Origin of the sequence: Mycobacterium celatum, assembly GCF_002101595.1 — a bacterium.
In the GTDB taxonomy this organism is placed as follows: domain Bacteria; phylum Actinomycetota; class Actinomycetes; order Mycobacteriales; family Mycobacteriaceae; genus Mycobacterium; species Mycobacterium celatum.
In genome coordinates, this window is sequence record NZ_LQOM01000014.1 from 1 (window position 1) to 114,023 (window position 114,023).

General features: G+C 67.4%; 110 protein-coding genes, 4 pseudogenes and 2 riboswitches (1 of these 116 running past the window's edge). Of the genes and pseudogenes, 61 read left to right on the forward strand and 53 right to left on the reverse strand.

Annotated features, from left to right (window positions below; genetic code table 11):
• From AWB95_RS02315 to AWB95_RS02350, 8 genes and pseudogenes are all read left to right on the forward strand, one after another.
• Positions 1–122 (forward strand): annotated as a pseudogene (locus tag AWB95_RS02315) (thioredoxin family protein); the annotation flags it as partial.
• Between the two features lie 345 nt (positions 123–467).
• Positions 468–1,196, forward strand: coding sequence for an MgtC/SapB family protein (locus AWB95_RS02320; protein WP_062538601.1), 729 nt, complete (start codon positions 468–470; stop codon positions 1,194–1,196).
• A gap of 76 nt (positions 1,197–1,272) precedes the next feature.
• Positions 1,273–2,121: a sterol desaturase family protein gene (locus AWB95_RS02325; protein WP_099539805.1), complete on the forward strand. Its 849-nt coding sequence runs from the start codon at positions 1,273–1,275 to the stop codon at positions 2,119–2,121.
• A 142-nt stretch (positions 2,122–2,263) separates the two neighbouring features.
• Positions 2,264–2,857 (forward strand): LysM peptidoglycan-binding domain-containing protein, encoded by a 594-nt coding sequence (locus tag AWB95_RS02330; RefSeq protein ID WP_139818447.1) that lies wholly within the window; start codon positions 2,264–2,266, stop codon positions 2,855–2,857.
• A 110-nt stretch (positions 2,858–2,967) separates the two neighbouring features.
• Positions 2,968–3,681, forward strand: a complete 714-nt coding sequence (locus tag AWB95_RS02335) for an Rv1815 family serine proteinase (RefSeq protein ID WP_062539203.1) — start codon at positions 2,968–2,970, stop codon at positions 3,679–3,681.
• Positions 3,682–3,745: 64 nt separating this feature from the next.
• Complete coding sequence (locus AWB95_RS02340; RefSeq protein WP_085167581.1) at positions 3,746–4,426, forward strand: TetR/AcrR family transcriptional regulator; 681 nt, start codon at positions 3,746–3,748, stop codon at positions 4,424–4,426.
• Positions 4,427–4,530: 104 nt separating this feature from the next.
• Positions 4,531–5,031: a VOC family protein gene (locus tag AWB95_RS02345; protein ID WP_062541625.1), complete on the forward strand. Its 501-nt coding sequence runs from the start codon at positions 4,531–4,533 to the stop codon at positions 5,029–5,031.
• Positions 5,028–6,494 carry an FAD-binding protein gene (locus AWB95_RS02350; protein WP_085167583.1) on the forward strand — a complete coding sequence of 489 codons (1,467 nt, stop codon included), beginning with the start codon at positions 5,028–5,030 and terminating at the stop codon, positions 6,492–6,494. Before AWB95_RS02345 ends, AWB95_RS02350 begins: the two co-directional genes overlap by 4 nt.
• 53 nt (positions 6,495–6,547) lie before the next feature.
• Here the strand turns inward: AWB95_RS02350 and AWB95_RS02355 are convergent, their stop codons facing one another.
• Entirely contained in the window at positions 6,548–8,461 is a 1,914-nt protein-coding gene (locus tag AWB95_RS02355) for an ABC transporter ATP-binding protein/permease (RefSeq protein ID WP_062540355.1), read from the reverse strand.
• 65 nt (positions 8,462–8,526) lie between these two features.
• Between AWB95_RS02355 and AWB95_RS02360 the strand changes: the two genes are divergently transcribed.
• The 13 genes from AWB95_RS02360 to AWB95_RS02420 all read left to right on the forward strand — a co-directional run bounded on the left by AWB95_RS02360 (position 8,527) and on the right by AWB95_RS02420 (position 22,239).
• Positions 8,527–10,167 carry an acetolactate synthase gene (locus AWB95_RS02360; protein ID WP_085167585.1) on the forward strand — a complete coding sequence of 547 codons (1,641 nt, stop codon included), beginning with the start codon at positions 8,527–8,529 and terminating at the stop codon, positions 10,165–10,167.
• Positions 10,168–10,270: 103 nt separating this feature from the next.
• Positions 10,271–12,595 carry an accessory Sec system translocase SecA2 gene (secA2, locus tag AWB95_RS02365; protein WP_062540580.1) on the forward strand — a complete coding sequence of 775 codons (2,325 nt, stop codon included), beginning with the start codon at positions 10,271–10,273 and terminating at the stop codon, positions 12,593–12,595.
• 118 nt (positions 12,596–12,713) lie between these two features.
• The gene (locus tag AWB95_RS02370; RefSeq protein WP_085167587.1) at positions 12,714–13,316 is read left to right on the forward strand and encodes a CDP-alcohol phosphatidyltransferase family protein; all 603 of its coding nucleotides are present in this window, start codon (positions 12,714–12,716) and stop codon (positions 13,314–13,316) included.
• A complete protein-coding gene (locus AWB95_RS02375; RefSeq protein WP_085167589.1) occupies positions 13,309–14,220 on the forward strand; it encodes a DUF881 domain-containing protein in 912 nt (303 codons plus the stop codon). The genes AWB95_RS02370 and AWB95_RS02375 overlap by 8 nt, the downstream gene beginning before the upstream one ends.
• Positions 14,221–14,251: 31 nt before the next feature.
• Positions 14,252–14,584 carry a small basic family protein gene (locus AWB95_RS02380; RefSeq protein WP_062541418.1) on the forward strand — a complete coding sequence of 111 codons (333 nt, stop codon included), beginning with the start codon at positions 14,252–14,254 and terminating at the stop codon, positions 14,582–14,584.
• Between the two features lie 12 nt (positions 14,585–14,596).
• Positions 14,597–15,430, forward strand: a complete 834-nt coding sequence (locus AWB95_RS02385) for a DUF881 domain-containing protein (RefSeq protein ID WP_062541417.1) — start codon at positions 14,597–14,599, stop codon at positions 15,428–15,430.
• Positions 15,431–15,466: 36 nt separating this feature from the next.
• Entirely contained in the window at positions 15,467–15,862 is a 396-nt protein-coding gene (gene gcvH / locus AWB95_RS02390) for a glycine cleavage system protein GcvH (protein WP_062541416.1), read from the forward strand.
• Positions 15,863–16,019: 157 nt separating this feature from the next.
• Complete coding sequence (gene garA / locus AWB95_RS02395) at positions 16,020–16,490, forward strand: glycogen accumulation regulator GarA (protein WP_045383152.1); 471 nt, start codon at positions 16,020–16,022, stop codon at positions 16,488–16,490.
• Positions 16,490–17,233 (forward strand): transcriptional regulator FtsR, encoded by a 744-nt coding sequence (gene ftsR, locus AWB95_RS02400; RefSeq protein WP_062541415.1) that lies wholly within the window; start codon positions 16,490–16,492, stop codon positions 17,231–17,233. The genes garA and ftsR overlap by 1 nt, the downstream gene beginning before the upstream one ends.
• A gap of 95 nt (positions 17,234–17,328) precedes the next feature.
• Complete coding sequence (locus tag AWB95_RS02405; protein ID WP_062541414.1) at positions 17,329–17,823, forward strand: bifunctional nuclease family protein; 495 nt, start codon at positions 17,329–17,331, stop codon at positions 17,821–17,823.
• A 216-nt stretch (positions 17,824–18,039) separates the two neighbouring features.
• Positions 18,040–18,657, forward strand: a complete 618-nt coding sequence (locus tag AWB95_RS02410; protein ID WP_062541413.1) for a MerR family transcriptional regulator — start codon at positions 18,040–18,042, stop codon at positions 18,655–18,657.
• Between the two features lie 111 nt (positions 18,658–18,768).
• A riboswitch (glycine riboswitch) is annotated at positions 18,769–18,867 on the forward strand.
• Between the two features lie 2 nt (positions 18,868–18,869).
• Positions 18,870–18,991: riboswitch (glycine riboswitch) on the forward strand.
• A 33-nt stretch (positions 18,992–19,024) separates the two neighbouring features.
• Entirely contained in the window at positions 19,025–21,850 is a 2,826-nt protein-coding gene (gcvP, locus tag AWB95_RS02415) for an aminomethyl-transferring glycine dehydrogenase (RefSeq protein WP_085167591.1), read from the forward strand.
• Between the two features lie 14 nt (positions 21,851–21,864).
• A complete protein-coding gene (locus AWB95_RS02420; protein WP_062540294.1) occupies positions 21,865–22,239 on the forward strand; it encodes a VOC family protein in 375 nt (124 codons plus the stop codon).
• Between the two features lie 3 nt (positions 22,240–22,242).
• Here AWB95_RS02420 and AWB95_RS02425 read toward each other — a convergent pair whose 3' ends face one another.
• The 9 genes from AWB95_RS02425 to AWB95_RS02465 all read right to left on the reverse strand — a co-directional run bounded on the left by AWB95_RS02425 (position 22,243) and on the right by AWB95_RS02465 (position 34,400).
• Positions 22,243–24,300 (reverse strand): substrate-binding domain-containing protein, encoded by a 2,058-nt coding sequence (locus AWB95_RS02425; RefSeq protein ID WP_085167593.1) that lies wholly within the window; start codon positions 24,298–24,300, stop codon positions 22,243–22,245.
• The gene (locus tag AWB95_RS02430; protein ID WP_062541741.1) at positions 24,300–26,489 is read right to left on the reverse strand and encodes a malate synthase G; all 2,190 of its coding nucleotides are present in this window, start codon (positions 26,487–26,489) and stop codon (positions 24,300–24,302) included. Before AWB95_RS02430 ends, AWB95_RS02425 begins: the two co-directional genes overlap by 1 nt.
• 62 nt (positions 26,490–26,551) lie before the next feature.
• A complete protein-coding gene (locus AWB95_RS02435; protein ID WP_420799392.1) occupies positions 26,552–27,415 on the reverse strand; it encodes a 3-methyladenine DNA glycosylase in 864 nt (287 codons plus the stop codon).
• Positions 27,408–28,472, reverse strand: coding sequence for a hemolysin family protein (locus tag AWB95_RS02440; RefSeq protein ID WP_085167595.1), 1,065 nt, complete (start codon positions 28,470–28,472; stop codon positions 27,408–27,410). Before AWB95_RS02440 ends, AWB95_RS02435 begins: the two co-directional genes overlap by 8 nt.
• Entirely contained in the window at positions 28,472–29,827 is a 1,356-nt protein-coding gene (locus AWB95_RS02445; protein ID WP_062539607.1) for a hemolysin family protein, read from the reverse strand. The genes AWB95_RS02440 and AWB95_RS02445 overlap by 1 nt, the downstream gene beginning before the upstream one ends.
• A gap of 173 nt (positions 29,828–30,000) precedes the next feature.
• A complete protein-coding gene (locus AWB95_RS02450; protein WP_062539606.1) occupies positions 30,001–31,437 on the reverse strand; it encodes a GuaB1 family IMP dehydrogenase-related protein in 1,437 nt (478 codons plus the stop codon).
• Between the two features lie 15 nt (positions 31,438–31,452).
• Positions 31,453–32,901, reverse strand: coding sequence for an NADP-dependent phosphogluconate dehydrogenase (gndA, locus tag AWB95_RS02455; RefSeq protein ID WP_062539605.1), 1,449 nt, complete (start codon positions 32,899–32,901; stop codon positions 31,453–31,455).
• A 117-nt stretch (positions 32,902–33,018) separates the two neighbouring features.
• Complete coding sequence (locus AWB95_RS02460; RefSeq protein ID WP_085167596.1) at positions 33,019–33,969, reverse strand: M56 family metallopeptidase; 951 nt, start codon at positions 33,967–33,969, stop codon at positions 33,019–33,021.
• A gap of 14 nt (positions 33,970–33,983) precedes the next feature.
• The gene (locus AWB95_RS02465) at positions 33,984–34,400 is read right to left on the reverse strand and encodes a BlaI/MecI/CopY family transcriptional regulator (protein ID WP_062540168.1); all 417 of its coding nucleotides are present in this window, start codon (positions 34,398–34,400) and stop codon (positions 33,984–33,986) included.
• A 238-nt stretch (positions 34,401–34,638) separates the two neighbouring features.
• On the opposite strand from AWB95_RS02465, the gene AWB95_RS23205 reads away from it, so the two are divergent.
• Positions 34,639–35,403 (forward strand): iron reductase, encoded by a 765-nt coding sequence (locus AWB95_RS23205; RefSeq protein ID WP_099539454.1) that lies wholly within the window; start codon positions 34,639–34,641, stop codon positions 35,401–35,403.
• Between the two features lie 83 nt (positions 35,404–35,486).
• Positions 35,487–35,948 carry a PaaI family thioesterase gene (locus AWB95_RS02475; RefSeq protein ID WP_062540167.1) on the forward strand — a complete coding sequence of 154 codons (462 nt, stop codon included), beginning with the start codon at positions 35,487–35,489 and terminating at the stop codon, positions 35,946–35,948.
• Here AWB95_RS02475 and AWB95_RS02480 read toward each other — a convergent pair.
• Positions 35,945–37,333, reverse strand: a complete 1,389-nt coding sequence (locus AWB95_RS02480; RefSeq protein WP_062540166.1) for an NAD(P)/FAD-dependent oxidoreductase — start codon at positions 37,331–37,333, stop codon at positions 35,945–35,947. The two genes, AWB95_RS02475 and AWB95_RS02480, sit on opposite strands and share 4 nt — an antisense overlap.
• Before the next feature lie 166 nt (positions 37,334–37,499).
• Here AWB95_RS02480 and AWB95_RS02485 point away from each other — a divergent pair, with 166 nt between their 5' ends.
• Complete coding sequence (locus AWB95_RS02485) at positions 37,500–37,733, forward strand: DUF7218 family protein (protein WP_084707132.1); 234 nt, start codon at positions 37,500–37,502, stop codon at positions 37,731–37,733.
• 44 nt (positions 37,734–37,777) lie between these two features.
• Here AWB95_RS02485 and AWB95_RS02490 read toward each other — a convergent pair whose 3' ends face one another.
• Entirely contained in the window at positions 37,778–38,455 is a 678-nt protein-coding gene (locus tag AWB95_RS02490; protein ID WP_062540165.1) for an SDR family oxidoreductase, read from the reverse strand.
• A 182-nt stretch (positions 38,456–38,637) separates the two neighbouring features.
• Here AWB95_RS02490 and modA point away from each other — a divergent pair, with 182 nt between their 5' ends.
• From modA to AWB95_RS02525, 7 genes are all read left to right on the forward strand, one after another.
• Positions 38,638–39,432, forward strand: coding sequence for a molybdate ABC transporter substrate-binding protein (gene modA / locus AWB95_RS02495; RefSeq protein WP_062540164.1), 795 nt, complete (start codon positions 38,638–38,640; stop codon positions 39,430–39,432).
• 63 nt (positions 39,433–39,495) lie between these two features.
• Entirely contained in the window at positions 39,496–40,236 is a 741-nt protein-coding gene (locus AWB95_RS02500) for an ABC transporter permease (RefSeq protein ID WP_373280777.1), read from the forward strand.
• Entirely contained in the window at positions 40,233–41,348 is a 1,116-nt protein-coding gene (locus tag AWB95_RS02505) for a sulfate/molybdate ABC transporter ATP-binding protein (RefSeq protein ID WP_062540162.1), read from the forward strand. Before AWB95_RS02500 ends, AWB95_RS02505 begins: the two co-directional genes overlap by 4 nt.
• Before the next feature lie 72 nt (positions 41,349–41,420).
• Positions 41,421–42,461: an alanine and proline-rich secreted protein Apa gene (locus AWB95_RS02510; protein ID WP_085167598.1), complete on the forward strand. Its 1,041-nt coding sequence runs from the start codon at positions 41,421–41,423 to the stop codon at positions 42,459–42,461.
• A 127-nt stretch (positions 42,462–42,588) separates the two neighbouring features.
• Positions 42,589–42,867 (forward strand): GlsB/YeaQ/YmgE family stress response membrane protein, encoded by a 279-nt coding sequence (locus AWB95_RS02515; RefSeq protein WP_062538848.1) that lies wholly within the window; start codon positions 42,589–42,591, stop codon positions 42,865–42,867.
• A gap of 147 nt (positions 42,868–43,014) precedes the next feature.
• Complete coding sequence (locus tag AWB95_RS02520) at positions 43,015–43,317, forward strand: GlsB/YeaQ/YmgE family stress response membrane protein (protein WP_062538849.1); 303 nt, start codon at positions 43,015–43,017, stop codon at positions 43,315–43,317.
• A gap of 65 nt (positions 43,318–43,382) precedes the next feature.
• Positions 43,383–44,411: a zinc-binding alcohol dehydrogenase family protein gene (locus tag AWB95_RS02525; protein WP_062538850.1), complete on the forward strand. Its 1,029-nt coding sequence runs from the start codon at positions 43,383–43,385 to the stop codon at positions 44,409–44,411.
• Positions 44,412–44,417: 6 nt separating this feature from the next.
• Here AWB95_RS02525 and AWB95_RS02530 read toward each other — a convergent pair whose 3' ends face one another.
• Both AWB95_RS02530 and AWB95_RS02535 read right to left on the reverse strand, forming a co-directional pair.
• Entirely contained in the window at positions 44,418–45,143 is a 726-nt protein-coding gene (locus tag AWB95_RS02530; RefSeq protein WP_062538857.1) for a CPBP family intramembrane glutamic endopeptidase, read from the reverse strand.
• A gap of 25 nt (positions 45,144–45,168) precedes the next feature.
• Entirely contained in the window at positions 45,169–47,514 is a 2,346-nt protein-coding gene (locus tag AWB95_RS02535; protein ID WP_062538851.1) for a phosphoketolase family protein, read from the reverse strand.
• A gap of 50 nt (positions 47,515–47,564) precedes the next feature.
• On the opposite strand from AWB95_RS02535, the pseudogene AWB95_RS02540 reads away from it, so the two are divergent.
• From AWB95_RS02540 to AWB95_RS02550, 3 genes and pseudogenes are all read left to right on the forward strand, one after another.
• A pseudogene (locus tag AWB95_RS02540) lies at positions 47,565–49,755 on the forward strand (CaiB/BaiF CoA-transferase family protein).
• An 87-nt stretch (positions 49,756–49,842) separates the two neighbouring features.
• Positions 49,843–51,318: an acetyl-CoA acetyltransferase gene (locus AWB95_RS02545; RefSeq protein WP_062538852.1), complete on the forward strand. Its 1,476-nt coding sequence runs from the start codon at positions 49,843–49,845 to the stop codon at positions 51,316–51,318.
• Positions 51,319–51,416: 98 nt separating this feature from the next.
• Positions 51,417–53,534 (forward strand): NAD-dependent epimerase/dehydratase family protein, encoded by a 2,118-nt coding sequence (locus AWB95_RS02550; RefSeq protein ID WP_062538853.1) that lies wholly within the window; start codon positions 51,417–51,419, stop codon positions 53,532–53,534.
• Here the strand turns inward: AWB95_RS02550 and AWB95_RS02555 are convergent.
• Genes AWB95_RS02555 through AWB95_RS02585 form a run of 7 tightly spaced genes read right to left on the reverse strand, consistent with a single transcriptional unit; the run spans position 53,527 to position 59,837 of the window.
• Positions 53,527–54,759 (reverse strand): NAD(P)/FAD-dependent oxidoreductase, encoded by a 1,233-nt coding sequence (locus AWB95_RS02555; protein ID WP_062538858.1) that lies wholly within the window; start codon positions 54,757–54,759, stop codon positions 53,527–53,529. The two genes, AWB95_RS02550 and AWB95_RS02555, sit on opposite strands and share 8 nt — an antisense overlap.
• Positions 54,760–54,783: 24 nt before the next feature.
• Positions 54,784–55,509, reverse strand: a complete 726-nt coding sequence (locus AWB95_RS02560; RefSeq protein ID WP_062538854.1) for a DUF72 domain-containing protein — start codon at positions 55,507–55,509, stop codon at positions 54,784–54,786.
• A 7-nt stretch (positions 55,510–55,516) separates the two neighbouring features.
• The gene (locus AWB95_RS02565; protein WP_062538855.1) at positions 55,517–56,152 is read right to left on the reverse strand and encodes a hypothetical protein; all 636 of its coding nucleotides are present in this window, start codon (positions 56,150–56,152) and stop codon (positions 55,517–55,519) included.
• Positions 56,153–56,193: 41 nt separating this feature from the next.
• A complete protein-coding gene (locus tag AWB95_RS02570) occupies positions 56,194–56,526 on the reverse strand; it encodes a TfoX/Sxy family protein (protein WP_062538856.1) in 333 nt (110 codons plus the stop codon).
• Between the two features lie 5 nt (positions 56,527–56,531).
• Positions 56,532–56,912, reverse strand: coding sequence for a nitroreductase/quinone reductase family protein (locus AWB95_RS02575; RefSeq protein WP_099539455.1), 381 nt, complete (start codon positions 56,910–56,912; stop codon positions 56,532–56,534).
• Positions 56,913–56,923: 11 nt separating this feature from the next.
• Positions 56,924–59,242: an endopeptidase La gene (gene lon, locus AWB95_RS02580; RefSeq protein ID WP_085167600.1), complete on the reverse strand. Its 2,319-nt coding sequence runs from the start codon at positions 59,240–59,242 to the stop codon at positions 56,924–56,926.
• 28 nt (positions 59,243–59,270) lie between these two features.
• Positions 59,271–59,837: a CGNR zinc finger domain-containing protein gene (locus tag AWB95_RS02585; protein ID WP_062540996.1), complete on the reverse strand. Its 567-nt coding sequence runs from the start codon at positions 59,835–59,837 to the stop codon at positions 59,271–59,273.
• Positions 59,838–59,996: 159 nt separating this feature from the next.
• Between AWB95_RS02585 and AWB95_RS23560 the strand changes: the two genes are divergently transcribed.
• Positions 59,997–60,755: a hypothetical protein gene (locus AWB95_RS23560; protein ID WP_232315725.1), complete on the forward strand. Its 759-nt coding sequence runs from the start codon at positions 59,997–59,999 to the stop codon at positions 60,753–60,755.
• 203 nt (positions 60,756–60,958) lie between these two features.
• Here AWB95_RS23560 and AWB95_RS02595 read toward each other — a convergent pair whose 3' ends face one another.
• A complete protein-coding gene (locus AWB95_RS02595) occupies positions 60,959–62,206 on the reverse strand; it encodes an alpha-hydroxy acid oxidase (protein WP_062540995.1) in 1,248 nt (415 codons plus the stop codon).
• Between AWB95_RS02595 and AWB95_RS02600 the strand changes: the two genes are divergently transcribed.
• Entirely contained in the window at positions 62,205–62,636 is a 432-nt protein-coding gene (locus AWB95_RS02600; protein WP_062540994.1) for a DUF1810 domain-containing protein, read from the forward strand. The two genes, AWB95_RS02595 and AWB95_RS02600, sit on opposite strands and share 2 nt — an antisense overlap.
• Here the strand turns inward: AWB95_RS02600 and AWB95_RS02605 are convergent.
• Genes AWB95_RS02605 through AWB95_RS02615 form a run of 3 tightly spaced genes read right to left on the reverse strand, consistent with a single transcriptional unit; the run spans position 62,629 to position 65,066 of the window.
• On the reverse strand, positions 62,629–63,882 hold the full coding sequence (locus AWB95_RS02605) for an alpha-amylase family protein (protein WP_062540993.1): 1,254 nt from the start codon (positions 63,880–63,882) through the stop codon (positions 62,629–62,631). The genes AWB95_RS02600 and AWB95_RS02605 overlap by 8 nt on opposite strands.
• A gap of 10 nt (positions 63,883–63,892) precedes the next feature.
• A complete protein-coding gene (locus AWB95_RS02610) occupies positions 63,893–64,429 on the reverse strand; it encodes an alkyl hydroperoxide reductase (protein ID WP_062540992.1) in 537 nt (178 codons plus the stop codon).
• Positions 64,430–64,478: 49 nt separating this feature from the next.
• Positions 64,479–65,066 (reverse strand): peroxiredoxin, encoded by a 588-nt coding sequence (locus tag AWB95_RS02615; protein ID WP_062540991.1) that lies wholly within the window; start codon positions 65,064–65,066, stop codon positions 64,479–64,481.
• Between the two features lie 108 nt (positions 65,067–65,174).
• Here AWB95_RS02615 and AWB95_RS02620 point away from each other — a divergent pair, with 108 nt between their 5' ends.
• The 4 genes from AWB95_RS02620 (at position 65,175) to AWB95_RS02635 (ending at position 68,355) form a co-directional block, all read left to right on the forward strand.
• Positions 65,175–66,110 (forward strand): hydrogen peroxide-inducible genes activator, encoded by a 936-nt coding sequence (locus AWB95_RS02620; protein WP_085167601.1) that lies wholly within the window; start codon positions 65,175–65,177, stop codon positions 66,108–66,110.
• A gap of 48 nt (positions 66,111–66,158) precedes the next feature.
• Positions 66,159–66,785, forward strand: coding sequence for a PaaI family thioesterase (locus AWB95_RS02625; RefSeq protein ID WP_062541330.1), 627 nt, complete (start codon positions 66,159–66,161; stop codon positions 66,783–66,785).
• Positions 66,785–67,480: an EthD domain-containing protein gene (locus tag AWB95_RS02630; RefSeq protein ID WP_062541329.1), complete on the forward strand. Its 696-nt coding sequence runs from the start codon at positions 66,785–66,787 to the stop codon at positions 67,478–67,480. Before AWB95_RS02625 ends, AWB95_RS02630 begins: the two co-directional genes overlap by 1 nt.
• Positions 67,481–67,599: 119 nt before the next feature.
• The gene (locus AWB95_RS02635) at positions 67,600–68,355 is read left to right on the forward strand and encodes an enoyl-CoA hydratase/isomerase family protein (RefSeq protein WP_062541328.1); all 756 of its coding nucleotides are present in this window, start codon (positions 67,600–67,602) and stop codon (positions 68,353–68,355) included.
• Here the strand turns inward: AWB95_RS02635 and AWB95_RS02640 are convergent.
• Positions 68,352–68,534, reverse strand: coding sequence for a (2Fe-2S)-binding protein (locus AWB95_RS02640; RefSeq protein ID WP_062541331.1), 183 nt, complete (start codon positions 68,532–68,534; stop codon positions 68,352–68,354). The two genes, AWB95_RS02635 and AWB95_RS02640, sit on opposite strands and share 4 nt — an antisense overlap.
• 336 nt (positions 68,535–68,870) lie before the next feature.
• Between AWB95_RS02640 and bfr the strand changes: the two genes are divergently transcribed.
• The 7 genes from bfr to AWB95_RS02675 are packed head-to-tail and all read left to right on the forward strand — an operon-like array spanning position 68,871 to position 75,709.
• On the forward strand, positions 68,871–69,353 hold the full coding sequence (gene bfr, locus AWB95_RS02645) for a bacterioferritin (RefSeq protein WP_062541327.1): 483 nt from the start codon (positions 68,871–68,873) through the stop codon (positions 69,351–69,353).
• 16 nt (positions 69,354–69,369) lie between these two features.
• Positions 69,370–71,457, forward strand: a complete 2,088-nt coding sequence (locus tag AWB95_RS02650) for an MDR family MFS transporter (RefSeq protein WP_062541326.1) — start codon at positions 69,370–69,372, stop codon at positions 71,455–71,457.
• On the forward strand, positions 71,432–71,926 hold the full coding sequence (locus tag AWB95_RS02655) for a carboxymuconolactone decarboxylase family protein (protein WP_062541325.1): 495 nt from the start codon (positions 71,432–71,434) through the stop codon (positions 71,924–71,926). The genes AWB95_RS02650 and AWB95_RS02655 overlap by 26 nt, the downstream gene beginning before the upstream one ends.
• 10 nt (positions 71,927–71,936) lie before the next feature.
• Entirely contained in the window at positions 71,937–73,289 is a 1,353-nt protein-coding gene (locus AWB95_RS02660; protein WP_085167603.1) for a type I glutamate--ammonia ligase, read from the forward strand.
• Positions 73,282–74,391 (forward strand): amidohydrolase family protein, encoded by a 1,110-nt coding sequence (locus AWB95_RS02665; RefSeq protein WP_238600858.1) that lies wholly within the window; start codon positions 73,282–73,284, stop codon positions 74,389–74,391. The genes AWB95_RS02660 and AWB95_RS02665 overlap by 8 nt, the downstream gene beginning before the upstream one ends.
• A gap of 29 nt (positions 74,392–74,420) precedes the next feature.
• Entirely contained in the window at positions 74,421–75,263 is an 843-nt protein-coding gene (locus tag AWB95_RS02670; RefSeq protein WP_062541001.1) for a lysophospholipid acyltransferase family protein, read from the forward strand.
• Complete coding sequence (locus tag AWB95_RS02675) at positions 75,263–75,709, forward strand: SRPBCC family protein (protein WP_062541002.1); 447 nt, start codon at positions 75,263–75,265, stop codon at positions 75,707–75,709. The genes AWB95_RS02670 and AWB95_RS02675 overlap by 1 nt, the downstream gene beginning before the upstream one ends.
• A 66-nt stretch (positions 75,710–75,775) precedes the next feature.
• Here AWB95_RS02675 and AWB95_RS02680 read toward each other — a convergent pair whose 3' ends face one another.
• The gene (locus AWB95_RS02680; RefSeq protein ID WP_062541003.1) at positions 75,776–76,219 is read right to left on the reverse strand and encodes a nuclear transport factor 2 family protein; all 444 of its coding nucleotides are present in this window, start codon (positions 76,217–76,219) and stop codon (positions 75,776–75,778) included.
• The gene (locus AWB95_RS02685; RefSeq protein ID WP_062541004.1) at positions 76,209–77,990 is read right to left on the reverse strand and encodes an N-acyl-D-amino-acid deacylase family protein; all 1,782 of its coding nucleotides are present in this window, start codon (positions 77,988–77,990) and stop codon (positions 76,209–76,211) included. Before AWB95_RS02685 ends, AWB95_RS02680 begins: the two co-directional genes overlap by 11 nt.
• A 275-nt stretch (positions 77,991–78,265) precedes the next feature.
• Between AWB95_RS02685 and AWB95_RS02690 the strand changes: the two genes are divergently transcribed.
• Positions 78,266–80,029, forward strand: coding sequence for a CocE/NonD family hydrolase (locus AWB95_RS02690; RefSeq protein WP_062541011.1), 1,764 nt, complete (start codon positions 78,266–78,268; stop codon positions 80,027–80,029).
• A gap of 3 nt (positions 80,030–80,032) precedes the next feature.
• On the opposite strand, the gene AWB95_RS02695 is transcribed toward AWB95_RS02690, so the two are convergent.
• From AWB95_RS02695 to AWB95_RS02705, 4 genes and pseudogenes are all read right to left on the reverse strand, one after another.
• A complete protein-coding gene (locus tag AWB95_RS02695; protein ID WP_062541005.1) occupies positions 80,033–81,349 on the reverse strand; it encodes a cytochrome P450 in 1,317 nt (438 codons plus the stop codon).
• Positions 81,350–81,369: 20 nt separating this feature from the next.
• Positions 81,370–81,489, reverse strand: a pseudogene (locus AWB95_RS22875) (SDR family NAD(P)-dependent oxidoreductase); the annotation flags it as partial.
• Between the two features lie 5 nt (positions 81,490–81,494).
• Positions 81,495–81,953 carry an SRPBCC family protein gene (locus AWB95_RS02700; RefSeq protein WP_062541006.1) on the reverse strand — a complete coding sequence of 153 codons (459 nt, stop codon included), beginning with the start codon at positions 81,951–81,953 and terminating at the stop codon, positions 81,495–81,497.
• Positions 81,954–82,101: 148 nt separating this feature from the next.
• Positions 82,102–82,530, reverse strand: a complete 429-nt coding sequence (locus tag AWB95_RS02705) for a DUF6188 family protein (RefSeq protein WP_062541007.1) — start codon at positions 82,528–82,530, stop codon at positions 82,102–82,104.
• A gap of 223 nt (positions 82,531–82,753) precedes the next feature.
• Here AWB95_RS02705 and AWB95_RS02710 point away from each other — a divergent pair, with 223 nt between their 5' ends.
• Together AWB95_RS02710 and AWB95_RS02715 are read left to right on the forward strand one after the other, a co-directional pair.
• Positions 82,754–83,224 carry a hypothetical protein gene (locus AWB95_RS02710; RefSeq protein ID WP_062541012.1) on the forward strand — a complete coding sequence of 157 codons (471 nt, stop codon included), beginning with the start codon at positions 82,754–82,756 and terminating at the stop codon, positions 83,222–83,224.
• Positions 83,225–83,254: 30 nt separating this feature from the next.
• A complete protein-coding gene (locus AWB95_RS02715; protein ID WP_180275946.1) occupies positions 83,255–83,824 on the forward strand; it encodes a hypothetical protein in 570 nt (189 codons plus the stop codon).
• Between the two features lie 14 nt (positions 83,825–83,838).
• Here AWB95_RS02715 and AWB95_RS02720 read toward each other — a convergent pair whose 3' ends face one another.
• Positions 83,839–84,069: a DUF1918 domain-containing protein gene (locus tag AWB95_RS02720; RefSeq protein WP_062541008.1), complete on the reverse strand. Its 231-nt coding sequence runs from the start codon at positions 84,067–84,069 to the stop codon at positions 83,839–83,841.
• Between the two features lie 146 nt (positions 84,070–84,215).
• Positions 84,216–85,202, reverse strand: coding sequence for an esterase family protein (locus AWB95_RS02725; RefSeq protein ID WP_062541009.1), 987 nt, complete (start codon positions 85,200–85,202; stop codon positions 84,216–84,218).
• 329 nt (positions 85,203–85,531) lie between these two features.
• Here AWB95_RS02725 and AWB95_RS02730 point away from each other — a divergent pair, with 329 nt between their 5' ends.
• Positions 85,532–86,746: a DUF7159 family protein gene (locus AWB95_RS02730; RefSeq protein ID WP_085167605.1), complete on the forward strand. Its 1,215-nt coding sequence runs from the start codon at positions 85,532–85,534 to the stop codon at positions 86,744–86,746.
• A gap of 7 nt (positions 86,747–86,753) precedes the next feature.
• Here the strand turns inward: AWB95_RS02730 and AWB95_RS02735 are convergent, their stop codons facing one another.
• The 6 genes from AWB95_RS02735 to AWB95_RS02760 form a co-directional block, all read right to left on the reverse strand.
• Positions 86,754–88,388, reverse strand: coding sequence for a fatty acyl-AMP ligase (locus AWB95_RS02735; RefSeq protein WP_062539387.1), 1,635 nt, complete (start codon positions 88,386–88,388; stop codon positions 86,754–86,756).
• Between the two features lie 302 nt (positions 88,389–88,690).
• Complete coding sequence (locus AWB95_RS02740) at positions 88,691–89,389, reverse strand: DUF4389 domain-containing protein (protein ID WP_062539388.1); 699 nt, start codon at positions 89,387–89,389, stop codon at positions 88,691–88,693.
• A 75-nt stretch (positions 89,390–89,464) separates the two neighbouring features.
• Positions 89,465–90,337: an LLM class F420-dependent oxidoreductase gene (locus AWB95_RS02745; RefSeq protein WP_062539389.1), complete on the reverse strand. Its 873-nt coding sequence runs from the start codon at positions 90,335–90,337 to the stop codon at positions 89,465–89,467.
• A 7-nt stretch (positions 90,338–90,344) separates the two neighbouring features.
• The gene (locus AWB95_RS02750) at positions 90,345–90,902 is read right to left on the reverse strand and encodes a YceI family protein (RefSeq protein ID WP_062539390.1); all 558 of its coding nucleotides are present in this window, start codon (positions 90,900–90,902) and stop codon (positions 90,345–90,347) included.
• On the reverse strand, positions 90,899–91,909 hold the full coding sequence (locus AWB95_RS02755; protein WP_085167607.1) for an alcohol dehydrogenase: 1,011 nt from the start codon (positions 91,907–91,909) through the stop codon (positions 90,899–90,901). Before AWB95_RS02755 ends, AWB95_RS02750 begins: the two co-directional genes overlap by 4 nt.
• A gap of 9 nt (positions 91,910–91,918) precedes the next feature.
• Complete coding sequence (locus AWB95_RS02760; RefSeq protein WP_062539410.1) at positions 91,919–93,178, reverse strand: cytochrome P450; 1,260 nt, start codon at positions 93,176–93,178, stop codon at positions 91,919–91,921.
• Positions 93,179–93,326: 148 nt separating this feature from the next.
• Between AWB95_RS02760 and AWB95_RS02765 the strand changes: the two genes are divergently transcribed.
• Together AWB95_RS02765 and AWB95_RS02770 are read left to right on the forward strand one after the other, a co-directional pair.
• A complete protein-coding gene (locus tag AWB95_RS02765) occupies positions 93,327–93,776 on the forward strand; it encodes a hypothetical protein (RefSeq protein ID WP_062539391.1) in 450 nt (149 codons plus the stop codon).
• 32 nt (positions 93,777–93,808) lie between these two features.
• Positions 93,809–94,030 (forward strand): Rv1893 family protein, encoded by a 222-nt coding sequence (locus tag AWB95_RS02770; RefSeq protein WP_062539392.1) that lies wholly within the window; start codon positions 93,809–93,811, stop codon positions 94,028–94,030.
• Positions 94,031–94,073: 43 nt separating this feature from the next.
• Here the strand turns inward: AWB95_RS02770 and AWB95_RS02775 are convergent, their stop codons facing one another.
• Positions 94,074–95,204: a nitronate monooxygenase gene (locus tag AWB95_RS02775; RefSeq protein ID WP_062539393.1), complete on the reverse strand. Its 1,131-nt coding sequence runs from the start codon at positions 95,202–95,204 to the stop codon at positions 94,074–94,076.
• Between the two features lie 122 nt (positions 95,205–95,326).
• On the opposite strand from AWB95_RS02775, the gene AWB95_RS02780 reads away from it, so the two are divergent.
• Positions 95,327–96,400: an NAD(P)H-dependent amine dehydrogenase family protein gene (locus tag AWB95_RS02780; protein WP_062539394.1), complete on the forward strand. Its 1,074-nt coding sequence runs from the start codon at positions 95,327–95,329 to the stop codon at positions 96,398–96,400.
• A gap of 11 nt (positions 96,401–96,411) precedes the next feature.
• Complete coding sequence (locus AWB95_RS02785; RefSeq protein WP_062539395.1) at positions 96,412–97,149, forward strand: glucose 1-dehydrogenase; 738 nt, start codon at positions 96,412–96,414, stop codon at positions 97,147–97,149.
• 71 nt (positions 97,150–97,220) lie between these two features.
• Here AWB95_RS02785 and AWB95_RS02790 read toward each other — a convergent pair whose 3' ends face one another.
• The 7 genes from AWB95_RS02790 to dtd form a co-directional block, all read right to left on the reverse strand.
• Positions 97,221–98,057, reverse strand: a complete 837-nt coding sequence (locus AWB95_RS02790) for a TIGR03619 family F420-dependent LLM class oxidoreductase (RefSeq protein ID WP_062539396.1) — start codon at positions 98,055–98,057, stop codon at positions 97,221–97,223.
• Between the two features lie 2 nt (positions 98,058–98,059).
• Positions 98,060–98,836, reverse strand: coding sequence for an HAD family hydrolase (locus tag AWB95_RS02795; RefSeq protein ID WP_232315608.1), 777 nt, complete (start codon positions 98,834–98,836; stop codon positions 98,060–98,062).
• Positions 98,833–99,726, reverse strand: coding sequence for a class I SAM-dependent methyltransferase (locus AWB95_RS02800; protein WP_062539398.1), 894 nt, complete (start codon positions 99,724–99,726; stop codon positions 98,833–98,835). The genes AWB95_RS02795 and AWB95_RS02800 overlap by 4 nt, the downstream gene beginning before the upstream one ends.
• On the reverse strand, positions 99,723–100,574 hold the full coding sequence (locus tag AWB95_RS02805) for a hypothetical protein (RefSeq protein WP_062539399.1): 852 nt from the start codon (positions 100,572–100,574) through the stop codon (positions 99,723–99,725). The genes AWB95_RS02800 and AWB95_RS02805 overlap by 4 nt, the downstream gene beginning before the upstream one ends.
• A 27-nt stretch (positions 100,575–100,601) precedes the next feature.
• Positions 100,602–101,459 (reverse strand): MEDS domain-containing protein, encoded by an 858-nt coding sequence (locus tag AWB95_RS02810; RefSeq protein WP_084707030.1) that lies wholly within the window; start codon positions 101,457–101,459, stop codon positions 100,602–100,604.
• Positions 101,456–102,403: a sensor histidine kinase gene (locus AWB95_RS02815; RefSeq protein ID WP_062539401.1), complete on the reverse strand. Its 948-nt coding sequence runs from the start codon at positions 102,401–102,403 to the stop codon at positions 101,456–101,458. The genes AWB95_RS02810 and AWB95_RS02815 overlap by 4 nt, the downstream gene beginning before the upstream one ends.
• 98 nt (positions 102,404–102,501) lie before the next feature.
• On the reverse strand, positions 102,502–102,933 hold the full coding sequence (gene dtd / locus AWB95_RS02820; RefSeq protein WP_062539402.1) for a D-aminoacyl-tRNA deacylase: 432 nt from the start codon (positions 102,931–102,933) through the stop codon (positions 102,502–102,504).
• 34 nt (positions 102,934–102,967) lie between these two features.
• On the opposite strand from dtd, the gene AWB95_RS02825 reads away from it, so the two are divergent.
• On the forward strand, positions 102,968–103,273 hold the full coding sequence (locus tag AWB95_RS02825; RefSeq protein WP_062539403.1) for an MTH1187 family thiamine-binding protein: 306 nt from the start codon (positions 102,968–102,970) through the stop codon (positions 103,271–103,273).
• Here AWB95_RS02825 and AWB95_RS02830 read toward each other — a convergent pair.
• A complete protein-coding gene (locus AWB95_RS02830) occupies positions 103,270–103,764 on the reverse strand; it encodes a macro domain-containing protein (protein ID WP_062539404.1) in 495 nt (164 codons plus the stop codon). The genes AWB95_RS02825 and AWB95_RS02830 overlap by 4 nt on opposite strands.
• Positions 103,765–103,782: 18 nt before the next feature.
• Between AWB95_RS02830 and AWB95_RS02835 the strand changes: the two genes are divergently transcribed.
• Positions 103,783–105,063: a competence/damage-inducible protein A gene (locus AWB95_RS02835; protein WP_062539405.1), complete on the forward strand. Its 1,281-nt coding sequence runs from the start codon at positions 103,783–103,785 to the stop codon at positions 105,061–105,063.
• Positions 105,064–105,137: 74 nt separating this feature from the next.
• On the opposite strand, the gene AWB95_RS02840 is transcribed toward AWB95_RS02835, so the two are convergent.
• The 3 genes from AWB95_RS02840 to AWB95_RS02850 are packed head-to-tail and all read right to left on the reverse strand — an operon-like array spanning position 105,138 to position 108,694.
• Complete coding sequence (locus AWB95_RS02840; RefSeq protein ID WP_062539406.1) at positions 105,138–106,523, reverse strand: adenylate/guanylate cyclase domain-containing protein; 1,386 nt, start codon at positions 106,521–106,523, stop codon at positions 105,138–105,140.
• 9 nt (positions 106,524–106,532) lie between these two features.
• On the reverse strand, positions 106,533–107,783 hold the full coding sequence (locus AWB95_RS02845) for a sialate:H+ symport family MFS transporter (protein ID WP_099539457.1): 1,251 nt from the start codon (positions 107,781–107,783) through the stop codon (positions 106,533–106,535).
• Positions 107,780–108,694 (reverse strand): alpha/beta fold hydrolase, encoded by a 915-nt coding sequence (locus tag AWB95_RS02850; RefSeq protein ID WP_062539408.1) that lies wholly within the window; start codon positions 108,692–108,694, stop codon positions 107,780–107,782. Before AWB95_RS02850 ends, AWB95_RS02845 begins: the two co-directional genes overlap by 4 nt.
• A gap of 62 nt (positions 108,695–108,756) precedes the next feature.
• On the opposite strand from AWB95_RS02850, the gene AWB95_RS02855 reads away from it, so the two are divergent.
• The 4 genes and pseudogenes from AWB95_RS02855 (at position 108,757) to AWB95_RS02870 (ending at position 113,321) form a co-directional block, all read left to right on the forward strand.
• Positions 108,757–109,821 (forward strand): amidohydrolase family protein, encoded by a 1,065-nt coding sequence (locus AWB95_RS02855; RefSeq protein WP_062539409.1) that lies wholly within the window; start codon positions 108,757–108,759, stop codon positions 109,819–109,821.
• A 111-nt stretch (positions 109,822–109,932) separates the two neighbouring features.
• Positions 109,933–111,417 carry a glycoside hydrolase family 183 protein gene (locus AWB95_RS02860; RefSeq protein ID WP_085167609.1) on the forward strand — a complete coding sequence of 495 codons (1,485 nt, stop codon included), beginning with the start codon at positions 109,933–109,935 and terminating at the stop codon, positions 111,415–111,417.
• 516 nt (positions 111,418–111,933) lie between these two features.
• On the forward strand, positions 111,934–112,503 hold the full coding sequence (locus tag AWB95_RS02865) for a hypothetical protein (RefSeq protein WP_062540276.1): 570 nt from the start codon (positions 111,934–111,936) through the stop codon (positions 112,501–112,503).
• A 62-nt stretch (positions 112,504–112,565) separates the two neighbouring features.
• A pseudogene (locus AWB95_RS02870) lies at positions 112,566–113,321 on the forward strand (hypothetical protein).
• A gap of 6 nt (positions 113,322–113,327) precedes the next feature.
• On the opposite strand, the gene AWB95_RS02875 reads toward AWB95_RS02870, so the two are convergent.
• Positions 113,328–114,023: the 3' portion of an acyl-CoA dehydrogenase family protein gene (locus tag AWB95_RS02875; RefSeq protein WP_062540275.1), read on the reverse strand. The gene runs 522 nt beyond the window's last position; the window shows 696 of its 1,218 coding nt (coding positions 523–1,218); its start codon lies off the right edge, out of view; its stop codon occupies positions 113,328–113,330.

Consider the following 114,023-nt stretch of genomic DNA (forward strand, 5'->3'; position numbering starts at 1 on the left):
CGACTTTCGCAACCGACGTGTTGAAAAGTAATACGCCTGTGCTGGTTGATTTTTGGGCCACCTGGTGCGGCCCGTGCAAGATGGTGGCGCCCGTGCTCGCCGAAATCGCCGCCGAAAAAGCCGGGCATCACGGGCACACGACCCGGCGATCAATCCAACCACGACGACCCATATAACCCGAGCGACGGTGCGGGACGTCACCCTCGGTTACCGCTACGAACGGGTCAAGCGTGCACCGTGGTGGTTAATCCGCCGTTAACCCAGGCATGATGCTTGCTGCAGGCTTAACCCATTGAATGCTGAAAGTGCCTCGAATCAGCGACAATTCGTTCAGCCGCCACTCCCAGAGGAACAGAGGGGCAGGCATTACCCGTGGCTGGGAAGCTCCGATACGGAGCCACGCTGTTCGGTCGTCATCGAAGTCGTCCACACTAGAGCAGGACGGTCGACACGACGGGAGTCATGCAATGCAGACGCTGAGCATCGCCGATTTCGCGCTGCGGCTGGCCGTGGGCGTGGGCTGCGGCGCGCTGATCGGGCTCGAACGCCAGTGGCGGGCGCGGATGGCGGGCTTGCGGACCAATGCACTGGTGGCCACCGGATCAACCTTGTTCGTGCTCTACGCCGTCGCCACCAACGACACCAGCCCCACCCGGGTCGCGTCCTACGTGGTGTCGGGTGTCGGCTTCCTCGGCGGCGGCGTCATCCTGCGTCACGGATTCAACGTGCAGGGCCTCAATACCGCTGCGACGCTGTGGTGTTCGGCGGCGGTGGGTGTGCTTGCCGCTGCCGGGCACTTGTTGTTCGCCCTGATCGCCACCGGAACCATCGTCGGCATCCATCTGCTGGGGCGCCCGCTCGGACACCTGATCGACCGCGACAACGTCGTCGAACAAGACGAAGACCAGCAGCCGTATCAGCTTCAGCTGGTCTGTCGCCGCAAGTCGGAGAAGTATGCGCGCGCCCAGATCGTGCAGCGAACCAGCAGCAATGATCTCACCCTGCGCGGAATTCACACCGGGCGTGCCGCCGACGACAACATCACGCTGACCGCTTACCTGTTGGCCGACGGACACGCGCCGGCCCGGCTTGAGCAGCTTGTCGCCGAGCTGTCGCTGCAGCCGGGCGTCTACGCGGTGCACTGGTATGCCGGCGACCAGAGTGAGCCCATGCCGCCTGCGGCGCAATCGAATTAGGGGCCGACCCACTCCGAGGCATACAGTGTGGACTGTGACTGCGATCGCGGATTTCCTGTCCGTGCTGCCGGAGCAGATGCGCGACCCGGTGTTGTTCGCAATTCCGTTTTTCCTGTTCCTGCTGATTCTCGAGTGGACCGCGGCGCGCAAACTCGAGCAAATCGAGCGGGCGGACAGACCCGCGTCGGGCGCCTACCTCACCCGCGATTCGTGGGCGAGCATCTCGATGGGGCTGGTGTCGGTGGCCACCACCGCCGGATGGAAGTTTGTGGCCCTGCTCGGCTATGCCGCCATCTACGCGTATGTTGCGCCCTGGCACTTGTCGGCAACCCGCTGGTATACCTGGGCGATCGCGATCCTCGGGGTCGACCTGCTGTATTACTGCTATCACCGAATCGCCCACCGGGTCCGGCTGATCTGGGCCACGCACCAGGCGCACCACTCCAGCCAGTACTTCAACTTCGCCACCGCGCTTCGCCAGAAGTGGAACAACAGCGGTGAGATCCTGATGTGGATTCCCTTGCCGCTCTTGGGAATTCCGCCTTGGATGGTGTTCGCCAGCTTTTCGGTCAACCTGATCTACCAGTTCTGGGTGCACACCGAGCGAATCGACCGGATGTGGCGGCCCTTCGAATTCGTGTTCAACACTCCGTCGCACCATCGGGTGCATCACGGAATGGACCCGGAATACCTGGACAGGAACTACGGCGGGATCCTGATCATCTGGGACCGGCTCTTCGGCAGCTTCCAGGCGGAGACGTTCCGCCCGCACTACGGACTGACCAAGCAAGTCGACACGTTCAACATCTGGAAGCTGCAGACCCACGAATATTTCGCGATCGCCCGCGATTTCCGGTCAGCGACCAGGTTGCGCGATCGACTGGGTTATGTCGTCGGGCCACCGGGCTGGGAGCCGGCGCGTTAACCGCGCGTTAGGCCAATGGTTCCGATTGCGGCGAGCCGAAACCGCCCGTTGCAAAAGCAAGATCAGTAAGCTCTGGCACGTCGTGCACGCGACGAGGCCCGGCCGAACCTCGGCCGGACCGCGACGACGAGAAGGGAATGCTGTGGGAGATACGCTCACCGAAGGACAAAAGCTCGTTAAGGGAGAATCGCTCACTTCGAACAACGGTGCCTACACGCTGACCTTGCAAGACGACGGCAACCTGGTGCTGGCGTCGCGCGGCAAGGCGATCTGGTCAACGGGTACCAACGGCCAGGACGTGGTGCGCGCCGAGGTGCAGCGAGACGGCAACTTCGTTGTCTACACCGCCGACAAGCCGGTGTGGGCCAGCAACACCAAGGGCAAGAAGAACGTCAAGCTCGTTCTGCAGGACGACCGCAACCTGGTGCTGTACGCCGGCGACCAAGCGGCCTGGTCGACCAAGACCGAGACCGACGCGCCGCCGCCACCGGAACCCGAAGCCGCCCAGGTGACACCAGCCGCCGAAGAGCCCACCCCCGCCCCGGCGCCGGAACCCGAGCCCGCCCCGGAGCCCGAGCCGGCTGCGCGGACCTACACCGTGGAATCCGGCGACACGCTGTGGGCCATCGCCGAGCGCTTCTACGGCGACGGCAGCAAATACCAGGCGATCGCCGACGCCAGCGGGATCTCCAACCCCGACCTGATCCAGCCTGGACAGGTGCTGACCATTCCCTGACCGCAGCCGGCGGCGAGCGCGGCGATTTTCCCGACGGGACGAGCCGCCGCGCCGTCCGGCGCTAACGTTTGAAAGCGTTGCGTCGATAACCTCACCAGCCGGTCGGCACCATGCCGGCCCCCGACGGATCGGAGTCGACGGTGCGCCGCCAGCCACTGCGCGCGTTTGTCGCGATGATCGCCGCCGCTGTGCCGGCGGCTGGATTGCCGCCGATGGTGGCCAGCGCCGAGCCAGTGTCGGTATTCCCCGGGATGGAGATCCACCAGGGCAATCATCTGTGCACGCTGGGCTATGTCGACCCGGCCTACCACATCGCGTTCACCGCCGGGCACTGCCGAGGCGACGGTCCGGTGACCGACAAGGACAACAACGTCATCGGCAGCCTCGCGACATACCGCGACAACACGCCCAACGGCTCGACGGTGGCCACCGACCAGCAAATTGCCGATTACGAGTCGATTGTGCTGGCCGGCGATGTCACAGCGAACAACGTGCTGCCGGGCGGGCGCCCCTTACAGTCCGATCCCGGCCTGACCGTCAAGCCCGGCGACGCGGTCTGCCATTTCGGCGTGGTCACCGGCGAAAGCTGCGGAACCGTCGAAAGCGTCAACAACGGCTGGTTCACCATGGGCAACGGTGTGGTCAGCCAGAAGGGCGATTCGGGCGGACCCGTGTACATCAGCGGCGCCGGTCCCGCCCGGATGGTCGGGATTTTCAACAGCACCTGGGGTGATCTGCCCGCGGCGGTGTCCTGGCGGGTCACATCGCAGCAGGTGCTTGAGGACGTCGGGGGACAGCCGGGAGCGCCGAGCTCACCCGCGTAAGCGTCCGCTACCGGGATGCCAAGAACACAAGAGCACTGATCTCTGCCGTGTCAGACTTGGCCCGATGAGCACACGGCGCGAGTCGCGCGAGCGGATCGAGACGCAGATCATCGAGCTTGGCCGTCGCCACTTGGTGGACCGGGGTGCGGCCGGGTTGTCGCTGCGTGCGATCGCCCGCGAGCTGGGCATGGTGTCCTCGGGGGTGTATCGATATGTGTCGAGCCGCGACCAGTTGCTGGCACTGCTGATGGCCGACGCCCGTTCCGATCTCGCCGACGCCGTGGACCGGGCCCGCGACGCGATGCCCGAGCTGTGGGGCGACGACGTCATAGCGATTGCACACGCCGCCCGCGGCTGGGCCATTGCCCACCCGGCCAGCTGGGCATTGCTGTACGGCAGCCCGCCGCCCGGCCGCGCCGCGCCGGCGGAGGACACCGCGCCGGGCAGCCGGGTGGTCGGCGCATTGCTCGACGCCGTCGCGGCCGGCATCACCACCGGCGACATCGTTTTGACGAATAACCTTGCGCCGCAGCCGATGTCGACTGATTTCGAAAGGTTGCGCCATCAGTTCGGTTTTCCGGGCGACGATTCAGTCGTCGCCAAGTGCCTGGTGATCTGGGCCGGGGTGGTCGGCGCGATCAGCCTGGAGGTGTTCGGGCAGTACGGCGCAACCAGGCTGACCGACCCGCAGGCGGTATTCGACGCGCAGGTGCGGCTGTTGGTCGGGCTGCTCACCCAACATTGAACGACCCGAATTAGAACGTGTTCAGCCCGCCGTGGCAGCGCCGTTGGCAGCCGCGTGTGGCAACATCTTTCTGCCGGGGCGGCGCTGGGCTATCCTGCGAGGCGATGAGCCTTTCCGTCGAGTCGCCGGTGCAGATCGCCTGGGTGACGCACGACCTGGACGCCACCGAAAACGCTCTCACCGGCCTGTTAGGTGTCAAGAAGTGGATCCGGATGCCCGAGGTGCACTTTGCGCCTGACACCTGCAGCTACTACGGCAAGCCTGCCGACTTCGTCGCCAGCATTTCGCTTAGCTATCTCGGCGACATGCAGCTGGAGCTGATTCAGCCGGTCCGCGGCCCTAACATCTATAGTGACTTTCTGCGGGACTGCGGGCCCGGTCTGCACCACATCTGCGTCGAGGCGGACAACGCGGAACGCTTTGCCGCGATGGTGGCCGCGGCAGCCGAACACGGCGCGACCGTGGCGCAGCAGGGCGTGATGCCGGGCGGTATGCGATTCGCCTATGTGTCTGCCCCGCACGCCGGTGTGCCGTTCATCGAGATCGCGCACATCGGTGACGAGGTCCGGCAGTTTTTCAACTACATCAAACAGGAGCAGCGGTGAGCACCCAGATACCTGCAACGGTCAACGCGGACGAGGTGTCGTCGTGGTCGGATGACGTCGACGTGGTGGTGATCGGCTTCGGCATCGCGGGGGGCTGCGCAGCGGTCAGCGCCGCGGCCGCCGGCGCGCGGGTGCTGGTGCTGGAGCGGGCCGCGGCGGCCGGCGGCACCACCGCCATGGCCGGCGGCCACTTCTACCTCGGCGGCGGAACCGCGGTGCAGCAGGCGACGGGCCACGCCGATTCACCGGAGGAGATGTACAAGTATCTGGTCGCGGTGTCGCGCGAACCCGACCACGAGAAGATCCGCGCCTACTGCGACGGCAGCGTCGAGCACTTCAATTGGCTGGAGGACTTGGGTTTTCAGTTCGAGCGCAGCTATTACCCGGAGAAGGCGGTGATCCAGCCCAACACCGAGGGGCTGATGTACACGGGCAACGAAAAGGTGTGGCCGTTCAAGGATCAGGCGGTTCCGGCCCCGCGCGGCCACAAGGTCCCGGTGCCCGGCGACACCGAAGGGGCCAAGCTGGTGATCGACCTGCTGCTCAAGCGAGCCGAAAACCTCGGCGTGCAGATCCGTTACGAAACCGGTGCGACGGGGTTGGTGGTGGACTCGTCGGGCGCGGTGACCGGGGTGACCTGGAAGCACTTCGCAGAAACCGGTGCCGTGCAGGCGAAGTCGGTGATCATCGCCGCGGGCGGGTTTGTGATGAACCCAGACATGGTGGCGACCTACACACCGAAGCTGGCCGAGAAACCGTTCGTGCTGGGCAATACGTACGACGACGGGCTCGGTATCCGGTTGGGGGTATCGGCCGGCGGCGCCACGGCGCATATGGATCAGATCTTCATCACCGCCCCCGCGTATCCGCCGTCGATCCTGCTGACCGGGATCATCGTCAACCAGTTGGGCAAGCGGTTCGTCGCCGAAGACTCCTACCATTCGCGCACTTCGGGTTTCGTGATGGACCAACCGGACAGCGCGGCGTTCCTGATCGTCGACGAGGCGCACTTGGAGCGTCCCCAGGTGCCGCTGGTCCCGCTGATCGACGGCTGGGAGACGGTGCCGGAAATGGAGGCCGCGCTTGGGATCCCGGCGGGCAACCTGGTGGCGACGTTGGATCGCTACAACGAGTTCGCGGCCCGCGGCGAGGACCCCGACTTTCACAAGCAGCCGGAATTCCTTGCGCCGCAAGACAAAGGGCCCTGGGGGGCGTTCGACCTGTCGCTGGGCAAGGCGATGTATGCCGGGTTCACCCTCGGCGGGCTGGCCACCTCGGTGGACGGTGAGGTGCTGCGCGAGGACGGCACCGTCGTACCCGGGCTTTACGCGGTCGGGGCGTGCGCGTCCAACATCGCCCAGGACGGCAAGGGATACGCCAGCGGCACGCAATTGGGCGAGGGATCATTCTTCGGCCGCCGCGCCGGCGCGCACGCAGCAACGTCCCTGCGCGAGCAGACGTAAAGTGGCCTTATTTCTCGGCGTGTCGGGAGACTTTGCGTCTGTTCGCCAAACGACTACACCCGAACCGGTTCTTCCTCGACCCGGCTGAGCCGCCACCGGCCCTCGCCGAGGAGCTGCAGCCGACGGTCGTGATGCGGCTCGACCGTGCTGCGATGGCTGACGCTGACCACGATCGTGTCCGGTAATTCGTTGCGCAGCAACTGATACATCGCCAACTCGAGGCCCTCGTCCATCGCCGAGGTGGCCTCGTCGAGGAATACCGCCTTGGGTTTGGTCAACAGCACCCGGGCGAAAGCGACCCGCTGCTGCTCGCCGGGCGAAAGCACCTTCACCCAATCCTGTTCCTCGTCGAGGCGGTCGACGAGATGTGGCAGCACGACTCTGACCAACATGTCGCGCAGCGCGTCGTCGGGAATCTCACCGGACGACGCCGGGTACGACACCACGGCACGCAGATCACCCAGCGGCACATAAGGCAACTGGGACAGAAACATCGTCTCGTTCGGGGCAGCCGGTCGCCGCAACGTGCCCGACGCGTACGGCCACAGCTCGGCAAGGCTGCGCAACAGGGTGGTCTTGCCGCTGCCCGAGGGTCCGGTGATCACCAACGCGTCGCCGACCGACAGGTGCACGTCCAGAGATTCGATGAGCTGGTCGCCGTCAGGGGTGCGCACCTCGACGCCTTCGATGTCGACGTCGCCGTCGGCGCTTGCGGTGGTGAAGATCTCGGGAAGCTCGCGGGCTTTCTCGTCGGCCTCGACCAGCCCGTTGAGCCGGATGATCGCGGCACGATAGCTGGCGAATTGGTCATAGGCGTTGCGGAAGAACGACAGGCCGTCGTGAATGCTCTCGAAAGCGATCACCGACTGCGTTACGTCGCCGAACTTGATCTGCCCGGAGAACAACCGCGGCGCCTGCACTAACCAGGGCAGCGGAACGATCGCCTGGCTCACCGACAAATTCCACCCGGAGAACCCGATCGTCCTGTTCACGAATCGCAGGTAGTTGTCGATGATCGGCCGGAACCGCTCCAATAGCTGCACCCGTTCGGCCGGCTCGCCCCGGTAGAAGCCGACGGCTTCGGCGGCGTCGCGCACACGCACCAGCGCGTAGCGAAATGCGGCGTTGGTGAGCTCGTTGCGGAAACTGAGCCAGATCAGCGGCCGGCCGATCCAGAAAGCAATGATCGTGACCACGAAGACATAGAGGATGACGATCCAGAACAACGCTTTGGGAATGCTAAAACCCGACACGGTCAGCGTGCCGGATAGATTCCACAAAATGGCGGTGAACGAATACACCGACAGCAGTGAATTGACGGCACCGAACAGCAGCACACTGCCGGTGCCATTGGACGGCACGTTGGGTGTGGCGCCCACACCGGTGGTGAACACGTCGATGTCTTGCTGGATGCGCTGGTCCGGGTTGTCGATGGTGGAATCGATGAACCGGCCGCGGTAATACGACCGTCCGGTCAGCCAGTCACCGGTGAGCCGCTCGGTCAGCCAGACCCGCCACGAAACGATGAAGCGTTGCGTCAGGTAGATGTCGAGCATCACCCGCATCACATGTAGCACCGCCATGATGCTGAAGATCAGCAGCGACATCCAAAAGCCATGCACACCAGATTGTTTCACCGCTTCATTGCCGGTCGCTATGCCCTGCACGGCGGTCTGTACCGACGAATAGAGATCATTGGACTGGTAACTGAACAACACAGTGAGGCGCACCGCGATGACAACCGACAACAGCAGCACGCCGAGCATGAGCCACACCGGGAGGCTGTGCCGGCCGGTGAAATAGCCGCCGCTGATCCGCCAGAATTGGTGGCCCCAGGGCGTGACGAACCGCAGCACCACGAGCACCGCGACGACGCACACTGCGGTGATCACCCACGCCAGGGCTACCCACGACAACGAATCCACCAGGGCATGGCCCCAATCGATGGACGGTTTGAACAGCTCCACTGCGCCTACCTCTTGCCGACGAAACTTTTCCGCGAAGCTACCGCAACCGCCGTTAGGCTCGCCGGATGAGCACCGAAGCCCCGAGCGCCACGCTGCACGCCGGGCAGCTGATCGCGCGCCGACTGAAAGCCAGCGGCATCGACACGATATTCACCTTGTCCGGTGGCCATTTGTTCTCGATCTACGACGGCTGCCGCAGCGAAGGTATCCGGCTGATCGACACCCGCCACGAGCAGACCGCCGCTTTCGCCGCGGAAGGCTGGTCGAAGGTGACGCGGCTGCCGGGTGTGGCGGCGCTGACCGCCGGCCCGGGCGTCACCAACGGGATGAGCGCGATGGCCGCCGCGCAACAGAACTCGTCGCCGCTGCTGGTGCTCGGCGGCCGGGCGCCGGCGCTGCGGTGGGGCATGGGATCGCTGCAGGAGATCGACCACGTCCCGTTCGTGGCGCCGCTGGCCCGGTTCGCGGCCACTGCGCAGTCGGCCGACGCGGTGTGCGGGCTCGTCGACGAGGCGCTGCGGGCCACGGTGTCTGCGCCGTCGGGGGTGGCGTTCGTCGATTTCCCGATGGACCACGTGTTTTCCGTCGCCGAGGACGATGGCGCCCCCGGTGCGCTGACCACGCTGCCGTCGGCGCCGGCGCCCGACGGCGACGCCCTCGACCGGGCCGCGAGCCTGCTGGCCGGCGCGCGGCGGCCGGTGATCATGGCCGGCACCAACGTGTGGTGGGGCCATGCGGAAGCCGCGCTGCTGCGTCTGGTCGAGCAGTGCCGTATCCCCGTGCTGATGAACGGGATGGCGCGCGGAACTGTACCCGCCGATCACCCGATGGCGTTCTCTCGGGCACGTTCAAAAGCGTTGCGGGAGGCCGACGTTGCCGTGGTGCTCGGGGTGCCGATGGATTTCCGACTCGGTTTCGGCGGGGTGTTCGGGCCGGACACGCAGCTGATCGTGGCCGACCGCCTCGAGCCCGAGCGCGGCCATCCGCGCCCGATCGCGGCCGGGCTCTACGGCGACCTGTCGGCGATCCTGCCGGCGCTGAGCACAACGACGGGCACTACTCACGACGACTGGATCGCCGAGCTCCGGTCGGCCGAGACCGCGGCCCGCGACGCCGAAAAGGCCGAGCTGGTCGACGACCGGGCCCCGCTGCACCCGATGCGGGTGTACGCCGAGCTGGCCCCGCTGCTGGACCGCGACGCGATCGTCGTCGTCGACGCCGGCGACTTCGGGTCCTACGCCGGCCGGGTGATCGACAGCTACGTTCCCGGCGCCTGGCTCGACAGCGGCCCGTTCGGCTGCCTGGGATCCGGGCCCGGCTACGCGCTGGCTGCCAAGCTGGCCCGGCCCGACCGCCAGGTGGTGCTGCTGCAGGGCGACGGCGCGTTCGGGTTTTCCGGCATGGAATGGGACACGCTGGTCCGCCACGGCGTGCAGGTGGTCTCGGTGATCGGCAACAACGGCATCTGGGCGCTGGAGAAGCACCCGATGGAAGCGCTGTACGGCTATTCGGTGGTCGCCGAGCTGCGGCCGGGCACCCGCTACGACGAGGTGGTGCGCGCGCTGGGCGGCCACGGCGAGCTGGTGTCGGCACCCGCCGAGCTTCGGCCCGCGCTCGAGCGGGCGTTCGGCAGCGGGCTGCCCGCCGTCGTCAACGTGCTGACCGACCCGGCTGTGGCCTACCCCCGCCGATCGAATTTGGCGTAAAGGCTGCCGCCCCTCCGCCGCGAGCGTGCGCAGATCCGGTGATGAGGCCGGCGTGTCGCCCGGCGACACGCACGCTCGCGCCAGGCGTGAGTACCGTTGTGCTGTGCCGAAGACCACCAGCGCCAAACCAGGTCGGCTGAGCAGCAGGTTCTGGCAACTGCTCGGCGCCAGCACGGAGAAGAACCAAACCCGTTCCCTCTCCGAGGTGAAAGCGTCGGCCGAATACGACGAGAAGGCCGCCGCCCTCGACGACGAGCAGCTGCGCAAGGCCGCCGGCCTGCTCAAGCTCGACGACCTCGCCGAAGCCAAGGACATCCCGCAGTTCCTGGCCATCGCCCGCGAAGCCGCCGAGCGGTCCACCGGGCTGCGGCCATTCGACGTGCAGCTGCTCGGCGCGCTGCGCATGCTGGCCGGCGACGTGATCGAAATGGCCACCGGCGAGGGCAAAACCCTGGCGGGGGCGATCGCTGCGGCCGGCTATGCGCTGGCCGGCCGCAGCGTGCACGTCGTCACGATCAACGACTACCTGGCCCGACGCGATGCCGAGTGGATGGGCCCACTGATCGAGGCGCTCGGTTTGACGGTCGGCTGGATCACCGCCGAGTCGACGGCCGAGGAGCGGCGCGCCGCCTACCAGTGCGACGTCACCTACGCCTCGGTCAACGAGATCGGCTTCGACGTGCTGCGCGACCAGCTGGTCACCGACGTCGCCGATCTGGTGTCGCCCAACCCGGACGTGGCGCTGATCGACGAGGCCGACTCGGTGCTGGTCGACGAGGCGCTGGTGCCGCTGGTGCTGGCCGGCACCACGCACCGGGAAACCCCACGGCTGGAGATCATCCGGCTGGTCGGCGAGCTGCATCCGGGCAAGCATTACGAGACCGACGCCGAGGGCCGCAACGTGCATCTGACCGAGGACGGCGCGCGCTACGTCGAGGCCAAGCTCGGCGGCATCGACCTGTACTCCGAAGAGCACGTCGGCACCACGCTCACCGAGGTCAACGTCGCCCTGCACGCGCATGTGCTGCTGCAGCGCGACGTGCACTACATCGTGCGTGACGACGCCGTTCACCTGATCAACGCCTCCCGCGGCCGCATCGCGCAGCTGCAGCGCTGGCCGGACGGGCTACAGGCCGCGGTCGAGGCCAAGGAAGGCATCGAGACCACCGAAACCGGTGAGGTGCTGGACACCATCACCGTGCAGGCCCTGATCAACCGGTACGAGACGGTGTGCGGCATGACCGGTACCGCGCTGGCCGCCGGCGAACAGTTGCGCCAGTTCTACAAGCTCGGTGTGTCGCCAATCCCGCCCAACACCCCCAACATTCGTGAAGACGAGGCCGACCGCGTGTACATCACTGCGGCGGCCAAGAACGACGCGATCATCGCGCACATCATCGAGGTGCACGAGACCGGCCAGCCGGTGCTGGTCGGCACCCGCGACGTCGCCGAATCCGAGGAGCTGCACGAGCGGCTGCTGCGACGTGGCGTCCCCGCGGTCGTGCTCAACGCGAAAAACGACGCCGAAGAAGCCCGGATCATCGCCGAGGCCGGCAAGCTCGGCGCGGTGACGGTGTCGACCCAAATGGCCGGGCGCGGCACCGACATCCGCCTCGGTGGCTCCGACGAAGCCGACCACGACAAGGTCGCCGACCTGGGCGGGCTGCACGTCATCGGCACCGGACGACACAACACCGAACGGCTGGACAACCAGCTGCGTGGGCGCGCCGGGCGCCAGGGCGACCCGGGTTCGACGGTGTTCTTCTCCAGCTGGGAAGACGACGTCGTCGCCGCCAACCTCGAGCAGGGCAAGCTGCCGACCCAGACCGACGACGACGGGCGCATCATCAGCCCCAAGGCGGCCGGGCTGCTGGACCACGCCCAGCGCGTCGCCGAGGGCCGGATGCTCGACGTGCACGCCAACACGTGGCGCTACAACCAGTTGATCGCCCAGCAGCGCGCCATCATCGTCGAACGCCGAAACACGTTGCTGTCCACCGCAACCGCGCGCGAAGAGCTCGCCGAGCTGGCGCCCAAACGCTACGAAGAGCTGGCGAAAACCCTCTCCGAAGAACAACTGGAGAAGATCTGCCGGCTGATCATGCTCTATCACCTCGACCGCGGCTGGGCCGACCATCTGGCCTATCTGGCCGACATCAGGGAGAGCATCCACCTGCGGGCGCTGGGCCGGCAGAACCCGCTCGACGAGTTTCACCGGATGGCGGTCGACGCGTTCGCGTCGCTGGCCGCCGACGCGATCGAAGCCGCCCAGCAGACCTTCGAAACCTCCCCGGCGATCGAGGAGGAGCCCGGCGTGGACCTGTCCAAGCTGGCGCGGCCGACGTCGACGTGGACCTACATGGTGCACGACAACCCGCTGGCCGACGACACGCTTTCCGCGCTGAGCCTGCCCGGGGTGTTCCGCTAGCGGCGATCGCAAGTGCGGCGGAGCCGGGCGCAGCGGGTCGCCGCCGTAGGGCTAGCGGCGATGCAGAGCGCGGATCGCGATGAGGAGGAGCCGGGCAATTCGGCTAGGGTCACGGCTCATGGGGCCCTCAGGCGCGCGCGATCGGGTTCTGACCGTGCCGAACGTCCTGAGCGGGATCCGGCTGGTCTTGATCCCGGTCTTCTACTATCTGCTGCTGGTTGCGCACGCCGACGCCTGGGCGGTGGCAATCCTGGTGTTCAGCGGCGCGTCGGACTGGGCCGACGGCAAGATCGCCCGGCTGCTGGACCAGTCGTCGCGGCTCGGGGAGTTGCTCGATCCGGCGGTCGACCGGCTTTACATGGTGAGCATCCCGGTCGCGTTCGGGCTGCGCGGCATCGTGCCGTGGTGGATCATCGCGGTGTTGTTCGCGCGCGACGCTCTGCTGGCCGCCGAGCTCCCGGTGCTGCGCACCCGCGGGTTCACCGCGCTACCCGTGCTGTACATCGGTAAGGCCGCGACGTTCGCGCTGATGTCGGCTTTTCCGCTGATCCTGCTGGGCCAGTGGGACGCGCAGTGGAGCCGGGTCATACTCGCCTGCGGCTGGGCGTTTTTGATCTGGGGCCTCTACATGTACCTGTGGTCGTTCATCTTGTACGTGGCGCAGATGGTCTTGGTGGTACGCCGACTGCCCAGGGTGCAGGCCGGAGGCGCTCATGGGTAACCCGACGCTCGGCGGCTACGACCCCGACGCCGGCCGCAACGTGCACGAGGCGGGGCGCCCACAGCTCATCCCCGTGCCGTCGCTGCTGCGCGCCCTGCTCTCCGAACATCTGGACCCCGGTTACGCGGCGGCGGCCGCCCGGCGGGAGCGCGCGGACGTGCCGCGAAGCCGAGTTGCCGGCTGGATTTGGCAGGCGCTGGCGGCGTTGCTGGTGGCGGCGGTGTTCGCCGCGGCCGTCGCGCAGGCCCGGCTGGTGGCGCCCGGCGTCAGTTCCGTCCAGCAGGTGCTGCTGCGCAGCGTGCGCGCCGAGGAGACCTCCACCGGTGAGCTGAGTGCGCGCCGCAACGCGCTGGCGGCACAGGTCGACGACGTTCAGCGGCGCACGCTCGTCGACGACGCCGAGGGTCAGCGGCTGCTCGCCAGCCTCGACGCGCTCAGCCTGGCCGCCGCCAGCGGCCCGGTGATCGGGCCGGGGCTCGTCGTGACGGTGACCGACCCGGGCGCCGGGCCCAACCTCTCCGATGTCTCTAAGCAACGCGTCGCCGGAAGCCGACAGATCATCTTGGACCGCGACCTGCAGCTCGTCGTCAATTCGTTGTGGGCCAGCGGCGCCGAGGCGATCGCCGTCGGCGGTGTGCGGATCGGGCCCAACGTGACCATCCGGCAAGCGGGCGGCGCGATCTTGGTCGACAATAACCCGGTCGGCAGCCCGTACGCGATCCTCGCGGTGGGGCCACCGCACGCCATGCAGGATGCCTTCGACCGCAGTCCGGGCCTGCACCGCCTGCGGCTGCTGGAGGCCTCCTATGGTGTGGGTGTCAACGTGAGTGCCCGCGACGGGCTCACGCTGCCCGCCGGCGCGCTCCGAGATGTCAAGTTCGCCAAAGAGATTGGGTCTTCGTGAGGAAAACATCAGCTGCAAGAGGCAGGCGCGGATGATCGGTGTTGCGGCGCTGGCCGTCGGCATCGTGCTGGGGCTCGTCTTTCACCCCAGCGTGCCGGAGGCCATCCAACCGTATTTGCCCATCGCGGTCGTCGCGGCTCTCGACGCGGTCTTCGGCGGACTGCGGGCCTATCTGGAACGCATCTTCGACCCGAAGGTCTTCGTGGTGTCGTTCGTGTTCAACGTGTTGGTGGCCGCGCTGATCGTCTACGTCGGTGACCAATTGGGCGTCGGCACACAGCTATCCACGGCGATCATCGTGGTGCTGGGCATCCGCATCTTCGGCAATGCGGCCGCGCTGCGGCGCCGGCTGTTCGGGGCCTGAGTTTAGGGCGGCATGAGCGACTCCGACGCCAAAGACGCAGCGCCCCAGCCGGATACGGCTGAGGGTGAGCACCATGGCCGGCACGAGTTGCCGCCGCACCACCCCCGGCCCGAGATCGGTCAGCTTCAGCCGCGGGGGCTTTCGGGACTCCTGCGACGCGGCCGCACGCTGTTCGGCGCACTGGCCGCCCTGTTGTGCCTGCTGCTGGGCGTCGCGATCGTCACCCAGGTGCGCCAGAACGAATCCGGCGACGCCCTGGACACCGCCCGCCCTGCCGACCTGCTGGTCCTGCTGGATTCGCTGCGGCAACGCGAGGCCACGCTCAACACCGAAGTGGCCGAACTGCAACGCACGCTGTCGGCGTTGCAGGCATCGGGCAGCAGCGACCAGGCCGCCATCGAAAACGCCCAGGCCAGGCTCGCCGCATTGTCGATCCTGATCGGCACCGTCGGTGCTACCGGTCCCGGCGTCACCGTGACGATCGACGACCCGGGGCCGGGGGTGGCGCCGGAGGCGATGCTCGACGTGATCAACGAACTGCGGGCCGCCGGCGCCGAAGCCCTGGAGATCCGGGACAAGCAGCAGGCCGTGCGGGTCGGCGTCGACACCTGGGTGATCGGCGCTCCGGGTGCGCTGACCATGGACGGCAAAACCCTGTCACCGCCGTATTCGATTCTGGCCATTGGTGATCCGCCAACCTTGGCCGCCGCGATGAACATTCCCGGTGGCGCCGTCGACAGCGTCAAACGGGTCGGCGGCACGATGTCGGTGCAACAAGCCGACCGGGTCGACGTCACCGCCTTGCGACAACCAAAACCACGCCAATACGCTCAGCCCGTCAAGTGAGCCGCCAGCGAAGTAATCGAGTAGAACAGGAACACCGTGAGCGATATCCCGCCCGACCTGCATTACACCGCCGAACACGAGTGGGTTCGCCGCACCGGCGACGACACCGTGCGTGTGGGGATCACCGACTTCGCGCAGTCGGCGCTTGGTGACGTGGTGTTCGTGCAGTTGCCCGACGTGGGCACCGATCTCACCGCGGGCGAGTCGTTCGGCGAAGTGGAATCGACCAAGTCGGTGTCGGATCTCTACGCGCCCGTCTCAGCGAAAGTCGTTGCCGTAAACGGCGATCTGGAAAGCAGCCCGCAACTGGTGAACTCCGACCCGTATGGTGCGGGGTGGCTGGTGGACCTCCAGCTGGACGGCGCGGCCCTCGAAGAGAGCTTCGCCGAGCTGCTGGACGCCGAGGCCTACCGCGGCACGCTGACCGAATGAGAATTGTTAGGGTGCCATGCCAGCCGCCGATCCGGCGGTGGTGGGCACATTGCGGACCGGTGCGCGGTACGGTCGACACATCGACGGTGAAGCAGGTGGGAAACCGGCCGGCCGGGCCCGATCAGACAGCGCCACAGCGGCCAGTGAGGAGCAGCGGGTGACGGAAAAGGACAACGACCAGACCTCTGACGAAGTGACGGTGGAGACGACATCCGTCTTCCGGGCCGACTTCCTCAATGAACTGGACGCTCCCGCGCAAGCGGGCGCCGAGAGCGCGGTGTCCGGCGTCGAAGGTCTGCCGGCCGGTTCGGCGTTGCTGGTCGTCAAACGCGGACCCAACGCGGGCTCGCGCTTCCTGCTCGACCAGCCGGTCACGTCGGCCGGCCGCCATCCCGACAGCGACATCTTCCTCGACGACGTCACCGTGAGCCGTCGGCATGCCGAATTCCGGCTGGAGAGCGACGAGTTCCACGTCGTCGACGTCGGCAGTCTCAACGGTACCTATGTCAACCGCGAGCCGGTCGATTCGGCGGTGCTGGCCAACGGCGACGAAGTTCAGATCGGCAAGTTCCGCCTGGTGTTTCTGACCGGCCCGAAGCCCGGTGACGACGGGGGACCGGGAAGCTAGTGACGGCGCCGGATACCCCCGGGCTGGCCGGGATGTCGATCGGAGCGGTTCTCGAGGCGCTGCGACCGGACTTCCCGGATGTGACGATCTCCAAGATCCGCTTTTTGGAGGCCGAGGGCCTGGTGACGCCGCAGCGCGCCGCATCGGGGTATCGCCGGTTCACTGCCTACGACTGTGCCCGGTTGCGGTTCATCCTGACCGCGCAGCGGGACCACTACCTACCGCTGAAGGTGATCAAGGCGCAGCTGGACGCCCAGCCCGACGGCGAGCTGCCGCCGTCCGGATCGCCTTACGGCGTACCGCGATTGGTCTCGGTCAACGACGGCGCGCCCGGCCCCGACCCGGCCGCGGTAGGACCCACCCGGGTGCGGCTGAGCCGCGAGGACCTGCTGGAGCGCTCCGGGGTGGACGAGGCGATGCTGACCGCCCTGCTCAAGGCCGGCGTGATCACCACCGGGCCGGGCGGCTTCTTCGACGAGGACTCGGTGGTGATCCTGCAATGCGCGCGGGCGCTGTCGGAGTACGGTGTCGAGCCGCGTCATCTGCGGGCTTTCCGCTCGGCGGCCGATCGCCAATCCGACCTCATCGCGCAGATCGCCGCGCCTCTTCTCGGGGCGGGCAAGGCTGGCAAGGCCGGTGCCCGCGACCGCGCGGACGATTTGGCGCGTGAGGTTGCCGCGCTGGCGATCACGTTGCACACGTCGTTGGTCAAGTCGGCCGTGCGCGACGTACTTCACCGTTAAAGGACTAGACTTTTCCTTGACAGCTTGGTGACCGGCGGCCGCGACGCCGGACCAGGTCTCGGGACACGGCAGCACGTTGCGGAGGGCAGACACAGATGGGTGAAGTTCGCGTGGTCGGCATTCGCGTCGAGCAGCCGCAGAACCAGCCGGTGTTGCTGCTGCGCGAGGCCAACGGTGACCGCTATCTGCCGATCTGGATCGGCCAGTCCGAGGCCGCGGCGATCGCCCTGGAGCAGCAGGGCGTCGAGCCGCCCCGGCCGCTGACCCACGACCTGATCCGGGATCTGATTGCCGCGCTTGGCCATTCACTCAAAGAGGTGCGGATCGTCGACCTGCAGGAAGGCACCTTCTACGCCGACCTGGTCTTCGACCGCAATATCACCGTGTCGGCGCGCCCGTCGGACTCCGTGGCCATTGCGCTGCGAGTCGGGGTGCCGATCTACGTCGAGGAGGCGGTGCTCGCCGAGGCGGGTTTGCTGATTCCCGACGAGAGCGACGAGGAGCCCAGCAGCGCGGTCCGCGAGGACGAGGTGGAGAAGTTCAAGGAGTTTCTGGACAGCGTGTCGCCCGACGATTTCAAGGCCACCTGAGCGGCGACCGCACAAGATCACAGAAGCGTCTCATCTGGGAGTTCGAGCTCGACACGCCCGCCGGATGGCATGGGGGTGATCGCCGCGACGGCCATACTTTGATGTCGACGGCCAACACGACAGCGAGTCGAAAAGCGTATGCTCACAAGCACTCGGCCTGAGCAAACGCGGCTGCCGGGCAGCCATGAACGAGCGCGATCGGCGAGAGGAAGCACTGTGAGCGACCAACCACGTCAGGATCAGTTGGACCTCGAGACCGGCCCCGCCACCGCAGACGATCCGGCGCCGGCCGAACCCGTGCAAGCCGGGCTGTTCCCCGACGACTCAGTGCCCGACGAGCTGGTCGGCTACCGCGGACCCAGCGCCTGCCAGATCGCCGGAATCACCTACCGTCAGCTGGACTACTGGGCCCGCACCTCGCTGGTGGTCCCGTCCATTCGTAGCGCGGCCGGATCCGGCAGCCAGCGGCTGTACTCGTTCAAGGACATCCTGGTCCTCAAGATCGTCAAGCGGTTGCTGGACACCGGCATCTCGCTGCACAACATCCGCGTCGCCGTCGACCACCTGCGCCAGCGCGGCGTGCAGGACCTGGCCAACATCACGCTGTTCTCCGACGGCACCACGGTGTACGAGTGCACCTCCGCCGAGGAGGTCGTCGACCTGCTTCAGGGCGGGCAGGGCGTGTTCGGCATCGCCGTCTCCGGGGCCATGCGCGAGCTGACCGGAGCCATCGCCGACTTCCCGGGCGAACGCGCCGACGGCGGCGAGTCGATCGCCACGCCGGAGGACGAGCTGGCCTCCCGTCGCAAGCACCGCGACCGCAAGATCGGCTGAGCGCACCCTTTCCGGTCAGCGTGCGTGTCGCCGGTCGACACGCCGGACTTTTTGCCGGGTTTACGCACCCTCGCACCGTGGGAAAGCGCCCCGGTAGACTGGCTCCCGCATCGCGCTCAAGCGGGAGAGTTCCGTCGCCGCCAGCTACGGACGCCGAAGGAGCAACACCTCTCCGTCAACCTCTCAGGCACCCAGGACCGCGCGAGATAACGATGCCTCTGGAAAGCGGTGACGGCCCGTCGGGTCGCCGCCCGCCGATGGGGAAAGGCGCCCGCCGACACAGCGGCGCCGAATCTCTCAGGCGCCCGGCGTGGGTAGCGACAGAGGGAGAGGGCACGCAGGCCTCTACCCATGTCAGGAGTCCCCAGTGTCCGACCGCACCACTTTCGCCGACCGGCACATCGGCCCCGACGACCAAGCCATCGCGGGGATGCTCGACGTCATCGGGGTCGACTCGCTCGACGAGCTGGCACGCCGCGCCCTGCCGAACGGCATCCTCGACGCGCCGACCGACTCCGGTGCCGCGCCCGGCCTGGACAGGCTGCCGCCGCCCGCCACCGAGACCGAGGCGCTGGCCGAGCTGCGGCAGATGGCCGACGCGAACAGCGTCGCGGTGTCGATGATCGGCCAGGGCTATTACGACACGCTGACGCCGCCGGTGCTGCTGCGCAACATCATGGAGAACCCGGCCTGGTACACCGCCTACACGCCGTACCAACCGGAGATCAGCCAGGGCCGGCTGGAGGCGCTGCTGAACTTCCAGACCATGGTGGCCGATTTGACCGGCCTGGAGATCGCCAACGCCTCGATGCTCGACGAGGGCACCGCAGCCGCCGAGGCGATGACGCTGATGCACCGCGCGGCTAAGGGCAGCTCGCACCGGCTGGCCGTCGACACCGACCTGTTCGGCCAGACCGTGGCCGTGCTGGCCACCCGCGCCGAGCCGCTGGGCATCGAGATCGTCACCGCCGACCTGCGCAATGGGCTGCCCGACGGGGAGTTCTTCGGCGTCATCACCCAGCTGCCCGGCGCCAGCGGCCGGATCACCGACTGGACCGCGCTGATCAAGCAGGCCCACGAGCGTGGCGCGCTGGTGGCCGTCGGCGCCGACCTGTTGGCGTTGACCTTGATCACCCCGCCCGGTGAGATCGGCGCCGACGTCGCATTCGGCAGCAGTCAAAGATTCGGTGTGCCAATGGGTTTCGGCGGCCCGCACGCGGGATACCTGGCGGTGCACGCCAAGCACGCTCGCCAGCTGCCGGGCCGGCTGGTCGGGGTGTCGGTCGACGCCGACGGGGCACCGGCCTACCGGCTGGCGCTGCAGACCCGCGAGCAACACATCCGTCGCGACAAGGCGACGTCGAACATCTGCACCGCCCAGGTGCTGCTGGCGGTGATGGCGGCGATGTATGCCAGCTACCACGGCGCCGACGGGCTGGCCGCGATCGCCCGCCGCGTGCACGGTTACGCCGAGCAGATCGCCGCCGCGCTGGGCGATGCGCTGGTGCACGAGGCGTTCTTCGACACCGTGCTGGCGCGGGTGCCGGGCCGGGCGGCGCAGATCCAGGCCGCCGCGAAGGCCAGGGGTATCAACGTGTGGCGGGTCGATGACGACCACGTCTCGGTGTCCTGCGACGAGGCGACCACCGACGAGCACGTCGCCGCGGTGCTGGCGGCGTTCGGGGTGCGGCCGGCTGCGCCGGATTTCACCGGGATCGAGACCCGCAAGTCGGAATTCCTGACGCATCCGGCCTTCAGGCGCCACCGCACGGAGACGTCGATGATGCGGTACCTGCGCACGCTGGCCGACAAGGATCTGGCGTTGGACCGCAGCATGATTCCGCTGGGCTCGTGCACGATGAAGCTCAACGCCGCCGCCGAGATGGAGCCCATCACCTGGCCGGAGTTCGCCCGGCTGCACCCGTTCGCCCCGCCCTCCGACAGCGCCGGGCTGCGCGAGCTGATCGCCCAGCTGGAGACCTGGCTGGTGCAGTTGACCGGCTACGACGCGGTATCGCTGCAACCCAACGCCGGTTCGCAGGGCGAGTACGCGGGCCTGCTGGCGATCCACGCCTACCACGCCAGCCGCGGTGAACCGCACCGCGACGTGTGCCTGATCCCGTCGAGTGCGCACGGCACCAACGCCGCATCGGCCGCGCTGGCCGGCCTGCGGGTGGCGGTGGTGGCCTGTCGCGACAACGGCGACGTCGACCTCGACGACCTGCGCGCCAAGGTCGCCGAACACGCCGACCGGCTGTCCACGCTGATGATCACCTACCCGTCGACGCACGGGGTCTACGAGCACGACATCGCCGAAATCTGTGCCGCGGTGCACGACGCCGGCGGCCAGGTCTACGTCGACGGCGCCAACCTCAACGCGCTGGTCGGGTTGGCCCGGCCCGGGAAGTTCGGCGGCGACATCAGCCACCTCAACCTGCACAAGACGTTCTGCATCCCGCACGGCGGCGGCGGCCCCGGCGTGGGGCCCGTCGCGGCCCGCGCGCACCTGGCGCCGTTCCTGCCCGGCCATCCGCTCGCCCCCGAACTGCCGCAGCGCCCGCCGGTGTCGTCGGCGCCCTACGGATCGGCATCGATCCTGCCGATCACCTGGGCCTACCTGCGGATGATGGGAGCCGACGGCCTGCGCAAAGCGTCGCTGACCGCGATCGCCTCGGCCAACTACATCGCCCGCCGGCTCGACGAGTACTACCCGGTGCTCTACACCGGCGAGAATGGCATGGTCGCCCACGAGTGCATCCTGGATCTGCGGCCGATCACCAAAGCGACCGGCGTGACCGTCGACGATGTGGCAAAACGCTTGGCGGACTATGGCTTTCACGCCCCGACCATGAGCTTCCCGGTGTCCGGCACGCTGATGGTGGAGCCCACCGAGAGCGAGAGCCTGGCCGAGGTCGACGCCTTCTGCGAGGCGATGATCGCAATTCGCGCCGAGATCGACAAGGTGGGGGCCGGGGACTGGTCGGTCGAGGACAACCCGCTGCGCGGCGCGCCGCACACCGCCGAGTGTCTGCTCGTCGACAAGTGGGAGCACTCCTACACCAGGGAACAGGCCGCCTATCCGCTCGGCAAGGCCTTCCGGCCCAAGGTGTGGCCGCCGGTCCGTCGCATCGACGGCGCCTACGGCGATCGCAACCTGGTCTGCTCGTGCCCACCGGTGGAGGCCTACGCCTAGCTACCGTGTAGTGCATGCCCCGCATCGACTACGTCATCCACTACGCCGAGTCGCTGCAGCGGTCGGTGCCGTTCTACCGCGACGTGATCGGCCTGCCGGTGCGCATCGAGGGCGACGGCTACGTCGAGTTCGCCACCGACAACACCAAATTCGCGCTTTTCGAGCGGTCGAAGCTGCCGATGCTCATCGGCCGCGAGGGTGGCGACCCGCCGTGCAGCGAGATCGGCTTTCTGGTCGACGACGTCGACCACGAAGCGGAGCGGCTGCGCGGGCTCGGTGCCGAGATCCTCACCGGACCGGTCGACCGGCCGTGGCACGAACGGACGCTGCACATCGCCGACCCGGATGGCAACGTCGTCGAATTCGCGCAGAAGCTCCCGCCCGGCTGAGCCTCAGCCCAGGAAGGTGGTGACCGCCGCGGTCAGGTCGGGGGAGGCCGACGTCGCCAGGTTCTGGTAGCTGCCGCCGGACAGCTGCGCGACGGCCTCCCAGGTCGACCGGTCGGGATCGGCGCCGAAGTCGATGACGTTGACGGCCACCGGTTTGGCCGGGTCGGCGCTTCGCCGGATGAAGTCCTGAAGACCCGCGCCGTCGAGCGTCTGGTCGGTGTGCGGCCCGGCCGTGATCACCAGCACCGAATTGGTATGGCCGTCAAGGAAATTCGCCTGCGCAGCCTGGTAGACCATCCGCAGCGTGGTGAACGACACCGCCCCGCCGGCCGACGAATACTGCTTGTCCAGCGCCGCGGTGAGCGCGGCCGAACGGGGCTGGCCGTCGAGCTGATCGTCCAACGGGCCGGTCGACACCTCGGTGCGCCCCTCCTTGCCGTCGAACGTCCACAGTCCGATGACCGAGCTGGGCGGCAGCGCGCGAATCCGGTTGTCAAGTGCTGCAACCACATTGGCCAGCCGCGACTTGCCGCCCTCGTCAGTGGTCATGGACTGGTCGAGCATGATGGTGGCGGCCGGACCGTTCGACGGCGCGCTGAGCGTGCTGGCCAGGGTGGCCCGCATCGCGTCGTCGCCCACCGACAACGTCGACGGCAGCGTCGCGAAATCGGTGACATCACTGCTGGGCGGCTTGACGCCCTCGGCGCGGAAACCGGCCTTGGCCAGCTCGGCGAGCTGGTCGGACTTGTGCATGAACCGGGCGAACGCGCTGGCCGCCGTCACCTGCTCCTCCGACAGCCACGAACCGCTGAGCAGCACCGTCGGATAGTCGGCGACTGCGGCCGGCCCGGGCGGCAGCCACGAGGCCAGCGAGCTGGAGGCGTCGGGAACAGACTGGCCACGCTCGAACAGCTGCTGCTCGGTGGTGACGACGGCGTGCACCGGCGCACCGGCCGGGTCGCCGGATTTCAGGAGGGCGTTCATCGCCTCGTCCAGCGAGCTGTCGGGCAGCTTCGGCTGAGCGTCCACCAGTGTGCGCACGGCGCCGGTGCCCGCGGTGGGCGGCGCGCCGTGCGGCGCCGACGCCGCGGCCACCGCCTCGGCCGCCAGATATGCCGCGTCGCCGTTGCCGCTCGTCGGCAGTGCCAGCCGCAACGACCCCCAGCCCGGCAGCTTCAGCGGGGCCAAGCTGTCGGGTTTGGTCTGTAGCCCGGGCAGCGTCGACCAATTCTGGCTGCCCAGCGCGCGTTGCAGTTCGGGTCGCACCGCCAGCAGCACCGGCGATTTGACCAGCGAGCGGCTGTCCGTGACCGTTTGCTGCCCGGCGGTGGCCGTCAGTCGGGCAGCCGACACCGAGCTGCCCGGAATCCACAGGCCGGGCCGCGGACCGAGTTCGTCCGGCCAGTTCCCGACGAACCCGCTGATGACGGCGTCGGAACCCGCGGATTTGACGCTGACCGCCACACAGCGATCGCCCACCGGCGTCGCCGTGGCGTTGTAGCGCTCAGCGAGCTTGGCCACCGGCTCGGCAATCGACGGATCGGCGATGACGGCGACCGTGTCCTTGCCGGCGATGCACCGCCCCGCGGCGGTGTGGGAGCGATGCGACAACGCATCCCCGAAAAATCGCCACAGAATGACCGCGGCGACCACCACCACGACCGCCACCAGCGCAGCGATCACACCGATGCTGACGCCGCGTCGTCCGCCGTCGCTGCGGTGGCGGCGCACCCAGTCGGCGGCGCCGCGATGGCCGCCACGACTCGGCGGCGGGGTCGGCGGCTGCTGGGCCAGACGCGCGAATTCGGGGTAGTCGTCGGGTTCTTCGGCGGCTCCCGCATAGCGCTGGTCCACGGGCTCGTCGGGGTACTCGTCGAAGTCGGCATACCCCGGGTCGTCGGGAAGCTCGTCGGGGTACTCGTCGGCGCCCTGATCGGCGTAGCGTCGCCGGGTGCCCCCGGAATCGCCCGGGGGCCAACCGGTGTCGTGATCGTCGGACTCGACGTAGTGGTCCGGTCCGTCCTCGGACTCGTCGGGGTCCGGAATGCTGTGCCTACCCATCAGGCACTCGAGCGGGCCTTAAATTCGCGACGGCGCCGGTGCAGAATCGGCTCGGTGTAGCCGTTGGGCTGCTGGGCGCCGGACAGGATCAGCTCCTCGGCGGCGAGGAAGGCGATGCTGTCGTCGAAGTTGGGCGCCATCGGCAAATACGCCGGGTCGCCGGCGTTCTGCTGATCCACCATCGGGGCCATCCGCTCCAGGCCGGCGCGCACATCCTCGGCGGTGATCACGCCGTGCTTTAGCCAGTTGGCTAGCAGCTGGCTCGAAATCCGAAGTGTCGCACGGTCTTCCATCAACGCAACATTGTGGATGTCGGGCACCTTGGAGGAGCCGACGCCTTGGTCGATCCAGCGCACCACGTAGCCCAGGATGGACTGGCAGTTGTTGTCGACCTCCTCGCGGATCTCCTCGGGCGCCCAGGCCAGTTCCTCGGCGGCCAGCGGGATGGTCAGCAGCGCATCGATGGTGGCGCGTTTCTTGCCGGCCAGTTCCTTTTGCACCGCGACCACGTCGACGTAGTGGTAGTGCATGGCGTGCAGGGTGGCCGCGGTCGGTGAGGGCACCCATGCGGTGCTGGCGCCAGCCTTGGGCTGGGCGATCTTCTGCTCGACCATGTCGGCCATCAGCTCGGTCATGGTCCACATGCCCTTGCCGATCTGGGCGTGCGCCGCGAATCCGGTGGCCAGACCGGTGTCGACGTTGTTGTCCTCGTAGGCCAGGATCCACGGCTGGGTCTTCATGGCGCCCTTGCGCACCATCGGCCCGGCCTCCATCGAGGTGTGGATCTCGTCGCCGGTGCGGTCCAGGAAACCGGTGTTGATAAAGACGATACGATCCCGTGCCGCTTTGATGCAGGCCTTCAGGTTGACGGTGGTGCGTCGCTCCTCGTCCATGACGCCGACCTTGAGGGTCTTCTGTGGCAGCCCGAGCACGTCCTCGACCCGGCTGAACAGCTCGGTGGTGAACGCCACCTCGTCGGGGCCGTGCATCTTCGGCTTGACGATGTAGATCGAGCCGGTGCGGCTGTTGACCAGCGGGCCGTTGCCGTCGGAGGCCTTCAGCCCATGGATCGCGCACAGCCCGGTGAACAGCGCGTCCTGGATGCCCTCGAACACCTCGTTGCCGTCGGCGTCGACGATCGCGTCGTTGGTCATCAAATGACCGACGTTGCGCACGAACAGCAGCGCCCGTCCGGGCAGGGTGAACTCGCTGCCGTCGGGCGCGGTGTAGGTGCGGTCGGAGTTGAGCACCCGGGTGAACGTCTTGCCGTCCTTGTCCACCTCGGCGGACAGATCGCCCTTGTTCAGGCCCAGCCAGTTGCGGTAGGCGCGGGTCTTGTCGTCGGCGTCGACGGCGGCCACCGCGTCCTCGAAGTCGATGATCGTGGTGACCGCCGACTCCAGCACCACGTCCTTGATGCCGGCGCGGTCGGTCTTGCCGACCGGCGACTCCGGGTCGACCAGGATCTCGATGTGTAGGCCGTTGTTGACCAGCAGCACCGACCAGGCGGGGTCGCCGAGCTGCCCGGTGTAGCCGGCGAACTTCTCCGGGCTGGCCAGCCCGACGGTTCCTTCGCTGGTGGCGACCTTCAGCTGGCCGTCGTCGACGGACAGCCCGGTGGCGTCGGCCCATGAGCCGGATTCCAGCGGGACCGACTCGTCGAGGAACGTGCGGGCGTAGGCGATCACCTTGTCGCCGCGCACCTTGTTGTAACCGCTGCCCTGCTCGGCGCCGTCGGTCTCCGGGATGACGTCGGTGCCGTACAGCGCGTCGTACAGGGAGCCCCAGCGGGCGTTGGCGGCGTTCAGCGCGAACCGCGCATTGGTCACCGGCACCACCAGCTGCGGCCCGGCCGTCGTGGTGATCTCGGGGTCGACGTCGGCGGTGGTGATCGTGAAGTCGTCGGGTTCGGGCAGCAGGTAACCGATTTCGGTGAGGAACTGCCGGTAGGCCTCGGCGTCGTGCGGTTCGATGACGCGGTGGCGGTGCCATTTGTCGATCTGGGCCTGCAGCTCGTCGCGGCGCGCGAGCAGGTCGCGGTTCTGCGGGGAGAGATCGGTGACCACCTTGTCGACACCGGCCCAGAAGCTGTCGGGGTCGATGTCGGTGCCGGGCAGAGCTTCGGTATTGATGAAGTCGTAGAGCACCTTGGCAACGCGCAGGTTCCCAACCGGCACGCGATCTGTCATCTTTTTTCTCCTCGGTTCCTCTGCACTCGGCAATTAACTCAGCCTACCGGCCAGTAGCCTGATTACCCGCACCCGGCGGCCCGCAGCAGCAGGTCACACCGGGCCGACAGCGCCGCCCGCAGGGGAGCGGCGCGCAGCATGATGGCGCGCTGGCAACGCACGTACTCGGCGCGGCCGGCGCTGTGCTCGACGGCGATCGGTGTGTACCCGTAGCTGCGAAGGTCATACGGGCTGGCCCGCATGTCGACTTCGCGCGCCGCCGCGGCCAGTTCCAGGCAGTCCAGCAGCAGCTCAGAGTCGATCAGCGGGCTCAGCTTGTAACACCATTTATACAAATCCATGTTGGAGTGCAGACACCCGGGCTGCTCCCAGTCGGGCTGGGTGGCGCGGCTGGGTGCACCGGCGTTGCGCGACGCCGCCTCCGTGGTGAAGAAGCGAAACGCGTCGAAGTGGCTGCAGCGCAGGGTCTCGGCGTCGACGACGGCGTCGGTGCCCGCGGCACCGAGCCGCAGCGGCACCCGGTCGTGGCGCACGGCGCCGGACCGGTACACCATCGCCCACTCGTGCAGCCCGAAGCAGTTCAGCCGGGCCCGTCGCTGCGCGGTCGCGCGCTGCAGCCGCGCCACAAACCGCAGCGTGTCCAGCCGGCTGCGCAGGAAGGCGTCGCTCACTGTGACGCCGTCTGTGTAGACCGCGTAGCCGCGCCGGCCGCGGTAGCGCCGGACCGCCTGGTCGCCGGCCAGCCGCGCGCCATAGCCGGGATGCCAGCAGCGCAGCTGCCCGGGACGCAGGCTGTAGTAGCTGAACAGGAAGTCCCACACCGGATGCGGCTCGCCGGGACGGTGCGAACTTAGGAAGGTCTCGACGCGCCCGCGATAGGCCTGCGCCCGGGCCATCCACTGGTCGGGTTCAAGCAGTTCAGACACGGTGCGTCCCGTCGCGCACGGTGCCGACCAGATCCTCGACCAGGTCCTCCAGCGCCACCATCGCGACCACGGCGCCGTCGCCGCCGGTGACCAACGCCAAATGGCTTTTGCTGCGGCGCATCCGCGACAGCGCCTCGGGCAGCAGCATCGACTCGGGCACCTCGGGCAGTGGTCGCACGATCGCCGGGTCGATCACCGCGTGCGAATCCGCGTCGTCGTTCAAGCCCAGCGACAGCAGATCCTTGATGTGCAGATAGCCGATGAAGCTGCCGTCGACGCCGGTCACCGGAAACCGGGAGTAGCCGGTATCGGTCAACGCCTGCTCGACCGCCTGGACCGTCGGCCCGCGGCCGGCGCCGGCCACCGGCACCGCCCTGATGTCGGCGACCGGCACCGCGACGTCGGCAACCACCCGGTTGCGGATTTGCAGGGCGCGGGTGAGCCGGGTGTGCTCCTCGGGGTCGAGCAAGCCCTCGGACACCGATTCGGCGATCATCTCCGACAGCTCGACGGTGGAAACCGTGACGTCGAGCTCGTCGCGCAACGGGACACCCAGCGCCCGCAGTATCGTGCTGGCGCACCCGTTGTAGAACGCGATGAACGGGCGGGCGGCCCGCACATAGACCAGGTAGGCCGGGATCAACAGCATCGCCGCCTTCTCCGGGCCGGCGATCGCGATGTTCTTCGGGACCATTTCGCCGAGCAGCACATGCAGCGTCACCACGATCGCGAGGGCGATCACGAACGACACCGTGTGCAGCAGCGCATGGGAAAGCCCGGCCGCGCCGAACGCCGTCTGCAGCAGGTCGGCGACCGCAGGCTCGCCGATCCGGCCGAGCAGGATCGACGCCACCGTGATGCCCAGCTGGGCGCCGGCGAACATCAGCGGCAGCTGCTCGCCGGCCCGGATCACGGTGATCGCGCTGGACCTGCCCTGTTCGGCCAGCGCTTCGAGCCGGTCCCGGCGCACCGAGATCAGCGAGAACTCGGCGCCGACGAAGAACGCGTTGGCGCCCACCAGCAGGATGGTCGCCACGATGGCCAGCACGTCGGTCATCAGCCCGACCGCCCCGAATCGCGGCCCAGTTCGGTCAGTTCCAGCACGTCGATGCGCCGGCCGTCCATCCGCACCACCTTGGCTCGCCAGCGGGCCGGTCGCTCCGAGGGTCCCTCGGGCTCGAACGCCGTCAATTCCACCGCTTCCCCGGCCACCGGAATGCGGCCGAGCTCCTGGAGCACCAGCCCGCCGATCGTGTCGTATTCGCCCTCGGGGGCGCGATAACCGGTGGCGGCGGCCACCTCGTCGATGCGCAACAACCCGGACACCCGCCACCCGTTGCCGGCGGCGACCACGTGGGGGGTGGCGTCGTCGTGCTCGTCGCGGACGTCGCCGACGATTTCCTCGATGAGATCCTCGACGGTGAGCATGCCCGCGGTGCCGCCGTATTCGTCGACGACAAGGGCCGTTTGCAGACCGTTGGCGCGGATCTGGGACATCAGCGCATCGCCGTCCAGCGTGGACGGCACCACGGCGACCGGCTGCGCGACGGCGGTGAGCGGCGTGCGCGCCCGTTCGGCGGCCGGCACTTCGAAGACCTGCTTGACGTGCACGATGCCGACGGTCTCGTCGAGGTCGCCGTCGATGATCGGGAAGCGGGAAAAGCCGGTCTCGGTGGCGGTGGCCACCAGGTCGGCGACGGTGTTGTCTTTTTGCAGCGCAACGATTTTCGACCGCGGCGTCATCAGCTCCTCGGCGGTCAGCGTGCCGAACTGCAGCGACCGGTGCACCAGCGCCGCGGTCACCGGGTCCAGCGCGCCGCTGCGCGCCGAGCTGCGCACCAGCGACACCAGTTCGGCCGGCGAACGGGCCGACCGCAGCTCCTGGGCCGGCTCGATGCCCAGCCCGCGCAAGATCCAGTTCGCCGTGCCGTTGGTCAGCCGGATCGCCGGGGTCATCACCAGCGAGAACAACAGCTGGACACCTGCGACGCAACGGGCGGTCGGCAGCGGCCGGGCGATTGCGATGTATTTGGGCACCAGCTCGCCCAACACCATCGACAGCGACGTGACGACCACCAGGGCCACGAACGCGATCACCGCGTCGGCGATCCGGTGCGGCACCCCCAGCGCATCCATCGCCGGGTGTGGCAACTCGGCCACCAGCGGCTCGGTCAGGTAACCGGTGACCAGGGTGGTGATCGAGATGCCCAGCTGCGCGCCGGACAGCTGAAACGACAGCGTGTGGTGAGCGCGCTGCACGTAGCGGTCGCGCCGAGCGCCGCCACGGGCGTTGGCCTCGACGGTGCTGCGCTCGAGCGTGGTCAGCGAGAATTCGGCGGCGACGAACATCGCAGTGCCCGCGGTGAGCACCACGATCGCCAGCAGGCTGAGCAGGGTGACGAGGAGGTTCATCGGGAGCCGAATCCGCCGGGCCGCCAGCCCGGCCGCCTAGAAACCGGCTCCTCGGATTCCGCACACGGCCCCTCGGCCCGGAAGCCAACGGCCTCGACGGGTGCCTGCGGCACGTGATCCCTTCCCCTCGCTGCGGCTGCGCGTGAAGTTCACATCCTAGCGAAAAGCCTTGCTCACCAGCCGAACGGCAGCGGATGTCCCTCGGCGAAACCCGCCGCGGACTGGATCCCGACCACCGCCCGCTCGTGCAGTTCGGGCAGCGTCGACGCGCCGACGTAGGTGCAGGTGCTGCGCACCCCGGAGGTGATGTGGTCGATCAGGTCCTCAACACCACCGCGCGCCGCGTCCAAAGCCATGCGCGAGGTGGAGATCCCCTCTTCGAACAACGCCTTGCGGGCCCGGTCGAACGCGCTGTCGGCCGCGGTGCGGGCCACCACCGCGCGCTTGGACGCCATCCCGTAGCTCTCCTTGTACGGCTGGTCGTCGCGGTCTCGCATGAGGTCGCCGGGCGACTCGTACGTACCTGCGAACCACGATCCGATCATCACGTTCGACGCGCCGGCCGCCAGCGCCAGCGCCACGTCGCGCGGGTGACGCACCCCGCCGTCGGCCCACACGCGGCCGCCGAGTTGCCTTGCCGCCGAAGCGCATTCGAGCACGGCGGAAAATTGCGGACGACCGACGCCGGTCATCATCCGGGTCGTGCACATAGCGCCGGGACCGACACCGACTTTGACGATGGTCGCGCCGGCGGACAGCAGATCCCGCGTCCCTTCCGCCGACACCACGTTGCCGGCCACCAGCGGTACGCCCAGATCCAGCGACGACACCGCTTTGATCGCGTCCAACGCCTTGACCTGGTGCCCGTGCGCGGTGTCGACCACCAGCACGTCGACGCCGGCCTCGACGAGGCCCTGAGCCTTGGCGGCCACGTCGCCGGTGATGCCGACGGCCGCCGCGACTCGTAGCCGGCCCGCGGAATCCACTGCCGGGGTATAGATCCCCGCCCGGATGGCCCCGGTGCGGGTCAGGACACCGGCCAGGGTGCCGTCGGCCGCGGTCAGCACGGCGACGTCGACGGGGGCGTGCTCGAGCAGGTCGAAAACCGTTCGCGGCTCGGTGCCCACCGGCGCGCTGACGAAGTCGGTGGTCGCGACGTCGCGCACCCGGGTGAAGCGGTCGACCCCCGCGCAGGACGCCTCGGTGACCAGGCCGATCGGGCGGCCCTCGAAGACCACCACCGCCGCGCCGTGCGCGCGCTTGTGGATCAGCGCCATGGCGTCGGACACCGAATCGTCGGGCGCCAGCATCACCGGCGTGTCGACCACTAGGTCGCGGCTCTTGACGAAGTCCACCGTCTGTTGCACCGCGGTGATCGGAAGGTCTTGCGGCAGAACGACAATCCCGCCGCGGCGGGCCACCGTCTCGGCCATCCGCCGACCCGCGACCGCCGTCATGTTGGCCACCACCACCGGGATCGTGGTGCCCGAGCCGTCGTCCGTGGACAGATCGACGTCGAACCGCGACGCCACGTCCGACCGGTTCGGGACGATGAAGACGTCGTCGTAGGTCAGGTCATAGCCGGGTCGGTGCCCGTCCAGAAACCTCATCGATATCGATTGTCCTTAAGCCGGTACTTCGCTGCGATCCCCACTCCAAAGCGTGTGGAACTTACCCGGCGCGTCGATGCGCCCGTAGGTGTGCGCGCCGAAGAAGTCGCGCTGCGCCTGGGTGAGCGCGGCGGGCAGTCTTGCGGTGCGCAGGGCGTCGTAATACGACAGCGCCGAGGAGAATCCCGGAATCGGGATACCCAGCCGGGTGGCGGTGCACACCACCCGGCGCCAGCTGTCGATCGCCGATTCGACGGCGCTGCGGAAATACGGTGCGACGAGCAGGCTCGCCAGATCGGGGTCGGCGTCGAACGCTTCCTTGATGCGGTTGAGGAACTTCGCCCGGATGATGCAGCCGCCGCGCCAGATGGTCGCCAGGTCGCCGGGGGTGATGTTCCAGCCGTATTGGGCGCTGCCGGCCTGAATCTGGTTGAACCCTTGCGAATACGCGACGATCTTCGAGGCATACAGCGCCTGCCGGACGTCCTCGGTGAAGGTCTCCGGGTCGGTGGGCCGCTCGCCGAGGCGGCCCGACGCCAGACCCACGGCGGCCTTGCGCTGCTCGACCGATCCGGACAGCGCGCGGGCGAACACCGCCTCGGCGATCCCGGTCACCGGCACGCCGAGATCCAGCGCCGACTTGACGGTCCAGCGGCCGGTGCCTTTCTGCTCGGCCTCATCGAGGATGACGTCGACCAGCGGCTTGCCGGTCTTGGCGTCCACCTGGCGAAGCACCTCGGCGGTGATCTCGACCAGGTAGCTGTCCAGGTCGCCGCCGTTCCACTCGGTGAAGATGTCGGCGATCTGCGGCGCGGTCAGGCCCAGCCCGTCGCGCAGCAGTTGGTAGGCCTCGCCGATCAGCTGCATATCGGAGTACTCGATGCCGTTGTGCACCATTTTGACGAAGTGGCCGGAGCCGTCTGGGCCGATGTGGGTACAGCACGGCACGCCGTCGACGTGTGCGGAGATCTCCTCGAGCAGCGGGCCCAGCGACTTGTAGGACTCCGCCGGGCCGCCGGGCATGATCGACGGCCCGTTCAGCGCGCCCTCTTCGCCGCCGGAGATGCCCGCGCCGACGAAGTGCAGCCCACGTTCGGCCATCGCCTTCTCGCGGCGGATGGTGTCGGTGTAGAGCGCGTTGCCGCCGTCGATGATGATGTCGCCTTCTTCCATCGCGTCGGCGAGTTCGTTGATGACGGCGTCGGTGGCCTCACCGGCCTTGACCATGATCAGCACCCGGCGCGGCTTTTCCAGCGCGGCCAGGAATTCCGGGATGGTCTCGCTGCGCACAAAATTCCCTTCGGCGCCATGCTCTTTCAGCAGCGCGTCGGTCTTGGCGACGGACCGGTTGTGCAGCGCGACGGTGTAGCCGTGCCGGGCGAAGTTGCGGGCGATGTTCGACCCCATGACCGCCAGCCCGGTCACCCCGATCTGCGCACTACCGTTCGACTGCGACGAGCTCATGTATCCGCCTCTCGGATTCGGGGGCCATGCCAAAGCCTTGCACCGAACACTGTGGCACAGGGCTCGTTTCGGCGGCGACCCGCTGCGCCCGGCTCCGCCGCGCTTGCGATGGTCGGGCTAGCCGATGAACAGCCGTTCCAGTTCGGTCAGCCACGGCACGGCCAGCGCGATCGTCGGGACCACCAGCACGGCGGCCGCCGCCAGGTAGGCGCCGATCGACAGCATCACGCTGTTGCCGCGTCCGGACAGCCGGCGCACCCGCACCACCGTTGTCGGCCCGCCTGCCGCCAGCGCTCCCGACGGCGTGCGCCCGGACGCGCAGGCCACCAACGCGCGGGCCAGGGGAGTACGGCCAACCACCCGCACCGCGGCGTCGTCGGCGAGCAGCTCGACGAGCAACTGCACCGAGTTCAGCGCGCTGGTGCTGCGCACAATCCGCGGAAAGGCAGCGCGTACGGCGGTGAACGCTTCCAGCACGAGGTCATGGCGGGCACGCAGGTGCGCCCGCTCGTGGCTGAGGATGGCCGCGACCTCGGCGTCGGTGAGGCTGGTCAGTGCCCCCTCGCTGAGCACCACGCGGCTGCGGACGCCGGGCAGGCAGTAGGCGAGCGGTTGCGCCACCTCCAGGATTCGCAAATCGCGCGGTCGGGAGCCGGCCCGTGCGGGCATCGCGTCGTGGCCGACGCCGAGCAGGTCGACGAGCATCCGGTGGTGGGCCCGTCGGCGCCGAGTGGCGATGGCGACCCGCAGCACGGCAACGGCCAGCCGCGCGCCGACCAGGACGGTGATCGCGAAAACGCTGACATAGGCCACCCATAGCGGCCAGCCGAGCCGTCCGATGTCACCGAGGACGCTTGCCGTGGGCCGCCCGTCGGGTCCGGGCATCAGCAGCCGGCTGGCGATCGCGATACCGGCGCTGAACGCCGAGAGCACCGCAGCGACGGCGATCGCCTGCCACAACACCATCGCTGCCCGGGGTGCGCGCAACGGCCAGGTCGCTCGTGCCAGGAGGGCCGGCACCGGGCCGACCAGCAGCACCGCGAGGATGGTGAAGGCCAGCGCGGACACGCTGCCAGTCTCCCTCAGTCCTCGGCTTGATCGCCAGCGGTTGGGGCGTCGGGATGGCCGGATTCCAATTCGTCGAGTGCCCGCCGCAGCGCCTCTGCCTCGTCGGCGCCGACGCGCTCGACGAAGTGCACCAGCGCCGCCTGCCGGCTGCCGGAATCCGCGGCCTGATCCAGCGCGTCGACCATCAGCCCGGCGACCAGCTCGTCGCGGCCATGCACCGGTGTGTAGCGGTGCGCACGGTCGTCGCGGATTTGGGAGACCAAGTTCTTTTTGGCCAACCGCTGCAGGACGGTCATCACCGTCGTGTAGGCCAGGTCGCGCCGCACAGACAACGCTTCATGCACTTGGCGGACAGTTTGGGGTTCCGGCGCAGACCACAGGTGGTCCATCACCGCCCGTTCGAGATCCCCCAGACGCGTCAGCTTAGCCATATCCGTTCATCTCCTGAGCAATGACGCAAGCGTACTCCGGCTTACTACCGACCGTCGTACCAAGCGTTCTGCCGTCACCCGCCCAATCCATCGTGACACGACCTATCGACCCCCGAGAACCAGCCATAACCCACGCTATTGGACACCGGTGTGAAAGTCGTCACAGTACTCCTTCGGTCGTTGATGCAGTTAAGTATGGTTAGCCTAACCAAATTGAAACGCTGTAGGAGGAGCCCTCGTGCTGGCCCAGGTGGACGACCCGCTGATCGCGGCAATGGCCATTAGGCGGACGCTGCCGCTGCATGAATCCAGCCGGCGGCTCCGCGACCTGTATCCCCACAGCCCTCGCGTGTACGGCGTCGCGGTGCTCTGCGACGTCTCGCTGCGGCGGTGGTGGCCGCTGGCGTCGGCACTCACCACCAACCGGCTACAGATGATGTTCGACGGCGCCGCCGCCGACATGGATGTGCGCTCCGCCGCCCGGGAACTGGCGACCACGCTGGTCCATACAGTGGTCGGTCGCGTCGTGGCGCTGGTAGTGACGGAGGGCCGGGCCTGGGACACCGGGATCGAGAACCTGTGGGTCCATGTCGACGCCGAGGGCGCCATTGACTGGGCGGCGGTGGTCGATCCGACGCTGCGTGCGCTGCCCGACGACCCCTGTTTCGCCGGCGGGGCGCCCGAGGCGATGGTGCGGCTGCCGAGCGAGGCCGCGTTGACGACGTGGGTCGCGCACCGCTGCCACCGGACGTTGGCGCCGCTGTTCGCCCAGTTGCACACAGTCAGCTTCGGGGCGTTTTCGGTGGCAGCGATGTGGCAGATCGTGGGCTCCGCCGTCGTAGCTTCCGCGACACAGCTACCACAGCTGACCGCGGTCGACGAGCTGAGCGCGATGCGGCGAGGCCAAGCAGTGCTGGACGCGCTGGTCGGCTTCGGGCTGCCGGTGCGCGGCCAATCCTCGCGACGACCCCTTGCGAAGTTAGGACAGCCTTGCCTATGCTGAGTACGTCGAGCACGCAATGACCGCGGAGAGTCCTGAGGGCTGCAGCGACCCCCGGTCCACTCGATCGGCGAGCCCCACGCCTGATGCGTGGGGCTCGCCCGCGTTGGTGTAGACACAAAGACGTGCAACCGCTGCCAGGATCCGTCGTGCCACCCGAATTCGGCGCACCGTTCGACAACCACATCGGGTTGGTCTTCACCGAGCTCACCCCCGACGGGGCGCGCGCGCAGCTCGAGGTTCAGCCAAAGCTGTTGCAGCCGTTCGGAATTGTGCATGGCGGCGTGTACTGTTCGATGGTCGAGAGCATGGCCAGCGTGGCCGCCTACACCTGGCTGAGCGCACACGGCGGCGGCGCGGTCGTCGGCGTCAACAACAACACGGACTTCCTGCGCGCCATCAGCAGCGGCATGGTCTACGGCCGGGCCGAACCGGTGCACCGCGGCCGGCTGCAGCAACTATGGCTCGTCACGATCACCGGTGCCGACGAGCGGCTGGTGGCCCGGGGGCAGGTCCGGCTGCAAAACCTCGAAACGCCGCCGGGCTAGCTCGCCGCTTTGGTCGCCTCGCCCTGATGCGCCTCGGCGGCCAGCACCGCCAGCTGCTCGAGCCGCGTGCGGGCGAATGCCTGCTGCTCGGTAATCGTGAGCTGGCCGCGGCGACCGCTCAGGAACGTCACCATCCACGACAACACCGTGGTGACCTTGTTCTTGAAGCCGATCAGGTAGATCAAGTGCAGCATCAACCACGCCAGCCAGGCGATGAGGCCGCCGAATTCCAGCGGGCCGATCTTGGCCACCGCGGAATACCTCGACACGGTGGCCATCGAGCCCTTGTCGAAGTACTGGAACGGCTCACGCTCTGCCGGATTGGCGCCGGCGAGTTCGGCTTTGATCGTGGTCGCGGCGTACTTGGCACCCTGAATTGCGCCCTGCGCCACACCAGGCACGCCCTCGACGGCCGCCATGTCACCGACGACGAACACGTTCGGGTGGCCCGGGATCGTCAGGTCGGGCAACACCTTCACCCGGCCGGCGCGGTCGAGTTCGACCCCCGATTGCCGGGACAGATCCCGGCCCAGCGGGCTGGCGGACACCCCGGCCGACCACACCTTGCAGGCCGATTCGATCCGCCGAATCGTGCCGTCGGAATCCTTGACCGTGATGCCGTTGCGGTCGACGTCGGTGACCATCGCGCCCAGCTGGATTTCGACCCCCATCTTTTCCAGCCGAGCGGCGGCCTTTTTTCCGAGCTTTTCACCCATCGGCGGCAGGACCGCGGGGGCCGCGTCAAGCAAGATCACGCGTGCCTTCGTCGGATCAATTTGCCGGAACGTGCCTTTCAGCGTGTATTCGGCAAGCTCGGCAATTTGGCCCGCCATCTCCACACCGGTCGGACCGGCGCCGACGACGGTGAAAGTCAGCAGCCTCTTGCGCCGCTCGGGATCGTTGGACCGTTCCGCTTGCTCGAACGCGCTCAGGATGCGACCGCGCAACTCCAGGGCGTCGTCGATGGACTTCATGCCGGGAGCGAACTCGGCGAAATGATCGTTGCCGAAGTAGGACTGGCCGGCGCCCGCGGCGATGATCAAGCTGTCGTAGGGGGTTTCGTAGGTGTGGCCGAGCAACTCCGACACGACGAACTTGCCGGCCAGATCGATGTGGGTGACGTCGCCGAGCAGCACTTGGACGTTGCGCTGTTTGCGCAGGATGACCCGGGTCGGCGGGGCGATGGCGCCCTCGGCGACGATGCCGGTCGCGACCTGGTACAGCATCGGCTGGAAAAGATGATGGGTGGTACGGCCAATCAACTTGATGTCGACGTCGGCCCGCTTGAGCTTCTTGACCGCGTTCAGTCCGCCGAATCCGGATCCGATGACGACGACACGATGGCGGCGATTGGGTGCAGCAGTGTCTTCGGGTTGGGCACTCATGGTGGGGGTTGCTCCTCGACGGCGACTGCGTTCATTAACACGGTAGTCGCCCGGGTTGGCCGCTATCGACGCCGACGCTGTGTGATCAGCCACACCAGTGAGCCAGATCGTGACGTGACTCGCGGCGCCAAAGCGGGTATCCGAAGCAATGTCAAAAGAGGCGCAAATGGCAAAAGATCACGGTCCAAGCGTCAAAAACGACAAGCAATACGAGGGCTTGCGCAAGAAAGGAATGAGCAAGTCTCAGGCAGCGGCGATTTCGAATTCACCCGGATCCTCCAGCAGAGGCGGCAAGAGTTCCGGCAGCAGCCAAAGCAAACCCAGCAGCGGCTCAGGTAGCGGCGGGAACACGGCTCAGAAAAAGGCTGCCGGCCGTAAGGGTGGCAAGAAGTCGAGCTAGCCCCGGCCGAATGGTCACGCCACGTACCGTAGCGTCAGCGACAGCTACGCGAAATGAGCCAGCGCGCCGTGGCTGACGTGCAGCAACTGGCCGGTGATGTGGCGTGCAGCGTGCGTGGTGAGGAACAGTGCCATCCGGGCGACCTCGGTGGCCGCCGACGGCGGCGTAGTACTCAGACCCTCGTAGCCGGGTTGCGCGCTGCGCCCCGCGGCGACGGCGTTGACCGTGATGCCGCGGGTGCCGAAGACCGTTGCCTGGCCCGCGACCCAGTTGGCCAACGCGGCCTTGACCGCGGCCTCGGCGCTGCCCGGACGCGGGTTTTCCGGCACAACGCTGACGATCGAGCCGCCTGAACGCAGATGATCGCCGACGGTCTGCACGGTCAGCACCGCCGAGAGCACTGTGGCGTCGAGCGCGCTCCGCCACGCGCCGGCCATGTCGGCCAGCGTGTAAGCCCGCGGGTCGCCGGCGTCCCACCGCGGCGCCGGCACGTTGACGATCGTGTCGAGGTGATGGGGGAACAGGCCCCGCACCTCGCTCAGGCTTTCCGGATCGGTGACGTCGCAGACGATGGCGTCGGCGTCGAGTTCCTTGGCAACGACCTCGAGGTCCTCGCGCCGCGCGCCAACCAGTGTCACTTTGTGGCCGGCATCGCGAAAGCCTTCGGCAACGGCGCGACCCTGTTCGGTGTCGCCCCCGGTGACCAGCACCTCCACCGCCATGACCTCCTCGTGTTCGCGCCGGACCCAGACCTGGGTCTCAAGCGCATGATGGCGTCGATCCCGGTCAATGTTACTGGACAGTAGCTACCTGCGGAACTCCGGACGCGCCACCGAAGCGGACAACATTGGATAACGGTTCGACCGCCGCGCGCCCGCACCCCCGACCAGCTAGGTTTGACGGCATGCGTCGGACCTGGATGCTCGCCTGTTTTCTGTCTTTGCTCCTGGTCGCGAGTCTGGTCGGGTGCAGCTCGAAATCCCCGTCCCCGTCGGCATCGAAGCCGTCGTCAACGCCGCCGCCCGCGCGCACCATCCTGGTGTTCGCCGCCGCGTCGCTGAAGCCGTCATTCACCCAGATCGGTGAGCGCTTCAAGACCGACAACCCCGGCACAAGCGTCGATTTCAACTTCGCGGGGTCCTCGGAGTTGGCCACGCAGCTGACCCAGGGCGCCTCCGCAGACGTCTTTGCATCGGCGGACACCGCACAGATGGACACCGTCGCCAGCGCCGGACTGCTCAACGGAACTCCGGTCAATTTCGCATCGAACACCTTGGTCATCGTCACCGCGCCGGGCAATCCGAAAAAGGTGGAGTCGTTCGCCGATCTCACCACACCGGGGCTGAGCGTGGTGGTGTGCCAGCAGCCGGTTCCCTGTGGAGCCGCGGCTCAACGCATCGAGGACAAGACGGGCGTGCACCTCAGCCCGGTCAGCGAGGAACCGAATGTGACCGACGTCCTGGGCAAGGTGACCACCGGGCAGGCCGACGCCGGGCTGGTCTACATCACTGACGCGGTGAACGCCGGCGACAAGGTCGCCGCGGTGAAGTTTCCGGAGTCCGCCGACGCGGTGAACGTGTATCCGATCGGGGTGCTCAAGAAGGCACCGCAGGCCGCGCTGGCACAGAAGTTCGTCGACCTGGTGACCGGGGAAACCGGGCAGAAGATCCTTGACCAGGCCGGATTCGCCAAGCCCTGACGAGCAGCGTTGAACGCGCCATCGGGACTGCCACGCTGGGTGTATCTCCCGGCCGCCGCGGGGATGGTGTTCGTCGCGCTGCCGCTTGTGGCGGTCGCGGTGAAGGTCGACTGGCCGCATTTCTGGTCGTTGATCACCAGCCCCTCGTCGCGGACGGCGCTGCTGCTGAGCATCAAGACCGCGGCCGCCAGCACTGCCTTGTGTGCGCTTCTGGGCGTGCCGATGGCGCTGGTGTTGGCGCGCAGCCGGGCGCGGCTGGTGCGATGGCTGCGACCGGTGATCCTGCTGCCGCTGGTGTTGCCGCCGGTGGTCGGGGGGATCGCGCTGCTGTACGCGTTCGGGCGGCTCGGGCTGATCGGGCGGTACCTGGACGCGGCGGGCATCACCATCGCGTTCACCACCACCGCTGTGGTGCTGGCGCAGACCTTCGTCTCACTGCCGTTTCTGGTGATCGCGCTGGAGGGCGCGGCCCGCACAGCGGGAGCCGACTATGAGGTGGTGGCGGCGACGCTCGGTGCTCGGCCAGGGACGGTGTGGTGGCGGGTGACGCTGCCGCTGCTGTTGCCAGGCCTGGTTTCGGGGGCAGTGCTGGCGTTTGCACGTTCGCTGGGGGAGTTCGGTGCGACGCTGACGTTCGCCGGCTCGCGGCAGGGCGTGACGCGGACGCTGCCGCTGGAGATCTATCTGCAGCGGGTCAGCGACGCCGACGCGGCGGTGGCCCTGTCGATTCTGTTGGTGGCGGTCGCGGCGGTCGTGGTCCTCGGGGTGGGCACCCGCCGGCTGACCGGAGCGGGCGCCGGATGACCGAATTGCAGCTTCGGGCCGTCGTCGCGGATCGCCAGCTGGACGTGCAGTTCTCGGTATTACCGGGCGAAGTGCTGGCGGTGCTGGGACCGAACGGGGCCGGCAAGTCGACCGCGTTGCATGTGATCGCGGGATTGGTGAGACCCGATGCGGGCCATGTCCGACTGGGCGATCGCACCTTGACCGACACCGCGACGGGGCTGCATGTGGCGACCCATCAGCGCCGTGTCGGCCTGCTGCTTCAAGACCCGCTGCTCTTTCCACACATGAGCGTGGCGGCCAATGTGGCGTTCGGACCGCACAGCCGTCGCCGCCGATGGTGGGGGACGCGCGCAGCGGAGCGGGCATCGGCGATGCACTGGCTGCGCGAGGTGGGCGCCGAGCAATTGGCCGATCGCCGGCCGCGGCAGCTTTCCGGCGGCCAGGCCCAGCGGGTGGCGATCGCGCGGGCATTGGCCGCCGAACCCGACGTGCTGCTGCTCGACGAGCCGCTGTCCGGTCTGGACGTCGCCGCGGCCGCCGGCATCCGTGCGCTGCTCCGCAAGATCGTCACCGGGGACGCACGCGCCACCATCCTGGTGACCCACGACCTGCTCGACGTCGTCACCCTGGCCGATCGTGTGCTGGTGCTCGAGTCGGGCAAGATGGCCGAAATCGGTTCGGTGGCTGAGGTATTGGCCGCGCCGCGTAGCCATTTCGGCGCCCGCATCGCCGGGGTCAACCTGGTCAACGGAACGATCGGCGACGACGGCAGCCTCCGGGACCGCGCGGGGAACCACTGGCACGGCCGGCTGGTCGACGAGCTTGCCGCCGGGCACGACGCTGTCGCGGTGTTCACCCCGGCGGCGGTGGCGGTATACCGGGATCCGCCGCACGGCAGCCCCCGCAATACCGTCGAGCAGACTGTCGCCGAGCTGGACACCCGTGGACCCGCGGTCCGCGTGCGGGCTGCGGATCAACCGGATGGCGCGCCCGGGCTGGCGGCCGACATCACGGCCGAGGCCGCAGCCGAACTGCGCTTGACTCCTGGCCAGTCCGTATGGTTCGCGGTCAAGGCTCAAGAGGTGGCGCTGTACGCCGCACCGGCGCACAGGCGGGCCGGGCCTGCATAACAGCTGGCAAACAAATCACAATGTCAGCAATCCACACTTGCGTCACGGCTGTAACACGGTAGGTTCGTCGCCATGAAGCAGGTGGACCCAACCTCGACACGTCCCAAGGCTTTCTGGGCAACGCTGGCAGTCGCCGCGGTAACCGGCGCCAGCGCCGCCACGATCGCATTTCCGGCAACGACAGCGAGCGCCGATCCGGCACCGCCGCCCGGCACGACCACGCCGGCGCCCCCGCCGCCAGCGGGTGCCAACGCGGCACCCGACACCGCGCCCGGGCCGGCCGGGCCCAGCGCTGCGCCGCCGACGGCCGACCCCGTCGCCGCCCCGCCGGGAACCGACCCGAACGCGACGCCGCCGGTGGCCGACCCCAACGCACCCGAACCGGGACGCGTCGACAACCCGCCCGGCGGGTTCAGTTACGTCATTCCGGCCGGCTGGGTGGAATCGGATGCAACCCACCTCGACTACGGGTCCGCACTGTTGAGCAAGGAGACCGGCCCCCCGCCCGCGCCCGGCCAGCCGCCTGCGGTCGCCAACGACACCCGCATCGTCCTCGGCAAATTGGACCAAAAGCTTTACGCCAGCGCCGAAGCCGACAACACCAAGGCCGCGACACGGCTGGCTTCGGACATGGGTGAGTTCTTCATGCCCTACCCGGGTACGCGGATCAACCAGGCGAGCACTCCGCTGGCCGGTAATGGCGTGTCCGGCAGCGCGTCGTACTACGAGGTGAAGTTCAGCGACGCCAGCAAGCCGAACGGCCAGATCTGGACTGGCGTGATCGGTCCGAGCAACCCGAACGCCGCGCAAGGTGCGCAAAAGCAGCGCTGGTTTGTGGTGTGGCTGGGTACCTCCAACGACCCGGTAGACCAAAACGCCGCCAAGGTGCTGGCCGAATCGGTCCGCCCGTTGACGACGCCGCCGCCCGCAGCGCCGGGCACAGCTCCCGCTCCCGGAGCACCGGCGGCACCGCCGCCCGCGGCGGGGGCACCTGCGGCGCCGGCACCCAATGCGCCGGCACCCAATGCACCGCAACAGCAGCCGGCTCCGGCTCCCGCCGGGGAACAAGGTCCCGTCACGACGTCCGCGACAGGAACCACGCGCACGGCGTGAGTCGCGTCGACCGCGTCCACTATGGCCGACGAATCGTTACGCTGACGCGGTGTATGGAAGAGCAGTCCAGCAGCGGGCTCAACATCTCGCCGTCCTGCTTGCAGGCCAATAGTCAAAGGAGCTGGCCGTGGTCTTGCACATCATTTGGATGATCATCCTGGGCCTCATCGTGGGCGCGGTCGCGCGACTTATCGTTCCCGGCAGGCAATCGATGGGTTTGATCGCGACCGCAGTGCTCGGGATCGTGGGGGCCTACGTCGGCGGCACGCTGGGCAGCCTGGTGTTCCCGCCGCACCAGTTCGATATTCACCCGCCGATAAAACACTCGTTCTTGGGCGCGCTGGTCGGCGCGGTGATCCTGCTGTTGATCTACAAGTTCGCCACGTCGCGCACACGAACCCTTTAGTCACGCCAGTCCGTTCTGCGGCCCAGGTCGGCTTCAGTTAAGTCGACCCGTGTCCAATATTGCTGCCGAATCGTTACGCTGACGCGGTATACCGAGTGAGAAGCCAGCGGAAGCGCTGGACTTGCCTGCGACAGCAAGGAGATCCGGATGTACGTCACGGCAGCTACCGAATTCCTCGCCCGTTCAACGACACTGACCAGCGTCGGCTGGATCGGTTACATCATCATCGGTGCCATCGCGGGCTGGATCGCCGGCAAGATCGTCCGGGGCGGTGGCGCGGGCATCCTGATGAACATTGTGATCGGTATCGTTGGCGCGTTGATCGGCGGCTTCCTGCTCAGCTTTTTCGTCGACACCGCCTCCGGCGGGTGGTGGTTCACGTTGTTCACCGCCGTACTCGGCTCGGTGATCCTGCTGTGGATCGTCGGGCTCGTCCGCGGACGAGGCTAGTCCGCTAACCCGTTGTGGCCGTGGCGGATCGGGCATCAGACAGTCCGTCGCGGCATGATGGAGTGATGGCGTCCGAGCCGGCCTCCGCCACGATGAGCGCGTGGCGGGTACGCAAACCCGGCCCAATGAACTCCGGGCCGCTGGAACGGGTCACCACCGAGGTGCCGCGACCACAGCCATCGGAGCTGCTGGTGGCTGTGCGCGCCTGCGGGGTGTGTCGCACCGACCTGCATGTCACCGAGGGTGACCTGCCGGTGCACCGTGAGAGGGTGACGCCGGGGCACGAGGTGGTGGGGGAAGTCGTCGAACTCGGAGCCGACGCCGGCGACGAATTCACCGTTGGTGACCGCGTCGGAATCGCCTGGCTGCGCCACACCTGCGGGGTTTGCAAGTATTGTCGTCGCGGCGACGAGAACCTGTGCCCGCAATCCCGCTACACGGGGTGGGATGAGGACGGCGGGTACGCCGAATTCGCCACGGTCCCTGTGGCTTTCGCTCATCACTTGCCAGGCGGCTACAGCGACTGCGAACTGGCGCCGCTGTTGTGCGCCGGCATCATCGGCTACCGCTCGCTGCTGCGCGCCGAGCTGCCGCCGGGCGGCCGACTCGGTCTGTACGGATTCGGCGGCAGTGCCCACATCACCGCACAGGTCGCGGTGGCGCAGGGCGCGGAGCTGCACGTGATGACCCGCGGCGCCAAAGCACGCGAGCTGGCGCTGGAATTGGGCGCCGCCTCGGCGCAAGGCGCCGCCGACCCGCCGCCGGTACCGCTGGACGCGGCGATTCTGTTTGCCCCGGTCGGCGAGCTGGTGCTGCCCGCGCTGGAGGCGCTGGATCGTGGCGGCACGCTTGCGATCGCCGGCATCCACCTCAGCGACATCCCGACCCTGAACTACCAGCGCCACCTCTTCCAGGAGCGCCAGATTCGCTCGGTGACCTCGAACACCCGCGCTGACGCCCGGGAATTCCTCGAGTTCGCCGGCCAGCATCACATAAATATCACCACGCCGGAATACCCACTCGGACAAGCCGATCGGGCGCTCACCGATCTCAGCGAGGGCCGCATCGCCGGCGCGGCGGTTCTGTTGGCGTAACCGCCCTCAGGTGGACAGCTGCCACACCAGCGCGGCGGCCAATGCGCCCAACCCGTTCAGCGACCAGTGCAATGCAATCGGCGCGATCAGGCTGCCGCTGCGCCGGCGCAACCAGCTGAACACAAAGCCCGCGGCGGCCGTCGCACACACGGCCAACGCCACGCCGACCAGCATGCCGACAATGCCGCCGCCGAACAGCCGGGTGAAGCCGACATTGCTGCTGGTCAGTCCCAACGACGTCGCGATGTGCCATAGCCCGAACAGCAGCGAGCCCGCCACCGCGACACCGCGAAATCCCCACGCCCGGTTCAATGCGCCGTGCAGCACGCCGCGAAACGCAAGCTCCTCCGGGATCACGGTTTGCAGCGGAATGATGATCATCGACGCGATCAGCGCACCCGAGATCGTTGCGTAGTGGTTGTTCATGAACATCGGCCGGGTCAGCGGCAGCAGCACGCCGACCGCAATCACCGACGTCACCACTATCACGGCGGCCAGCGCATATCCCACCCCGGCCCGCCAGTGTTCCCGACCGAGACCGAGCTCGGCCCAACCTAAACCGTCGCAGCGCAACAGGATTACCAGGCCGATAGCGGCGGCCGGCACGGTGGCGACACCCGCCCACGGCGTGGTGAAGTGCGCGACCAGGTTGGTCAGCGCCAACACCACGACGACGACGGCGACGTCGACGTACACCCGGAAGCGGTGCAACGCCGACAGCTGCACGGCCAGTGGGTGTGGTTCGGTGATCACTTCCCTAGGCTACCCAGGTCCATTGAGAGATCTCCGGGTCGTCCTCGCCGTGCTCCCGGGTGTAGCGGCGCGCGGCCAGCCGGGCGTCGGCCATCCGCTGTCGCAGCACGGCGGCGCGGTTAGCCAGCCCGTCGACCCGGTCGATCACGTCCATCACCAGATGGAAGCGGTCGAGGTCGTTGAGCATCACCATGTCGAACGGTGTCGTGGTGGTGCCGCGCTCGTTGTACCCGCGCACGTGCATGTGGTCGTGGTTCGCGCGCCGATACGTCAGCCGGTGGATCAGCCACGGATAGCCGTGGTAGGCGAAGATCACCGGCGTGTCGGTGCCGAACAGCGCGTCGAATTCGCTGTCGTGCAACCCGTGCGGATGCTCGGATTCCGGCTGCAGCCGCATGATGTCGACGACGTTGATCACCCGCACGGCCAGCTCAGGCAGCCCGCGGCGCAGGATGTCGGCGGCGGCCAGCGTCTCCAGCGTCGGAGTGTCTCCGGCGCAAGCCAATACGACGTCGGGCTCGGCGGTCGCGGTGCTGGCCCACTGCCAGATGCCCAGGCCGCGGGTGCAGTGCGCGATCGCCTCCCCCATGTTCAGGTAGGCCAGCGCGGGCTGCTTGCCGGCGACAATCACGTTGACGTAGTCGCGGCTGCGCAGGCAGTGGTCGGCCACCGACAGCAGCGTGTTGCCGTCCGGCGGCAGGTAGACCCGCACGATCTCCGCGCGCTTGTTGGCCACCAGGTCGATGAATCCGGGGTCCTGGTGCGAGGCACCGTTGTGGTCTTGGCGCCACACGTGCGAGGTCAGCAGGTAATTCAGCGACGCGATCGGGGCCCGCCACGGCAGCTCGCGGCAGGTCGCCAGCCACTTGGCGTGCTGATTGAACATCGAGTCGACGATGTGCACGAACGCCTCGTAGCAGTTGAACAGCCCGTGCCGGCCGGTCAGCAGGTAGCCCTCGAGCCAGCCCTGGCACAGGTGCTCGGAGAGCACCTCCATCACCCGCCCGTCGGCTGCCAGGTTCTCGTCGTCGGGCAGCGTGTCGGACAGCCACACCTTGCCGGCCGAGCCGTACACCGCGTCCAGTCGATTGGAGGCCGTCTCGTCGGGGCCCATCAGCCGGAACCGGTCGGGGTTGCGGACGATCACGTCGCGCAGGAAGGCGCCTAAAACCCTGGTGGCTTCATGGACGTGCGTACCGGGTGCCGAGACGTCCACCGCATAGTCGCGAAAATCCGGCAGGTCCAGGTCGTGCAGCAGCAGCCCGCCGTTGGCGTGCGGGTTAGCACTCATCCGGCGCTCACCACCGGGCGCCAGCGCGCGCAGCTCCGGACGCAGCCGACCGTCGTCGTCGAACAGCTCCTCCGGTCGGTAACTGCGTAACCAGTCCTCGAGTTGCGCGCGGTGGCGGGGGTTCTCGTGGGTTTCGGAGAGCGGTACCTGATGCGAGCGCCAGGTGCCCTCGACCTGCTTGCCGTCGACTACCTCCGGCCCGGTCCAGCCTTTGGGGGTGCGCAGCACGATCATCGGCCACACCGGCCGCTCGGTGTTCGCGCCGCTGCGGGCGTCGTGCTGAATGGCCGCGATGTCGTCGAACGCGTCGTCGAGTGCGGCGGCCAGCTGCTGGTGCACGTTGGGGGGGTCATCTCCGGCGACGGTGATCGCTCGGTAGCCGTAGCCGCGCAGCAGCGCCTCGAGCTCGTCGTGCGGGATGCGGGCCAGCACGGTCGGGTTGGCGATCTTGTAGCCGTTGAGGTGCAGGATCGGCAACACCGCGCCGTCGCGGGCCGGGTTGAGAAACTTGTTGGAATGCCAGCTGGCGGCCAGCGGCCCGGTTTCGGCTTCCCCGTCGCCGACCACGCAGGCCACCACCAAATCAGGGTTGTCGAAAGCTGCGCCGTACGCGTGGACCAGGGCATAACCCAGCTCGCCACCCTCGTGGATGGAGCCGGGCGTCTGCGCCGCCGCGTGACTGGGCACACCGCCGGGAAAAGAGAACTGGCGGAACAGCTTTCGCATCCCTTCCGCGTCTTCCTCGATTCCGGTATACACCTCGCTGTAGGTGCCTTCCAGATACGCGTTGGCGACGAGCGCGGGGCCTCCGTGCCCGGGTCCGGTGATGAAGATCGCGTTGGCGTCGCGGGCGCGGATGACCCGGTTCAGGTGTGCGTAGATCAGGTTCAGCCCCGGGGTGGTGCCCCAGTGGCCAAGCAACCGCGGCTTGACGTGGTCGGGTGTCAGCGGCTCGCGCAGCAGCGGGTTGTCGAGCAGGTAGATCTGGCCGACCGAGAGGTAGTTCGCGGCGCGCCAGTAGGCGTCGACGAGGGCGAGTTCTTCGTCGGGGAGGCTCATCCGTCCGATTGTCCCGACGGTCGCGAAAACCCGCCAACTACGCTCAAGCCATGGTCGAGACCCCCCTGGCGTCGCTGCGGGTGCTCGACCTCGCCGGAGACGACACCGACGCGGTGTGCCGGATATTCGCCGACCTCGGTGCCGACGTGCTCAAGGTCGAACCGCCCGGCGGCAGCCCGGCGCGGCGCCGACTGCCGTCGCTCGATGGTCAGAGCCTGCCGTTCGCGCTGCACAACGCCAACAAACGCAGCACCGTGCTCAACCCGAACGACGCAGCGGACCGCGCCCGCTTCCCCGAACTGGCGGCCGGTGCCGACATCGTCGTCGACAGCGGGCAAGCCGCTGGGTACGGAATGTCGTGCATTGAGCTGGCCGACCGCTATCCGCAGCTGGTGGTGTTGTCGATCAGCGACTTCGGTGCGACGGGCCCGCGGTCGTCGTGGCGGGCCACCGACCCGGTCTTCTACGCGCTGTCGGGTTCGCTGTCGCGCTCGGGTCCGACCACCGGGACACCGGTGTTGCCGCCAGACGGCATCGCGTCGGCCACCGCGGCCGTGCAAGCCGCGTGGGCCGCGCTCGTCGCTTACTACAACCGGTTACGTTGCGGCACAGGCGATTACATTGACTTCTCCCGGTTCGATGCCGTCGTCATGGCCCTCGACCCGGCCTTCGGCACGCACGGGCAGGCCGCGGCCGGTATCCGCCGCCCCGACCGGTGGCGGGGACGACCGCGCAACCAGGACGCCTACCCGATCTATGCCTGCAAGGACGGCTATGTCCGGATCTGTGTGATGTCGCCGCGGCAGTGGCGCGGCCTGCGGCGCTGGCTGGGGGAGCCGGAGGAGTTCTGCGACCCGCGCTACGACGTGATCGGCGCGCGGTTCGCCGCCTGGCCGCAGATCAGCGTACTGATCGAGAAGTTGTTCGCCGGCCAGACGATGAAGGAGCTGGTGTCGGCCGGACAAGCCAACGGTGTGCCGATCGCCGCCGTGCTGTCGCCGGCGCAAATCCTTGCCTCCGAACATTTCCAAGCGGTCGGTGCGATCACCGAAACAGAACTCGTCCCCGGCGTGCACACCACAATTCCGGTCGGCTACTTCTCAGTCGACGGACAGCACACCGGTTTTCGCGCACCCGCTCCCGCGCTAGGGCGCGACGACGCGTCCTGGCAAGCCGATCGGGCAGCCGACACCCCACGCCGAAAGACCACCCTTCCGTTCGACGGGCTGCGGATCGTCGACCTCGGCATCATCGTCGCCGGCGGCGAATGCAGCCGGCTGTTCGCCGATCTGGGCGCCGAGGTCATCAAGGTGGAAAGCGCCGCCTATCCGGACGGATTGCGCCAGGCCCGCGCCGGCGAGGCGATGAGCGAGTCGTTCGCCTGGGCACACCGCAACAACCTGGGACTCGGTCTGGATCTGCGCAGCGCGGCGGGCAAACAACTCTTCGGCCGGCTGGTCGCGAACGCCGACGCGGTGTTCGCCAACTTCAAGCCGGGAACCCTTGCCGCCCTTGGGTTTCCATACGACACGCTGCGTGACATCAATCCGCGGATCGTGCTCGCCGAGAGCAGCGCGTTCGGTGACACCGGCCCGTGGAGCACCCGGATGGGCTACGGCCCACTGGTGCGCGCTACCACCGGGGTCACCAAGCTGTGGACGTCCGAGGAAGCCGCCGCGGACGCGTCGCGGCATCCGTTCTACGACGCGACGACGATCTTCCCGGACCACGTGGTCGGGCGGATCACCGCAATAGGGGCGCTGGCGGCGCTGATCCACCGCGACCGCACCGGTTCCGGTAGCCGCGTGCATGTTTCGCAGGCGGAGGCCGTTGTCAACCAACTCGACACCTTGTATGTCGCCGAGGCCGCACGCGCGGCCGGTCGAGGCGAGGTGCGCGACGATCTCGGACTGGACCCGCACGCGCACCCCCGGGCAGGTCGCAGAAGCGCTGCAGTCGGCCGGAGTTCCCGCCGGCGCGATGAACCGCCCGCCCGACGTTCTCGAAGACCCGCAGCTGTTGCACCGAAAGTTGTTCAGCGACATGTCCCATCCGCTGTTCGACCATCCGTTGCCGGCCGAAACCGGCCCGGCGCTGTTTCGCCACATCCCGCCGGCACCGCAGCGGCCCGCGCCGCTGCCCGGTCAGGACACTCGCGAGATCTGCCGCAAGGTGCTGCAGATGAGCAGCGAGGAAGCCGAACAGCTGATCGGCGACGGCGTGCTGTTCGCCTCCATTTAGACTCTTCCGCGAGCGTGCACAAATGTACGGCAGTTACGGCGCGTCGCCGTCCAAACGCACGCTCGCACTCGTGAAAGGTTCTCACGCATGCCCGTCGACCCGCGGACACCGGTGCTGATCGGCTACGGCCAGGTCAACCAGTTCGAGGACAACCCCGACATCGAACCCGTCGACCTGATGGTCGCCGCCGCGCGCGAGGCCGCCGACCAGCGTGTGCTCGAGGCGGTCGACTCTGTGCGGGTGGTGAACCTGCTGTCCGCGCGCTACCGCGACCCCGGCCTGCTGCTCGCGCAGCGCGTCGGCGCCGACAGCCCGGCCACCCGCTACAGCGGCGTGGGCGGCAATGTGCCGCAGACACTGGTGAACCGGGCCTGCCTGGACATCCAGCAAGGGCATGCCGACGTGGTGCTGGTGGCGGGCGGCGAAACCTGGCGCACCAGGATGCAGTTGAAGGCGCAGGGCCGCCGGTTGACCTGGACCGAGCAAGACGAATCGGTTCCGATCGCGCCGGGCGGCGACGAGAACGTCCCGATGGCCGGGTCGGCCGAGGAGCGCATCGAGCTCGCCCGTCCGGCTCATGTCTATCCGCTATTCGAACAGGCGTTGCGGATCAGCACCGGCGAGCCGATCGAGGACCACCGCAGGCGCATCGGTGAACTGTGGGCGCGGTTCAACGCCGTTGCCGTGGACAATCCGCACGCCTGGATCCGCAAACCCCTTGCAGCCGAGGACATTTGGCAGACCGGTCCGGCCAACCGGATGATCAGCTGGCCCTACACCAAGCTGATGAACTCCAACAACATGGTCGATCAGGGCGCCGCGCTGGTCCTGGCCTCGGCGAATGCCGCGGCGCGACTGCAAGTACCCACCGAACACTGGGTGTACCCGTACGCCGGCACCGATGCGCACGACACCTACGCGATCAGCGAGCGTGCCGAACTGCATCGCTGCCCGGCAATCCGGATCGGCGGTGCCCGCGCGCTGGAACTGGCCGGGTTCGGCATCGACGACGTCGACTACGTCGACCTGTATTCGTGCTTTCCGTCCGCGGTGCAGATCGCGGCCACCGAACTCGGCCTGCCGGTCGACGACCCGAGCCGGCCGCTGACCGTGACCGGCGGGCTGACGTTCGCCGGCGGACCGTGGAGCAACTACGTCACGCACTCGATTGCGACGATGGCCGAAGTGCTGATCGCAAACCCCGGGCGGCGCGGCCTGATCACCGCCAACGGCGGCTATCTGACCAAGCACAGCTTCGGCGTGTACGGCACCGAGCCGCCGGCATCGCAATTCCGTTGGGAAGACGTGCAATCCGTTGTCGATCGGGAGCCGACCCGACCCGCAGTGGTCGAATGGGACGGCGTCGGCACCGTCGAATCCTGGACCACGCCGTTCGACCGGGACGGCCGCCCGGAGAAGGCGTTCCTGGCGGTTCGCACGCCTGAAGAGTCGCGCACGCTTGCCGTGATCCCCGATGCGGCGGCGGCCGAGGCGACCGTGCACGACGACATCGGTGGCGCCAAGGTCAGGGTCCGCCCCGATGGCACCGCCACTCTGCGCTAGGTACAACTAGGTAACAGAATCGACGTTAGGGTCAAAAGCTTCCTGGGAACCCTCCCCGCGCGCCTATTGTCGGGGTAGACACCGGGGAGGTGAGCAGTATGCGGATCCTGGTCACCGGAGTCACCGGGATGGTGGGTCGCACACTGGCCCGGCAGTTGATTGCCGCCGGACACGCGGTCAGTGGCATCGCGCGACATCCTCATGACAACCTGGACCCCGAGGTCGATTTTCTTTGTGGACGGCTCGGCGGGCCGGTATTGCAGCAGCTCGCCGACGAGTCACATGTGGTGGTGCATCTCGCCCCGGTCGATCCCACCGCGCCCGGCACCGCAGGCATCAACGGGCTGGTGCATGTCGCGCACGCGGCCGCGCGTGCCGGCGCCCGGTTGATTTTCGTATCGCAGGCCGCCGGCGAGCCCGAGCTGTACCAACAGGCCGAGAAGCTGGTGTCCACCGGCTGGGCGCCGAGCCTGATCGTCCGGGTGGCGCCACTCATGGGCCGCCAGCTCGATTGGGCGGTGTGCCGCACGGTGGCCACTCTGATTCGCGGCAAGGAGTCGCTGCGGCCGGTGCGGCTGCTGCACGTCGATGACCTGGTCCGTTTCCTGGTGGTCGCGGTCGCGGCCAATACCACCGGCGTGGTGGATGTCGCGACCCCGGACACCACCAACACGGTGGTCGCGCGACACCTGCTGCGCGCCGCCGACCAGCGACCCCGCCCGCATCGGCTCCCCACCTGGACAGAGCTGACGCCGGACATGGATCTCGCTGCGATGCAAGAAGACTGGCAGTTCGAGCCGGGCTGGTCGGCCGCCGATGCGCTCGCCGATACGGCGCGCGGCCTCTGCGGTCGCAAGCTCGACGCCGGGGGTGCCGTCGACCTTCCCGGTCATCTGCCGTTGCCCTGTGAGCCGGTGCCGCGCTCCGGGCCGCCCGACGGAACACCGCTGCAGTGCGCGGCGCCCGACGGGCTGGAAGGCGAATTCGACGACCGGATCGATCCCCGGTTCCCGGTCTTCGCCGCGTCGACGCTGGCCGAGGCTCTGCCGGGCCCGTTGACCCCGATGACGCTCGACGTCCAATTGTCGGGCCTGCGGATGGCCAACCGGGTGATGGGTCAGGTGATGGCGCTGGGCGGTGTGATGGCCGCTGAGTGGGGCAGCCGCGCCATCGCGATGTTCGGCCATCGGCCCTACGTCGGGGTATCGGCGGGCGTGATCGCGGCCGGCCAGCTGCCCGGCTGGGACGAGAGCGCGGTTCTGCAGCATTCGCTGGGCGACACCCCGGTCGGCGAACTGTTGCCGCTGGGCCGTCCACGACTGGCCGGTGGGCTGCTGGGATCGGCGGCCAAGGCCGTCGTCGTGAGCCGGGCAGTGGCCCTGCTGCGCCATCTGAAAGCCGACACGCAGGCCTACAGCACGGCGGCGACGGCCGAGCATCTCGACGCCACGCACCTGGCCTCGTTGTCCGAGGCTGCCCTGCAGGCACGGATTTGCCTGCTACGCGACCGGATTCACCAGGGCTGGCGGCTGACCGCGCTCTGGCTGATCGACAGCGGCGTCACCGCGGCGGCGCTGGAGCGCACCGACTCTCACGCCCCCGTGCCGGGCGTCGAGGCGCTGATGGACAGCGGACGCATCGCGAATGAGACCGCTGCCCTGGAGGCGGTGCTGCGGCGCGACCCGCGGGTATGCGCACTGGCGGCGAAGGGCGATCTCGACAGCGTGCGTGCGCTGTCGCTGAGTGCTTCGGCCGAGATCAAGGCGGTGATGGCCCGGATTTCCCACCGGGGGCCCGGCGACGCCGAACTGGCAAACCCCGTGTTCGGCGACGATCCGGCCATGTTGCTCATTGCCACCGCACGTGCCGCGGCGGCGCCGATCGGTGCCGCGTCGCCACCGGACGTATTCGCAGAAACACTTCCGGAGCGGATGGCTGCCAACGCCCGGTCATCCCGAGAGCTGGCGCACGACACCACCATGCGGTTCACCCATGAATTGCGAATGACCTTGCGCGAGTTCGGGTCTCGACGACTGGCGGCTGACCTCATCGACGCGGTGGACGACGTGTATCACCTGACCTGCGACGAACTGCTCACCATGCCGGGCGACGCCCGGCTGCGGATCAAACGACGGCGCACCGAGCGAGAACGGCTGCAGGCGCTTGAATTACCAGCCGTCATCGACCACAGCTGGCGGCCGCTCGGCGTCAGCTGACCGCGTCGCTAAGCGGAGCCTGCGGATCGGCCAGCCGGTCGGGGTCGACCGGCTTCTGCGAGCGGATCAGCGTTTTGACGTCGTCGAGCACGTCCCAGATGTTGACGTTCATTCCGGCCAGCACCCGGTTGTCGGCGTCCAGCCAGAAGGCGACGAACTCGCGGCCGTCGACGTCGCCACGGAACACCACCCGGTCGTAGCTCGGTGCGTAGCCAACGTATTCCATGCCGAGGTCGTACTGGTCGGTGAAGAAGTACGGCAGCTCGGCGTATTCACCTGGCTTTCCGAGCATTCCGTCGACGGCTACCGCGGGCTGCTTGAGCGCGTTGGCCCAGTGCTCGGTGCGAATGCGGGTGCGGTACAGCGGATGCTCGGCGGCGGCGATGTCGCCGACGGCGTAGATGTCGGCGTCGCTGCTGCGCAACGATGCGTCGACCAGCACGCCGCCGTCACCCATCGACAAGCCGGCTTCCTGCGCCAGTTCGATGTTCGGCTGGGCACCGACGGCTACCAGCACAGCATCGGCGCCAACCGTCGACCCGTCGGCCAGTCGCAGGCCGGTGGCCTTGCCGTCTGCGGTCGTGACCTCCTGGACCTGGGTCTGCAACCGCAGATCGACACCGTGGTCACGGTGCAGCGCGGCGAACACTGTGCCGACCTCTTCACCGAGCGCGGCCAGCAGCGGCAGTTTCGCGGTCTCGACCACGGTGACGTCGACGCCGCGCTGCCGGGCGCTGGCGGCCACCTCCAGGCCGATCCACCCGGCGCCTACCACTGCGAGCGACGACCCTTCGGCCAGAACGGAATTCAGCGCCGACGCGTCTTCGAACGTTCGCAGATAGTGCACGCCGGCGGCGTCGGCGCCGGGTATCGGCAAACGCCGGGACCGCGACCCGGTGGCCAGCAAGAGTTTGTCGTAGCCGACGGTGCTGTCGTCCCCGAGACCGACGCTGTGCGCGGAAGCGTCGACCGCGACGGCCCTGGCGCCCAGTCGCAGATCGATGTCGCGGTCGCCGTACCAAGCCGACTCGTGCACGGTGAAATCGGTGAGCGATGTCTTGCCGGCCAAAAACTCCTTCGACAACGGTGGTCGCTCGTAGGGCAGGTGTTCTTCTTCGGCGACCAGGACGATATGGCCGTCGAAGCCTTTGTCGCGCAAGGCTTCTGCGGCTTTAGCGCCGGCAAGTCCGCCCCCGACGATGACGAATGTGGTTGAGCTGGCCATGGCGTCCACCCTACTCGGCTGCAGTCAGCGCAAAAGATCCTTGAGGAAAAGCGCATTGCGCACGGCGTGGCCGTGCGGGTCGTTGTTGAAGTACATCCAGACATCGCGGCCTTCGCCGTCCCAGTCGGCGATCCGCTCGGCCCAGCGCCGCAGCTCGTCGTCCGGGTAGGAGCCGGCGTACATCGAATCCGGATCCGGGCCGTGCATCCGGATGTACACAAAATCGGTGGTGGCGCGGGGGATACACGCCAGTCCGGCGCCGCTCATCACCACATAGGCGGCATTGCGTCGTTCCAGCAGCGCATACACGGCGGCGTCGTTCCAGGACGGGTGGCGCAACTCGACGGCCACGCGTATCCATATCGGCACGCTCGCCAGAAAGGAGTCGAGCCGCTCGTCGTCGCGGCGCTGCTCGGGATGCAGCTGAACCAGCAGCACACCGCGCCGATCACCCAGTGTCTGCCAACAGCGTTCGAACCGCTCGATCCACGGCTCCGGCGAGGACAGCCGGCGATAGTGAGTCAGGCCGCGATGCGCTTTCACCGACATCGCGAACCCGTCCGGCAGCTGCCGGCGCCACCCGTCGAACGTCGAATCCTTGGGCCAGCGATAGAAACTGGCGTTCAGCTCGACAGTGTCGAACACCTCGATGTAGCGGGCCAACCGCCGTGCCGAGGGCAGGCCCGGCGGGTAGAGCACGTCGGCCCAGTGGTCGTAGGACCATCCGGAGGTGCCGATCCGTATCGTCACCGGCGGCTCAACCGGTCACCTGCCGCCGGATGTCGGCGTCCAGGGAGGCCCGCACCAAAGCCGCGGCCAGGCGTGCGTTGGCGCGCGGCGCCAGCGAACCGAGTTCTTTGGGATCGGCGGGCAGATCCAGTTTCTTGGCCGCGCCGATCGCCCGCTCGTCGAAATACGGTCGCGCCCAAGTCCAGACGTCCTGCACCTCGCGCAGGAAGATGTCGGCGCCGGTGGCACCGATGCCGTTGAACTGCTTGAGCAGGCCGGCGGCCGCGCGTACGTCGTGGTCGCTGCGGCGGGCCAGTTCGCGCAGATCACCGGAGTATTCGTCGCGGACCCGCTCGGCCATGTCGGTGAGCCGGGTGGCTGAGCTCTCGTCGTACCGCACGTAGTGGGCGCGACCGAACGCGGCGATCATCGTGCGCCGGTTCGACGCCAACACGGCGTTCGGCGTTCGCACGCCCTCGTTGAACAGTTCGCGTCCGGCGCGCATCGCGATCGACGCGTCGATCGGCTTGCTGGCCAGCATGCACAGCACCAGGAGCTGAAAAAGTGGCATCGGCTTGTCGGCGATCCGGACCCCCGCCTCGGCGGCGTATGTGGTGCCCGCGGCCTTCAGCAGCCGTCGGACCGCCTGTGCGTGCTTGTCCATACCGCACGGTGTACCCGTTTAGGGTCGAGCGGACGCGCCGGTTACTTCGGCGGCAGCCCGCGCACGTAGTCCACGCTGCGCCTCACCCAACTTTGCAGCTGGCGTTTGGTTTTCACCCCTTCGAGGTCCACCCGAAGCCAGCCGCGCATGTCGCGGCCGCCCATCACCATCGGGCTGAGGTGGGCGCGGGCGAGCAGTTTGTCGGTGTCGGTAGGCGGCACCCGCACCAACAGCCCGCCCTGCCCGCTGGCGGCGACGGTCATGTGCCCGCCGATCAGGAACGCCAGGCCGCCGAACATCCGTTTCTCCTCGACGCCCCGAAGCGGCCCCAGCACTTCGCGGATGCGCTCGACCAGCTCGGTGTCGTAGCCCACCGCGGTCAGTCCAAGTCGACCCGAATGGTCAGTAGGTCGCTGCCCACCGCACGGACGACGGCGCTGTTGAGCGCCGGCAGGCTGCGCAGCCGCGCCTTCGCGTCGTCGTCGGGCAGCAAGTGGGCGGTTCCGGTGCGCCACCGGCCGCGTACCCGTACTCGCACTGCAGGATTGGCTTTGATATTGCGGACGTAGTCCGAACGCTCGCCGTGCTCGGACACCATCCAGAACTGGTTGTCGACCACACGCCCGCCGACCGCGGTGCGCCGCGGATGGCCGGACTTGCGGCCGATGGTTTCCAGCATGGTCACCGGCAGCTTCCGGCCGACCGGGTTGACGACGAGGCGTTGCGTGCCATGCACCAGGCGTTGTTTGACGTTGCTCACGCTCGCGAACGTTACGCCGCTGCCAGCGCCGCATCTGCCGGTTCCAGCGCCTGCGCGACGATGTCGGCGACGTCGGTCATCGGCTTGACCTCCAGCACCTCGAGCACCTCGGCGGGCACGTCATCGAGGTCGGGCTCGTTGCGCGCCGGGACGAACACCGTCGACAACCCGGCGCGCTGGGCGGCCAGCAGCTTCTGCTTGAGGCCGCCGATCGGCAGCACCCGGCCGTTCAGTGTCACCTCGCCGGTCATCCCGACGTCGGCCCGGACCTGACGCCCGGTGGCCATCGACACCAGCGCCGTCACCATCGTCACGCCGGCGGACGGCCCGTCCTTGGGCACCGCACCCGCGGGGACGTGCACGTGGATGCGCCGGTCCAGCGCCGCCGGGTCGACGCCCAGCTCCGCGGCGTGCGAGCGCACATACGACAGCGCGATCTGCGCGGATTCCTTCATCACGTCGCCGAGCTGACCTGTCAGCTGCAGCCCGGGTTCGCCGTCGTTGGCGCTGGCCTCGATGTAGAGCACGTCGCCGCCCAGACCCGTCACGGCCAGGCCGGTCGCCACGCCCGGCACCGCGGTACGTTCGGCCGACTCCGGGGTGAACCGCGGCCGGCCCAGATATTCGACCAAGTCCGGCTCGTCGACGACCACCGGCGCGGGCTCGTCCGCCAATCGAGTCGTGACCTTGCGCAGCGCCTTGGCCAGCAGCCGCTCGAACTGCCGCATGCCGGGTTCCCGGGTGTAGTCGGCGGCGATCTTGCGCAGCGCCGCGTCGGTGACGGTGACCTCGTCGGCGGTCAGCCCGGCCCGTTCGCGCTGCCGGGGCAGCAGAAAGTCGCGGGCGATGGCCACCTTGTCGTCCTCGGTGTAGCCGTCGATAGCCACCAGTTCCATCCGGTCCAGCAGCGCCGACGGGATGTTTTCGACGACGTTGGCGGTCGCCAGGAACACCACGTCGGACAGGTCCAGATCCAGATCGAGGTAGTGGTCGCGGAACGTGTGGTTCTGCGCAGGGTCCAGCACCTCGAGCAACGCGGCCGCCGGGTCGCCGCGGAAGTCGGAGCCCACCTTGTCGATTTCGTCAAGCAGCACAACGGGATTCATCGACCCGGCTTCGCCGATCGCGCGCACGATCCGGCCGGGCAGCGCCCCCACGTAGGTGCGCCGGTGGCCGCGGATCTCGGCCTCGTCGCGCACGCCGCCCAGGGCAACGCGCACAAATCGACGGCCCAGTGCCCTGGCGACGCTCTCGCCCAGCGACGTCTTGCCGACACCGGGCGGGCCGGCCAGCACCATCACCGCGCCGGAGCCGCGCCCGCCGACGATCTGCAGCCCGCGCTGGGCGCGACGCGCCCGCACCGCCAGGTACTCGACGATGCGGTCCTTGACGTCGTCCAGGCCGTGGTGGTCGGCGTCCAGGATCTCCCGCGCGGCCGTCAAGTCGGTGGAGTCCTCGGTCTTCACGTTCCAGGGCAGGTCGAGCACGGTGTCCAGCCAGGTGCGGATCCAGCCGCCCTCGGGACTTTGTTCGCTGGCGCGTTCCAGCTTGCCGACCTCCCGCAGCGCGGCTTCGCGCACCTTCTCCGGCAGGTCGGCTGCCTCGATGCGGGCCCGGTAATCGTCGGAGCCCTCGGGTTCGTCTTCGCCGAGCTCCTTGCGGATCGCGGCCAGTTGCTGACGCAGCAGGAACTCCTTCTGCTGCTTCTCCATGCCGGTCCGCACGTCCTCGGCGATCTTGTCGTTCACCTCGACCTCGGCGAGGTGGTCGCTGGTCCAGTCGATCAGCACGCGCAGCCGCTGGGCCACGTCCTCGGTTTCCAGGAGCTGGCGCTTCTGCACGTCGGTCAGATACGACGCATAGCCGGACGTGTCGGCCAGCGCCGACGGGTCGGTGATGCGGTTGACCACGTCGACGATCTGCCACGCCTCGCGGCGCTGCAGCATCGCCAGCAGCAACTTCTTGTATTCGGCGGCCAGCGCGCGGGTCTCGTCGTCGGGCTCGGCCTCGACGACCTCGGTCACCTCCACCCACAGCGCCGTGCCCGGGCCAGCCGCACCGGCCCCGATGTGCGCCCGCCGCTCGCCGCGCACCACCGCCGCGGTCCCGCCGCCGGCAATGCGGCCGACCTGCAGAATCGTCGCCAATACCCCGTGGGAGGGGTAGCGGTCGTCCAGCCTGGGAGCGATCAGCAGCTTGCCCGACTCGCTGGCACGGGCGGCGTCGACGGCCGCCCGAGCGGCGTCGTCGAGCGCGATCGGCACCACCATGCCGGGCAGCACGATGGGGTCGCTGACAAACAAAACGGGCACTGATCTGGCTTCAGCCATCAATCCTCCAAAGTTAAGCCTGCAGCGCTCAACCTTGGTCGGACGGCATTTGTTCCCGGCTGCGCTGACGGGCGCGGAAGGCTTGCACCTTGGCGCGGTTACCGCAGGTGCTCATCCCGCACCACTGCCTGGTCTTGGCCCGCGACGAATCGAGGTACAGACGCGTGCAGCCCGGATGGGCGCAGCGTTTGACGTTGTCGATATCGGCGCCCGCGACCAGCTCGAGCAGGTCCGCGGCCAGAGTGGCGAGCAGTTGGGATGCAGTGCCGTCGCGGCGAACGGACCCGGTTCGGAGCAATCGTGGCGTGAGCTGGGGGCGGCACGCGCACTCGTTGAGCAGGTTGACGTCGGCGAGCGTGGGCCGACGTCCCTCGATCCGGGCGATCACGGTCCGGTAGATGGCTTCGCGCAGCGCCAGGGCGGTCGCGAGATCTTTGTCGGTGATGTCGATGGCAGCGTCCAGCAGCCCGGCCTGAATTGCCCAGTCCGACAGCAGCTTCGGGTGCGTCAGCAGTTCTTCGGGTGCCGAATCGCGACGCTTCACGGTGCCCGCGAAGTCCAGGCAGTGGCGCTTGCCCAGGTAGACGAACTTCACGAGTAACCACCTTGACAGGTTTCACGCAACCGTGCAAGGTGTAACTGTCTAAAGCGGTTACACAGTGGGACGGGCGTGAACCCGGCGGCCGTTTCAAACGTCTTAGGTGCGTAACCAAGCGCCGTACTCAGTGACGGCAGGTGAAGGGAGCTGACCCGTATGGACCTCTACCGCATCACCCACCCGCTGAGGTTGGCCAAGGGATCACACCGGCCAGGTTCGGGCAAAGGCTGCGCGATGAACGTGATTTCCTACATCAACGGCGACGAGCAGATCACCGACTTTCCGGCGTGCTCGGCCCGTCCGCTGAGCCTGCTCGTCCAGTCGAGCAACGACGTGCTGGCCGGCCCCGACGGCTATTTGTCGCCGGAAAACAGCGTGCTCGCCCTCGACCTTGCCTGGCGGACCGTGGGAACCGCCGACGTCCCCGACGCCGTCGTTCACGCGTGGCTGGCCGAGCTGCTGACCAATCCCACCTGGGGTGTGGTTGGCTACGCGAAAATCACTGCGGTCAAGGCAATCCTCGACATCGCCGAACTGCACCGCGCCGCCGCGTCGGCAGATATGCCGCCCGCAGCCGCCTGGGAGGCTGCCGAGCGCGCCGCCCGTGCGCTAACCCCGACGCTCGACTCCGCCGGGCTCTATGCCGTACGGGCCGCCTACGAGTCGACGGCGCTCGTGGACACCCGCCTTCGGGTGACGGTCGAGGAGGTGACCGCCTACGCCGTGCGCGCCCACGCACTGGCAGCGCGCAACAGCATGGCGCGTCGCATCGTCGAGGTCACCGGCCACGCAATCGACTCGTGGCGCCGGCTGGCCGGGCTGCAGGACTCACCCTCCGTTAGCCGCACCACTCGCGCACATCGTCCGGATAGTCATCGAGTGGTCCGACACAGCGCTGCCCTGGCGGGTAGTTGACGCGGGCATTCATCAGGTCGCAGGGAATGTAGACCTGCTTGCCTTTGGGAGTGTTGCTCAGGCACTGCGTCGGCGGTTGGGCATGAGCCGAGACGGGGGCGACGAGCGCCACCGCCAAAGCGCCGAGCACCCACAAAACACGGCGATAGCTCATGGGAACTCCTTTCGACCTGCGTAAACGAAAGGGTAATCGGCCGGCGCGGTCACGCTGGCGAAAACGGCATCAGCCGCCGCAGCTGGGTCACGTGCTTGGGGGAGAGCTCCTCAAGACAGGCGACCCCGAGCAGGCGCATCGTGCGGGTCAACTGCCCGGTCAGGATCGCGATGGCGCGCCGGACACCGGCCTCGCCGCCGGCAATCAGGCCGTACAGGTAGGCCCGCCCGATCAGCGTGCAGCGCGCGCCCAGTGCGACGGCCGCGACGATATCCGCACCCGACATGATGCCGGTGTCCAGCAGGATTTCGGTGTCGCGGCCCAGCTCCCGACTGACGACGGGCAGCAGGTGGAAAGGCACCGGCGCCCGATCGAGCTGTCGGCCACCATGATTGGACAGCACCACGCCGTCGGCGCCGAGGTCGACGACGGCGCGGGCGTCGTCGAGCGTCTGGATTCCTTTGACCACGAGCTTGCCCGGCCACTGGGTCTTGATCCACGCCAGATCCGCGAAGGTGACACTGGGATCGAACATGGTGTCCAGGTATTCGCCGACGGTGCCCGACCAGCGGTCCAGCGATGCGAACGCCAACGGCTCGGTGGTCAGCAGGTCGAACCACCAGCGTGGGCGGGGCAGCGCGTCGAGCACGGTGCGCAGCGTCAACGCCGGCGGGATCGACATGCCGTTGCGGGTGTCGCGCAGCCGCGCGCCGGCCACCGGCACGTCGACGGTGACCAGCAAGGTGTCGAATCCGGCCTCGGCGGCGCGGCGCACCAGCGACATCGACCGGTCGCGGTCACGCCACATGTAGAGCTGAAACCACTTGCGGCCCTGCGGAACAGCGGCAACAATGCCTTCGATCGAGGCGGTGCCCAAGGTGGACAGCGAGAACGGGATGCCGGCGGCTGCGGCTGCGCGGGCGCCGGCGATTTCGCCCGAGGTGTGCATCAGCCGGGTAAAACCGGTCGGCGCAATGGCGAACGGCCACCCGACCGGGCCGCCGAGCACGTCCCATCCGGTTCGGACGTCAGTGACGTCGCGCAGGATCGAGGGATGAAACTCGATGTCGCGGAAGGCTTGTCGGGCACGACTCAGCGAGATCTCGTCCTCGGCGGCGCCATCGGTGTAGTCGAACGCTGCCCGTGGAGTGCGGCGCCTCGCGAGGCGCCGCAGGTCGTCGATGGTCAACGCGGCATCGAGGCGGGCCTGGGTCCGGTCGAGCCGCGGCCGACGGAACCGGATCAGCGGCGCGAGGTCGCGGACCTTGGGAACTCGTCTGTGCGACTGTGATGGCATGGACTCTGCAACCGACCCCTTCGATCTGCAGCGTTTCGTCGACGCACAGGCCGGCGTGTACCACACCGTAGTCGAGGAGTTGCGCGCCGGACGCAAACGCAGCCATTGGATCTGGTTCATCTTCCCGCAGATTGCCGGACTGGGCCGCAGCCCGATGGCCGAACGGTATGCGATTTCCTCGCTCAAGGAGGCTCGCGCCTACTTGAACCACGACGTGCTGGGTCCGCGATTGCGCGAGTGTACGCAGTTGGTCAACCAGATAGCGGGCCGCTCGATCGGCGAGATCTTCGGGTCACCCGACGACCTCAAGGTGCGCTCGTCGATGACGTTGTTCGCCCATGCCACCGACGACAACCGGGACTTCGTGGAGTTGCTCGACAAGTACTACGACGGCGAAGAGGATGCGCTGACGCTCGCGCGGCTCAGGTAGGCCGCAGGATTCGCCAGCCGTGCGGTTCGACCACCAGCCTTTGGACGACGTCCTGCGGCGGCGCTCCCGAACCGGCGATCACCTGTGCTGGTTCCAGTTCCATCTCCAGCGGCGACTCGTCGATGTTGAGCGCGACGATCCACGCCTCGTCATCGCGATCGGTCCGATAGACGTAGTGCCGGTTGTCCAGCCGCAGCGTGGTCGTCGACGCCGCGAAAAGCCAGGGGTGGCGCCGGCGCAGCCCGATCAGGTATTGGTGCAGTGCCCACACCTGCGCACCATGCTCGTCCACAGGCGCTGGGGGAGAGCCGAATTCGGGGCGTACGGCGTCGTCGCCGCCGAATCTCTCCTCCTTGACGCCGCGGTAGCCGAACTCGTCGCCGGCGTACACGCTGGGGACGCCGCCCACGGTCATCTGCAGCACCAGCGCATGTGCCAGGTGCGCGGAATTCTCCAGCTTGCTGGCGATGCGGGTGACGTCATGATTGCCGATGAAGGTCAGCGGCGCAAAGCGTCGCAGAAAGGTGTTGTGGCGCTGCAACGCCCAATCGAGCTCGTAGAAGTTGCCGTCGTTGAGGCTGCTCCAGATCGCCTTCCACAGCTCGTACTGGGTGACTGAGTCGAAGCCCGTCTCGTCCACCGCCGCGGCGTAGTCGCCGTGGATGAGCTCGCCGACGAACCAGGCGTCGGGACGCACCTCACGCACCCGCGGCAGCACGGCAGCCCAAAACTTCGGCGGCACAGCGTAAGCCGCATCGAGCCGCCAACCGTCGGCGCCGCGTCCCAGCCAGTGCGTCATCACATCGGCCACATACTCGGCGACCTCGGGGTTGTCGTGGTTCAGCGTGGTCAGGTCGCCGTGGCCCTCGAAGCTGTAGTCCCGAAACCACGTCTCGCGGTCGCGGGGGAAGTCGGGGCCGACGTGGTTGAACACGCCGTCGAGCAGGACGCGCAGGCCGCGTCGATGCGCCTCGGCGACAAGGTTATCGAAGTCGGCGTCGTCGCCGAGGCGCGGATCGATGCGGTAGTGGTCGGTGGTGTCGTAGCCGTGGCTGCGTGAGGCGAAGATCGGTCCCAGCGCGATTCCCGACGCCCCCAACGCAATTGCGTGGTCGAACCAATCGACGATGCGCCGCAGCCGGTGCTCGCCCGCCTCCGGTGGCACAGCCGCAGGGTAGGCGCCGACGAAACCCAGCGGATAGATCTGCCACCAGATCACATGCTCGACCCAGCCAATTGCGGCCACTGCCGGAACGTTACCCGGCGGCCGCCAGTGTCTGCGCCGTGGTGATCGCCTGCGCCACGCCCGCCACGATCGCGGCCGCCTTGAGCGCTTCGAAGATCGCCTCCCGGTCGACGCCGGCTTCCCGCAGCGTGTGCTCGTGGGCGACGACGCAGTGCGAACACCCGTTGATCGACGACACCGCGAACGACCACAGCTCGAAATTGGCCTTGTCGACACCGGGATTGCCGATGATGTTCATCCGCAACCCGGGCCTTAGGTCGTCATACCGGCCGTCCAGGAAGCCGCGACCACGGTAGAACACGTTGTTCATGCCCATGATCGACGCGGCACCCAGCGCCGCCTGGTAGGCCTCGGCCGACAGACAGTCCGCGGCTTCGGCCCCAATCTCACTGAGCACCCGGTCGTTTCGCGTGGCGGCGGCGCTGGCCAGTAGCGTGCCCCAGAGCTGCTCCTCGCTCAGCGCCGTGCTGCGGGTGATCGACCCCAGGTTGAGCTTGAGATCCTTGGCGTACTCGGGCAGCGCCTCTTTGAGGTTGTCGATACTCATGCGCCCCTCCTCCTCATCGCTCGCTCGGCATCGTCGCCGGCGCGACTCATCAGGCCGACTTCCTGAGCTCTTCGGCGGCGTCGATGGTCGGGTCGCCCTTGCGCCAGTTGCAGGCGCACAGCTCGTCGGACTGCAGCGCGTCGAGCACCCGCAGCACCTCGTCGACGTTGCGGCCCACCGATCCGGCGGTCACCGAGACGAACTGGATCTCGTTGTTCGGGTCGACAATGAACGTCACCCGGTCGGCGACGCCGTCGGAGTTGAGCGCACCGGTGGCCGTGACGAGCTCGCGCTTGATGTCCGACAGCATCGGGAACGGCAGCTTCTTGAGGTCCTCGTGCTGGGCGCGCCATTGGAAGTGCACGAATTCGCTGTCCACCGAGACCCCGAGCACCTTGGTGTCGCGGTCCTCGAACTCGTCGTTCAGCTTGCCGAACGCGGCGATCTCCGTCGGGCACACGAACGTGAAGTCCTTCGGCCAGAAGAAGATCACCCGCCACTTGCCTTCGTAGTCATCGCTGGTGATGGTGGTGAAGTAGTCGCCCGGCTGTTTGGCGTCGACCTTCGACAGGTCACCGCCGATCAGGGCGGTCAGTTGGTAAGCCGGGAACTGGTCACCGATGGTCAGCAGTGCCATGTCACTCCTTTGGTCACGATCGGGTCTAAGTGGGACTTGTGTCTCAGAACCATCGTGCCCAAAGTCAACCTAGAATTAAAGGTGATATTTCCCACTATACTAATAGGCATGACCGATAAGAGTTATCACCCGACGGTCGCCGGCCTGCGGGCGTTCGTCGCGGTAGCCGAGAAGCAGCATTTCAGCAGTGCCGCAACGACTCTCGGCGTCAGCCAGTCGACGTTGTCGCAAGCCCTCTCGGCGCTGGAGACGGGGCTGGGCGTGCAACTCATCGAGCGCTCGACCCGGCGTGTCTTCTTGACAGCGGAGGGCCGGCAGCTGCTGCCGTACGCGCAGACGGCGATCGAGGCGGTCGAGGAGTTCGCCGCGGCGGCGGCGGGTGCGTCCGACCCGCTGCAGGGCACCCTGCGGCTGGGGCTCATCCCGACGGTAGCGCCCTATGTGCTGCCGACGGTGCTGTCGGGATTGGCCGAGCGGCTGCCCGGGCTGACCCTGCGGGTGATCGAGGATCAGACCGAACGGCTCCTGTCGGCATTGCGGGAAGGGTCGGTGGATGCCGCACTGATCGCGCTGCCCTCCGAGACCGCCGGGGTGACCGAGATCCCGATCTACGACGAGGACTTCGTGCTGGCCCTGCCGCCCGGGCACCCGCTGTCGGGCAAGCAGCGCGTGCCGCCGACGGCCCTGGCGCAGCTGCCGCTGCTGCTGCTCGACGAGGGCCACTGCCTGCGCGACCAGGCGCTCGACGTCTGCCGCAAGGCCGGTGTGCGCGCCGAGCTGGCCAACACCCGGGCCGCCTCGCTGGCCACCGCGGTGCAATGCGTAACCGGCGGACTGGGGGTGACGCTGATCCCGCAAAGCGCGGTCTCCGTCGAGGCGGCCCGCAGCCGGCTCGGGCTGGCGAAGTTCGCGGCGCCGCGCCCGGGACGACGGATCGGGCTGGTGTTCCGCTCGTCGAGCGGCCGTGAGGCGCCGTACCGGCAGCTGGCCGCGATCATCGGCGAGTTGGTCAGCGCCGACCAGCAGGTACGCCCGGTCCGGTAGCGGCTGACCCGATCGCCGGCCCGCAATGAGAACATGTTCTAGTTGATCATGCTGGACTTCACCCTGGAGAACCTCAGCGCCGCCGACGTCGAGCGGCTGCGGGCAATCTACGAGCCGCTCGCCCAGTCGGTGCGCGAGCTGATCGACGCCACCGTCCGCACCGAAGTGGACGCCGAAGCCGTGGCGGCGGCCAAGGCCGAAATCGACTCGGCCACAGCACGTCTGCAAAGCAAACAGCTCGACGGCACATACGGGGTGCGCTACCTGTCCACCGGTGAGCGGATGGCGTGGGGCAACGTCGTGATCGGGGCGCGCAACCCCATCGCGCCGCCGTTGGAGATCCAGCACGACCCGTCGGGCAAAGTCTGGTGCGACTTCCATCTCGGCGCCGCGTACGAAGGCCCGCCCGGCCACGTGCACGGCGGAGTCGCTGCCCTGGTGCTCGACCACGTGCTGGGCGAGGCGGCCAGCGACGGCGTCAATCCGCGGTTCACCGGCACGATCACGCTGCGTTATGTGCGGGCCACCCGGCTGGGCCGCCTGCATGCCGAAGCAATCACCACCCGCGTCGACGGCGTGAAGACGTTCGCGGCGGGCCACCTCGCCGACGACGAGGGCGTCACCGTCGAAGCGCAGGGGGTGTTTATCCAGCCCCGGTGGGCCCGGGGGAAGTAGTGGAGAAGGTCATCGCCCTGCTGCGGGCCGCCGACTGCGACGACGACTGGTGCGCCCGCCAGCGCGGCCCGGTCGCGGACGCCATTCTGGCGCTGGGAGTACCGGGCCTGGCGGTCAACGTCCGCGACGGCGAGGTGCGCGACTCGCTGATGACGCTCACCACGCTCGACCCGCCGGTGGTCGCGGTGGTGAGCCTGTGGACGCAGCAGTGCTACGGCGATCAGATCACCGCCGCGCTCACCCTGTTGGGCGCCGAGTGCGACCGGCTCGCCGCGTATCTGGTCACTGAGTCCGTTCCACTGTCGGCGCCGCTCGAACTCGGCAGCCGCACAACGGGTTTGGCTAACATCGCGCTGCTGCGGCGGCCCGCCGGCCTGGACCAGGACAGTTGGCTGGCCCGCTGGCAGCGCGACCACACCCCGGTGGCGATCGAGACCCAGGCGACCTTCGGCTACACCCAGAACTGGGTGGTGCGGGCGCTCACCCCCGACGCGCCGCCCATCGCGGGGATCGTCGAGGAGCTGTTCCCGGCCGAGGCGATCACCGACCTGAAGGCCTTCTTCGGGGCCGCCGACGACGACGACCTGCAGGACCGGGTGAGCAGGATGGTGGCCAGCACGTCGGCGTTCGGCGCCAACGAAAACATCGACACCGTCCCGACCAGCCGCTACGTCCTGAAAACACCGTTTGCGTGACCGGTTTGACCGCGAAGCAGAAGGTATGGCTGCCATCGCCGCGACATCACAACCCTGGCTTCTGTTTGGCGATCGGGAGCCGCAAATGCCAGGTTCATGAAGAGGCTTAGGAGGTAGCCGTGATATTGCAGATCGACGACGCCAACAAGGTGCGCACCCTGACGCTGAACCGCCCGGAAGCGCTCAACGCGTTCAACGAGGCGCTCTACGCCGCCACCGCCGAAGCGCTGGTGGCCGCCGCCGATGCCCCCGACGTCGCGGTCGTCCTGTTGACCGGGGCCGGACGCGCGTTCAGTGCCGGCAACGACCTCAAAGAAATGCAGGCGCGAATCAGCGACCCCAGCCTGGGCGGAGAGTCCAACTTCACTGCGCTGATCGACGCGCTGACCCGGTTTCCCAAGCCGCTGATCTGCGCCGTCAACGGTGTCGGGATAGGAATCGGCGCCACCATCCTCGGCTACGCCGACCTGGCCTTCATGTCGTCGACCGCGCGGCTGAGGTGCCCGTTCACCAGCCTGGGCGTCGCGCCGGAGGCGGCGTCGTCGTACCTGTTGCCGCAGCTGGTCGGCCGGCAGAACGCGGCCTGGCTGCTGATGTCCTCCGAGTGGGTGGACGCCGACGAAGCCCTGCGGATGGGCCTGGTCTGGAAGGTCTGCGAGCCTACCGAGCTGCTCGCCGAGGCACGTCGGCACGCCGAAATCCTTGCCTCGCGGCCCATTTCGAGCCTGATGGCGGTCAAGCACACCATGGTCGAACCGCTCCGCCCGGAGATCGCCGCCGCGAGCGCCCGGGAGAACGCTCACTTCGCCGAGCTGATGGGTTCGCAGGCCAACGCCGCGGCGCTGGCCGACTTCACCGGCCGGCGCGGGAGCTAAGAGGCGCTGGTTTCGAGCTGTCGGGCCGCCGCGATGATCGCCCGCAGGTTGTGCCTGCAGCGTCCGCAGTCGGCGCCGGCGCCGCAGGCCGCGGCCACTTCCTTCGACGTCGACGCACCGCGAGCCACACACTCGGACACGGTGTGGTTGGTGGCGCCAACGCAAAGGCAGACGTACATCAGCACACCCCCAGCGCGGCAGCGCCGTGGACTCCGAGGTGAACAGGCCTCATGTTAGTAGAGTCTAACCTAAGTCGGTTAGCGAAGTCTAACCTAAGTCGCGGAAGCGGCGAGTCGGCGAGCGGCTGGCGACTGGACTCCCGCCGAGGAACTTATCCTGAGCGGCCGCCGGGGAAATTACCCGAATAAATCAGCAACGCACTCTGCCACGTTCAACATAGCCTTGCTTTACTTAGGGAAAGCTGACCTGAGTGAGTATTACCTTGGGTGACAAGGGTTTTGACCTGTTGTAGCGTTAGCCGTCGGTAACGACGGCAAGCTGTATGAGGAGTGACAATGCAAGGTGACCCCGATGTTTTGCGCCTGCTCAACGAGCAATTGACCAGCGAACTCACCGCGATCAACCAATACTTTTTGCACTCCAAAATGCAAGAGAATTGGGGCTTTACCGAGCTGGCGTCGCACACCCGCGCGGAGTCGTTCGACGAGATGCGACACGCCGAAATGGTGACCGACCGCATTCTGCTGCTCGACGGCCTGCCCAACTATCAGCGCATCGGTTCGCTGCGGGTCGGCCAGACGCTGCGCGAACAATTCGAGAGCGACCTGGCCCTTGAATTGGAGGTAGTAAACCGCCTCAAACCGGCGATCGTCTTGTGCCGGGAGAAGCAGGACACCACCAGCGCCATTATTTTCGAAAAGATCGTGGCCGACGAAGAAAACCACATCGACTACCTCCAAACGCAACTCGAGCTCATGGATAAGCTCGGCGAGGCGCTCTACAGCGCGCAGTGCGTCGCCCGACCGCCTACGACATGAGGTAAGAAAGGCTGGTATGACGGCACCGACTGCATCGGCACCTGCCGGTGCGGACGCGGTGCTGGGCGGCACGCTGGTCAGCCCGCGGCGGCGCAACCTCATCTTCCTGGCGATCGTGCTGGGGATGCTGCTCGCCGCGCTGGACCAGACGATCGTGGCGACCGCGCTGCCGACAATCGTCGCCGACCTCGGCGGGGCCGGGCACCAGTCCTGGGTGGTCACCAGCTATCTGCTGGCGTCCACGATCGTCACCGCGCTCGTCGGCAAGCTCGGGGACCTGTTCGGCCGCAAGACGGTGTTCCAGGCCGCGGTGGTGTTCTTCGTCGTCGGCTCGATCCTGTGCGGGCTGTCGCACTCGATGATCATGCTGGTGCTGGCCCGGGCGCTGCAGGGCATCGGCGGCGGCGGGCTCACGGTGACCGCGACCGCCCTCATCGGTGAAGTGATCCCGTTGCGCGAACGCGGTCGCTATCAGGGCGCCCTGGGCGCGGTGTTCGGTGTCACCACGGTGGTCGGTCCGCTGCTGGGCGGCTACTTCACCGACGACCTGACGTGGCGGTGGGCGTTCTGGATCAACGTGCCGGTGTCGGTGGTGGTGTTCTTCGTGGCCGCAGCCACCATCCCGGCGCTGGCCGGCCGCGCCCGGCCCGTGATCGACTATGCCGGAATCGTTTTCGTCGGACTCGGCGCCGCGGGCCTGACTCTGGCCACCAGCTGGGGCGGCACCACCTATCCATGGGGATCGGCGACGATCATCGGGCTGTTCGCCGGCTCCGCCGTCGCGCTGGGTGCCTTCGTCTGGGTGGAAAGCCATTCGGCCGCACCGATTCTGCCGCTGCGGCTGTTCGCCAGCCCGGTGTTCACCGTGTGCTGCGTGCTGTCGTTCGTGGTCGGATTCGCGATGCTGGGCGCGCTGACGTTCTTGCCGACCTACATGCAGTTCGTGGATGGCGTGTCGGCGACGACGTCGGGTCTTCGGACGCTGCCGATGGTGGTCGGCATGCTGACCACCTCGATGAGCAGCGGGGTGCTGGTCGGCCGGACCGGCCGGTACAAGTTCTTCCCGATCGCCGGAACCGCGGTGATGGCGCTCGCGTTCGTGCTGCTCTCCCGCATGGGGCCGTCGACGTCGACGCTGCTGCAGTCGCTGTATCTGGTCATCCTCGGCGCCGGGATCGGGCTGTGCATGCAGGTGCTGGTCCTGATCGTGCAGAACACGTCGAGCTTCGACGACCTCGGTGTCGCCACGTCGGGCGTGACCTTCTTCCGCACGATCGGCAGCTCGTTCGGCGCGGCGATCTTCGGGTCGCTGTTCATGAACTTCCTGCACAGCCGGCTGGGCCCCGCACTGGCGGCCAGCCGAACACCCGCGGCCGCGGCGAGTTCTCCCGAGCTCCTGCACCGCCTGCCCCATGACGTCGCGGCCCCGATCGTGGCGGCCTATGCCGATTCACTGTCCAAAGTGTTCCTGTGGGCGGCGCCGGTCGCCGCGGTCGGCTTTGTGTTGGCGCTGTTCCTGCGGGAGGTGCCGCTGCGCGATATCGGCAACCGGGCCGCCGACATGGGCGACGGGTTCGCGATGCCGACCGCCCAGACGCCGGAGGAGCTGCTGGAGTCCGCGATCGGGCGCATGCTGGCGGGCACTCCCGGTATGCGCTTGCGCAGCATTGCCATGCGGCCCGATTGCCGACTCGATGTGGCCGGGCTGTGGGCCGTGTTGCGAATCCACCGGTATGCCCGGATATTCGGCGTGGCGCGGCTGACCGACATCGGCGACGACCTCGGGGTGCCCTACGAAGTTCTCGAGCCGGTCTTCGACGGCGTGGTCCGGGCCGGCTATGCGGCGCGTGACATCGATCGGCTGTGGCTGACGCCGGCCGGTGTCCAGCAGGTCGAGTTCGTGTCGAAATTGATCCGGGACTGGATCGTCGACAAACTTGCCCGGGTTCCCGGCTTCGAGGGCCGGCCGGACCGCGGCCAAGTCGAAGCCGCCCTCGACCGGATCGCCCACCGGGTTGTCGCCCAACGTGATTGGCATGAGGGCCGACGGCAACTCACCGGTGGCGTACCATCCCGTCATGAGCCGAATCGGAACATTCCCTGACGACGACCTGACCGGCTGGATCGGCAAATCACCCGAACTCGGCAGCGCCATCGGCGCATTCAGCGACGCCGTCTACAACCGCAACCGTCTGCCGATGCGCACCCGCGAACTCGCCCGGATAGTGATCGCGCACGACAACGAATGCGGGGTCTGCCTCAACACCCGCGACGGCGACGGGCCGGCGGCCGGGGTAGACGAAGAGCTTTACGCGCACGCGCACGAGTGGCGCACCTGGCCGGGATACAGCGAACAGGAGCGGCTGGCCGCCGAATTCGCGCACCGGTTCGCCACCGAGCACACGGTGCTGCGCGAAGACGAAGACTTCTGGCAGCGCTGCAGCGAGCACTTCTCCGACGAGCTGCTCGCGGATCTGGCGTTGTCGTGTGCGCTGTGGGTCGGAATGGGACGGGTGCTGCGCACCCTCGACATCGGGCAGAGCTGCACGCTGACCCTGCCCAGCCGAGCCTGATCGACCGCACGTGACCACCACCCCGCTTGCCGCCGCCGCGATCGCGCAGCTGGAAGCCGAAGGGGTGGACGCGGTCATCGGCACCGTCGTCAACCCGGCCGGCCTCATCCTGGCCAAGACGGTGCCGATCCGCCGCACCAACACATTCGCCTTCCCGGGCATGGGGGCCAGCCTCGTCTGGCATGCCTTCACCATCGACCAGACCGGCATCGCGTTCACCGAACACATCGGCGTCGTCGGCGATCAACGCGTCCGGATCGATCCGTCGGCGCTGCGCATCATCGGCGACGGCTTGGCGTGGGCGCCGGCCGGATTCTTCGAGCAGGACGGCACGCCCGTCGCCGCGTGTAGCCGCGGAACGCTGTACCGCGTCGAGGCGGCACTGGTCGAGGAGGGCATCAAAGCGGTCATCGGCCACGAAATCGAGTTCATCCTGGTCAATCCGGACGGCAGCCGGCAGCCGTCGACGCTGTGGGCGCAGTACGGGCTGGCAGGCATCCTCGAGCACGAGGCGTTTGTTCGTGAGTTGACCGCCACCGCCACCGCGGCCGGCGTCGGAATTGAGCAGTTCCATCCCGAGTACGGCGTCAACCAGTTCGAGATCTCGTTGACGCCGCAACCTCCGGTGGCGGCCGCCGACCAGCTGGTTTTGACCAGGATCATCATCGGCCGGGTGGCGCGGCGCTACGGGCTGCGGGTCAGCTTGTCACCCGCCCCGTTCGCCGACAGTGTGGGATCCGGTGCACACCAGCACTTTTCGTTGACAACCGCGGACGGGCCGTTGTTCTCCGACGGATCCGGCGCGCGTGGGATGACGACGACGGGCGAAAGTGCGTTGGCCGGCTTGCTCGACGGACTGCCCGAGGCGCAGGGAATCCTGTGCGGGTCGATCGTCTCCGGACTGCGGACCCGGCCCGGCAACTGGGCCGGGGCCTACGCATGCTGGGGCGACGAGAACCGCGAAGCCGCACTACGTTTCGTTCGCGGCGGCCCGGCCAACCCGTACGGCGGGAACGTCGAAGTGAAAATAATCGACCCGTCTGCCAACCCGTATTTCGCGTCGGCGGCGATCCTAGGGCTGGCGCTGGACGGCATCAAGCGGAAAGCCACGCTGCCGGCCGAAACCACCGTGGACCCCGCGACGCTGTCCGATGCCGAGCGCACCCATTACGGCATCGTTCAGCTGCCGCATGCGCAGCCGGAAGCCCTTGCAGCGCTTGATAACTCAGCTCGCATGCGGGCGATTCTCGGCGATGCGGCCGTCGACCTGGTGGTGGCGGTGCGTCGCTTCGAGCACGAACGCTACGGGGAACTGGACACCGAGGACCTAGCGGACAAGTTCCGGATGGCCTGGAGTGTCTGAGCTGGCGCGGCATATCGCCGACGTGCCGCTGATCGATCAGCATGTCCACGGCTGTTGGGTGGCGGCAGGGGAGCGGGCTCGGTTTGAGAACGGCCTCAACGAGGCCAACACCGAACCGCTGGCCGCTTTCGACTCCGGATTCGATTCGCAACTCGGCTTTGCGGTGCGCGCACACTGTGCGCCTCTTCTCGGCTTGGCGAAACACGCCGGCGCCGACGAGTATTGGGCGCGGCGTTGCCAGTTCAGCGAGCCCGAGCTGGCCCGCGTTTTCCTGCGGGCGGCCGGCGTGACCGACTGGCTGGTGGACACCGGGTACGCCGAAGGCGTCGCCGACGTCCATCAACTCGCCGACGTGTCGGCCGGGTGCGCTCATGAGGTGGTGCGCCTCGAGCAGGTGGCCGAGCAGGCCGCGCAGGCCCCCGGCGATTACGCCTCGGCGTTCGAGGAGATCCTGCGCCGGCGCACCGCCACCGCCGTCGGCACCAAGTCGATCCTGGCCTACCGCGGCGGATTCGCCGGTGACCTGACCGAGCCGTCGGCCGCGGACGTCAGCGACGCCGCGGCCCGCTGGCGCGACGGCGGCGGCACCCGCCTGAGTGACCGGGTCCTGCTGCGTTTCGGACTGCACCAGGCCCTGCGGCTGGGCAAGCCGCTGCAATTCCACGTCGGCTTCGGCGACCGGGACTGCGATCTGCACCGAACCAACCCGCTGTATCTGCTGGATTTCCTGCGGCAATCTGGGAACACCCCGATAGTGCTGCTGCACTGCTATCCCTACGAGCGCGAAGCCGGCTATTTGGCGCAGGCGTTCAACAACGTCTACCTCGACGGCGGCCTCTCCATCAACTACCTGGGCGCCCGCGCCCCGGCGTTCATCGCCCGGCTGCTGGAGTTGGCGCCGTTCCGCAAGATTGTCTACTCGTCGGACGGGTTCGGCCCGCCGGAGCTCCACTTTCTCGGTGCAGCGTTGTGGCGCAACGGTATTCGTCAGATACTCGGCGCCTTCGTCGCCGACGGCGACTGGAGCGAGGCCGATGCCGTGCGAGTGGTCGACCTGATCGCGTACCGCAATGCGGCACGCATTTATCACCTTGAGGCATAAAGACGCCGCGCCAAGGGTATAAAGCGGATATGGCCGGCCTTTCAGACGCGCTGGAGTGGCTCCGGCAGCAAGTGGCGTCGCGGGTGCCCAAGGCCGACCTCGACCAGCGCGATCCCGACTACATCCGCGACCAGCTGCCCGGAACCTGGCTGCTGGCATCGCTGTACTTCCGGGCCGACGTGCGGGGCCTGGACCGGATCCCGGCCGAGGGCCCGGTGCTGCTGGTCGGCAACCACAGTGGCGGCAACGTGCCGCCCGACACGTTCGTGTTCACGTTGGCGTTCTGCTCCTACTTCGGCGTGGAGCGGCCCTTCTACCAGTTGGCCCATAACCTGGTCGTCTCGGCGCCGCCGCTGGGCTGGCTACGCAAGTTCGGCACGGTTGCGGCCAACCCCGAAAACGCCCGCCTGGCCCTGGAATCCGGCGCCGCGTTGTTGGTCTACCCGGGTGGTGACTACGAAGTGTTCCGGCCGACGTGGGAACGCCACACCGTCGACTTCGGCGGGCGGATGGGATACGTGCGGCTGGCCCGTGAGACCGGTGTGCCGATCGTGCCGGTGGCCAGCGTCGGCGGCCAGGAGACCGCGTTGTTCCTCACTCGCGGGCAGTGGCTGGCCAAGCTGCTGATGGCGGATAAGCTGCTGCGACTCAAGAGCATTCCGATCTCGCTCGCGTTGCCGTGGGGACTCAACATCAGCGACCTGGCCGGGCACATTCCGTTGCCCGCGAAGATCGCGATCGAGGTGCAAGAGCCCATCGCTGTCGACGGCTCGGGTTTTCAGGACCAAGCCGTGCACGACAAGGTGGTGGCCAGTCTGCAAGCCGGCGTGGATCGCCTTGCCGCCGAGCGTCGATTCCCGGTGATCGGCTGATGCGTGTCGAACGCCGCTGCGTGATCGACGCCGACCGGGACGCGGTGTGGAAGGTAGTCAGCGACCCCGACTGCTATCCGTCGTTCATGACCAGCCTGGAGCGATGGGAGACCGCCAACGACCAGCCGCCCGGCGTTGGCGCCCGCTATACCGTGCACTGGAAGATCGGCTCGGTGCCGGTCGGCGGCCTGGTCGAGGTGGTCGAATTCGACGAGGCTCGCGACCTGGCGTGGGTGGGTATCACCGGGGTAAGCCTGCGTGGCCGGTTCCGGTTGCGCGACGCGGGGGAGGGCCGGACGAATGTGGTCTTCCGGCTGTCCTACCAGGCGCCGGGCGGAATCCTCGGCTACATCGCCGATCGGGTCGCCGTGCGCCAGGTGGGCCGTAACGCGGCGCAGACCCTCAAGCGCCTCAAGGAGCTCGTCGAGTCGGGCCAGTTGCGTTGAGATCGCGCGCAGGGCTCTGATTTCTCCAGATCCACGACCGTGTACGCGATTTCAATGCGATCGCCCTTAGATCAGGCCCGTCGCGTCGAATATCCACGACGTGTCGGTGCCCGCCAGGTCCTCCAACCACGTCGGCGGGGCCTGCGCGGTCATGCTGCCCATGTCCCAATAGTCTTTCCACAGCGTTACTTTGCCGTCTTCGACCCGGTGCACGCTGACGAACTTCAGCAACGCCGATTCGCCGCTGGCCCACTTCCACGTCTCGGAGTGCTCGTACATCGCGTCGGCGCCGTTGGACACCAGCAGACCGTCGTGGTTTTCGTAGTGTGCCAGCGCCTCCAGGCCCACCTTGAGCCGTTTGACGATGTCTTCGGGCCCCCGCGCCGCCAGGGCCGGTCCCACCGGCATGTCGACATAGACGCAGTCCGGCGACAGGAACGTCTTGACCGCATCCCAGTCCCGCCGCGACAGCGCTCGCCACAGTCCGAGCACTACGTCGTCAACTTGCATGGGCCAGTTCACCTTTCGTGATCGGAGTAGTGGTCTTGGCGCGCAGGAAGCTGCCGGTGCGCTGTTTGCCGAGCACCGCGGTGGCGGCGCCGTCCAGGAACACCGCCTGCCCGCCGACGAAGACGGCGTTCACGGTGTCGTCGTTACGGTTAACCATTCGCGACATCCCGTCGAACTGCTCGATTTTCGCCTCGGCGTACTGTTCGAGTGAGGCGTCCAGCCGCTCGGGATCGAGCACAACCAGGTCCGCACGGTCGCCCTCGCGAAGATGCCCCGCGTCAAGCTGAAACCAGTCGGCCAGCTCGCCGGTCAGCCGGTGCACTGCATGCTCGATCGTCATGAATGGCCGGCCGGCCTTCTCGGCGTCGTGGACGTGACGCAGCAGCCGCAACCCGGAGTTGTAGAACGCCATGTTGCGCAGATGCGCTCCGGCGTCGGAAAAGCCCATCTGCACACCGGGTTCACGGGCCAGCTTCTTGAGCACGTGCGGCCGGTGGTTGGAGATCGTCGTCCGCCAGCGCAGCGCGGTGCCGTGTTCGAGCACCAGGTCCAGGAACGCGTCGACCGGGTGCAGCCCGCCGCGGCCAAGGCCGACTCGGCCGAACGACTTCCCGATCACCGATGGATCCGGGCAGTCAACGATCTCGGCGTCGAAGAAGTCGCGCTGCCACACCCGCATGGCGAACTTGCTGTCGTAGTCCTTGCGGAACCACCGGCGGTAATCCTCGTCACGCATCAACGCGTTACGTTCCAGCTCGTCGCGCAGATGCAACGCCGCTGCGCCTGCCCCGAATTCCTCGAACACCACCAGATCGATGCCATCGGCGTACACCTCGAACGGCACCGGCAGATGCTGCCAACGGAAGTCGGCGCCGAACCGGTTCACCAGCCGGGCAAGCGGGCCCAGGACATGGATGGCGAACGGGTTGGACTTGACGTCGGCGGCCGAAAGCAGACTGGTCTTGAGCGGTTTGCGGAACACGCCCAGCGACTGGGCCACCTGCGACCCGAGATTGAGCGGGTTGGTGATATCGGGTCCGGACTGAAAAACCCGGCCGCTGCGGCGCAGCAGCGACTTCAGCCGGCGCAGCTCTCGCGGCTTGGCATACGTCGACGGCAAGGTCCGCGACCGACAGGTGTCGCCGTCCAGCTTGTCGAAAAGCAGTTGCTGCGACGACATTCCGACAAATCCGGCGGCCAGCGCCTCGGCCAGCATCTGCTCCATCCGGGCTTGTTCGGCCTTGGTGGGCCGCACTGACTTACGGGTGGCGCGGTCGAGACCCATTGTGGCGGCGCGCATGTCGGAGTGCCCGATGAACGCGGCCACATTGGGGCCCAGCGGCAACGCCTCCAGTGCGGCCACGTACTCGTCGCAGCTGCTCCAGGTTTTGTGCTTGTCCACCGCGGCGATGACGTGCTCCCGCGGAATCGCCTCGACCCGGCCGAACAGATCGCCCGCGGTCACCCCGTCGACGTGGATCGTCGACAGCGAGCAGGAACCCACCATCACCGTCGTCACGCCGTGGCGCACCGATTCGGGCAATGCGGGCTCGTCGAGCACCTCGACGTCGTAATGGGTGTGGATGTCGAGCAGGCCGGGCAGCACCCACTTGCCCGTCGCGTCGATCACCTGCGGGCATCCCGCGGCCTCGAGGTCGTGCGGCGTGACCGCGCTGACTCGGCCGTCGCGGATGCCGATGTTGCGGATCGCCGATGGCGCACCGGTGCCGTCGAACCAGCGGCCGTTGCGAATGATCGTGTCGAAGCTCACAGCCGGCAATATAACCAGTCACTGGACACGTGTCCATTAAGGGCGCGCTCTACAGTCTGGGAAACCGACGATGCGGGAGGAAAGCGATGCCCAAGACGAGGGGACTGCGGTTGGCCCGGCGGGCCGGGTTGGCGCTGGCAGCTCTCGGCGCGACAGCGGTGGCCGGCCGGGCCGCGACGGTACGCGCCCGCAAGGAAAGTCCGTCGCCGTTCTCGCCGTGGACGCCGGGGCCCGCGGTCTACGGGCATGGCGTGCGGCACAACGTCGAGATCCCCATGAGCGACGGCATCGTGCTGCGCGCCGACATCCATTACCCGACCGACCCGCAGACCGGGCAGGCCGCAACCGGGCCGTTTCCCGTGTTGCTGTCGGTGACGCCGTACGGCAAGAAGGCCCCGCCACCGGCCGCCCAGATCGGCGGCGGCGCGACCCCATACCTGATCAAGCGCGGCTACATCGAGGCGATGGTCGACGTCCGCGGCACCGGCGCCTCCGGCGGCTCGTTCGAAATGTTCGGCGACCGGCAGACCCAGGACGGCGTCGACTTGGTCAACTGGGCGTCGACACTGCCCAACTCCAGTGGCCGGGTCGGCATGTTCGGTATCTCCTACCTGGCGATCAACCAGCTGTTCACCGCCGCCGCGGTCGGGCCGGACTCGCCGCTGAAGGCGATCTTCCCGGTGATGGCCGCGAACGACTTCTACCGCGACGCCGCAGCGATGGGCGGCGTGCCGCACTTGCGCACCATCCGGGCGTACGGGGCGGTCTACACGCTGCTCAACGTCGTCAACCCGACGCTGGAGCTGCTCGCCCCCGGTGGGCACCCGCGGCCCCGGTCCGGAGGACTCACGGCGGTGCGGCAGCGCGGCCGCGATCAGCGCCGCTACTTCGGGCCGCTGGTCGCCGACGCCATGAAAGGCGGCGAGGTGGCCTATGACGGAACCTTCTGGGACGCAATGCGTCCGGATGCCGTCGTCGGGAACATCGCCGCAAACGGTGTAGCAGTGTTTCTGGTCGGCGGCTGGCACGACGCCTTCCAGCGCGGCGCACCGCTCAACTACGCCACGCTGCAGAATGCATTCGCCGGCCGGGCGGAGCACTCGCCGATGAAACCGGGGCAGCCGGTGTCGGAGAAAATTCGGCTATTGATGGGGCCGTGGTACCACGTTTCGAATTTCGGTGGTCTGCACCTGAATTCGCTGCAGCTGCGCTGGTTCGACCACTGGTTGAAGGACGATCCCGACGCGGCGATGACCGGTTCCCCGTTCACTTTTCAGGCCATCGGAAGCTCGCAGTGGTTTCACGCTCGCGATTATCCGGTTGCCGAGGCGACGCCCACCCGCTTCTACCTGTCCCCGCAAAGCCGCTTGACCCGCGAACCCGTCGAAGACCAATGTGCTGTGACACTCAACTACAAGGCGCGGGGTCCGCTGGCGGGCCGGAGCCTCGAGCAGTGGACCCTGGGCCTGAACAGCTTCTTCGCCGCCCAGCGCGGCGGGCGGATTCGTTACGACCTGGACAGCCGTCGGCTCCAGCGCGGAGCGCTGACCTACACCACCGAGCCGTTCGACTCGCCCACGCTGCTGGCCGGACCGATCACCCTGACCCTGCACGCGACTGCCGACACGACGGAGACGCTATGGGTGGCCTACCTGGACGACGTCGCGCCGGACGGGGCCAGCCGGCCGCTGACGCAGGGCGCGCTGCTCGGCTCGCATCGCGCTCTGGACCCGGACCGCACCTGGTACCTGGACGACGGCACCGTGCTGCGCCCGCATCACCTGAGCACCCGAGCGGCCGTGCAGCCCGTTGTCCCGGGCGAGCTGACCCGCTACGACGTCGAGATCTTTCCCACCGCCGCGCTGATCGCTCCGGACCACCGGTTGTGTCTTACCTTGACCACTTACGACTTCCCGAACCTGGTGCCCACCAAGCCGTCGCGGCGAGCCCTGGCCGGCGGCCACTATCAGGTCCATCAAGGTGGGGCCACCCCGTCGCACATCGTTGTTCCGCTCGCGGACCCGGACGGCCTCGCGTAACAGCTAGCGCGCAGCCATCGACCGCGCCCGGCCCAGCGCCACTGGCAGCGACGACCAGCCCCGCAGCACCCGGGTGTCGCGCCGGCTGCCCTCACCCGCCGACCGCGCCTCGGGGAAGCGCTCGAAAAAGGTCCGCAACCCGACCTCGCCTTCGGCCCGGGCCAGCGCCGCCCCCAGACAGAAGTGCCGGCCACCGGAAAACGCGAGATGCCGGTTGGCATTGGGCCGTTCGACGTCGAAGCGGTTGGGCTCGTCGAAGACGGCGGGGTCGCGGTTGGCGGCACCGAGATAGATCACCACCAGCGCGCCGCGCATGACGGGCGTTCCGGCCACTTCGGTGTCCTTCAGAGCCACCCGCGCGGTCAGCTGAACCGGCGATTCCAGCCGCAGGATCTCCTCAACAGCGTTGGGCCACAGCTGCGGGCGCTGGTGCAGGGTCTGCACATGCTCGGGCTTATCCAGCAGCATACGGATCCCGTTGCCCAGCAGGTTCACCGTGGTTTCGAACCCGGCGGCCAACACCAGCCCGGCGGTTGCCTGAAGTTCGCGCTCATCCAGATACGTTTCGGCAGAACCACTTTCGGCGGTCTTGATCAGCTGGCTCATCAGATCGTCACCGGGAGTTCGCCGCAGCTGGCGCAGATGCTCGGCCAGCCAGCGGTTGAAACCCGCGATACCCGCTTGCACCTGTCGGTACTGCTGCCACGACAGCCCGAAATCCAAACTGGGCGCCGCTAATTCGCCGAACTCCAGAATGTGGCTCCGGTCCCGATCGGGCACGCCCAGGATGTCGCTGATGATCGCGACCGGCAGCTGGGAACAGTATCGGTCGACGACGTCGACGACACCCGGCTCGCGGGCAAGCTGATCCAGCAACGCCGTCGCGGTCTCTTCGACGCGGTCCCGCAATGCGGCCACAGCCCTGGGGGTGAACACCGACGACACGGTCTTGCGGTAGCGGGTGTGCTCCGGCGGCTCGACGGCCAGCAGTGACGGTGGCCGCAGCGGGTGCAGCAGGTCGTCGCGGGCGTGGCGCTCCAGCCAGCGCAGCGGCGCCGGCAAGTTCGATCCGATCGAGAGCACCCGGAAATCGTCGGATCGCAGAAGCTCATGGGCCACCGCGTGGTCCGCGGTGAGATGCCCGATACGGGTTCGCACCAACGGCCCGCGGCGCCGGATCTCCTCGTAGAAGGGCACGGGGTTGGCCTTGACAGCGGGATCGGCGATCAGCCGGGACTGCAGGTCACCTCGCCGGGCGGCGACGGAGGCGAGTCCGCGGACGAACCCGTGCAGCGCCAGCCAGTGCACCCTGTCTTTCACGCCGCGCCTCCATTTCCGGCAGACACCATGCCGTCGCCGTTGCGGTCGACGGCGCCGACTCGCCAGCCGTTGCGGTGGAACGGCTTTGCGCCCTCGCGGCCCATACCGCTGCCGGCACCGGTAATGAAGACCGATTTCACGACCGTCACTCGCTTTCGGCCACTTCCTTGATGCGTTGCAGCGTCTTCGTCATGTCCCGGATGTTGCGGCGTTGGCGCAGCCAGCCGCCGAATACCCAGTAATACAGACTGGTCAGCGGCGACGAGGCGAGCCGGAACGACTCGGTCACGTCGGTGCCGTCCCCGCTGGGCGACAGCCGGTAGTGCCAGGTGTTCACCGGCCGATCGCCGACGAGCACCTCGAAGCCGAATTCCCGTCCCGGGTCACAGGCGGTGACCCGGCACGTGGTCCAGTACACCGGCCCGATCTCGTTGCGCCGGACGTGCCCGCGGAATCGCGCGCCGAGCGCGGGACCGGTGGCGCCGTCGAGCCACTCTGCTTCGAACGTCTCGGGAGAGAACCGACCGGTATTGCGGACATCCGCAATCAGATTCCAGATCTTCTCCGCTGATGCTGCCATATGAACCGTCGCCGACCCTTGCATAGGCTGATCCAAGCATGTCTTGCGCCGATCGGCGACCCATTGCGCGGCGATAAAACGTCGCGACAAACAAAAACCAAACCAATCCCGGGTTTACGTCGGGAATGTCCGACGGCAGGCTGCTTAGGACTGCCGACGCAAATCCACCGGGCTACTGGTCGTCGAAATTTTCCGGCATGTCGTGGCGCACCACCCGCACTTTCCCGCCGGCCAGGCAAGCGGCATACCCGTGGTACTTGCCGTAGAGTTCCCACGCCGTCACGTTCTCGTCGGGTGACACGTCGATCTGGTGGCCGTCGGAAAACTCCAGGTGCAAATCCCCGGCGTCGTCCCAGCGCACCTCGGTGCACGTCGCCCCGGCGAAGTCAAACAGCGGCCGCTCCTGCTCAGCCGGGTCATTCGGATCGATGAAAACGACCCCGCTGGGTGCGGTGGGGGTGGCCGGCAGGGTCAGCCGCAGCGGCGCGGAGATGACGAGTTCGTTGTAATCCTCGAGATTCAGCACGAGACCGTCGCGGAACATGATCCGCTGCACCATACAGCCCTGAATCCAGTGCTCGATCAATTTCTGGTCCGTCATATATTCACTTTGGCCGCTATAAGGCACCTGCACAAGAGCGGAAATCGGTCGGGGACTTGTAAACGGACTTCTCGGTGTTCGACGCAATCGGCGGCCGGATAGCGCCGCCGTGGTGCCGACCCTTGTATCGACGCTCGAGACGCGCTAGCGTTTCGACGTCCTCCACCACGTTCCACATGGAGTGATCACCATCGACACGGAGATCAGTGAGGCCCCCGACAACATGAATCGATTCAAGGGCGACGGCGCGCTGGATGACGGTGAGGCTCCCGTCATTGTCAGCTTGGTCGAGGCGGCAATGCAGATGTTCACCGCATCGATCGAGGCCCTGCCAGACTCCAGCGATCCCGAGTTCTCCGGCCGCGCGGGGGTGATCCTGTCCGGTCTGCGCAAGCTGCAGGCGGCGCTCACCAAGGCGGCGTCCCGAGGCAGGTCGACGCCGTCGGTCATCGTGGCGCTCAGCGGGGTCCGCACCCAATACGACGACCTGATGGAGCGGGTCGCGGAAGCACCCGGGGCGACGTTGGGTCAGCAGTTGTACGTCACACGCAGGCGGGCCAAACTGTCCGCGCAGGAAACCGCCAACGGCGCCGGGCTGACGGCGGAGCTTCTCGACGCACTCGAAGCCGACGAGACGCCGACCGACGACGAGGCGGCCAAGATCAAGGAGCTCATCGCGGCGCTCGGCGGCTAGCCGGGCCGGCAATCCGAGTTAGCCTGGGGCGTGGCCGCAGTCCAACCACCATGGCTTCGCTCGCCGGCTGCTCGGGCCCTGCTTGCCGGCGCGTTGTCGATTTCGCTGGTGCTGGGCGGAGCATTCCTGGCGGTGGGCAGGCTTCATTCGTCTCCTGCCGACCTTGACCGACCCGCGCAGCCGGTCTCCGACGAGCAAAGCGAGAGCGAAGTCGTCGAGCAGGCAAGGCATCTCGTCGACGTAGCGCACTTGGAGAAGCCGACCGCGGGCTATCTGTTGATGTCCTGCAAGGACCGCGACAACCCGCCGTATCAGGGTGCGGTCTACCTGAACTTCACCGTGCCCGCCGCCGCCCGCGCCGACACCTACTTCCAGGACATCGGCACGGCCATGGTCGAGCACGGCTGGACCGAAGGGCAGGCCTCCAACCAGCACGTGTTCGGTAAAACCCTGAACAAGGACGGCGTCACCGCGATTTTGTACCGCGACGACGACTATCCCAACCTCGGAGTCGCGCGTCTTTACGGACAGTGCCGGAACATGAACGACCACCGCCGCGACACAACGGCCTGGGTCGACGTCACCGACCGGGTTCAATGACCCGGTATCGGCCGCTACGCGCCGGCCGGCGCCCGGGTGCGGGTTTCGGCGGCCTCCATCTCCTGGGGTGAGACGACGAGAGCGTCGGGACCGGGAAACACCGTCGCCACATGGTCGCTGGCCCACTGCACCACGTAGGGCGGTGACCCGTCGGGCGAACGCACCTCGATGATCAAGCCACGATGGTCTGGCTGTGCAACAGTCGTCCCCTTGATGACCAGCCAATCGCCAACCTTGGCCTTCATCGCGCAGAACCTTCCTTCTTGGGTCGAGCTATTTTCCTCGCTTTTCCGATTGTGCGCGCGTCGGACGTGTTCGGAAAGGGGTGTGGGCCAACAAAAACTGCGCTTGACGGATCACCGTCAAGCGCAGCTTTCTGCTCGCGCGTGGTTTAGCCACCGCCTCCGCCTGCGCCCAGGCTGCTCTGCAGATCGGGCTTCATGGCGTTGAGCTGGGCTCCCCAGTACTCCCAGCTGTGCGTGCCGTAGGGCGGGAAGTTGAACACGGCGTTGTGACCGCCGGCGGCGTTGTAAGCCTCTTCGAACTTCTTGTTACCGCCGATCATGAAGTTGCTCTCGAGGAACGTGGCCGGGAGGTTGGCCCCGCCCAGTTCGTTCGGAGTGCCGTTGCCGCAGTAGACCCAGAGCCGGGTGTTGTTGGCGACGAGTTGGCCGACGTTGACCGTGGGGTCGTTGCGCACCCATGCCGGGTCGCTGTCCGGCCCCCACATGTCTTCCTTCTTGTAGCCGCCGGCGTCATTCATCGCCAGGCCTATCCAGCTCTGTCCGGTCGACGGGCTGAGGTAGCCGGACAGCGAACCGGCGTAGATGAACTGTCCCGGGTGGTAGATCGCCAGGTTCATCGCCGATGCGCCGGCCATGGAGATTCCGACCGCGGCGCTACCGGTCGGCTTGACGTTCTGGTTGGACGCCAGGTATCCGGGCAGCTCACTGGTCAGGAAGGTTTCCCACTTGTAGGTCTGGCAGCCGGACTTGCCGCACGCCGGGTTGTACCAGTCGGTGTAGAAGCTGGACTGCCCACCGACGGGCATCACGACCGACAGGCCGGACTGGTAGTACCACTCGAAGGCGGGGGTGTTGATGTCCCAGCCGTTGTAGTCGTCCTGGGCACGCAAGCCGTCGAGCAGATAGACGGCCGGGGAATTGGCTCCGCCGCTCTGGAACTGGACCTTGATGTTTCGGCCCATCGCGGCCGACGGCACCTGCAGGTAGTCGACCGGCAAACCGGGCCGGGAGAAGGCCCCGGCGGTCGCGGCTCCACCCACAAGGCCGACCAGGCCTGGCAGTGCGGCGGCCGCCACCGCGGCGATCGTCAGCCGCCGCGCCCAGCCCCGTACCTTCTTGCTCACGTCTGTCATACCGTGCCCCTTGTCGTATGCCGTCGCGCGCCCTTGGCAGAACTTACCGTGTGGTAGTCCATATGTCGATCACAGCGCAAACATGTCGCGACGCTGTATCGGCGACAATCACCTGCTCAGCGTCCGTGCTGGGCGACGCGCAGCGGCTGTTATGGCTACGTGTGCCGCCACGCGTTGGCCGATGCCCTTCAGCAGATGTCGCGACGCCCGCGTAGGCTCACCCCGGGTACGCCGACGACGACCACATTGCCCCGGTCCCGTCCGGGCGCTGCGAACCACCGCTATTTGAACGGTGACGTCGCAGGTAGGGGCACGATTGAGGTGCGAATTTGGATACGGTACTAGGGCTGTCGCTGACGCCGACCGCCGGCGGCTGGGTGCTGGTCGAAGGCCGCCACGCCGACGGCGCCATCGTGGATCACGACGACTTCGCGGTGCGCACCGGCGGCGGGATGCGCGTGGCCACCACCTGCGAGCAAGCGACTGCGGCGGTGTTAGAGGCCCAAGCCGCGGCGGCGCGGCGCGATCAGCGACTTCATGTCGTCGGCGTCACGTGGACCGACGACGCCGCGGCCGAGGCCGCGCTGCTCTTGGAGTCGTTGACCGAGGCGGGGTTCGACAACGTCGTGCCGATCCGGTTGGTCGAGGCCGCCGAGACGCTGGCGCGCGGCATCGCGCCCGTCGTCGGCTATGACAAGGCCGCGGTGTGCCTCCTGCAGGGCGAGTCGACAACCGTGGTGATGGTCGACGACTCCGACGGCCAGGGCAAAACCGCCGTCAAACAGCTGGAGGGAGGCGCCGATCGGCTCACTGTGTGGCTGACCGCGATGTTCGACCGGAGCACCTGGCAACCGGGTGGCGTGGTGGTCGTCGGCCCCGATCACGACCTCGATGCGCTCTCGTGGCAGCTGGAGAATGCGCTGCCGGTACCGGTGTTCACCCAAAGCGGCACGCCGCTGGCCCTCGCCCGCGGCGCAGCCCTGGCATCGGCGCAGACGACCGACTTCACCGATGCCCCGCTGATCGAGTCGATTGCGGCAGTCAGCGGGGCGCCCGTGCCTTCACGGCCACGAGGCTACGCCGGCGCGTTGACCATGCTGGTGGCCGGCGCGGTGACGCTGGTGGCGTCGGTGTCGCTGGCGGTGGGCCCGCGACTGCTTCCCGACAAGCCGGCCGGGCCGGTGAAGCAGATGGTTCACAAGACGACGCCGGCCCCGGTGGCCAAGGCGCCTGCGCCGCCGCCGGCCAAAGTCGAGACACCGGCTCCGAAGGCGGCGCCGGAACCGGAGCCGCCGCAGCAGCCGGCCGTCGCCGCGGCGCCCGCCGAGCCACAAACCGTCGCGTCGGCAGACCAACCGGTCAACGTGCCGGCCGCCGAGCCGGTCCCGGCCCCGGTGCCACCGCCGCCTGTCGCGCCGCCGCCGGAGCCCGATCCGCACCCGCTGTTGACGAAGCTGCTCAACCGCCTGCACGGGGTACCTGACGATGCTGCTCCGGCACCCGCACCGCCGCCGCCACCCAACCCCGGGGCGCCGGCGCCGTAGGAGCCGATCAGCCGACGAGCGAGAGCGCGTAGGAGCGACGCAGCTTGCCCGACGGTGTTTTGGGAATGATTCCCGGAGCAACCACCACTACCTTGCGTGGTCGTGCTTCGACCTCGGCGACCACCTCGTGGGCCACCTGGCGCTCGATGCGCCGCACTTCGGCGGGATTGTCGAAGGCGTTCGACTCGACCACGACCGCAAACGTCTCCCGCGACCGCCCGGCGTGCAACCGCACCGCGGCCGCGCAACCGGGACGGACACCGTCGACGCGCTCGGCTGCCCGTTCGATGTCGGTCGGGTAAATGTTGCGGCCGGCCATGATGATGACGTCTTTGACCCGGCCGCATACCACGACCTGGCGATCCTCGGTCAGATAGGCAAGATCGCCGGTGTCATACCAGCCCTGGTCGTCTTGTGCGGCGACAAAACCTGCCGCCGTGGTGTAACCGGACGTGACCGGCTGGCCACGGACCTGGATCACTCCGACACCGCGGGCGGGCAACACGTTGGCGTCATCGTCGACGATGCGTGCCTCCAGACCCGCCAGCAACGGCCCCAGACAGGCGAGCCGGCGCGTCTTGCCCCTGGTTGCCGGAACGGCGCGGCGAAGAACCGCAAGCAAGTCGGCGTCAACCTCGTCGACCCTCAGGCCGGCGCCGCACTCCGAAAACGACACGGCCACCGTAGTTTCGGCCATGCCGTAGGCGGGCACAATGGCCTGCGGCCGCAGCCCGAAAGGGGCACCGGCGGCACAGAAATCTTCCACATCGTCCGGCTCGACGTGTTCTGCGCCCGACAGCGCCCACCGCAGGCTCGACAAGTCGAATTGGCCGGGCGTGCTCTGCTTGCGTAATCGCTTGGCCAGCAACGAATAAGCGAAGTTGGGAGCGGCGGTCATAGTGCCCTTGTACTTGTCGATCAGCCTGGCCCACAGCAGTATGTCGCGCAGGAAGTCCAGCGGGGTGATTTTCACCAGCTCGGCGCCGAAATACATTGGCACGGTGAGAAATCCGGTCATCCCCATGTCATGGAACAGCGGCAACCAGCTCACGATGACGTCGTTGTCGAGGTCGTACTTTGCTCCGCTGAACATCGCCTCGGCGTTGGACACCACATTGCGGTGGGTGATCCGAACCGCCTTCGGCGAGCCCGTCGAGCCAGACGTCAGCTGCAGCAGCGCCACATCGTTGTCACACGTTTCCACGGGATCGACCGGATCTGCCGCAAGCAATTGGTCGACGCCGAGCACGCGCATACCCAACTCGGTCAGCAGGGGAGCCGCCGCCATGAACGGGTCGGAGATGACCACGGCCCGAGCCCCGATCACCCCGATTACCGCCGCCGTCTCGATCGCCCAGGACTGTAGGTCGGTGCGTGGCGTGGGCTGATGCAGCATCGTGAGGCTGGCCCCGCGCATCCACAGCGCCTGGGCCGTCGGCGCGATATCGACGGGAGCACCTGCCAATACCGCGACCGCGTCGCCATGCCCGACGTCGGCAGCCGCCAAACCGCCCGCTACCCGGCGCGCCCGCTGGTGCACCTGGGCCCAGGTGTGCCTCACCGGAGAGACTGGTTCGCCAGTCGTCATTCCATTTCGACTGGTCAGAGCATTGGCGAACATGGTGTCGGTGAATCCGCTCACGCCGGCCTCCCGTGCGCGTTGCTTGGCACGCTTATCGGTGTTTTAGCAGATATCAGCGGCCGTGAAGCCGGTTTCAGTGGTGGACGTAGACAAAAGACATATCCCACCTGCGAGACTCCGTTACAACGGCGTGCTATCGCAGATGGCAACCCTCCAGCGGGCCCCGACGAACCTACGATCGCCACACTGTAGCTCTCAACGTGCGGCGATTCCAGATCAAACGCGGGACGCGCAAAACCTGTTTTCAAACTGTCACACAACAGCGCACTTTCATTGATGCCGGCGGTGGCGCACCAAGCAGCTCAAGGGGTTTCGTTCACTGGCGCGGGCTCGGACTCGCGCGGCCCCATGTCGAGACGAAACGGCGGATACTCGTCGCGCATCAACGCGCTGTAGGCCCGGACCCGAATCGCCCACCGGTTGATCCCGATCACGAAGTCGTACAACCCTTTCGGGTAGCGGCCGGTGAACAGCAGGCCCAGCACGGCGATCACCAACAGGATCGCTATCAACGGCGGCAAGTCGTAGCCGACGACCTCGTCCGGGTTGACCATGAGAAACCGCCAGCCTCCGGTGAAGAAGGCCAGAAGTATCAGATAGTGCGGAATCGCCAGTAGCCACCACTTGACGAGCACCAGGCCGCGACTCAGCCGCTCCGGATAGTCGACCTCCAAATCGGCCGGATACTCGGCGTTGGGCTGCAGGCTGAACGGCGGGTACTCGTCGGTGCCCAGCGCGGTCAGCGCGTAAAACGTGACCCGCCAACGCCACCGCTTGACCCCGACGCTGAAGTCGAACAACGCGCGGGGATATTTGCCGGTGAACAGAATCGCGAAGAAGGCGATCACGGTGACCACCAAGACCGCGATGTGCAAGAAGAACAACACGATGTAGTGCGGAATGGCCAGGATCCATTTGATCAGCCATTGCCATCGCGATAGGGCGGGATCGAGGTCGCCTCGAACGCGGACGGGATAAGCGGTGGTTTCGGCTTGCGTCATCGACAGCTCCTCACGCGCGCTCGGCTAGAGGATGAGCCGTCGTTGCCATTTTGACAACCCTCGCCGCCAATTTCGTCAGCCGTCGAGCGCTCTTGCGGCTTCGGCGGCCCGCGTCAACGCGGTCAGGTGGTCGTCGACCGACGCCAACCCCGCGCCCATCGTGTTGATCGAGACGTGGCTGGCGCCGGCGTCGGCCCAGCGGCGGAGTTCCTCGACGAGCCGATCGGGGTTGCCGCGCCACGAGGCACGGCCCTCCATGCCGATACCGGCCGGGTCTCGGCCCGCTTCGATTGCCGCGTCCCGCACCGCCTGCCGTGCCCGCTCGAGGTCCGGGCCGGGACCCACCATGGGAAACCAGCCGTCGCCGAGACGGCCGGCGCGCCGGCAGGCTCGCGGCGAGGACGCGCCGAACCACACCGGGATCGGTCGCTGAATCGGCAGCGGCGCGAGTCCGGCCCCGGTGATCTGGTGATAGGTGCCGCGGTAGGTGACCGACGGCTCGGTCCAGAGCCGGCGCATCACGTCGACCTGCTCGTCACAGCGCTTACCGCGGTTTGAGAAGTCTTCGCCGAGCGCCTCGTATTCCACCGTGTTCCAGCCTAATCCGACGCCGAGGCGCAGCCGCCCATCGCTGAGCAGGTCGACCTCGGCGGCCTGCTTAGCCACCAGAACGGCCTGGCGCTGCGGCAGGATCACGATGCCGGTCACCAGCTCCAGCGAGATGGTGATCGCCGCGAGGAAGCCGAACGTCACCAGCGGCTCGTGGAACGTGCTGTACAGGTCATAGGGTCCGGCCCAGCCGGTGTGGATCGCCGGGTCGGCGCCGACGACGTGGTCGTAGGCAAGTAGGTGGGTGAAGCCGAGTCCCTCGACGTGCTCGGCGTAGGCGCGCACCGCGCCGGCGTCGGCGCCGATTTCGGTTTGCGGGAATACCACTCCGACCCGCATGAGCCTCCTAACCTTTGGCGTGGTGCGCGGCGAACGATACGGTCACTTCGTCGGCGACCTTCAGCGAGCCCATCAGCAACGAGTATGGCTTGACACCGAAATCGGATTGCCGGACGGTGACGCGCGCGGACATCTGCCACGATTCGCCGAGATCTGTCGTGCCAAGGTCGATTACCTGCTTGCGCGTCTTGCCCCGGATCTGCAGCGGCCCGGTTAGGCGGTAGCCGTCGGCGCTCTTGGCGATGTCCTCTGCGGCGAAGTTGATCTGGGGAAACCGCTCGGCGCCCAGCGAGCGCAGTGCGTTGGAGCGCACCAACGACTTCTCCGCCCCGGACAGCGGCGTGACACCCCCTTCACCGCGCAACACGTCGAGCGAATTCACGTCGACGGCCAGTTCGGCCGCGGCCGGTTCATCGCCGGCCCATGTCACCGTGGAATGCCATTGCCGCATCGCTATCGTGAGGCGATGGCCCATCCTCGCGGCCCGGCCGGTGACCCCGGTGTGAACGAGCAACTCGCCGTCGGATGCGTCCAGGGTCCAGACGACTCCGTTGTGCTCAGTCACACGGTCAGGACGGTCCGGTAATGCGCCCGTCCCTGCTCCAAGGCCGCGTAACCGTCGGCAGCTTGCGAGAGCGGCAGTTCTTCGATCCATGCCCGCACGCCGGACAGGACGGCGAATTGCATTGTCTCCTCAACCTCTTTGGCGGTCCCGGACGGATGGCCGACGATCGACAGGCCGGGGTTGATCAGCTGCAGCGGGCTGACGGGCAGCGGCTCGGGCGTGACGCCGATCGTGACCAACTCACCTTGGGGCTGCAGGCCGCCGACGGTCGCGGCCATGGCCTGCGAATTGCCTGCCGTGGCCAGCACGACCGCCACCCCACCAAGCGCTTTCAGCGCTTCGGCGACATCGCCGGTGGCGTCGATGTAGTGGTGAGCGCCAAGCTTCCGGGCATCTTCGGCCTTGGCGGTGCCGCGATTGATCGCGATGGTCTCGAAACCCATTGCGCGGGAGAACTGCACACCGAGATGGCCGAGCCCGCCGACACCGAGGATCGCCACCCGGTCACCGGGTAGCGCCTTGGTGTGACGCAGCGCGTTGTAGGTCGTGACACCGGCGCAACCCATCGGAGCGGCTTGTGCGTCGGACAGCTCGGACGGGATTCGAGCCAGTGCAGTGGCCGGTACTGTCACCGATTCGGCGTAGCCGCCGGGATAGTGCCAGCTCGGCACCTTGCCGTTGACGCAGTGGATGAAAAGGCCCTTGCGACACTGGTCGCATTGGTTGCAGTTTCCGCCGAACCATCCGACGGCGACACGATCGCCCACCGTGAAGTCCTCGACGCCGGCGCCGATCTCGGCGATCTTGCCGGCGATTTCATGCCCTGGAGTCAGTGGCCAGGACAGGCCGGGAAATGCGCCGGCGACAAAATGGGCGTCGGTGCCACAGATGCCGCAGGCACCGACGTCGATGCGCACTTGGCCACGCCCAGGCGACGTTGTCTCGACTTCGGCGATCTCCAGCGGCGCGCCCGCGGACTTCACCTGGACTGCTTTGTGTGAGGGCATGGGCGCAGCCTAATGCGCGACAGGGTATTTCGCGCCTGCGGTGTGGTAGTCGACCTGCCAATGCTTGATGCCGTTGAGCCAGCCCGAACGCAACCGCTCCGGCTTACCGATCGGCGTCAGGTCGGGCAGCTGGTCGGCGATCGCGTTGAAAATGAGGTCGATCGTCATCCGCGCCAGGTTGGCCCCCATGCAGTAATGCGCGCCGGTGCCGCCAAATCCCACGTGCGGGTTGGGATCCCGCAGAATGTTGAAGGTGAGCGGGTCGTCGAACACCTCCTCGTCGAAGTTGGCTGAGCGGTAAAACATCACCACCCGCTGGCCTTCCTTGATCTGCACACCGGAGAGCTCATAGTCGCGCAATGCGGTGCGCTGGAACGACGTAACAGGCGTCGCCCAGCGCACGATTTCGTCGGCGGCGGTGCCCGGCCGCTCCTTTTTGAACAACTCCCACTGATCGGGGAAGTCGGTGAACGCCATCATTCCCTGGGTGATGGAGTTTCGGGTGGTCTCGTTGCCGGCGACGGCTAGCAGGATGACGAAGAAGCCGAACTCGTCCTCGGAGAGTTTGTGCCCGTCGACGTCGGCCTGGATCAACGTGGTGACCAGATCTTGCCCCGGGTTCTTGGCCTTCTCGGCGGCCATCTGCATGCCGTACATGATCAGCTCGACCGACGCGGTGATGGCGTCGTTGCCGGCGAACTCGGGGTCCTGGTCGCCGACCATCTGATTGGACCAGTGAAAGAGCTTCTTGCGGTCTTCCTGCGGCACACCCATGAGCCCGGCGATCGCCTGCAGCGGCAACTCACACGAGACCTGTTCGACGAAGTCCCCGGCGCCCTGGTCGGCCGCAGCTTGCACGATGCGCCGCGCACGCTCGCCCAGCTCGTCGCGCAGCCGTTCGACAGCTCGTGGCGTGAAGGCCCGCGAGACGATCTTGCGCAGCCGGGTGTGCTGCGGCGCGTCCATGTTGAGCAGGACGAACTTGCCGCGCTCGATCTGCTCGCCGACGGTGCCGTCCTTGTACCGCGGCAGCGCGGTCTTCTTCAGACTGGAAAAGACGTCGCTACGCAGCGAAATCTCCTTGACGTCCTTGTGCTTGGTGACCACCCAGAAGCCGCCGTCGTCGAATCCGCCCGCACCGATGGGCTGCTCGTTCCACCAGATCGGTGCGACTCGGCGCATCTCGGCCAACTCCTCGACGGGCAACCGCTCGGCGTAGATATCGGGGTCGGTGAAATCGAATCCGGGGGGAAGATTCGGAGTCGGCATCGGCACTCCTCGAGTACGGCCTGCAAAGGACATCTCTGGGTCAGTAAAGCACCGGGGCCGCGGAATTGGAACGTGTTCTCACAAGCGCAGCCGGTCTAGCATGTGAAACGGCCTTGTGGCCCGGATCGCACTCGTTATGCTTTGGCCCATGATTCGCGAACTACTCATCGCCGGGGCACTTGCCGGAGCCGCTGTCGGCTTTGCATCGGGCGCCGCCGCCGACAACGGGCACTACGACGGCGACGTACCGGGGATGAACTACGACGCCTCCCTCGGCGCGCCGTGCGACAACTACAAAACGTTCATCTTCGGGCGCGGTCCCGGTGGACAGGCCGAGGCCTGTCACTTCATCACCCACCAGTTTCCGGCCGCGCAGTCCGGCTACTGGGTGATCACCTACCCGCTGCACGGGGTCCAGCAGGTCGGCGCACCGTGTCCTAATCCCCGCGGAGCGTCGGCCCAGTCTCCCGACGGATACCCGATGCTGTGCACCGAACACGGGTGGCAGATCGGGCAATTGACCAGCGGCGGGTTCCCGCTTCAAAGCGGAGGGTTCCCCTCAGACACAGGTATCACCAGCGATAACCCGAACCCGTAATACGTATCCAGATCACAGAAGCGGAGAATCTGATGGCCTTCAACCCGAATGAGGCGCTCGGCGCCGTCAGGGACATCGCGGCCAACGCGGTCGAAAAAGCCTCCGACATCGTCGAGAACGCCGGTGACATCATCCGCGGCGACATCGCCGGCGGCACCGGCGACATCGTGCACAACTCGATCGAGATCTTCACCTACGCCTTCGACAGAGCCAAAGAGGTCTTCACCGGCGTCGGCGCCGACGACGTCGACTAATCAGAAGCGTTGCGGCGGTTCGCTTTTGGCCGGCGGCCGCTGACTAGGCGCTGGCGGCGGCGTTGAGTTCGTCGAGCCGGTTCGTCGCCTCCAGGTACTCCTGCACCCAGCGCTCGATGACGGTGGACGTCTTCTCCACCTTGGTGAATTGTCCGACGACCTGGCCGACCGGATTGAACGCGACGTCGACGGTCTCGTTCGGGTACTTGTTCGTGGCGCGCACGGCCATGCCGGAGACCATGTACTGCAGCGGCATGCCGAGCGGCTTGGGGTTCTCCGGCTTCTCCCAGGCCTCGGTCCAGTCGTTGCGCAGCATCCGGGCCGGCTTGCCGGTGAAAGAGCGACTACGCACGGTGTCACGGCTGGAGGCTTTGGCATACGCCGCCTGCTGAACCGGGGTGTTCGACGCTTCCTCCACCATCAGCCACTGCGATCCGGTCCACGCGCCTTGAGCGCCAAGCGCCAGGGCCGCGGCGATCTGCTGGCCGCTGCCGATGCCGCCGGCGGCCAGCACCGGCACCGGCGCGACCTCCTTGACGACCTGCGGCCACAGCACGATCGAGCCGACCTCCCCGCAGTGGCCGCCGGCCTCGCCGCCCTGCGCGATGATGATGTCAACACCCGCGTCGGCGTGCTTGCGGGCCTGCGACGGTGAGCCGCACAGCGCGGCCACTTTGCGGCCTTCGTCGTGAACGTGCTTGATCATCTCGGCGGGGGGAGTGCCCAGCGCGTTGGCGATCATCGCCACCTTCGGGTGCTTCAGCGCGACCTCGACCTGCGGGGTGGCGGTCGCCTCGGTCCAGCCCAGCAGTTGCAACGTGTCCTCGTCGGCGTTCTCCACCGGAACACCGTGGTCGGCCAGGATCTTCTTGGCGAAATCCAGGTGCTCCTGCGGCACCATCTTGCGCAGCGTCTCGGCCAGCTCCTCGGCGGACAGGTGCGAGTCCATGCCCTCGTACTTGTTGGGGATCACGATGTCGACCCCGTACGGGTGGTCGCCGATGTTCTCGTCGATCCAGTTCAGCTCGATTTCCAGCTGCTCGGGGGTGAAGCCGACCGCGCCAAGCACCCCGAAACCGCCGGCTTTGCTCACCGCGACGACGACGTCGCGGCAGTGCGTGAAGGCGAAGATCGGAAACTCGATGCCGAGTTCGTCGCAGATGGGAGTGTGCATCACTGTTCCTTAACTAGGGGCGGTCGAAGAATTGGAACGTGTTCTAGTTTAGTACATCGCACGGTACTGTGTCGCCTGGCGGCCGCGCCGTATGAGACCCCATAGTCCACAAGGAGGCAGCCATGACGATCCGCGTCGCGCACATTGGCACCGGGAACGTGGGACGTCTGGCGCTCAGCCAACTCATCACCGACCCGCGCTTCGAGCTGACCGCGGTGTGCGTCTCGTCGGACGCCAAGGTCGGCAAGGATGCGGGGGAGCTGGCCGGGCTCGACGTCTACACCGGCGTCACGGCGACGGACGACCTGGCCGCGCTGCTGTCCACCGGGCCCGACTGCGCGGTCTACTGCGCGATGGCCGACAACCGCCCCGCCGAGGCGATCGGCGACTGCCTGCGCATCCTGGCCGCGGGCGTCAATGTCGTGGGCTCCGCGCCGGGAGTGCTGCAGTATCCGTGGCAGCTGATGCCCGACAAGTACATCGCCCGCGTGGAAGACGCTGCACGCCTGGGCAATTCGAGCCTGTTCATCACCGGAGTCGACCCGGGCTTCGCCAACGACCTAGTCCCGTTGGTGTTCGCCAGCACCTGTCAGCGGGTCGAGCAGGTGCGCTGCATGGAAATCGCCGACTACGCCACCTACGACGGCGCAACCGTGATGTTCGACGTGATGGGCTTCGGAAAGCCGCTCGACGAAGTTCCGATCCTGTTTCAGCCGGGTGTGCTGAGCATCGCGTGGGGCACGGCGATCCGGCAACTGGCGGCCGGGCTGGGCATCGAGGTGGACGAGATCACCGAATCCTGCGAACGCGAGCCCGCGCCGGAGGCCTTCGATATCGCGGCCGGCCATATCCCGAAGGGCAGCGTCGCCGCGATGCGCTTCGAGATCCGCGGCATGGTCAAGGGCGAGCCGGTCATCGTCATCGAGCACGTGACCCGGCTGCGGGAGGACCTGCGTCCGGACTGGGCTCAGCCCGCGCAGCCCGGCGGCTCGTATCGCGTCGAGATCACCGGCGAGCCGTCCTACGCCGTCGACATCTGCCCGACCAGCAGCAAGGGCGATCACAACCATGCCGCGATCGTGGCCGCGGCGGGGCGGATCGTGAACGCCATCCCCGCGGTGGTCGCGGCCGAGCCCGGCATCCGCACAACGCTGGACCTGCCGCTGATCACCGGCACGTGTCCGACGCTGCGGTAGCCTGACCCGTCATGGGACGCGTGGACGGCAAGGTTGCACTGATCAGTGGCGGCGCTCGGGGCATGGGTGCTTCGCATGCCCGGCTGCTGGTCGCCGAGGGTGCCAAGGTGGTGGTCGGCGACATCCTCGACGACGAGGGCAAGGCGCTGGCCGACGAACTCGGTGACGCGGCGCGCTACGTGCACCTCGACGTCACCGAGCTCGAGCAGTGGGAAGCCGCGGCCGCCACCGCCGTCCAGGAGTTCGGCAGGCTCAACGTTCTGGTCAACAACGCCGGCATCGTCGCGCTCGGCCAGATCCACAAGTTCGATATGGCCAAGTGGCAGAAGGTCATCGACGTCAACCTCACCGGCACGTTTTTAGGCATGCGGGTGGCGGTCGAGCCGATGATCGCCGCCGGCGGCGGCTCGATCATCAACGTGTCGTCGATCGAGGGGCTGCGCGGCGCTCAGATGGTGCACCCCTACGTGGCGTCGAAGTGGGCGGTGCGCGGGCTCACCAAATCCGCGGCGTTGGAGTTGGCGGCGCATCAAATCCGGGTCAACTCAATCCATCCGGGCTTCATCCGTACCCCGATGACCAAACACTTTCCGGACAACATGCTCACCATCCCGCTCGGCCGCCCCGCTGAATCGAGCGAGGTGTCGACGTTCGTGCTGTTCTTGGCCAGCGACGAGTCGTCCTACTCCACCGGCAGCGAGTACGTCATGGATGGTGGTCTGATCCTCGACGTGCCGCACAAAATCTAGCGCTCCGCGCCGAGTGGCCAGTTATTGCACGCTTTTCGTGAAATAGCGTGCAATAACTGGCCACTCGCGGGTCAGAGATAAGTTTCGGCGAACTGTTCGATCGCCGCGCGGTAGCCGATGTCGAGCCCGGCCCACGGCGCGCACATCACCGCGGTGATCCCGATGTCCTCGGCTCGCCGGTACAGGTCTAGCGACGGCGGCTCCAGCAGCGCCAGCATGATCTCGAAGGGTTCGCTGTCCCGCCCGTACTCGCGGCGCAGATCGTGCAGCGTGGCGACGTATCGCGCGGCGTCGTCCCAACCGTAGGCGGTGCCGACCCAGCCGTCGCACAGCCGGGCCGCGCGCCGCAGCGCCGCATCCGATTCGCCGCCGCCAAGGATTGGCACCGGCGCCGTCGGGTGTGGCTCGAGCATCAACTCGGGCACCTGGTAGTAGTGCCCGCTCCACGACACCCAGCCGCCCTGCCACAGCGCGCGCAGCGCGGGAATCATCTCGTCGAGCCGCTTGCCCCGGTTTCCGAAGTCTTGGCCCAGTAACTCGAATTCCTCCCGCATCCAGCCGGCGCCGACCGCCAGCGCGACCCGGCCACCGGAAATCACCGACGCGGTCGCCACTTGTTTGGCGACCTCCAGCAGTGGACGCGCGGGTGCGACGTAGACGGCGTTGGAGAGGCGCAGCCGCCGGGTCACCGCGGCCATCGCGCCGATCAGGATCCACGAATCGGGCCAGGCGGTGTCCGGCGGCCACATGGGCTTGCCGGTCGGCGACGGGTACGGTGACGCCAGCTCGCGCGGATAGATCAGATGGTCCGCGCAGATCACTCCGTCGAAGCCGGCTTCGTCGAGAATCTGCGCGACCGCAATCGCGTCGGCGGCGTTCATAAACGCTGTGCCGGACCAGAATTGCATAACTACCCGCCGAGTCCGGCCAGCAACCGCCTGCCCCGCCGGCCGCCGGCGTGAGCGACTCGCAGCACCGGCCACCCCCGCTCGGCGGACACCGCCGCCAGCCGCGGGCGCGGGTTGACCGGTCGGGGGTGGCCGACCAACGACATCAGCGCCAAGTCCTCGTCGCCGTCGGCGTAGAAGTAACTGTCGTGCAGCTCGATGCCATTGTCGACGCAAAAGTTCTGTGCGGCAGCGGCTTTCTTGGGGCCCCAGACGATGGGCCGGGTGATGTCGCCGGTCAGCAGGCCGCGGTCGTCGAGCTCGAACTGGTTGCACAGCACGTGGGTGATGCCCAGATAGCGGGCCACCGGCCGCGTGTGGATGGTGAGCGCCGACGAGCTGAGCACCACAGTGTGCCCGCGCTGCTGATGGGCCGCCACGATGTCGCGCATCCCGGGGAATACCCGTGCCGCGATGCGCTCGGCGAACAGCCGCTCTCCGAGCTGGTCGAGGTCCGCCAAAGACTCACCGCGCAGATAGCCCGCACCGCGCACGACGAGCCGCTCGAATTCCATGCGCCCGAACCGGTATCGCATCATCGCTTCCACCACCCCGAGCACTTCGCCGAGCCTGGCCTGTCGGCTTCGGATCCGGTGCCCGGCGTGGGCGGTGGCAGTGAAGCCGGCGACCAGCGTGCCGTCGAGGTCGAAGAACGCGCCCACCCGCGGGCCCGGTGGACCGGCGGCGATTTCGGCGACGACCTCAGATGGGTGCACGCCGTAGTACTCTGCCCTACTCACCGCGTTGCCGTGACGTATTCGGAGTGCATGATGGCGTCGATCTGCGCGTCCACCTCCGGCGGAGTCCTGCCGTAACCGGCTTGCAGCTGCAGCGTGTTGCGCACGGGGTCCACGTTCCAGCCGCGGTCGGTCAGCCACTGTGCGGGCTTGGTTTTGGTCTTTTCGTCGTACGTCAGAGCGGAGAAGTCGACGTCACCGGACATGTTCAGCCCGGGGTAGGCCGCTTCCAGCGCCGAAAGCCGGTCTTGGTCGAGACAAGACCCGAGGGCGCCGATCGCGATACGGCTGGCCGGCGCCGAGAGCTGGTCGATGCGGGCGAACAACGCGTCTTGGGCTTGGCCGGTCAGGTAGGGCAGCAACCCCTCCAACGACCAAGCGGTCGGCTTGTCCGGAGCAAAACCGGCGGCCCGCAACGCTATCGGCCAGTCTTCGCGCAGGTCCGCGGCGACCTCCACGCGATGCGCAGCCGGCTCGGCCGCCTGCTCGGCGAGCACCCGGGATTTGAACTCCAGTACTTTCGGCCGGTCGACCTCGAAAACTGTTGTGCCGCTAGGCCAACCGAGCCGGTAGGCACGCGAGTCCAGGCCGGCCGCCACGATGACGGCCTGCCGTATGCCGCTTCCGGTGGCCGCGACGAAGAATTCGTCGAAGAACCGGCTCTGCACCCCGTAGAGCCGCGGAAACGCCGTCGCAGTCTCCGACGTCGGCGGATTCGCCATCACCCCGGTCAGGTACGGATCCCCCGACGCGGTGACGAAAAGCTTCGCGTAGTCGTCTCGCACCAGCGGGTCGGGGCTGGTGGCATGAACGGCGCGCCATCCGGCCACCAGCAGCGCGGTGTAGCCCACGCTGCTGACAATGTCCCACTCGTCGTCGTCGGAGCGGATCATCCGTCAGCCTCGAACACGTACGAGCCGACGGTCGTCACCCGGTCGTCGGCGCCCTCGTCGTGCATGATCGTGCGCACCGCGACCACACCGCCCGCACCCGAAATCGGTTCGGCCTCAACCCGAAACGGGCCGACCTTACCCCGCGCCACGAACATCACCTGAGACGACGTGCCCTGCAGCTGATCCGTTCCGGCGACATGCGCGGCCTGATCGATGGCCGCGGCCTCCAGCACCGCGAACTGCGGACCGATGTGCAGCGCGGCATCGGGTGAGGCGACCTCGGCGGCCAGCTCCGGCAGCGCCCAGTGCCCGTCGGCGCGACGATGTCCACCGAACACGTGCCACAGTGGGGGCAGATCGGGGGAGTCGACGACCTCGATCGGCTCGACTGCCATCCGGTTCAGACCCTCGGGCGGGGTGCCGATGGTGATGCCCTGGCCCTGGGTCAGCGCGACCACGCGGGTGGGCCGGTCGGCGTCGACGATGCGGGAGCGGCTATAGCCCATCTGCCGGCCACGTTTGATCACCTCGGTCCGCATTTCGATGCGTCGCACATCTCGGCCCGGGTCGAGGACCTGGCAGGAGTGGACGACCGGGTTGGGCACCTCCTCCAAATCGGACATGCCACCGCCCTCCGGGGACGCGATGCCGAGGACGGCCAGCAGTATGCCGCCGGCCGGATTGCGCATGTCGCGGCGCAAGGTGACGGTGTCGTCGACGGGACCCAGGTCCATCGATGCATAGCTGCGGCCGATATAACGGTAACTCAGCAGTCCGCCCCACCGGCGGCGAAGCTCGGCCGCATAGGCGTCGCGTTCATTGGCGAGCTCACGGATATCGCGCAGCATCCGGCTCCCTTTCCGTCATCGGCAAGCCTACGATGCGGCGTCCACCCGCACGTGGGTGAGACCGAGCACCTCGATGAGCCGGGTGATGGTCGGCTGATTGGTCGCCCGCACCACTTTGCGATCGTGCTCGCGGGCGCGCTCCTCCACCGCGTACAGCTGTTTGTGGCCGAGAAATTCGAGCTTCTTGGCGCCGATCCGCAAGATGTTGCCTCGCAGCAACGGCCAGAGACGTCGCAGCGCCGCGTCGAACAACTCGTCGGAGGCGGCGTCGATCTCGCCGGCCAACGCCAAATCCAGCTCGGCATCGGGGTCGGCGTAGATCCGGAACATCACCGACCCTTCGCTGACGAACGGGTGCAGGCAGATCAATTCGTCTGCCGCCGCGCCAAGTTGGTCGACGTCGTAGGCGCAGAGCGCCGAAAACGGCAGCTCCGCCATCTGCCGATCGACGAGGTGCTCCAAGCGCGCCAAGGCGTCACGCTGTTCGGCCGTCCGTGCCGCCGGTGTGACATCGCTGACGGCGCGAAACACGCTGTAGCCCTTGGCTGTTGCCTGATCGACGGCGTCAAGGTATTTGGCCACCGCGCCGTCGGCGTCGATGACGTCGGTGTCGGGACAGTAGACGTAGTAGTCGCGGGTCGGCCACGCCTCGATGCGGCCGGAGTCCAGGTGCTGGCCGATGCCGGGCATCGCCACCAGCTCCGCGCGCAGCTGCTCATGGCTTCTGTCGGCGGCGTAGGCGATGTACTGGTTTTGGCGCAGCCCGTCGGCAATGTATTCCGCTGCACGGCTGAGCAATTCGGCCCTACTGTGGTAGCCCCAGGCCAAGTGTCCGAACGGGGCCAGGCCGGCGGCCGAATCCACGACAGCATGTCGACGCGTCATGCCGTCCCTTCCACGCTGAGGTAGGCGTGGATGGTTGTCTCGCCCGGATGACTATGTATGCGCACCAAATCGGCGACGGCATTGACCACATACAGGCTCGGGCCGCGCCCGGTGTCGCGGTCATAGGGCCGCCGCCCGGCGAGCGGGTCGTCGAGATGCCCGCAGTCGCGTGCTTCGCAGACCAAATGACCGTCCTGGTGCCACAGGGCAAGCCGGCACGGCCCGCCCGAATGCATCAGGCTCGAGGTGGCCAGCTCGTTGGTGATCAGTTGCAGATCCGCGATCCTGCCGGCCGGTAATCCAAACCACCGGCCGTAGCCGGCGGCGAAATTGCGTGCGCCGCCGAGGTCGGCGAGTTTTCGCGCCGTGTATCGCACCGCGGCGTCGTGCGTCGGCAATGGTCGGTAGTAACGTTGCCACACCGCATCGGGGGCGTAGGACGGGCTTTGTTGGGCGGGCGAACCGGGCTGCCAGAGCACCGGGTGGGTACAGCCGGCGTCGGCGATGACGTCGGGGCCAAGGTGGGTGACGTCGTAGGGACAGACCACCGTCACGTCGCGGCCCGTGAAGGCGTGGTTGATCAGCGCCTCGTGCTGCACGCAGGCGGGATACTCGACTTCCGATCGGGTCGGCCAAATCGGTTGGCCGATCATCCGAACCGGCTCGTCGCGATGCTTCTCGACGAAGCCGCTGAGAACCTCGCCCAGGATCCGGCCGGGATTGCGCCCTGCTTCGGTCATGTCGGCCATGACCACGTGGGCCGCGGACCGGCCCAACCCGTCACACAGCGCGGCCAGATTCGGTCCGGGCACCGCGACCAGCACCGGATTACCCTCGTCCAGCGCCTCGGAGATGAACGGCAGCAGGCAATCGAGGTACTCCTGCTGCGTGCGATAGAACAGCGCCTGGTGGGCGAAGCCGCCCCGCTCCAGTGCATCGGTCATCTGAGCCGCTCCATAACTTCCCAGCGGATACGACATACCCGCGCTGGCAGTACCCGAATCATCGCAGCCCCCGAACCGAAACCCCGCAGGCCCCGAAGTCACAGTTCGAGCAGAAGGGTCACCGGTCCGTCGTTGATCAGTTCGACCTTCATGTGCGCGCCGAAAACGCCGGCCTCGACCTGCGCACCCAATTGCCGCAGATCGTTTACAAACGCCTCCACCAGGGGTTCTGCTACCGCGCCGGGGGCGGCGGCATTCCATGACGGCCGCCGACCTTTGACGGTGTCGGCGTAGAGGGTGAACTGGCTCACCACCAGGATCGGTGCGCCGATGTCGGCGGCCGATTGTTCGTCGTCGAGAATGCGAAGCTGCCAAAGCTTTTCGGCGAGCCGACGCGCCTTGCCGGCGTCGTCGTCGTGGGTGACGCCGACGAACGCGAGAAGTCCCTGGCGTTCCGGCCGGATCGCGCCCACCACCCGGCTGTCCACCGACACGCTCGCCGAAGAGACCCGCTGCACCAGAACTCGCACGGACTCGATGCTGCCATCCCTCTAGAGTCGAGCTATGTCGGTACTGGTCGCGTTCTCGGTCACCCCGCTGGGTGTTGGCGAGGGGGTCGGTGAGCTGGTCGCCGAAGCGGTGCGGGTGGTCCGCGCCTCCGGCCTGCCCAACAAGACCGATGCGATGTTCACCGTGATCGAGGGCGACAGCTGGGACGAGGTGATGGCCGTCGTGCAACGCGCCGTCGAAGCGGTGAAGACGCGCACACCCCGGGTCAGTGTGGTGATCAAGGCCGATTGGCGCGACGGCGTCATCGACGCGATGAACCGCAAGACCGAATCCGTCGAGCGCTACCTTTCGGAGCGCTAAGACTGGGCCGCGGCACGAAACGCCTGCTCGGCCTCGTCGCCGTGAACCGCGAACACCACCCGCTCGAGCGAGCGCGGCTTGTGCTGCCGCACCGCGCCGACCATCAGCCGCGCCGCCTCGTCGACGGGGAAACCTCCGACGCCGGTGCCGAACGCCACCAGCGCCAGCGAGCGGCAGCCGAGCTCGTCGGCCTTGCGCAAGGTGGATCTCGTTGCGTTCTGGATGATCTCCGCCGATGTGGGCCCGCCGAGTTCCATCGTGGCCGCATGGATCACATAGCGTGCCGGCATGTCGCCGGCGGTGGTCTCGACGGCTTCGCCGAGGCCGATCGGCGCCTTCTCGTTGGATTCCCGCTGCACCGCCGGCCCGCCGGCGCGGGAGATGGCCTTGGCGACGCCGCCGCCGTGTTTGAGTTCGGTATTGGCCGCGTTGGCGATCGCGTCGACCTCGAGCTTGGTGACGTCGGCCTGAAGCACTTCGATTTCGATCATGACCTTAGTGTCGTACCAGTGAGCGCACGTGCGGGCATTGTTGTCACCGGTACCGAGGTGTTGACCGGACGAGTCCAAGATCGCAACGGGCCGTGGCTCGCCGATCGGCTTCTGGAGCTGGGGGTCGAGCTCGCGCACATCACGATCTGCGGCGACCGCCCCGGCGACATCGAGGCGCAGCTGAGGTTCATGGCCGATCAGGGCGTCGATCTGATCATCACCAGCGGTGGCCTGGGCCCGACGGCCGACGACATGACCGTCGCGATCGTGGCGCAGTTCTGCGAGCGTGAGCTGGTGTTGGACGCCGAGCTGGAAGGCAGGATCGCCGCGATCCTCAAGTCGTTGATGGCGCGCATTGGCGGCGACTTCGACGCCGTGCGCGCGGCCAACCGCAAGCAGGCGATGGTGCCGGCCGGGGCAGTGGTACTCGACCCGGTGGGAACAGCTCCCGGCGTCGTCGTTCCCGGCAAGCCCACCGTGGTGGTGCTGCCCGGGCCGCCGCGCGAGCTGCAGCCGATGTGGCGCACCGCGGTGCAGACGTCCGCTGTCCAGGACGCGATCGCCGGGCGGACGGTTTACCACCAGGAGACGGTGCGGATGTTCGGGCTGGCGGAATCCGGGCTGGCCGAGAGCCTGCGCGACGCCGAGGAGCGGCTGCCCGGTTTCGGCTCGCTGGAGATCACCACCTGCCTGCGGCGCGGGGAAGTCGAAATGGTCACCCGCTACGAGCCCGACTCGGCCGGCGTATACCGGCGACTGGTCGCGTTGCTACGTGAAAAGCATGGCGAGCACATCTTTTCCGAAGACGGCTCATCCGTGGACGATCTGGTGGCGCAGCTGCTGACCGGCCGCCGGATTGCGACGGCGGAGTCCTGCACAGCCGGGCTGCTGGCGGCGCGGCTGACCGAGCAGGCGGGTTCTTCTGCGTACGTCTCCGGGGGAGTGATCGCCTACGCCAACGAGGCCAAAGTTGAGCTGCTGGGCGTGGATTCGGCGTTGATCGAATCCCACGGTGCGGTGTCCGAACCGGTGGCGGAGGCAATGGCGGCGGGCGCGCTGCGCCGCTTCGGCGCGGACACCGCGGTCGCGATCACCGGGATCGCCGGTCCCGGCGGAGGAACCGAGGACAAGCCTGTCGGCACAGTGTGCTTTACCGTGTCGCTGGCCGACGGCCGCTCGGTGACCCGGACGGTTCGGCTGCCCGGTAACCGCGCCGACATTCGGGAGCGCTCGACGACGGTGGCGATGCACATGCTGCGGCGAGTGCTGGGCGGCGGCAAGGACGGATCGACCAGATAAACGCCGTCGGGTGTGAATCCTGGGTTTCGAGTGTGCAGCCCGGGCGGGCTGCGGCGCGAGTTTCCGCCGTACGTTCACGCTCGATGCCCAGGATTCACAGTCGATGTCGCTTCATCGCGTACCAGGGCGCACAGCTGCCAGCGGCCCGGCACGCCCTTGAGTTCGTGTTCGCCGCGGTCGGCGAATCTGCGCCGCGAGCCGGTGACGATGTCGCGCACCGTCGACGACACGAGCACCTCGCTCGGGCCGGCTAAAGCGGCCACGCGCGCGCCGATGTGCACGGCCATGCCGGCAACGTCCGTACCGCGCACCTCGACTTCGCCGGCGTGGATACCCACCCGCACCTCGATGCCGAGCACCCGCACCGCGTCGACAATCGCGTCCGCACAAGCGATCCCGGCGCTCGGGCTGGTGAACGTCGCCACGAAGCCGTCGCCGGCCGTGTTCACTTCGCGACCGCCGAACCGCTCCAGCTCGTGGCGAATGATGGCGTCGTGGTTGTCGAGCAGGTCGCGCCACCGACCGTCGCCTAGGGCCGCAGCGCGCTCGGTTGAGCCGACGATGTCAGTGAAAACGATTGTGAGAAGTACACGTTCGGCGTCGAAGCCACTTCGCACACCGGTGATGAACTCTTCGATCTCGTCGAGCATCGGCGCATTGTCGCCCACCCAGTACAGGGAATCGGTACCCGGCAGTTCGACGAAGCGCGAACCTGCGATGTGCTCGGCGAGGTAGCGGCCATGCTCGATCGGAATGAAGTCGACGCCACTGCGATGCAGGATCAATGTCGGCGCGGCGATGCATGCGAGCCTGTCGCGGACGTCGGAGTCGATCACCACCTTGGTCGCTGCACGGGCCATGCTCGGCGACGCCGCACGGTTGCCGGCCAGATCCCACCAAGCCCGAAACGCGCCATCACGGGCAACACTCGGCGCCACGATGCCCAGCATGTCGAAGCCCTGCTCCACCGCATCCGGCTCTATCCCGACCGTCATGAACGATTCAGCGGTATTGGGGTTCGCGCCCACCGGATAGTCGGGCGCCCGCAACACACGTGCTGCGCCGTTCACGATCACCAGACTGCGGACGCGTTCGGGGTAGTTCGCGGCGAGGACGATTCCGACCATGGCGTTGAAACTCGGCGCGAAGATCGCTGCCTGCTCGCAGCCGACCGCGTCCATGACCGCGACCGCATCCTCGGCCCAGAACTGCGGGCCCTGCATGTCGGGTGACGGGATACGTGACGACAAGCCCATCCCGCGGAAGTCGAAGCGGATCACCCGGCTGAACGACGCCAGGCGCCGGTGGAACCGGTACATCGACGGCTCGCTGTCGATCGTATCGACCGGGATCGACGGCCCGGGCACCACCAGCAGATCCGTCGGACCGTCGCCGAAGACCTGGTAGGCAATGTCGATCTCGCCGCACTTCGCGTAGCGAGTTCGCGGGCCCTGCGCCACGGGCACAGGCTAGTTCACGGCACCGACAGAGCGGGCAGTCCGCTCGGTCCCGAACCGGATCCCGGTGGCATCCCGGCCAACCGCCGTCAACAGCGCAACCACGATCAGCACCGGCACAATCGTCGCGGCCAGCGCGAACGGATAGCCATGGGAATCGGCCAAGCGTTCCTGAATAGGAAGATTGAAAGCGGCCAGGAGATTGCCGAGCTGATAGGTCACGCCGGGGTAGAAGCCGCGGATCGCATCCGGCGACATCTCCGTCAAATGCGCCGGGATCACGCCCCAGGCGCCTTGCACAACAACCTGCATCAAAAAAGCGCCAAGGCACAGCATGGCCGCGGTCCGCGAGTACGCGAACAACGGCACGATCGGCAGACCCAGCACCGCACAGAACACCACGGTGTAGCGGCGGCCCAACCGTTGGGAAAGTGTGCCGAACGTCAGGCCACCGACAATCGCGCCGATGTTGTAGATCACCACGATCGACTTGGTCGTCGCGGGGGAGAGGCCGGCGCCGGCCGACAGGAACGTCGGGTAGACGTCCTGCGTACCATGGCTCATCCAGTTGAACGCGGTCATCAACAGCACCAGGTAAATAAACCTGCGCACGATCGCAGGGTCGGCCAGCACATCGCGAATCCTGGTGTGAGTCAAGCGCATCCGGTCCTGGACCGCCTCCCACACCTCGGATTCCTTCACTCGGTAGCGGATGATCAGGCTGACCAGAGCGGGGATGATGGACAGGCCGAACAGCCAGCGCCACGACAACCCCAGCCAGTTCATCACCACCAGCGACGCCACCGTCGCCAGCAGATAACCGAATGCGTAACCCTCTTGCAGCAGACCGGAGAAAAATCCGCGTCGCTGCACTGGAACCTTCTCCATCGCCAGTGCGGCGCCCAGTCCCCATTCGCCGCCCATGCCAATGCCGTACAGCAGCCGAAGGATCACCAACACGGTGAAATTGGGTGCGAACGCACATAAAAAGCCGACCACGGAATAGAACGTGACGTCCACCATCAGCGGCAGCCGTCGACCCACTCGGTCGGCCCACAGCCCGAACAGCAGCGCGCCCACAGGACGCATCACCAGGGTGGCTGTCGTCAGGAACGCGACTTCAGTCTTGCTGTGGTGGAAGGTTTTTGCGATATCGGCGTAGACCAGCACCACCAAGAAGTAGTCGAACGCATCCATCGTCCAGCCCAGCAACGCCGCGATGAATGAATTACGCTGGTCGGCGGTGAGCCGCTGTGCACTCACTTCTTTTCGGCGTTGTCCCATGCCTCGATGATGGTGCGCAGAATCTCCTCGGCACGGCCCAGCCCGGCCAGGTGGCTTTCGCCGGGCAGGTGATACATCTCGGCGTCGGGCAGCCGGGAAACGACATGTTGACCATGGGCGAACGGAACGATGTGGTCGCGGTCGCCGTGCCACCAGTGCACCGGCACCTTGACCTGCTCGAGCCGAAAACCCCAATCGCGCGCGAAGACCACGACGTCGGCGAACGGCGCCGCCAGTTGCTTGCGGCTGCCGTTGAGCAGGTCGTCGAGGAACATCGCCTTGAACTCGGGGCGGACCAGTAGCCGCCGATCCGCTTCGGGTGAGATCCGTGCGTAGGCGTAGAGCGCGGGCTCGGCAACCGGGCGGATCAGCCAGATCAAGGCGACCGCCGCCAGCCTGATCGGCAGACCAACGCGCTCGAGCAGCGGCGCGACGTAAGAGCCCAGGGCCATCACCCCGCCGCCGATCGCGTCGGCGCCCTGGGTCGGTGCGACGCCACCGAGCACTCCGACCGTTATCACCCGATCGGGCATCGCCGCCGCGCAGCCCAGCGTGTACGGGCCACCGCCGGACAATCCGATGACGGCCATCTTATCGATGCCCAGCGTGTCCGCCACGGTGCGCAGGTCGTCGGCGAACGCGACGACGGTGTCGTACTGGTAAGGCGTGGAGGAGCCGATCCCGGGCCGGTCGATGCCGATCAGCCGGATGCCGTGGTCTTCGGCGTAGACGCGGGCCTCGGTGGGGATCTGCCGACGGGCGCCCGGAGTGCCGTGCAGCCAGAAGATGGCCCGCCCCTGCGGATCGCCGAATTCGGCGAACCCGAGTTGGCGGTCATCGCCGACGGCGATGTTGCCTTCCAGCTTGGGGCGAGCGATAGCGATAACCATGACCAGAGTGTTTCATGTGCGGTGTACGTCGAACCGCAGATTGCTGTAGGAGCGGAGCAAGCATGCGAATCATCGACGCCGACGGCCACGTCGCAGAGAGCCCGTCGCTCGCCGTCGAAGCGATGCAGCGCTGGCCCGGGCACGTCACCGCCAGCACCGACGGGCGGCCCAGGTTGCGGATCGAGGGCCGCAACTACCCGGAGGACCACGGGCCGGGTGCCGGAGTGCCCGTCGAGCACGGGCTGACCAAGGCGGCGGGCCTCAATTGCCGGTCGGCCGACGGTGTCCTCGGCGACGCCGACCGCGACCACATCGACACGATGGTGCTCTATCCCAGCCTGGGCCTCTGCGCACCGACCCTCGAGGATCCCGAGTTCGCCGCAGGGTTCGCGCGGCTCTACAACCAGTGGGTGGCCGACTACTGCCGTCCGACGAACGGCCGACTGCGCGGCGTCGCGGTGACCCCGATCGAGCACGGGCAGGTCGCCATCGACATCATGCGCGAGGCCAAGGATCTCGGGCTGGCCGCCACACTGCTGCCCCCGGCGTTGAAGACCCGCAACCTCGACCACCCCGACCTCGACCCCTTCTACGCCGACGCCGTCGACCTCGAGATGCCGCTCGGCATTCACGGCGTGCCCGGCTTTCACCTACCGAAGATCGGCGTCGACCGTTTCACGAATTACATCCAGGTGCACTGCATCAGCTTCCCGTTCGACCAGATGACGGCGATGACGGCGCTGGTCTCGGGCGGCGTCTTCGATCGGCACCCGCAGTTGCGGGTGGCGTTTTTGGAGGCCGGTGTGGGTTGGGTGCCGTTCTTCATCGACCGCCTGCACGAGCATTACGAGAAACGCGGCGATTGGATCGAGGGTGGCTGGCAGCGTGACCCGCAGGAGTACGTGCAGGCCGGCAACATCTGGGTGACCTGCGAGCCCGAGGAGCCGATCCTGCCCGGGGTCATCGACGTGCTCGACGCCGACTTCATCATGTTCGCCAGCGACTACCCGCACTGGGACGGGGAGTGGCCGGAGAGCACCAAGCATCTGCGCACTCGTCCCGACATCAGCGACGACGCCCGCGCCAAGATCGGCGGCCTCAACGCCCAGCGCTTTTACGGGCTCTAGCCAGGCGGGTAGGCGCCCCGCAACGGTTGCGACACGGTCACGGATTCATACCTATCGCAGGCTCAGTGGTCACATGAACCTCATTGATCACTATCGTCACATGAGCCAGCTGTGGATGCCAATTCGGCGTCCTGCCACGCGGAAAGGTGTGACGTGTCGCCGGTTCCTCGAATCTTGTCGCTCTCGGTGGTGTCGGCGGCCGTGGTCGGACTCATCCTTCCGGTAGGCCTCGCGCCGCCGGCGGCCGCCTTGCCCTGCAGCGCGCCCGAAGCGAATGTCGAGCCGCCGCCCATGACCCCGCAGGTGCCGATGCCGGGGCCGGTCGTGCGACCGCCGACGGGGCGCAAGCCGCGCGGGGCCAACGAGCAGGCGCCGCTGCCAAGGCTAGGACCGCTGATTTCGTCGTTGCTGCACCCCGGCGGCCGCGCCCCGGTGCGACAGCAGGCGGCGGTGGTACCACCCGGACCCGGCACCCCACAGCCGCCCAATGCGGCTCAGCCAGTTCCGAATGCCGCCCCCGAGCAGGCGCCGCCGGATGCAGGGCAGCCCGGGGGGATCGCGGGTGCCCCGACATCGCTCGTCGAGTGGGTGACCGGCCCCAACGGCCCGAACCAAACCCTTCAACGTTTCGGCATCTCGGGAACCGACCTCGGAATCCTTTGGGACAACGGCGATCCCGCCAACCATCAGGTGTTGATGGCGTTCGGTGACACGTTCGGCTATTGCAGCGTGAAGGGCCAGCAATGGCGGTATAACACGTTGTTTCGCAGCTCGGACCGCAATCTGTCCGACGGAATCGCGGTGGCGCCGGGTGTGGTCAACGATAGATATTCCGGCTCGCCGGTATGGCAAACGGGCATGTCCAAACAGGTCATCAACAGCATCAAGGCGGCGCCACACGAGACCGGGATCATTCCCACCGCGGGCATATCGATCGGCCGCACCCAGTACGTCAACTTCATGTCGATCAGGGAATGGGGCCGCGACGGCGAGTGGTCGACGAACTATTCGGCGATCGCGATGTCCCCCGACAACGGCCAGAGCTGGGGGGTGTACCCGGGCACCGTCCGCTCGGTCTCGCCGGAGAGTGTTCCGGGTGCCCGCTACGTTCCGGGAAATGAGAATTTCCAGATGGGCGCGTTCATGCGGACCGGCGACGGGTACGTCTATTCGTTCGGAACGCCGGCCGGCCGCGGGGGTTCGGCGTATCTGGCGCGGGTTCCGCAAGGGTTTATCCCGGACGTCACCAAATACCAATATTGGAACGGCGACTCGAACTCGTGGGTCCCCAACAACCCGGGCGCGGCCACTCCGGTTATCCCGGGCCCGGTCGGCGAAATGTCCGCGCAATACAACAACTATTTGAAGCAATACTTGGTGCTTTACACCAACGGTGCCAACGACGTGGTGGCAAGGACCGCCCCGGCTCCGCAAGGACCGTGGAGTCCCGAGCAATTGCTGGTGTCGTCATTCCAGGTGCCCGGCGGCATCTACGCGCCAATGATGCATCCCTGGTCGACGGGCAAGGACCTGTACTTCAATTTGTCGCTGTGGTCCGCCTACGACGTGATGTTGATGCACACCGTGCTGCCCTAGCGGTGTCGGACCGCTGAGGCTGCGAAATCCCTTGTCCCCGAACATGTTAAGAACGTATCCGGGAAAAGTGTAGGCCGCTGGCCCGCGGTATTGCATGAGGACCGCTGACACGCCACACCGGCACGACCTGTGATCGACGCGCGCCGACGCCGCGGCGCACGCCCCAGGGGCACGTTGCCGGCCACTGGCCGGCGCCGGATTGCTCGCTGTGAGCATCGCGGCTATCTTCTCGGTGACGGCGACCCCGACGGCCCCGTCTCACCTGTCCGTGTCACGGCTCGCGCATCGACATTCGCGACGGCACCCTGCTGCGCGGTCCGGCGACGGTCAGCCAGCCTGGACTTGAGGTGCGCGAAAACGACGGACGGATCGAGGTCCGCGGGTCTCTCGCGGCCAGCGGCGAATCGGCACCGCCCCGAGACCCTTCGAATGCCGACGCATATTGTTGCCTCGGCACCGTTACCGATACTCTCGTCCGTGCAGTCGACGACGCACACCAAACAGAATTGAGGGGCCATGGGCGAATTCGATCCGAACGAAGGCGAAGCGCAAGTCATTGTCAGTCTTGCCGAGGCGGCAATGCACATGTACCGGGCTGCCATTGATTCGTTGCCTTTTCCTGAGGACAAGAAGTTCCAGAAACGGGCCGAGGTGGTTCTTTCCGGTCTGCGTAAACTGCGCGCAGGTTTGACTGATGCAGCAACGCAAAGCAGGTCCACATCCTCGGTCATCGTGGCGCTCAGCGATGTTCGGCGACGCTACGACGACCTGATGGCACGCGCCGCATCTGCGCCCGGATCGAGTCTCGGCCAGCAGCTCTACACCGCACGAATTCGAGCCAAGTTGTCGGCCGAGGAAGCGGCCCGCGGCGTCGGGCTGCGTCCCGAGCTGCCGGACGAGCTGGAGGCGGGTGCCACTCCCACCGAAGAAGAGGTCGTGAAGGTCCACCAGCTCATCGCCGCCCTGCGCGAGGTGGTCGGCGACGAAGACATCGAGGCGCCGGCCGAAACGCATCTCAACGGCTGGGACGAGGCGCTGACCGTCAACGGCGCCGAACACGACGAGGCCGAGGCCGCGGCGCACTGATCGCTGGTTTGACCGCGATGGGGCGCTGCGAATGCGTCACCGTTTGACGCGCTCACGGCGTCATGGCTGACAACGAGCTCGACGAACTGTATTCGGTCAAGCCGGACGGCTTCACCGCGCTGCGCAGCCAGCTGGCCACAGCGGCAAACCAGCGCGGTGACGCCACCGCCGCCAAACGGATCGCCGCGGCCCGCAAACCCACCACCGCGGCGTGGATCGTCAATCGGCTTGTGCTGCGGCACAAGGAAACCAAACGACGGCTCACCGAACTCGGCGACCGCCTGCGCGCCGCGCACGCAGCGCTGGACGGCGACCGGATCCGGCGGTTGTCGGCCGAACAACACGAACTCGTCGCAGAACTCGGCCGCAGAGCCTTCCAGACGGCCGGGCTGACCAACCCGTCGGCGACGCTGCGCGAGGACGTCACGGGCACCCTGCAGGCGGCGGTCGCCGATCCGGCTGTGGCAGCCCGGCTCGGCCGGCTGACCAAAGCCGAACGCTGGTCGGGGTTCGGCGGGTTCGGCGAAGCGGCGGAACCAGCGCCGGAAACTTCTCACAAGGACAGCCGTCTCGACGCGCTGCGGGCGGCGTTGGCCGCAGCCGAGCAAGCCAAGGCGCAGGCTGACGACGCGCTATCGCAGCGGCACGAAGAACTGGCGGCGGCTCGGTTTCGCCATGACGAGGCCCGTCGGGACCTGCGGCGAGGCCCAGCGGGCGCTCGACGCCGCCGACAAGGCTTATGACCGGGCCAAGCAGCCAGCCGCGACGCCGCGGAATCGGTGAAGGGGTCCAAGGCACGCCTCAAAACGCGCAGCTAGCCGAAGTCAGCGGATCGTCAGACCGGTCAGCGCCCTGCCGATGACGAGTCGCTGGATCTCGCTGGTCCCTTCGAAGATCGTGAAGATCTTGGCATCTCGATGCATCCGTTCGACGGGATAGTCACGGGTGTAGCCGTTGCCACCGAGAATCTGGATGGCTTCGTCGGTGACGTAGACGGCGGTTTCGCTGGCGTACAGTTTGGCCATCGAGCCTTCGGCGGAGCTGAACGACTTGTTGTTCCGCTGCATCCAGCCGGCCCGCCACACCAACATCCGGGACGCGTCGATGCGGCTCTTCATGTCGGCCAGCTTGAACGCGATGGCCTGGAATTCGGCGATCTTCCGGCCGAATTGCTCGCGCTGGCAAGCATATTCCAGGGCGTATTCGTAGGCGGCGCGCGCAATACCCAACGCCATCGCGCCTACTGCCGGGCGCGTGCGCTCGAACGTCATCATCGCGGCCTGGCTGGAGGTTCGTTCACCCGAACGGATTTTCGCCAGCCGGCGCTCGAAACGTTCTCTGCCGCCCAGGATCAACTCACCCGGAATGTGGACATCGTCGAGCACCACCTCGGCGGTGTGGGAAGCACGAATGCCGTGCTTCTTGAACTTCTGGCCCTGCGACAGGCCTTTCGTACCGGGCGGCACGATGAATGTGGCCTGGCCGCGGGTGCCCAGCTCGGGATCCACCGACGCAACCAC

Bases quoted from the DNA above. Each gene is read 5' to 3' on its own strand.
- bfr (WP_062541327.1), top strand. From the start codon at position 68,871: ATGCAAGGTGACCCCGATGTTTTGCGCCTGCTCAACGAGCAATTGACC.
- AWB95_RS02420 (WP_062540294.1), top strand. From the start codon at position 21,865: ATGCCCCGCATCGACTACGTCATCCACTACGCCGAGTCGCTGCAGCGG.
- AWB95_RS02405 (WP_062541414.1), top strand. From the start codon at position 17,329: ATGGGTGAAGTTCGCGTGGTCGGCATTCGCGTCGAGCAGCCGCAGAAC.
- AWB95_RS02810 (WP_084707030.1), bottom strand. From the start codon at position 101,459: ATGACGCGTCGACATGCTGTCGTGGATTCGGCCGCCGGCCTGGCCCCG.
- modA (WP_062540164.1), top strand. From the start codon at position 38,638: ATGCGTCGGACCTGGATGCTCGCCTGTTTTCTGTCTTTGCTCCTGGTC.
- AWB95_RS02555 (WP_062538858.1), bottom strand. From the start codon at position 54,759: ATGGCCAGCTCAACCACATTCGTCATCGTCGGGGGCGGACTTGCCGGC.
- AWB95_RS02650 (WP_062541326.1), top strand. From the start codon at position 69,370: ATGACGGCACCGACTGCATCGGCACCTGCCGGTGCGGACGCGGTGCTG.
- AWB95_RS02525 (WP_062538850.1), top strand. From the start codon at position 43,383: ATGGCGTCCGAGCCGGCCTCCGCCACGATGAGCGCGTGGCGGGTACGC.
- AWB95_RS02600 (WP_062540994.1), top strand. From the start codon at position 62,205: ATGGACTCTGCAACCGACCCCTTCGATCTGCAGCGTTTCGTCGACGCA.
- AWB95_RS02610 (WP_062540992.1), bottom strand. From the start codon at position 64,429: ATGAGTATCGACAACCTCAAAGAGGCGCTGCCCGAGTACGCCAAGGAT.
- AWB95_RS02520 (WP_062538849.1), top strand. From the start codon at position 43,015: ATGTACGTCACGGCAGCTACCGAATTCCTCGCCCGTTCAACGACACTG.
- lon (WP_085167600.1), bottom strand. From the start codon at position 59,242: ATGGCTGAAGCCAGATCAGTGCCCGTTTTGTTTGTCAGCGACCCCATC.
- AWB95_RS02340 (WP_085167581.1), top strand. From the start codon at position 3,746: ATGAGCACACGGCGCGAGTCGCGCGAGCGGATCGAGACGCAGATCATC.
- AWB95_RS02430 (WP_062541741.1), bottom strand. From the start codon at position 26,489: ATGACAGATCGCGTGCCGGTTGGGAACCTGCGCGTTGCCAAGGTGCTC.
- AWB95_RS02510 (WP_085167598.1), top strand. From the start codon at position 41,421: ATGAAGCAGGTGGACCCAACCTCGACACGTCCCAAGGCTTTCTGGGCA.
- AWB95_RS02595 (WP_062540995.1), bottom strand. From the start codon at position 62,206: ATGCCATCACAGTCGCACAGACGAGTTCCCAAGGTCCGCGACCTCGCG.
- AWB95_RS02640 (WP_062541331.1), bottom strand. From the start codon at position 68,534: ATGTACGTCTGCCTTTGCGTTGGCGCCACCAACCACACCGTGTCCGAG.
- AWB95_RS02800 (WP_062539398.1), bottom strand. From the start codon at position 99,726: ATGATCCGCTCCGACGACGACGAGTGGGACATTGTCAGCAGCGTGGGC.
- AWB95_RS02830 (WP_062539404.1), bottom strand. From the start codon at position 103,764: ATGATCGAAATCGAAGTGCTTCAGGCCGACGTCACCAAGCTCGAGGTC.
- AWB95_RS02700 (WP_062541006.1), bottom strand. From the start codon at position 81,953: ATGCAAGGGTCGGCGACGGTTCATATGGCAGCATCAGCGGAGAAGATC.
- AWB95_RS02440 (WP_085167595.1), bottom strand. From the start codon at position 28,472: ATGACCGACGTGCTGGCCATCGTGGCGACCATCCTGCTGGTGGGCGCC.
- AWB95_RS02725 (WP_062541009.1), bottom strand. From the start codon at position 85,202: ATGACAGACGTGAGCAAGAAGGTACGGGGCTGGGCGCGGCGGCTGACG.
- AWB95_RS02825 (WP_062539403.1), top strand. From the start codon at position 102,968: ATGTCGGTACTGGTCGCGTTCTCGGTCACCCCGCTGGGTGTTGGCGAG.
- AWB95_RS02370 (WP_085167587.1), top strand. From the start codon at position 12,714: ATGGGGCCCTCAGGCGCGCGCGATCGGGTTCTGACCGTGCCGAACGTC.
- AWB95_RS02785 (WP_062539395.1), top strand. From the start codon at position 96,412: ATGGGACGCGTGGACGGCAAGGTTGCACTGATCAGTGGCGGCGCTCGG.
- AWB95_RS02690 (WP_062541011.1), top strand. From the start codon at position 78,266: ATGAGCGACGGCATCGTGCTGCGCGCCGACATCCATTACCCGACCGAC.
- AWB95_RS02550 (WP_062538853.1), top strand. From the start codon at position 51,417: ATGCGGATCCTGGTCACCGGAGTCACCGGGATGGTGGGTCGCACACTG.
- AWB95_RS02320 (WP_062538601.1), top strand. From the start codon at position 468: ATGCAGACGCTGAGCATCGCCGATTTCGCGCTGCGGCTGGCCGTGGGC.
- AWB95_RS02465 (WP_062540168.1), bottom strand. From the start codon at position 34,400: ATGGCTAAGCTGACGCGTCTGGGGGATCTCGAACGGGCGGTGATGGAC.
- AWB95_RS02850 (WP_062539408.1), bottom strand. From the start codon at position 108,694: ATGGTTATCGCTATCGCTCGCCCCAAGCTGGAAGGCAACATCGCCGTC.
- AWB95_RS23560 (WP_232315725.1), top strand. From the start codon at position 59,997: ATGGACCTCTACCGCATCACCCACCCGCTGAGGTTGGCCAAGGGATCA.
- AWB95_RS02385 (WP_062541417.1), top strand. From the start codon at position 14,597: ATGAGCGACTCCGACGCCAAAGACGCAGCGCCCCAGCCGGATACGGCT.
- AWB95_RS02745 (WP_062539389.1), bottom strand. From the start codon at position 90,337: ATGCGGGTCGGAGTGGTATTCCCGCAAACCGAAATCGGCGCCGACGCC.
- AWB95_RS02765 (WP_062539391.1), top strand. From the start codon at position 93,327: ATGATTCGCGAACTACTCATCGCCGGGGCACTTGCCGGAGCCGCTGTC.
- AWB95_RS02565 (WP_062538855.1), bottom strand. From the start codon at position 56,152: ATGGACAAGCACGCACAGGCGGTCCGACGGCTGCTGAAGGCCGCGGGC.
- AWB95_RS02815 (WP_062539401.1), bottom strand. From the start codon at position 102,403: ATGACCGATGCACTGGAGCGGGGCGGCTTCGCCCACCAGGCGCTGTTC.
- AWB95_RS02360 (WP_085167585.1), top strand. From the start codon at position 8,527: ATGAGCACCGAAGCCCCGAGCGCCACGCTGCACGCCGGGCAGCTGATC.
- AWB95_RS02755 (WP_085167607.1), bottom strand. From the start codon at position 91,909: ATGCCCTCACACAAAGCAGTCCAGGTGAAGTCCGCGGGCGCGCCGCTG.
- AWB95_RS02625 (WP_062541330.1), top strand. From the start codon at position 66,159: ATGCTGGACTTCACCCTGGAGAACCTCAGCGCCGCCGACGTCGAGCGG.
- AWB95_RS02710 (WP_062541012.1), top strand. From the start codon at position 82,754: ATGAATCGATTCAAGGGCGACGGCGCGCTGGATGACGGTGAGGCTCCC.
- AWB95_RS02615 (WP_062540991.1), bottom strand. From the start codon at position 65,066: ATGGCACTGCTGACCATCGGTGACCAGTTCCCGGCTTACCAACTGACC.
- AWB95_RS02855 (WP_062539409.1), top strand. From the start codon at position 108,757: ATGCGAATCATCGACGCCGACGGCCACGTCGCAGAGAGCCCGTCGCTC.
- AWB95_RS02740 (WP_062539388.1), bottom strand. From the start codon at position 89,389: ATGACGCAAGCCGAAACCACCGCTTATCCCGTCCGCGTTCGAGGCGAC.
- AWB95_RS02805 (WP_062539399.1), bottom strand. From the start codon at position 100,574: ATGCTGCGCGATATCCGTGAGCTCGCCAATGAACGCGACGCCTATGCG.
- AWB95_RS02770 (WP_062539392.1), top strand. From the start codon at position 93,809: ATGGCCTTCAACCCGAATGAGGCGCTCGGCGCCGTCAGGGACATCGCG.
- AWB95_RS02375 (WP_085167589.1), top strand. From the start codon at position 13,309: ATGGGTAACCCGACGCTCGGCGGCTACGACCCCGACGCCGGCCGCAAC.
- AWB95_RS02485 (WP_084707132.1), top strand. From the start codon at position 37,500: ATGGCAAAAGATCACGGTCCAAGCGTCAAAAACGACAAGCAATACGAG.
- AWB95_RS02545 (WP_062538852.1), top strand. From the start codon at position 49,843: ATGCCCGTCGACCCGCGGACACCGGTGCTGATCGGCTACGGCCAGGTC.
- AWB95_RS02450 (WP_062539606.1), bottom strand. From the start codon at position 31,437: ATGAGGTTTCTGGACGGGCACCGACCCGGCTATGACCTGACCTACGAC.
- AWB95_RS02535 (WP_062538851.1), bottom strand. From the start codon at position 47,514: ATGAGCCTCCCCGACGAAGAACTCGCCCTCGTCGACGCCTACTGGCGC.
- AWB95_RS02670 (WP_062541001.1), top strand. From the start codon at position 74,421: ATGGCCGGCCTTTCAGACGCGCTGGAGTGGCTCCGGCAGCAAGTGGCG.
- AWB95_RS02760 (WP_062539410.1), bottom strand. From the start codon at position 93,178: ATGCCGACTCCGAATCTTCCCCCCGGATTCGATTTCACCGACCCCGAT.
- AWB95_RS02480 (WP_062540166.1), bottom strand. From the start codon at position 37,333: ATGAGTGCCCAACCCGAAGACACTGCTGCACCCAATCGCCGCCATCGT.
- AWB95_RS02335 (WP_062539203.1), top strand. From the start codon at position 2,968: ATGCCGGCCCCCGACGGATCGGAGTCGACGGTGCGCCGCCAGCCACTG.
- AWB95_RS02425 (WP_085167593.1), bottom strand. From the start codon at position 24,300: ATGGGTAGGCACAGCATTCCGGACCCCGACGAGTCCGAGGACGGACCG.
- AWB95_RS02325 (WP_099539805.1), top strand. From the start codon at position 1,273: ATGCGCGACCCGGTGTTGTTCGCAATTCCGTTTTTCCTGTTCCTGCTG.
- AWB95_RS02490 (WP_062540165.1), bottom strand. From the start codon at position 38,455: ATGGCGGTGGAGGTGCTGGTCACCGGGGGCGACACCGAACAGGGTCGC.
- AWB95_RS02865 (WP_062540276.1), top strand. From the start codon at position 111,934: ATGGGCGAATTCGATCCGAACGAAGGCGAAGCGCAAGTCATTGTCAGT.
- AWB95_RS02720 (WP_062541008.1), bottom strand. From the start codon at position 84,069: ATGAAGGCCAAGGTTGGCGATTGGCTGGTCATCAAGGGGACGACTGTT.
- AWB95_RS02790 (WP_062539396.1), bottom strand. From the start codon at position 98,057: ATGCAATTCTGGTCCGGCACAGCGTTTATGAACGCCGCCGACGCGATT.
- gndA (WP_062539605.1), bottom strand. From the start codon at position 32,901: ATGAGCTCGTCGCAGTCGAACGGTAGTGCGCAGATCGGGGTGACCGGG.
- AWB95_RS02475 (WP_062540167.1), top strand. From the start codon at position 35,487: ATGCGTGGGGCTCGCCCGCGTTGGTGTAGACACAAAGACGTGCAACCG.
- AWB95_RS02380 (WP_062541418.1), top strand. From the start codon at position 14,252: ATGATCGGTGTTGCGGCGCTGGCCGTCGGCATCGTGCTGGGGCTCGTC.
- AWB95_RS02345 (WP_062541625.1), top strand. From the start codon at position 4,531: ATGAGCCTTTCCGTCGAGTCGCCGGTGCAGATCGCCTGGGTGACGCAC.
- AWB95_RS02705 (WP_062541007.1), bottom strand. From the start codon at position 82,530: ATGACGGACCAGAAATTGATCGAGCACTGGATTCAGGGCTGTATGGTG.
- AWB95_RS02655 (WP_062541325.1), top strand. From the start codon at position 71,432: ATGAGCCGAATCGGAACATTCCCTGACGACGACCTGACCGGCTGGATC.
- AWB95_RS02505 (WP_062540162.1), top strand. From the start codon at position 40,233: ATGACCGAATTGCAGCTTCGGGCCGTCGTCGCGGATCGCCAGCTGGAC.
- AWB95_RS02775 (WP_062539393.1), bottom strand. From the start codon at position 95,204: ATGCACACTCCCATCTGCGACGAACTCGGCATCGAGTTTCCGATCTTC.
- AWB95_RS02780 (WP_062539394.1), top strand. From the start codon at position 95,327: ATGACGATCCGCGTCGCGCACATTGGCACCGGGAACGTGGGACGTCTG.
- AWB95_RS02500 (WP_373280777.1), top strand. From the start codon at position 39,496: ATGGTGTTCGTCGCGCTGCCGCTTGTGGCGGTCGCGGTGAAGGTCGAC.
- AWB95_RS02445 (WP_062539607.1), bottom strand. From the start codon at position 29,827: ATGAACCTCCTCGTCACCCTGCTCAGCCTGCTGGCGATCGTGGTGCTC.
- AWB95_RS02680 (WP_062541003.1), bottom strand. From the start codon at position 76,219: ATGCAAGTTGACGACGTAGTGCTCGGACTGTGGCGAGCGCTGTCGCGG.
- AWB95_RS02620 (WP_085167601.1), top strand. From the start codon at position 65,175: ATGACCGATAAGAGTTATCACCCGACGGTCGCCGGCCTGCGGGCGTTC.
- AWB95_RS02675 (WP_062541002.1), top strand. From the start codon at position 75,263: ATGCGTGTCGAACGCCGCTGCGTGATCGACGCCGACCGGGACGCGGTG.